This window comes from Exiguobacterium sp. s141 (assembly GCF_018618085.1).
Classification (GTDB): Bacteria; Bacillota; Bacilli; order Exiguobacteriales; family Exiguobacteriaceae; genus Exiguobacterium; species Exiguobacterium mexicanum_A.
On record NZ_JACSLJ010000003.1, the window covers coordinates 168,391 to 283,733 of the forward strand.

122 protein-coding genes (2 of these 122 only partly in view) are annotated in these 115,343 nt (G+C 50.8%); 46 read left to right on the forward strand and 76 right to left on the reverse strand.

Going from position 1 to position 115,343, the window contains the following annotated elements; translation table 11 throughout:
- Positions 1-59, reverse strand: partial view of a hypothetical protein gene (locus KNP74_RS09295; RefSeq protein WP_214764111.1) — the beginning only. The gene continues 412 nt to the left of window position 1, outside the view; only the first 59 of its 471 coding nucleotides appear in the window; it begins with the start codon at positions 57-59; its stop codon lies off the left edge, out of view.
- Between the two features lie 61 nt (positions 60-120).
- A complete protein-coding gene (locus KNP74_RS09300) occupies positions 121-339 on the reverse strand; it encodes a hypothetical protein (protein WP_034780509.1) in 219 nt (72 codons plus the stop codon).
- Positions 340-539: 200 nt separating this feature from the next.
- On the opposite strand from KNP74_RS09300, the gene KNP74_RS09305 reads away from it, so the two are divergent.
- The gene (locus KNP74_RS09305; protein ID WP_214764113.1) at positions 540-1,379 is read left to right on the forward strand and encodes a M15 family metallopeptidase; all 840 of its coding nucleotides are present in this window, start codon (positions 540-542) and stop codon (positions 1,377-1,379) included.
- Between the two features lie 78 nt (positions 1,380-1,457).
- Positions 1,458-1,793 (forward strand): antibiotic biosynthesis monooxygenase, encoded by a 336-nt coding sequence (locus tag KNP74_RS09310; RefSeq protein ID WP_034780505.1) that lies wholly within the window; start codon positions 1,458-1,460, stop codon positions 1,791-1,793.
- On the opposite strand, the gene KNP74_RS09315 is transcribed toward KNP74_RS09310, so the two are convergent.
- Complete coding sequence (locus KNP74_RS09315) at positions 1,776-2,477, reverse strand: CBS domain-containing protein (RefSeq protein ID WP_214764114.1); 702 nt, start codon at positions 2,475-2,477, stop codon at positions 1,776-1,778. The genes KNP74_RS09310 and KNP74_RS09315 overlap by 18 nt on opposite strands.
- Positions 2,478-2,589: 112 nt before the next feature.
- Between KNP74_RS09315 and KNP74_RS09320 the strand changes: the two genes are divergently transcribed.
- Both KNP74_RS09320 and KNP74_RS09325 read left to right on the forward strand, forming a co-directional pair.
- On the forward strand, positions 2,590-3,318 hold the full coding sequence (locus KNP74_RS09320) for an AzlC family ABC transporter permease (protein WP_214709642.1): 729 nt from the start codon (positions 2,590-2,592) through the stop codon (positions 3,316-3,318).
- Positions 3,315-3,617, forward strand: coding sequence for an AzlD domain-containing protein (locus tag KNP74_RS09325; RefSeq protein ID WP_138860152.1), 303 nt, complete (start codon positions 3,315-3,317; stop codon positions 3,615-3,617). The genes KNP74_RS09320 and KNP74_RS09325 overlap by 4 nt, the downstream gene beginning before the upstream one ends.
- Positions 3,618-3,655: 38 nt before the next feature.
- On the opposite strand, the gene KNP74_RS09330 is transcribed toward KNP74_RS09325, so the two are convergent.
- Both KNP74_RS09330 and KNP74_RS09335 read right to left on the reverse strand, forming a co-directional pair.
- Entirely contained in the window at positions 3,656-5,134 is a 1,479-nt protein-coding gene (locus tag KNP74_RS09330; protein ID WP_214764115.1) for an HD domain-containing phosphohydrolase, read from the reverse strand.
- 112 nt (positions 5,135-5,246) lie between these two features.
- Positions 5,247-7,034, reverse strand: coding sequence for a mechanosensitive ion channel (locus KNP74_RS09335; protein ID WP_214764116.1), 1,788 nt, complete (start codon positions 7,032-7,034; stop codon positions 5,247-5,249).
- Between the two features lie 225 nt (positions 7,035-7,259).
- Here KNP74_RS09335 and mgsA point away from each other — a divergent pair, with 225 nt between their 5' ends.
- The 4 genes from mgsA to KNP74_RS09355 all read left to right on the forward strand — a co-directional run bounded on the left by mgsA (position 7,260) and on the right by KNP74_RS09355 (position 9,989).
- The gene (gene mgsA / locus KNP74_RS09340; protein ID WP_138860155.1) at positions 7,260-7,673 is read left to right on the forward strand and encodes a methylglyoxal synthase; all 414 of its coding nucleotides are present in this window, start codon (positions 7,260-7,262) and stop codon (positions 7,671-7,673) included.
- A gap of 129 nt (positions 7,674-7,802) precedes the next feature.
- Positions 7,803-8,573, forward strand: coding sequence for a hypothetical protein (locus KNP74_RS09345; RefSeq protein ID WP_240731273.1), 771 nt, complete (start codon positions 7,803-7,805; stop codon positions 8,571-8,573).
- 113 nt (positions 8,574-8,686) lie between these two features.
- Positions 8,687-9,202: a YflT domain-containing protein gene (locus KNP74_RS09350; RefSeq protein WP_138860157.1), complete on the forward strand. Its 516-nt coding sequence runs from the start codon at positions 8,687-8,689 to the stop codon at positions 9,200-9,202.
- A 13-nt stretch (positions 9,203-9,215) separates the two neighbouring features.
- On the forward strand, positions 9,216-9,989 hold the full coding sequence (locus KNP74_RS09355; RefSeq protein WP_131471951.1) for a YflT domain-containing protein: 774 nt from the start codon (positions 9,216-9,218) through the stop codon (positions 9,987-9,989).
- Between the two features lie 46 nt (positions 9,990-10,035).
- On the opposite strand, the gene KNP74_RS09360 is transcribed toward KNP74_RS09355, so the two are convergent.
- Genes KNP74_RS09360 through KNP74_RS09370 form a run of 3 tightly spaced genes read right to left on the reverse strand, consistent with a single transcriptional unit; the run spans position 10,036 to position 13,321 of the window.
- Positions 10,036-10,998 carry a 2-hydroxyacid dehydrogenase gene (locus KNP74_RS09360; RefSeq protein ID WP_214764117.1) on the reverse strand — a complete coding sequence of 321 codons (963 nt, stop codon included), beginning with the start codon at positions 10,996-10,998 and terminating at the stop codon, positions 10,036-10,038.
- Between the two features lie 49 nt (positions 10,999-11,047).
- Complete coding sequence (locus KNP74_RS09365; protein ID WP_214764118.1) at positions 11,048-12,190, reverse strand: YcjF family protein; 1,143 nt, start codon at positions 12,188-12,190, stop codon at positions 11,048-11,050.
- Positions 12,191-12,202: 12 nt separating this feature from the next.
- Complete coding sequence (locus KNP74_RS09370; protein ID WP_138860160.1) at positions 12,203-13,321, reverse strand: GTPase; 1,119 nt, start codon at positions 13,319-13,321, stop codon at positions 12,203-12,205.
- An 81-nt stretch (positions 13,322-13,402) separates the two neighbouring features.
- On the opposite strand from KNP74_RS09370, the gene KNP74_RS09375 reads away from it, so the two are divergent.
- Both KNP74_RS09375 and KNP74_RS09380 read left to right on the forward strand, forming a co-directional pair.
- The gene (locus KNP74_RS09375; RefSeq protein WP_034780480.1) at positions 13,403-13,789 is read left to right on the forward strand and encodes a VOC family protein; all 387 of its coding nucleotides are present in this window, start codon (positions 13,403-13,405) and stop codon (positions 13,787-13,789) included.
- Positions 13,790-13,884: 95 nt separating this feature from the next.
- On the forward strand, positions 13,885-14,685 hold the full coding sequence (locus KNP74_RS09380) for a formate/nitrite transporter family protein (protein WP_034780479.1): 801 nt from the start codon (positions 13,885-13,887) through the stop codon (positions 14,683-14,685).
- A 53-nt stretch (positions 14,686-14,738) separates the two neighbouring features.
- Here the strand turns inward: KNP74_RS09380 and KNP74_RS09385 are convergent, their stop codons facing one another.
- Entirely contained in the window at positions 14,739-16,202 is a 1,464-nt protein-coding gene (locus tag KNP74_RS09385; protein WP_214754390.1) for an alanine/glycine:cation symporter family protein, read from the reverse strand.
- Positions 16,203-16,621: 419 nt separating this feature from the next.
- On the opposite strand from KNP74_RS09385, the gene KNP74_RS09390 reads away from it, so the two are divergent.
- Positions 16,622-17,596, forward strand: a complete 975-nt coding sequence (locus tag KNP74_RS09390) for a hypothetical protein (protein ID WP_214764119.1) — start codon at positions 16,622-16,624, stop codon at positions 17,594-17,596.
- 49 nt (positions 17,597-17,645) lie between these two features.
- Here the strand turns inward: KNP74_RS09390 and KNP74_RS09395 are convergent, their stop codons facing one another.
- From KNP74_RS09395 to KNP74_RS09415, 5 genes are all read right to left on the reverse strand, one after another.
- The gene (locus KNP74_RS09395) at positions 17,646-17,813 is read right to left on the reverse strand and encodes a hypothetical protein (RefSeq protein WP_200881508.1); all 168 of its coding nucleotides are present in this window, start codon (positions 17,811-17,813) and stop codon (positions 17,646-17,648) included.
- 1 nt (position 17,814) lies between these two features.
- Positions 17,815-18,018, reverse strand: a complete 204-nt coding sequence (locus KNP74_RS09400; protein WP_021067949.1) for a YwbE family protein — start codon at positions 18,016-18,018, stop codon at positions 17,815-17,817.
- Positions 18,019-18,082: 64 nt separating this feature from the next.
- The gene (locus tag KNP74_RS09405; protein ID WP_034780474.1) at positions 18,083-18,415 is read right to left on the reverse strand and encodes a hypothetical protein; all 333 of its coding nucleotides are present in this window, start codon (positions 18,413-18,415) and stop codon (positions 18,083-18,085) included.
- Between the two features lie 49 nt (positions 18,416-18,464).
- Positions 18,465-20,162, reverse strand: a complete 1,698-nt coding sequence (locus KNP74_RS09410; RefSeq protein ID WP_371816329.1) for a glycoside hydrolase family 13 protein — start codon at positions 20,160-20,162, stop codon at positions 18,465-18,467.
- Between the two features lie 141 nt (positions 20,163-20,303).
- Complete coding sequence (locus KNP74_RS09415; RefSeq protein WP_138860163.1) at positions 20,304-21,059, reverse strand: alpha/beta hydrolase; 756 nt, start codon at positions 21,057-21,059, stop codon at positions 20,304-20,306.
- A 387-nt stretch (positions 21,060-21,446) separates the two neighbouring features.
- Here KNP74_RS09415 and KNP74_RS09420 point away from each other — a divergent pair, with 387 nt between their 5' ends.
- From KNP74_RS09420 to guaC, 8 genes are all read left to right on the forward strand, one after another.
- On the forward strand, positions 21,447-24,953 hold the full coding sequence (locus tag KNP74_RS09420; protein ID WP_214764121.1) for a chitobiase/beta-hexosaminidase C-terminal domain-containing protein: 3,507 nt from the start codon (positions 21,447-21,449) through the stop codon (positions 24,951-24,953).
- Positions 24,954-25,063: 110 nt separating this feature from the next.
- Entirely contained in the window at positions 25,064-26,269 is a 1,206-nt protein-coding gene (locus tag KNP74_RS09425) for an NAD(P)/FAD-dependent oxidoreductase (protein WP_214764122.1), read from the forward strand.
- A 50-nt stretch (positions 26,270-26,319) separates the two neighbouring features.
- Positions 26,320-26,982 carry a hypothetical protein gene (locus tag KNP74_RS09430; RefSeq protein WP_214708308.1) on the forward strand — a complete coding sequence of 221 codons (663 nt, stop codon included), beginning with the start codon at positions 26,320-26,322 and terminating at the stop codon, positions 26,980-26,982.
- Positions 26,983-27,093: 111 nt separating this feature from the next.
- Positions 27,094-29,178 carry an alginate lyase family protein gene (locus tag KNP74_RS09435; protein ID WP_214764123.1) on the forward strand — a complete coding sequence of 695 codons (2,085 nt, stop codon included), beginning with the start codon at positions 27,094-27,096 and terminating at the stop codon, positions 29,176-29,178.
- Between the two features lie 109 nt (positions 29,179-29,287).
- Complete coding sequence (locus KNP74_RS09440) at positions 29,288-31,297, forward strand: catalase (RefSeq protein ID WP_214764124.1); 2,010 nt, start codon at positions 29,288-29,290, stop codon at positions 31,295-31,297.
- Between the two features lie 145 nt (positions 31,298-31,442).
- Positions 31,443-32,627, forward strand: a complete 1,185-nt coding sequence (locus KNP74_RS09445) for an MFS transporter (protein ID WP_214764125.1) — start codon at positions 31,443-31,445, stop codon at positions 32,625-32,627.
- 98 nt (positions 32,628-32,725) lie between these two features.
- Positions 32,726-34,795 carry a PAS domain S-box protein gene (locus KNP74_RS09450; RefSeq protein ID WP_251130137.1) on the forward strand — a complete coding sequence of 690 codons (2,070 nt, stop codon included), beginning with the start codon at positions 32,726-32,728 and terminating at the stop codon, positions 34,793-34,795.
- A 199-nt stretch (positions 34,796-34,994) separates the two neighbouring features.
- On the forward strand, positions 34,995-35,978 hold the full coding sequence (guaC, locus tag KNP74_RS09455) for a GMP reductase (protein WP_138860171.1): 984 nt from the start codon (positions 34,995-34,997) through the stop codon (positions 35,976-35,978).
- 30 nt (positions 35,979-36,008) lie between these two features.
- Here guaC and KNP74_RS09460 read toward each other — a convergent pair whose 3' ends face one another.
- From KNP74_RS09460 to KNP74_RS09475, 4 genes are read right to left on the reverse strand one after another with little or no spacing between them, the layout of a single operon-like run.
- Positions 36,009-36,446: a GNAT family N-acetyltransferase gene (locus KNP74_RS09460; protein ID WP_214764126.1), complete on the reverse strand. Its 438-nt coding sequence runs from the start codon at positions 36,444-36,446 to the stop codon at positions 36,009-36,011.
- On the reverse strand, positions 36,446-37,306 hold the full coding sequence (locus tag KNP74_RS09465; protein WP_214764128.1) for an MBL fold metallo-hydrolase: 861 nt from the start codon (positions 37,304-37,306) through the stop codon (positions 36,446-36,448). The genes KNP74_RS09460 and KNP74_RS09465 overlap by 1 nt, the downstream gene beginning before the upstream one ends.
- On the reverse strand, positions 37,293-38,051 hold the full coding sequence (locus KNP74_RS09470; RefSeq protein WP_214764129.1) for a P-loop NTPase family protein: 759 nt from the start codon (positions 38,049-38,051) through the stop codon (positions 37,293-37,295). Before KNP74_RS09470 ends, KNP74_RS09465 begins: the two co-directional genes overlap by 14 nt.
- Positions 38,052-38,065: 14 nt before the next feature.
- The gene (locus tag KNP74_RS09475) at positions 38,066-41,248 is read right to left on the reverse strand and encodes an EAL domain-containing protein (protein ID WP_214764130.1); all 3,183 of its coding nucleotides are present in this window, start codon (positions 41,246-41,248) and stop codon (positions 38,066-38,068) included.
- 153 nt (positions 41,249-41,401) lie between these two features.
- On the opposite strand from KNP74_RS09475, the gene KNP74_RS09480 reads away from it, so the two are divergent.
- Positions 41,402-41,713: a hypothetical protein gene (locus tag KNP74_RS09480; RefSeq protein ID WP_138860176.1), complete on the forward strand. Its 312-nt coding sequence runs from the start codon at positions 41,402-41,404 to the stop codon at positions 41,711-41,713.
- A gap of 41 nt (positions 41,714-41,754) precedes the next feature.
- Here KNP74_RS09480 and KNP74_RS09485 read toward each other — a convergent pair whose 3' ends face one another.
- Positions 41,755-42,747, reverse strand: a complete 993-nt coding sequence (locus tag KNP74_RS09485; protein WP_138860177.1) for an LLM class flavin-dependent oxidoreductase — start codon at positions 42,745-42,747, stop codon at positions 41,755-41,757.
- Positions 42,748-43,019: 272 nt separating this feature from the next.
- Between KNP74_RS09485 and KNP74_RS09490 the strand changes: the two genes are divergently transcribed.
- Together KNP74_RS09490 and KNP74_RS09495 are read left to right on the forward strand one after the other, a co-directional pair.
- A complete protein-coding gene (locus KNP74_RS09490; protein WP_138860178.1) occupies positions 43,020-44,396 on the forward strand; it encodes a YjiH family protein in 1,377 nt (458 codons plus the stop codon).
- A 72-nt stretch (positions 44,397-44,468) separates the two neighbouring features.
- Positions 44,469-45,128, forward strand: a complete 660-nt coding sequence (locus KNP74_RS09495; RefSeq protein ID WP_138860179.1) for a C39 family peptidase — start codon at positions 44,469-44,471, stop codon at positions 45,126-45,128.
- On the opposite strand, the gene KNP74_RS09500 is transcribed toward KNP74_RS09495, so the two are convergent.
- Positions 45,116-45,925 (reverse strand): hypothetical protein, encoded by an 810-nt coding sequence (locus KNP74_RS09500; RefSeq protein WP_214764131.1) that lies wholly within the window; start codon positions 45,923-45,925, stop codon positions 45,116-45,118. The genes KNP74_RS09495 and KNP74_RS09500 overlap by 13 nt on opposite strands.
- Before the next feature lie 96 nt (positions 45,926-46,021).
- Between KNP74_RS09500 and rluF the strand changes: the two genes are divergently transcribed.
- Complete coding sequence (gene rluF / locus KNP74_RS09505) at positions 46,022-46,732, forward strand: 23S rRNA pseudouridine(2604) synthase RluF (protein WP_214710769.1); 711 nt, start codon at positions 46,022-46,024, stop codon at positions 46,730-46,732.
- Between the two features lie 31 nt (positions 46,733-46,763).
- Here the strand turns inward: rluF and KNP74_RS09510 are convergent, their stop codons facing one another.
- Positions 46,764-47,198, reverse strand: coding sequence for a hypothetical protein (locus KNP74_RS09510; RefSeq protein WP_214710770.1), 435 nt, complete (start codon positions 47,196-47,198; stop codon positions 46,764-46,766).
- A gap of 35 nt (positions 47,199-47,233) precedes the next feature.
- Entirely contained in the window at positions 47,234-47,644 is a 411-nt protein-coding gene (locus KNP74_RS09515; protein ID WP_214764132.1) for a hypothetical protein, read from the reverse strand.
- 124 nt (positions 47,645-47,768) lie between these two features.
- Between KNP74_RS09515 and KNP74_RS09520 the strand changes: the two genes are divergently transcribed.
- Positions 47,769-48,095, forward strand: coding sequence for a hypothetical protein (locus tag KNP74_RS09520; protein ID WP_214764133.1), 327 nt, complete (start codon positions 47,769-47,771; stop codon positions 48,093-48,095).
- A 49-nt stretch (positions 48,096-48,144) separates the two neighbouring features.
- Here KNP74_RS09520 and KNP74_RS09525 read toward each other — a convergent pair whose 3' ends face one another.
- Positions 48,145-50,769, reverse strand: a complete 2,625-nt coding sequence (locus KNP74_RS09525) for a S8 family peptidase (protein ID WP_214764134.1) — start codon at positions 50,767-50,769, stop codon at positions 48,145-48,147.
- A gap of 220 nt (positions 50,770-50,989) precedes the next feature.
- Positions 50,990-51,739 carry an SDR family NAD(P)-dependent oxidoreductase gene (locus KNP74_RS09530; RefSeq protein ID WP_034780427.1) on the reverse strand — a complete coding sequence of 250 codons (750 nt, stop codon included), beginning with the start codon at positions 51,737-51,739 and terminating at the stop codon, positions 50,990-50,992.
- Positions 51,740-51,861: 122 nt separating this feature from the next.
- Here KNP74_RS09530 and KNP74_RS09535 point away from each other — a divergent pair, with 122 nt between their 5' ends.
- Positions 51,862-52,488: a TetR/AcrR family transcriptional regulator gene (locus tag KNP74_RS09535; protein WP_138860184.1), complete on the forward strand. Its 627-nt coding sequence runs from the start codon at positions 51,862-51,864 to the stop codon at positions 52,486-52,488.
- Between the two features lie 26 nt (positions 52,489-52,514).
- Here the strand turns inward: KNP74_RS09535 and gloA2 are convergent, their stop codons facing one another.
- Positions 52,515-52,895 carry an SMU1112c/YaeR family gloxylase I-like metalloprotein gene (gene gloA2, locus KNP74_RS09540; RefSeq protein WP_138860185.1) on the reverse strand — a complete coding sequence of 127 codons (381 nt, stop codon included), beginning with the start codon at positions 52,893-52,895 and terminating at the stop codon, positions 52,515-52,517.
- A 279-nt stretch (positions 52,896-53,174) separates the two neighbouring features.
- On the opposite strand from gloA2, the gene htpG reads away from it, so the two are divergent.
- The 4 genes from htpG to ahpF all read left to right on the forward strand — a co-directional run bounded on the left by htpG (position 53,175) and on the right by ahpF (position 58,367).
- Positions 53,175-55,043 carry a molecular chaperone HtpG gene (htpG, locus tag KNP74_RS09545; RefSeq protein WP_214764135.1) on the forward strand — a complete coding sequence of 623 codons (1,869 nt, stop codon included), beginning with the start codon at positions 53,175-53,177 and terminating at the stop codon, positions 55,041-55,043.
- A 96-nt stretch (positions 55,044-55,139) separates the two neighbouring features.
- Positions 55,140-55,937 (forward strand): SRA domain-containing endonuclease, encoded by a 798-nt coding sequence (locus KNP74_RS09550; protein WP_214710774.1) that lies wholly within the window; start codon positions 55,140-55,142, stop codon positions 55,935-55,937.
- A gap of 330 nt (positions 55,938-56,267) precedes the next feature.
- Positions 56,268-56,831: an alkyl hydroperoxide reductase subunit C gene (ahpC, locus tag KNP74_RS09555; protein ID WP_021067918.1), complete on the forward strand. Its 564-nt coding sequence runs from the start codon at positions 56,268-56,270 to the stop codon at positions 56,829-56,831.
- 12 nt (positions 56,832-56,843) lie between these two features.
- Positions 56,844-58,367, forward strand: coding sequence for an alkyl hydroperoxide reductase subunit F (gene ahpF / locus KNP74_RS09560; protein ID WP_214764136.1), 1,524 nt, complete (start codon positions 56,844-56,846; stop codon positions 58,365-58,367).
- 14 nt (positions 58,368-58,381) lie between these two features.
- Here the strand turns inward: ahpF and KNP74_RS09565 are convergent, their stop codons facing one another.
- The gene (locus tag KNP74_RS09565) at positions 58,382-58,795 is read right to left on the reverse strand and encodes a hypothetical protein (protein ID WP_131472010.1); all 414 of its coding nucleotides are present in this window, start codon (positions 58,793-58,795) and stop codon (positions 58,382-58,384) included.
- A 172-nt stretch (positions 58,796-58,967) separates the two neighbouring features.
- On the opposite strand from KNP74_RS09565, the gene KNP74_RS09570 reads away from it, so the two are divergent.
- Positions 58,968-59,648 (forward strand): helix-turn-helix domain-containing protein, encoded by a 681-nt coding sequence (locus tag KNP74_RS09570; protein ID WP_131472012.1) that lies wholly within the window; start codon positions 58,968-58,970, stop codon positions 59,646-59,648.
- 261 nt (positions 59,649-59,909) lie between these two features.
- Here KNP74_RS09570 and KNP74_RS09575 read toward each other — a convergent pair whose 3' ends face one another.
- From KNP74_RS09575 to KNP74_RS09600, 6 genes are all read right to left on the reverse strand, one after another.
- Complete coding sequence (locus tag KNP74_RS09575; protein ID WP_251130138.1) at positions 59,910-60,617, reverse strand: Crp/Fnr family transcriptional regulator; 708 nt, start codon at positions 60,615-60,617, stop codon at positions 59,910-59,912.
- Between the two features lie 64 nt (positions 60,618-60,681).
- Positions 60,682-60,915, reverse strand: a complete 234-nt coding sequence (locus KNP74_RS09580) for a heavy-metal-associated domain-containing protein (RefSeq protein WP_214764137.1) — start codon at positions 60,913-60,915, stop codon at positions 60,682-60,684.
- 65 nt (positions 60,916-60,980) lie between these two features.
- Entirely contained in the window at positions 60,981-61,280 is a 300-nt protein-coding gene (locus tag KNP74_RS09585; RefSeq protein ID WP_128123856.1) for an iron-sulfur cluster repair di-iron protein, ric, read from the reverse strand.
- Between the two features lie 33 nt (positions 61,281-61,313).
- Positions 61,314-61,547, reverse strand: coding sequence for a heavy-metal-associated domain-containing protein (locus tag KNP74_RS09590; protein ID WP_029333960.1), 234 nt, complete (start codon positions 61,545-61,547; stop codon positions 61,314-61,316).
- Positions 61,548-61,739: 192 nt separating this feature from the next.
- On the reverse strand, positions 61,740-63,593 hold the full coding sequence (locus KNP74_RS09595) for a heavy metal translocating P-type ATPase (RefSeq protein WP_214712453.1): 1,854 nt from the start codon (positions 63,591-63,593) through the stop codon (positions 61,740-61,742).
- A 656-nt stretch (positions 63,594-64,249) separates the two neighbouring features.
- Positions 64,250-64,510 carry a hypothetical protein gene (locus KNP74_RS09600; RefSeq protein ID WP_214764138.1) on the reverse strand — a complete coding sequence of 87 codons (261 nt, stop codon included), beginning with the start codon at positions 64,508-64,510 and terminating at the stop codon, positions 64,250-64,252.
- Between the two features lie 142 nt (positions 64,511-64,652).
- Between KNP74_RS09600 and KNP74_RS09605 the strand changes: the two genes are divergently transcribed.
- Positions 64,653-65,489 (forward strand): aldo/keto reductase, encoded by an 837-nt coding sequence (locus tag KNP74_RS09605; RefSeq protein ID WP_131472018.1) that lies wholly within the window; start codon positions 64,653-64,655, stop codon positions 65,487-65,489.
- 35 nt (positions 65,490-65,524) lie between these two features.
- Here the strand turns inward: KNP74_RS09605 and KNP74_RS09610 are convergent, their stop codons facing one another.
- From KNP74_RS09610 to KNP74_RS09625, 4 genes are all read right to left on the reverse strand, one after another.
- A complete protein-coding gene (locus KNP74_RS09610) occupies positions 65,525-66,343 on the reverse strand; it encodes a MetQ/NlpA family ABC transporter substrate-binding protein (RefSeq protein WP_214764139.1) in 819 nt (272 codons plus the stop codon).
- A gap of 25 nt (positions 66,344-66,368) precedes the next feature.
- On the reverse strand, positions 66,369-67,031 hold the full coding sequence (locus KNP74_RS09615; protein WP_029596402.1) for a methionine ABC transporter permease: 663 nt from the start codon (positions 67,029-67,031) through the stop codon (positions 66,369-66,371).
- Positions 67,024-67,770, reverse strand: a complete 747-nt coding sequence (locus tag KNP74_RS09620) for a methionine ABC transporter ATP-binding protein (RefSeq protein WP_214764141.1) — start codon at positions 67,768-67,770, stop codon at positions 67,024-67,026. The genes KNP74_RS09615 and KNP74_RS09620 overlap by 8 nt, the downstream gene beginning before the upstream one ends.
- 115 nt (positions 67,771-67,885) lie before the next feature.
- The gene (locus KNP74_RS09625; RefSeq protein WP_214712462.1) at positions 67,886-68,632 is read right to left on the reverse strand and encodes a hypothetical protein; all 747 of its coding nucleotides are present in this window, start codon (positions 68,630-68,632) and stop codon (positions 67,886-67,888) included.
- A gap of 136 nt (positions 68,633-68,768) precedes the next feature.
- Between KNP74_RS09625 and KNP74_RS09630 the strand changes: the two genes are divergently transcribed.
- Both KNP74_RS09630 and KNP74_RS09635 read left to right on the forward strand, forming a co-directional pair.
- Positions 68,769-69,197: a MarR family winged helix-turn-helix transcriptional regulator gene (locus tag KNP74_RS09630; protein WP_131472028.1), complete on the forward strand. Its 429-nt coding sequence runs from the start codon at positions 68,769-68,771 to the stop codon at positions 69,195-69,197.
- 106 nt (positions 69,198-69,303) lie between these two features.
- Positions 69,304-69,828, forward strand: a complete 525-nt coding sequence (locus KNP74_RS09635) for a CarD family transcriptional regulator (RefSeq protein WP_131472030.1) — start codon at positions 69,304-69,306, stop codon at positions 69,826-69,828.
- Between the two features lie 30 nt (positions 69,829-69,858).
- Here the strand turns inward: KNP74_RS09635 and KNP74_RS09640 are convergent, their stop codons facing one another.
- The 3 genes from KNP74_RS09640 to mqo form a co-directional block, all read right to left on the reverse strand.
- Positions 69,859-70,551, reverse strand: coding sequence for a hypothetical protein (locus tag KNP74_RS09640; RefSeq protein WP_138860205.1), 693 nt, complete (start codon positions 70,549-70,551; stop codon positions 69,859-69,861).
- 15 nt (positions 70,552-70,566) lie between these two features.
- Positions 70,567-71,055, reverse strand: coding sequence for a hypothetical protein (locus KNP74_RS09645; protein WP_138860206.1), 489 nt, complete (start codon positions 71,053-71,055; stop codon positions 70,567-70,569).
- 116 nt (positions 71,056-71,171) lie between these two features.
- Positions 71,172-72,671 carry a malate dehydrogenase (quinone) gene (mqo, locus tag KNP74_RS09650; RefSeq protein ID WP_214764142.1) on the reverse strand — a complete coding sequence of 500 codons (1,500 nt, stop codon included), beginning with the start codon at positions 72,669-72,671 and terminating at the stop codon, positions 71,172-71,174.
- A 224-nt stretch (positions 72,672-72,895) separates the two neighbouring features.
- On the opposite strand from mqo, the gene KNP74_RS09655 reads away from it, so the two are divergent.
- Positions 72,896-73,309, forward strand: coding sequence for a (deoxy)nucleoside triphosphate pyrophosphohydrolase (locus KNP74_RS09655; RefSeq protein ID WP_214712469.1), 414 nt, complete (start codon positions 72,896-72,898; stop codon positions 73,307-73,309).
- Between the two features lie 20 nt (positions 73,310-73,329).
- On the opposite strand, the gene KNP74_RS09660 is transcribed toward KNP74_RS09655, so the two are convergent.
- Positions 73,330-76,209 carry a DEAD/DEAH box helicase gene (locus tag KNP74_RS09660; protein WP_214764143.1) on the reverse strand — a complete coding sequence of 960 codons (2,880 nt, stop codon included), beginning with the start codon at positions 76,207-76,209 and terminating at the stop codon, positions 73,330-73,332.
- A gap of 111 nt (positions 76,210-76,320) precedes the next feature.
- On the opposite strand from KNP74_RS09660, the gene KNP74_RS09665 reads away from it, so the two are divergent.
- Positions 76,321-76,872 carry a histidine phosphatase family protein gene (locus tag KNP74_RS09665; protein WP_214764144.1) on the forward strand — a complete coding sequence of 184 codons (552 nt, stop codon included), beginning with the start codon at positions 76,321-76,323 and terminating at the stop codon, positions 76,870-76,872.
- A gap of 46 nt (positions 76,873-76,918) precedes the next feature.
- Here the strand turns inward: KNP74_RS09665 and KNP74_RS09670 are convergent, their stop codons facing one another.
- From KNP74_RS09670 to KNP74_RS09685, 4 genes are all read right to left on the reverse strand, one after another.
- The gene (locus KNP74_RS09670; protein ID WP_138860210.1) at positions 76,919-77,782 is read right to left on the reverse strand and encodes a DegV family protein; all 864 of its coding nucleotides are present in this window, start codon (positions 77,780-77,782) and stop codon (positions 76,919-76,921) included.
- 89 nt (positions 77,783-77,871) lie between these two features.
- Positions 77,872-78,384 carry a methylated-DNA--[protein]-cysteine S-methyltransferase gene (locus KNP74_RS09675; protein ID WP_214764145.1) on the reverse strand — a complete coding sequence of 171 codons (513 nt, stop codon included), beginning with the start codon at positions 78,382-78,384 and terminating at the stop codon, positions 77,872-77,874.
- Entirely contained in the window at positions 78,371-79,270 is a 900-nt protein-coding gene (locus KNP74_RS09680) for a DNA-3-methyladenine glycosylase family protein (protein ID WP_214764146.1), read from the reverse strand. Before KNP74_RS09680 ends, KNP74_RS09675 begins: the two co-directional genes overlap by 14 nt.
- Positions 79,227-79,814, reverse strand: a complete 588-nt coding sequence (locus tag KNP74_RS09685) for a bifunctional transcriptional activator/DNA repair enzyme AdaA (RefSeq protein ID WP_214764147.1) — start codon at positions 79,812-79,814, stop codon at positions 79,227-79,229. Before KNP74_RS09685 ends, KNP74_RS09680 begins: the two co-directional genes overlap by 44 nt.
- Before the next feature lie 195 nt (positions 79,815-80,009).
- On the opposite strand from KNP74_RS09685, the gene mprF reads away from it, so the two are divergent.
- Entirely contained in the window at positions 80,010-82,508 is a 2,499-nt protein-coding gene (gene mprF, locus KNP74_RS09690) for a bifunctional lysylphosphatidylglycerol flippase/synthetase MprF (protein ID WP_214764148.1), read from the forward strand.
- A gap of 149 nt (positions 82,509-82,657) precedes the next feature.
- Here the strand turns inward: mprF and KNP74_RS09695 are convergent, their stop codons facing one another.
- From KNP74_RS09695 to KNP74_RS09705, 3 genes are read right to left on the reverse strand one after another with little or no spacing between them, the layout of a single operon-like run.
- On the reverse strand, positions 82,658-83,230 hold the full coding sequence (locus tag KNP74_RS09695) for a DUF1349 domain-containing protein (RefSeq protein WP_138860215.1): 573 nt from the start codon (positions 83,228-83,230) through the stop codon (positions 82,658-82,660).
- A complete protein-coding gene (locus KNP74_RS09700; protein WP_214764149.1) occupies positions 83,214-83,744 on the reverse strand; it encodes an NUDIX hydrolase in 531 nt (176 codons plus the stop codon). Before KNP74_RS09700 ends, KNP74_RS09695 begins: the two co-directional genes overlap by 17 nt.
- Positions 83,745-83,757: 13 nt before the next feature.
- On the reverse strand, positions 83,758-84,252 hold the full coding sequence (locus tag KNP74_RS09705; protein ID WP_214764150.1) for an LURP-one-related/scramblase family protein: 495 nt from the start codon (positions 84,250-84,252) through the stop codon (positions 83,758-83,760).
- 283 nt (positions 84,253-84,535) lie between these two features.
- On the opposite strand from KNP74_RS09705, the gene KNP74_RS09710 reads away from it, so the two are divergent.
- Together KNP74_RS09710 and KNP74_RS15035 are read left to right on the forward strand one after the other, a co-directional pair.
- Positions 84,536-84,829 (forward strand): hypothetical protein, encoded by a 294-nt coding sequence (locus KNP74_RS09710; protein ID WP_251130139.1) that lies wholly within the window; start codon positions 84,536-84,538, stop codon positions 84,827-84,829.
- 24 nt (positions 84,830-84,853) lie between these two features.
- A complete protein-coding gene (locus KNP74_RS15035; protein WP_256441355.1) occupies positions 84,854-84,979 on the forward strand; it encodes a hypothetical protein in 126 nt (41 codons plus the stop codon).
- 78 nt (positions 84,980-85,057) lie between these two features.
- On the opposite strand, the gene KNP74_RS09715 is transcribed toward KNP74_RS15035, so the two are convergent.
- Both KNP74_RS09715 and KNP74_RS09720 read right to left on the reverse strand, forming a co-directional pair.
- Positions 85,058-85,711, reverse strand: coding sequence for a FusB/FusC family EF-G-binding protein (locus tag KNP74_RS09715; RefSeq protein WP_214764151.1), 654 nt, complete (start codon positions 85,709-85,711; stop codon positions 85,058-85,060).
- Positions 85,712-85,842: 131 nt separating this feature from the next.
- Positions 85,843-86,109, reverse strand: coding sequence for a CD3324 family protein (locus KNP74_RS09720; protein ID WP_128123832.1), 267 nt, complete (start codon positions 86,107-86,109; stop codon positions 85,843-85,845).
- 557 nt (positions 86,110-86,666) lie between these two features.
- On the opposite strand from KNP74_RS09720, the gene KNP74_RS09725 reads away from it, so the two are divergent.
- Together KNP74_RS09725 and KNP74_RS09730 are read left to right on the forward strand one after the other, a co-directional pair.
- Positions 86,667-87,440, forward strand: a complete 774-nt coding sequence (locus KNP74_RS09725; RefSeq protein ID WP_214764153.1) for an aminoglycoside 6-adenylyltransferase — start codon at positions 86,667-86,669, stop codon at positions 87,438-87,440.
- A 188-nt stretch (positions 87,441-87,628) separates the two neighbouring features.
- Positions 87,629-89,074, forward strand: a complete 1,446-nt coding sequence (locus KNP74_RS09730; protein ID WP_214764154.1) for a DEAD/DEAH box helicase — start codon at positions 87,629-87,631, stop codon at positions 89,072-89,074.
- Positions 89,075-89,199: 125 nt separating this feature from the next.
- Here the strand turns inward: KNP74_RS09730 and KNP74_RS09735 are convergent, their stop codons facing one another.
- The gene (locus tag KNP74_RS09735; RefSeq protein ID WP_214764155.1) at positions 89,200-89,619 is read right to left on the reverse strand and encodes a hypothetical protein; all 420 of its coding nucleotides are present in this window, start codon (positions 89,617-89,619) and stop codon (positions 89,200-89,202) included.
- A gap of 24 nt (positions 89,620-89,643) precedes the next feature.
- The gene (locus tag KNP74_RS09740) at positions 89,644-90,837 is read right to left on the reverse strand and encodes a DUF4317 domain-containing protein (protein WP_214715369.1); all 1,194 of its coding nucleotides are present in this window, start codon (positions 90,835-90,837) and stop codon (positions 89,644-89,646) included.
- A gap of 255 nt (positions 90,838-91,092) precedes the next feature.
- On the opposite strand from KNP74_RS09740, the gene KNP74_RS09745 reads away from it, so the two are divergent.
- On the forward strand, positions 91,093-91,725 hold the full coding sequence (locus KNP74_RS09745; protein ID WP_214764156.1) for an HNH endonuclease family protein: 633 nt from the start codon (positions 91,093-91,095) through the stop codon (positions 91,723-91,725).
- A 19-nt stretch (positions 91,726-91,744) separates the two neighbouring features.
- Positions 91,745-91,987, forward strand: a complete 243-nt coding sequence (locus KNP74_RS09750; protein WP_214712495.1) for a hypothetical protein — start codon at positions 91,745-91,747, stop codon at positions 91,985-91,987.
- A 29-nt stretch (positions 91,988-92,016) separates the two neighbouring features.
- Here the strand turns inward: KNP74_RS09750 and KNP74_RS09755 are convergent, their stop codons facing one another.
- Positions 92,017-92,490 carry a peptide-methionine (S)-S-oxide reductase gene (locus KNP74_RS09755; RefSeq protein WP_214764157.1) on the reverse strand — a complete coding sequence of 158 codons (474 nt, stop codon included), beginning with the start codon at positions 92,488-92,490 and terminating at the stop codon, positions 92,017-92,019.
- Between the two features lie 105 nt (positions 92,491-92,595).
- On the opposite strand from KNP74_RS09755, the gene KNP74_RS09760 reads away from it, so the two are divergent.
- From KNP74_RS09760 to KNP74_RS09770, 3 genes are read left to right on the forward strand one after another with little or no spacing between them, the layout of a single operon-like run.
- Positions 92,596-93,114 (forward strand): hypothetical protein, encoded by a 519-nt coding sequence (locus KNP74_RS09760; RefSeq protein WP_251126440.1) that lies wholly within the window; start codon positions 92,596-92,598, stop codon positions 93,112-93,114.
- A 1-nt stretch (position 93,115) separates the two neighbouring features.
- The gene (locus KNP74_RS09765) at positions 93,116-93,379 is read left to right on the forward strand and encodes a hypothetical protein (RefSeq protein ID WP_214712499.1); all 264 of its coding nucleotides are present in this window, start codon (positions 93,116-93,118) and stop codon (positions 93,377-93,379) included.
- A gap of 53 nt (positions 93,380-93,432) precedes the next feature.
- Entirely contained in the window at positions 93,433-93,804 is a 372-nt protein-coding gene (locus tag KNP74_RS09770; protein ID WP_214712500.1) for a VOC family protein, read from the forward strand.
- A 49-nt stretch (positions 93,805-93,853) separates the two neighbouring features.
- On the opposite strand, the gene KNP74_RS14950 is transcribed toward KNP74_RS09770, so the two are convergent.
- The 23 genes from KNP74_RS14950 to KNP74_RS09880 form a co-directional block, all read right to left on the reverse strand.
- Complete coding sequence (locus KNP74_RS14950) at positions 93,854-94,153, reverse strand: hypothetical protein (RefSeq protein ID WP_251126439.1); 300 nt, start codon at positions 94,151-94,153, stop codon at positions 93,854-93,856.
- Complete coding sequence (locus KNP74_RS14955; protein WP_251130140.1) at positions 94,141-94,533, reverse strand: hypothetical protein; 393 nt, start codon at positions 94,531-94,533, stop codon at positions 94,141-94,143. The genes KNP74_RS14950 and KNP74_RS14955 overlap by 13 nt, the downstream gene beginning before the upstream one ends.
- 197 nt (positions 94,534-94,730) lie before the next feature.
- Complete coding sequence (locus KNP74_RS09780) at positions 94,731-95,459, reverse strand: alpha/beta fold hydrolase (RefSeq protein WP_214764158.1); 729 nt, start codon at positions 95,457-95,459, stop codon at positions 94,731-94,733.
- Positions 95,460-95,462: 3 nt separating this feature from the next.
- On the reverse strand, positions 95,463-96,404 hold the full coding sequence (locus KNP74_RS09785; protein ID WP_128123824.1) for a hypothetical protein: 942 nt from the start codon (positions 96,402-96,404) through the stop codon (positions 95,463-95,465).
- Between the two features lie 187 nt (positions 96,405-96,591).
- Positions 96,592-96,930 (reverse strand): hypothetical protein, encoded by a 339-nt coding sequence (locus KNP74_RS09790; protein WP_128123823.1) that lies wholly within the window; start codon positions 96,928-96,930, stop codon positions 96,592-96,594.
- Between the two features lie 177 nt (positions 96,931-97,107).
- Positions 97,108-97,587 carry a 23S rRNA (pseudouridine(1915)-N(3))-methyltransferase RlmH gene (gene rlmH / locus KNP74_RS09795; RefSeq protein ID WP_214764160.1) on the reverse strand — a complete coding sequence of 160 codons (480 nt, stop codon included), beginning with the start codon at positions 97,585-97,587 and terminating at the stop codon, positions 97,108-97,110.
- 83 nt (positions 97,588-97,670) lie between these two features.
- Positions 97,671-97,832, reverse strand: coding sequence for a CxxH/CxxC protein (locus KNP74_RS09800; protein WP_128123822.1), 162 nt, complete (start codon positions 97,830-97,832; stop codon positions 97,671-97,673).
- Between the two features lie 37 nt (positions 97,833-97,869).
- On the reverse strand, positions 97,870-99,138 hold the full coding sequence (locus KNP74_RS09805) for a S1C family serine protease (RefSeq protein ID WP_214764161.1): 1,269 nt from the start codon (positions 99,136-99,138) through the stop codon (positions 97,870-97,872).
- 51 nt (positions 99,139-99,189) lie between these two features.
- Positions 99,190-99,981: an MBL fold metallo-hydrolase gene (locus tag KNP74_RS09810; protein WP_138860239.1), complete on the reverse strand. Its 792-nt coding sequence runs from the start codon at positions 99,979-99,981 to the stop codon at positions 99,190-99,192.
- A 13-nt stretch (positions 99,982-99,994) separates the two neighbouring features.
- Entirely contained in the window at positions 99,995-100,819 is an 825-nt protein-coding gene (locus tag KNP74_RS09815; protein WP_138860240.1) for a two-component system regulatory protein YycI, read from the reverse strand.
- Positions 100,806-102,191 carry a two-component system activity regulator YycH gene (gene yycH / locus KNP74_RS09820; RefSeq protein WP_034780327.1) on the reverse strand — a complete coding sequence of 462 codons (1,386 nt, stop codon included), beginning with the start codon at positions 102,189-102,191 and terminating at the stop codon, positions 100,806-100,808. The genes KNP74_RS09815 and yycH overlap by 14 nt, the downstream gene beginning before the upstream one ends.
- Positions 102,191-104,032 (reverse strand): cell wall metabolism sensor histidine kinase WalK, encoded by a 1,842-nt coding sequence (gene walK, locus KNP74_RS09825; protein ID WP_138860241.1) that lies wholly within the window; start codon positions 104,030-104,032, stop codon positions 102,191-102,193. The genes yycH and walK overlap by 1 nt, the downstream gene beginning before the upstream one ends.
- Before the next feature lie 3 nt (positions 104,033-104,035).
- Positions 104,036-104,746, reverse strand: a complete 711-nt coding sequence (gene yycF, locus KNP74_RS09830) for a response regulator YycF (RefSeq protein ID WP_034780323.1) — start codon at positions 104,744-104,746, stop codon at positions 104,036-104,038.
- 120 nt (positions 104,747-104,866) lie between these two features.
- Positions 104,867-106,156 carry an adenylosuccinate synthase gene (locus tag KNP74_RS09835; protein WP_214712510.1) on the reverse strand — a complete coding sequence of 430 codons (1,290 nt, stop codon included), beginning with the start codon at positions 106,154-106,156 and terminating at the stop codon, positions 104,867-104,869.
- Between the two features lie 236 nt (positions 106,157-106,392).
- Positions 106,393-107,745, reverse strand: coding sequence for a replicative DNA helicase (gene dnaB / locus KNP74_RS09840; RefSeq protein ID WP_021067865.1), 1,353 nt, complete (start codon positions 107,743-107,745; stop codon positions 106,393-106,395).
- Positions 107,746-107,762: 17 nt separating this feature from the next.
- Positions 107,763-108,206: a 50S ribosomal protein L9 gene (gene rplI, locus KNP74_RS09845; RefSeq protein ID WP_214718796.1), complete on the reverse strand. Its 444-nt coding sequence runs from the start codon at positions 108,204-108,206 to the stop codon at positions 107,763-107,765.
- Positions 108,203-110,194, reverse strand: coding sequence for a DHH family phosphoesterase (locus KNP74_RS09850; RefSeq protein ID WP_138860243.1), 1,992 nt, complete (start codon positions 110,192-110,194; stop codon positions 108,203-108,205). The genes rplI and KNP74_RS09850 overlap by 4 nt, the downstream gene beginning before the upstream one ends.
- Positions 110,195-110,344: 150 nt before the next feature.
- On the reverse strand, positions 110,345-110,575 hold the full coding sequence (gene rpsR / locus KNP74_RS09855) for a 30S ribosomal protein S18 (protein WP_015880232.1): 231 nt from the start codon (positions 110,573-110,575) through the stop codon (positions 110,345-110,347).
- Positions 110,576-110,615: 40 nt separating this feature from the next.
- Positions 110,616-111,125 carry a single-stranded DNA-binding protein gene (gene ssb, locus KNP74_RS09860; protein ID WP_024371077.1) on the reverse strand — a complete coding sequence of 170 codons (510 nt, stop codon included), beginning with the start codon at positions 111,123-111,125 and terminating at the stop codon, positions 110,616-110,618.
- A gap of 37 nt (positions 111,126-111,162) precedes the next feature.
- Complete coding sequence (gene rpsF / locus KNP74_RS09865; RefSeq protein WP_021067861.1) at positions 111,163-111,450, reverse strand: 30S ribosomal protein S6; 288 nt, start codon at positions 111,448-111,450, stop codon at positions 111,163-111,165.
- 130 nt (positions 111,451-111,580) lie between these two features.
- On the reverse strand, positions 111,581-112,681 hold the full coding sequence (gene ychF, locus KNP74_RS09870) for a redox-regulated ATPase YchF (RefSeq protein WP_034780315.1): 1,101 nt from the start codon (positions 112,679-112,681) through the stop codon (positions 111,581-111,583).
- Between the two features lie 152 nt (positions 112,682-112,833).
- Entirely contained in the window at positions 112,834-113,037 is a 204-nt protein-coding gene (locus tag KNP74_RS09875; RefSeq protein WP_034780313.1) for a DUF951 domain-containing protein, read from the reverse strand.
- Entirely contained in the window at positions 113,027-113,965 is a 939-nt protein-coding gene (locus KNP74_RS09880) for a mechanosensitive ion channel family protein (protein WP_138860244.1), read from the reverse strand. Before KNP74_RS09880 ends, KNP74_RS09875 begins: the two co-directional genes overlap by 11 nt.
- A 169-nt stretch (positions 113,966-114,134) precedes the next feature.
- On the opposite strand from KNP74_RS09880, the gene yyaC reads away from it, so the two are divergent.
- A complete protein-coding gene (yyaC, locus tag KNP74_RS09885; protein ID WP_138860245.1) occupies positions 114,135-114,761 on the forward strand; it encodes a spore protease YyaC in 627 nt (208 codons plus the stop codon).
- Here yyaC and KNP74_RS09890 read toward each other — a convergent pair.
- Positions 114,734-115,343 carry the 3' portion of a ParB/RepB/Spo0J family partition protein gene (locus tag KNP74_RS09890; RefSeq protein ID WP_214764162.1) on the reverse strand. It continues 173 nt past the right edge of the window, so only the last 610 of its 783 coding nucleotides appear in the window; its start codon lies beyond the right edge, outside the window; the stop codon is at positions 114,734-114,736. The two genes, yyaC and KNP74_RS09890, sit on opposite strands and share 28 nt — an antisense overlap.

Below are 115,343 nucleotides of genomic sequence, written 5' to 3' on the forward strand. Positions count from 1 at the left end.
TTGAATAATACAAACGTTATGAGCGTGATGATGAACCACGCCTTGATCAATTTCTCCATGACAACACCTCACCCCCAGTATAGCAAAAAAACACCATGCGCTTTCGCACACGGTGTCAGGTCAGGCTTTCGGACGGACTGCATAGTAAATCAAGATGACGAGCCACGTCCAAACGCCGGTGAAGATCCCGATAATCCCGACGATAAAGAACCCGAGCGGCATCATCGACTTCGTCCGATCATAGTCTTTCCACATGTTCGATAACCCTTTGATGTTGAAATACAAAAAGGCGAAGAACAAGACGAGCAACAATAACGGTAAACCAAAAATGAGTTCCATACGCTCACTCCTTTCTAGTCTCAACCATCCTCTTACATTCAGTGTACTACTTCCCGCTCTCCATCACATCGGGCTCGCGCAGTACAGGAAGCAGGTCAAGAGGCGGAGACAGTCCTGTTCACTATTCCCCAATTTCTCTTCTTTTCATCCCCTTAAAAACCGGGAAAAGAAGACTATCCAGCAAAAAGGGGGTCTTTCCTGTGAAGCTCATCCGTGTACTCCTCGTCCTGTTGCTCATCTTCCCCACCACGTCCACCTTTGCCGCGACGCCTTCACCTCAGCCAGGCTATACCCTCAAGACGACGAAATTGTATTGGCGGGCGATGCAATCGTCTCCGGTCGCCAAGACGCTTTTGACCAATACGCCTGTCCGCTACACGACCTACAACCGAAGCTGGTCGAACGTCTACATCAATGGCACACGCTACTACACTCCGTCTAGTAATTTGAAAGCCGGGATCCCAAAACTTACGGCCACAGAACGGCTTCGACTCGTCAATAAACAACACGGACTATCGAGCACGTATCGCTCTCATCAACTCGTCACGTTGACCATCCCGACCGTCTATACAAAAGGAAGCGAGCGCACCCTCATGGCCGCTGAAGCCGCTCACGCCCTCGCTCGTCTCTATTATGCCGGTCGAAAAGAAGGACATACGCTGTATGCGCTCAGTGCCTATCGCTCCTATGCCACGCAAAAATCGCTTTACATGTATTGGGTCAATACCCGCGGCACGGCATACGCCTCAAAATATGTCGCCCGTCCCGGCCATAGCGAACATCAGACCGGACTCGCCGTCGATATGACGAGTGTACGGATGCGGATGGGGCTCTATGCCTCGTTCGACCAAACCCCTGAAGGCAAATGGATGCTCCAACAGGCACACCGTTACGGGTTCATCGTTCGCTATCCGAAAGGCAAAGAGAAGATCACCGGCTACAATTATGAACCGTGGCATCTTCGTTATGTCGGTGTAAAAGAAGCGACCACAATCAAACAACAAAACTGGACGCTCGAGGACTGGTGGGCGAAACGTTGACGCGAGCATCTCGAGCGATTCATTGAATGCGTTCAAGGTATAATGGACGCGTACGATATCGCAGAGGAGGACATGTGCATGTGGATTGTCATGAACAAGCTAGACGTTGAAAAAGGGAAAGTCGCTGCGGTCACAGCCCGTTTCCAGACGACGAAAGGCATCGAGTCGATGGATGGGTTCGTTCGGATGCAAGTGTTGACCGATACGTCGGACGAGACGAAAGATCAAGTCGTCATCATGACGACTTGGCGCGATGCGGCGAGCTTCGAAAATTGGCGTGATAGCGGAGCGTATAAACATGCCCATAAAAAACGGGACGACGGTACTTCTGAAGTGAAGCCCATCGTCCTTGGAAACACGGTCACCCAATATGAGGTCGCCATCGAGCACGGCGCCTCAACCGATGACGTATAAAATATCTTGCGGCCGGATGATCCCGAGCAAAGGTTCATCTTCTTGTCCTGTCTCGGTAATCAATAAGGCATCGAGACGGACGCCGTCCTTCATACTGATAAAATGATGGTGCGCCTCGATGACCGACGTCTCTTGCGCGATAAACCGGTACCGTCGCAGGTGCGGGTCGTGATGGAGTACGTCCTTGACTTGAACGCCTTCGAGTGACACATGTGGCCCGTCGACCGTTTCGGCGAGCCAACTGGTCACTCCTTTTTTCGTCAACAACCCTCGCCACGACCCGTCTTGGTTATAGACGGGGAACTGCGAATAATTCTTGTCTCGAATCTCACCGAGCACGGCGACCAGCGAGTCATCGGCGTTGAACGTCGTCACGATTTTACGGAACAGCGGGATGACTTGACGCGGGTGAAGCAACTCCCGTTCGACTTCAAGAATCAACTTGACAATCGATTCATGCGGTTCGGCGATAATGAAATCCGGCTCACGCCGCTCGTGGACGATGGCGTTGCGCAACTGACTCATCTGATGTAAATCTTCTTTATAGCGTTCGATAATGGGATTATGTTTGGCGAGACGATTGACCATGTTGCTGAAACTGAAATGCTGGCCGTCCCCCATCTCGCGACTCAAATGATCCTCGATCCGGTGATACGATGCGATAAATTCTTCAGCACGACTCATATATTCACACTCCTTATCGCCTATATATACCCTATTTTTTTCGGGTTCGAGCAGGAAAGCGTGACCCAATCTCGAATCCACAACTAATCATCTCTGAAATGGAGGGGTTCTCATGGCAACTCCGGTCTCGCAAATGACACCGATCCCGAATAAGGACGCCTTCCGTTCCGGCATGCGGGCCGGTATACCGGTCGCTGTCGGCTATATCCCGATTGCCATCGCTTTCGGGCTGCTTGCGAAATCATTCGATATGCCAAACGTCATCACGCTCGCCATGTCTTTATTCATTTTCGCCGGCGCCAGTCAATTTATTGGCGTCCAACTGATCATGGCCGGTTCGATGTATTGGGAGATTATCTTGACGACGTTCATCCTGAACTTGCGGCACTTCCTTATGTCGGCGTCGTTGTCCCAGCGTCTCGAGACGACCTCGAATCGATTTCTGGCTGCCATCGCGTTCGGCGTGACCGATGAGACGTTCAGTGTCGCCTCGACGCGTGACGAGTCGACGCGCGGTCACTTTGTGCTCGGGCTAAACCTAATCGCCTTCTTGGCTTGGAACGTCGGAACATGGATTGGCGTCTTTCTCGCCTTCGGCTTGCCCGCCTCGGTCCAAGCGAGTATGGGCATCGCCTTGTACGCCATGTTCATCGGCCTACTCGTCCCATCCCTTACCCGCAAACCGGTCATCGTCGTGGCTGCAATCGCCGTCTTGACTCAAGCCATTCTCTACTTCGGCGTCTCTCCATTCATCCCGCTGTCGTCCGGCTTGAGCATCATCTTGGCCACGATTGTCGCCGCTGGAGCCGGAGCCTTGCTGTATAAGGAGGACGAAACATGATCAGCCTCTTGTTGCTCGTCCTTGCCATGGCGCTCGTCACATATATCCCGCGACTCGTGCCGCTGCTTTGGCTCCGGGACTTGAAATTACCTCCGCTCTTGAAGCGGTTTTTACTCTTCACGCCTTATGCGGTGCTCGCCAGTCTCATTTTCCCGGGCATCCTGCAGGCAACGACCAGTCTTACGTCAGCTTTAGCGGGTGGGGTGGTCGCCGCAACGCTCGCATTCCTTCGGGTCAACTTGATGCTCGTCGTCATCGGCGGCATCGTCGGGGTGTATCTCATTGAAACGTTCCTTTAACAAACAGGTCCGCCCAATTGTGGGGCGGACCTGTTTGTTTAAGCAGAGATGGCCTGACGTCGTAACCTAATGAATACATCGACGAACGCCGGATCCCACTGTGTACCGCGACCGCTCTCTAAAATCGATAGAGCCTTCTCGACTGGCATCCCGTCCCGATATGGACGGTCAGAGGTCATAGCGTCATATGCGTCGGCGATTGCCATGATACGACCGAAGAGCGGAATCTCCTCTCCGACCAACCGATCCGGATATCCGCGCCCATCAATCCGTTCATGATGGGACCGGACACCTGCCAATATCGGTTGTAACGCAGCCGGTAGGGAAATTTGATTCAAAATATGAATTCCGATGGTCGGGTGTTCTTGAATTTGCGCGAACTCATGATCCGTCAGCTTCCCTTCCTTCAACAACACATCGTCACGGATACCAATCTTCCCGATATCATGGAGTAGCGCCGATTTGCGGAGCAGCTCGATTTGTCCGGCCGGCAACTGGAGCGCCTGTGCCAACTCGACAGAATAGGCGGCGACTCGCTCGGAATGCCCGGCCGTATACGAATCCCGGGCATCGAGTGTTGCAGCGAACAAGACGAACAGACTGTTCAACAGTTGCTCGTTTTCCGCATCTCGATACGTGACGTTCGTGACCATCTGATTAAAGCCCGTGACGAGTTGGGCGAACTCATCCGAGTAAGGGTTATCAATCTGATTCAATCGTCCGGCATCTAATGCGGCGACCCCTTCGGTTAATGCACTGATTGGACGTTTGATGTTGGCATACAGCAAAAAGCTGCTAAACGTCGCGACCCCGATGATAACGACTAAAATCACAGCCGCCCACTGCCAGTATGCATCGACCTGATTGACAGTCGATAGTTGCACCCCGGACGCGAGGATGAACAATGCGACCGGGAACACACCGATGACGAGCATGCTGATCAATAGTTTCGTCCGGACGCTAATGGAGCGATACGTCGCTTGGAGCGGCCGCCCGTACAAGTTTCCGCTCATCTCCTGCAACTGAAGCAACAACGGTTCAACCGAGCGATAGGTCAAAAAGAATTCAATCAACGCATGCAAGATGGCGATTAAAATAGCACCGAACGCCGCCAAGCCAATCAACCGATACGGCAAGTCAATCCACCTTTGTTCGATGGCGAGTGCCGTCATACTCATCGCCGGCACGGACAAGCCGAACAAATGTGGACCGAGAATCCGTTTCACCGTCAACGTAGGAAAGTGACTCGTTTGATCGAACGCCTGTTGAAGCTCCTCATACGTTGGTGTCTCTGTTTGAAACACACGACGGATCGGGCGGATGTGACGTCGATAAAGAAGCAGTTCAAGCCCAATCATCATCATCCCGGACAGCCCCATGATAGCCAAGAGGATGAGCATCTCCGTCTTGGATAAATCGAGCGTCTGAAAGATGAACAGCCCCCCGACACCGAACACGGCGATGCCTGATCCCCATATGTAGTTCATAATGAGCGTACGTTGAAACTGTTTGAACATATGTATGTCACTCCTGCCTTCTTACCGACCTGTTTCTTATTATATCGACAAAAGTGACACTATTTTACAGCAAAACAAAACGGGCCCCAATATAGGGACCCGTCATTCACTGTTATGGACGAAGTGGACCTTCGTTGTCATCAAGTGAACGGTTATCTTGATCTGGTGTGATGTTGTCATGGAACGGATTCGGTTCTGGACCGTCTACGTTCGTCACATCAGATTGTGGGGCTTGGGGCCGATTCGTTTCACGCTTCAACTCTTGTTTCGTTTGATTCGCTTCACGTTTCGACTGTTCCACACCTTGTTTCGCCTGTTGCTTCGCAGCTTCGGCTTCTTGATTCATCTGTGCTTTTTCTTGCTCGAGACCTTCTTTCGATACTTCTGTCTCATCGATTCGTTTCTCAGCTTTCTTCAAGTATCGAGCCGCTGTCTCACGTCCGCCAAGACCGAAGGCAAGGCCGAAGGCGAGAGCAACCGCACCGAGGATGAGCAAGAATGCCGTATTGACGATTATCGGTGCGATGCCGAGTTGGCTGATCGCCATGAAGAAGGCGATTCCAAGAATCGCGTACTTCGCGACGTAGCGCAAGACGCTCGGTTGACCAGCTCCATCTACGAGCACACTGCCGACGAGACGCTCTGCCATGTTCGCGAGCCAGAAACCGACCGCCAAGATGACGATGGCTGCGATAACCATTGGCAAGTAAGCAAAGATTGCTGTTGCGAGTGAAGCCATAAAGTCGAGGTTCGCGACTTGAAGTGCTTCCGATACGAACAACAAGATGATGATGATTTGAACGATTGTTCCGATCACTTGTGCGATTGATGTCGATGACGACGAGCGACCACCGAGACCCATCTTACTAGCGAGTGAGTTGACGCCTAAGTTCTCAAGGAGAGACACAACGACGCCTTTCAACCATTTAGCAAGGAAGACACCTGCGAGAATCAAGACGATGGCCACGATGATATTTGGAATCATTGCCAAGACGTCGTTGAGCATCGAGATGGCTGGATCCGAGATTCCGCGAATATCGAGCGCTTCAAGCGCTGAAATCGTGACCGGGATCATAATCAAGATGAAGACGATCGTACCGACCACTTTCGCGAGACTTGACCCTTTCACGTAATCAGCCAAGTGAAGTTTCTCGGCGAAGCGGTTAAGACCTGCCGCTTCCAAGAACTTCGTCAAAATATCGCGGACGATTTTCGCAACGACATAACCAATCGCGAAGATAAGGGCTGCAGCGACAAGTTTTGGAATGAAGGCAAGGAAACTGTTCAACAAGTCTTCAAACGGACCGCTGATGCCTCGTAACCCAAGCGCATCGAGTACCGCTGGAAGAGCTAACAATAAGACGAGATAGAAGACGATATTGGCGACCGTGTCGACCCATTTCGTCTGATTGACGCTCGTCGACTCTTGGCCCGTCTTCTCCATCAACTTGTTCAAGTTGAGGCGATGACCCGCCATTTGAATCCCTTTCTTCAAGAGCGTCGCGATAATCCATGCGACGAGCAGGATGAGACCTGCTTTAATCACGCCTGTGATCAAGCCAGAGAAGCCGGCATAGATTTGACTGAACGGTTGAGCGACAGCTGGTACGTTCAAGAATTCAAAGATAATTAAGAATGCGAGAAGCAGTACGCCGAAGAAGACGACTTTTGCGATGATGCGTTCAGGCGTCCACCGCTTTTCCTCTCTTGCAGGCTTTCCGGGTTCACCTTCTTGTTTTACCCCTACACGGTCGTCAAGACGTGCTTTGCGAAGCGCTTTGCGCGTCACATTTTCAAGAACTTTCGCCAAAATGAATCCGACGACAAGAATAAGCAATGCGAGCAAAAGCTCAGGCAGCCATGACATGAACGTGTTGAAATTATAAGTAGTATTGTTCATTTAACATCTTCCTCCAATCTCTTTTTGAAATGATTTCATTTATTTGACTCTTTGTATAAATACCAACATTTGCAGTTGCCTAAACCTTGCCAGTTCTTATTCCTCTATACATGATTCAAGTCAAAACGTTTTTTTAGAAAGTGATTCTAGTAAGAAAGAAGTCGTGTCTTTCTCAAGTAAATGTGATACGAATTAAAAGAAGAAGTCTTTTGAGGAGGAATCAAGATGAACATCGCCCTGATTGCCCACGATAAGAAAAAAGATGATTTGATCGTGCTCGTAAAAGCTTATGCCCACGTCTTGCAAAAGCATCAATTGTTCGCGACCGGCACAACCGGGAAGCGCGTCGCCGAAGCGACCGGTTTGCCGGTCCATTGTTTTCAATCCGGTCCGCTGGGCGGGGACCAAGAAATCGGCGCCGCCGTCGCCCGCGGCGAGATGGACATGATTATTTTCTTCCGCGACCCGTTGACGGCCCAGCCACACGAACCCGATGTGAGCGCCTTGATGCGTCTCTGCGACGTGTATTCCATCCCGTTGGCGACGAATATGGGCGGCAGTGAGATTCTCATCCGCAGCATCGAACAAGGTGATTTCGAATCATTGACGCTGTCGCATAACGACCCACCCCCGAAATAATCTAACTATGAGAAGAGAGGAATTTTTCTGAAACTACACGTATCGAACGACCCGGTCGTTCAACAGTTTTACGATCAAGTCCGTACGCATTTAAACGACTTATTAGATGACAAGCAGCAAGCCGATCGCTTGCTCGACAGTTTAGCCGGCTATATTCAACAGGCGGAAAAGAACGGGCAGCCTCTCGAAGGACTCACGAAACAAAACGCGCACGACTATGCTCGATTTTTAATTGAACAACCGGCGACGAACGAAGAATACCAACGTCGCTACCATATGATGATTGAGGCGACGGATGAATTGAAACCTCATGAGAAAGCGCAGGCGAATCGGGAATTCGATTGGGCGATTGAGCGGCTCAACGAAGTTCAAGTCAAGCTCCAGGATGTCGAGATGCGTGATGTCTCCTTTTTAGCCTATACGAAAATTGAGGCAATCAAGTCATCTCGTCGCGTCTGGAATCAATTCGGTTGGCTACTCGGTATGATTTTGGCATTCGCCTACGCCAACTTATTGCTTGTAATGGATGATGTGTTCAGTCTGCGCTTGTTTACGGCACCCGCTACGCCTTACCCGCTCGATTATTTCGGCTTCGTCCTCCCTGTTCTATTGACCGGTGCCATCTTTGGCCTATTGACCCGTTTCCGTCACCACTTCCAAACACTAGGACGACGGATTGTCTTCGCATTGCTCATCATAGCCCTGTACGTCGGTTTCGTGTTATTGACCCAACCCATCTTGTTCGCACTCGGATGGTCGTTCTTGATTCAATTGACACCTGTGTATGCGCTCATCCTGCTTGCGATCAGCGGATTCATGGCCATGTGGACATTGATCGAGTTCGTCTGGAAGAACACGCGGTGCCACCTCGGCAATGAGACGTTAATGATTTATTATTGATCACGCCATTCTCTCTAGGAGATGGCGTTTTTTGTTTGAACCTTTGCTATAACGGAAATTACTAATAGCGTGACGTCGATTTATAAAATAAACGATTATGAAGGAGGCACAACATGTCGGATCGCAAAATTATTGGATTATTCCATAACGAGCAAGAAGTCATGGATAAGGTGAATGAACTCAAGCAAGCTGGGGAAGCCGAGAAAAACATGCACGTCGTAGCCAAGCGGGACGGGGAAATTTCTGCTTTGCGCTACCACACCGAGGTGAACGCCGAATCGGGGATTCGCGATGTCAACTGGTTGGACCGTGTAAAAGCGTTCCTTCACGGCAGTGACCGCATTCGTGATGAATTGCGGAACATGGGACTCAGTGATGCGGAGGCTGAAGAGTATTATACGTCGATCGATGCCGGCAAATTATTGCTTTACATCGACAAACACTCATACGAACGCTATCCGAATATGTATAAGAAAGATAGTGAACTCGACCATGATAAAGGGGAAGAAGCAGATGGCATCGCCTTCGACGCGAAGCCGTTCAATGATCACGACGAAGAACCTCGCGGTACGAAAGAGGACCCGATCGTCCGCGGACATTCCGGTCTAGAAGACCACCGGCGATTATAAGGAGGAAACGAAGATGAGTGAGAAACGGTTTATCAGCATGTATGACACACAGGACGCGGCACTCGGAAAAGTCGAGGAGTTGCGTGCGAAGGGCTATAAAGACTCAGACATCTATGTCGTCGCCAAACATGAAGATAACGTCTCGATTTTGCGTCGTCAAACGGACGTCCATACCGAAGCAGCACACCACGCCGGCTGGTTTGATAAGGTACGGGCTTTCTTGAGCGGACATGAGGATGTCCATGCCGGACTTCGCAATATGGGCTTGAGCGAGGACGAGGTGAAGCGCCACTACAGCGATGTCGAGGCTGGAAAGATTTTAATCTATGTGGATGAAGACTTCGAGCGTCGTCATAATGAAGGGCTGACGATCGATTCGTCACCTTATACCGACTCGAGACACGATACGAGTCACCAAGGCCACCATACGGCCGATGGGCTTGAAATCGATTCGACGCCGTATAATGATCCGAAATCTGACACGACCCGTTCGACCCGCTCAGATCATCACACTTCCGATGGTGTGGAGATTGATTCGGAGCCATATAATGACCCGAAACATCGTGACGCGAACCGGGACGATCGCCATACGTCTGATGGTGTAGAAATCGATTCGAAACCGTTCAACGAATCGACGGCCGACAATCCAAACCGGGCCGTCGACCCCGAGCAGGACATATTGGATAAAAAATCCGAGTTGACTGACCGTGAGAACAAGTTGCGTGGACTCGATGACCGGGCCCTCCGAAACGATTACGAAGATCCAGACAATATCCGCCGTTTCTAACCAAGATGCAACAAGGACCTGACCACAACCCGGTCAGGTCCTTGTTTTACGTTAATCGGTTTTTCGGCTCTTCTCCTTCGAGCACGTTCACGATGGCTTCCCGATTGAGCGCCATCATGGCAAGCCTTGTCTTGATGGAGGCGCTGCCGATATGCGGCAACGTCGTCACGTTCGGGAGCGTCAAGAGTGGATGGTCCATCGCCACCGGTTCTTTAGCGAACACATCAAGTCCCGCCGCCCAAATCCGCCGTTCCTTCAGTGCTTCATAGAGCGCCGTCTCATCGATAATCTCGCCACGAGCGACGTTGATGAAGACCGCTGTCTCTTTCATTTTCGCGAACTGCTCTGCGCCTAACATCCCACGTGTCTCTTCGGTGAGCGGCGCGAGGACGACGACGAAGTCGGACTGTTCGAGCAACTCGTCGAGTTCCGCATAGACAAAGCCATACATCGATTCCGATTCATGGCGACGCGTCCGATTATGGTACAACACATCCATGTCGAAGCCGCGGGCCCGACGTGCGACTGCTTCCCCGATTCGACCCATGCCGATGATCCCGAGTTTGGCCCGGTACAAGTCCATCCCGACGTAACCCATCGCCGTCCACGATTTCCATTCGCCGTCTCGTAAATCGCGTTCTGCTTCCCCGAGCCGACGTGCCGTCATCATCATCAATCCGAACGCGAGATCGGCCGTCGTCTCTGTCAACACGTCCGGCGTGTTCGTCACGACGATGCCGCGTTCCTTGGCCGCTCCAATATCGATATTGTTATAGCCAACCGCCAAGTTCGAGATGACTTCGAGTTGCGAGGCCTGTTCAATCACTTCCCGGTCGATTGTATCACTGAGCATCGTCCAGAGCGCATGCGCTGACGCCGCTTCTTTCAACAAGACGTCGCGCGGGACGCTCTTCGCTTCTTCTTCCCACATGCGGACCTCGTACTTGTCTCGCAGTGGCGCCACTGCTTCTTCCGGTAACCGTCTCGTAATGTAAATGCGTTTCTTCATTCCGTCTCCCCCTATGTCTTGTCTCGACCAGTTTATCAAACGTGTCGAATCAAGGTTTCTTTTTCGTTACTGGATTTTGCTCCATGAATTGCTCGAATAGCGAGCCGAAGTCGCTGTTGAGCAGTTGCTCGATTGTTTTCGATGAGTCCATCGCGTTCCGGTACGCCACTTCGTTGATGGCGAGCCCGATCGCCCAGGTGATGCCTGACGCGACAGTCGCATTGATGACACTCGCGGCGGCGTTTGCCCCTGGGAAGAACTTCATGACGTTCAATAAAATCGTCTTCGAGAGCGCCCGACCGATTTGAGGGATGATGGTGCTCCCAATCAGCGTCTTCAACATATCGTCATTCGCTTTCACACCCCAATAACGGAACAAGTGAACGCTCATCGTCACTTGAATCGGCGTGAGCGCGATCGCATCGGCGAATGGGAGCGGGACCGCCGCCGCCGTCCCGGCACTGGCGACATAACCCGAGATGATCCGGTTCGCTTTCTTCCGTTTCAGCTTGAGCATCGCCTCGCTCTCTGCGTGAATCTCCATGAGCAGTCCTTCTTGGAGCGATTGGTCGAGTTGTTCGACAGACCAGGTGACGAGACGCTCCCAATCGAGATGGTTCCGAAGTTCTTGGTCATTCAACAGCTCTTCAGCGACACTGACTTGGAACACGGCCTGTTCCGGGACAACGTCCACTAACTCGTTTCGGAGCGCCGTCAGTTCATCTAGGTCGACTTGATCGATTTGCGTCAACAAGACCGCGACCGACGTCGCTTCGTTCAATTGTTTGATGAGCGCCCGATCAAGCGGCGTGACCCGTTTCATCGAGGCGTTGATGGCATACCAGACAAGATGAATTTGTTCGGCCGCCCCTTTCGTCTGGGCCCGTTCGACGAAACCGATGACTTCATCAGCATATGCTTGTTGCCGGGCACTCCCAATCTCATACCCTTCACTGTCATAAAGCACGATGGCGATGTCGTCGCTCATGAACTGATGGATCCCGCGCGTCACCGGCTCGCCGGCGGCGACTTTCGTCAAGTCACGACCGAAGACTTGGTTGACGACGGAACTCTTGCCCGACCCGGTCGCTCCCGCGATCAAGATGTTCGGTTTTTTTACTTTTCCGCGCAACCGGTCGAGTTCTTCTTTTAAGTCATACGTATCCAAATTGAATGGGACTTTTTTCTCCATGTCAGTTCCTCCTCATTGATTGAGCGTTCGGCCAAGCCGTCGCATCTCTTCCTCGAAACCACGGCGCACATCCAGCTCAATCGTCTGTTTGACCAACTCGTATTGCTGATCGACAGCTTTTTTGATACCTCGCTCCGCCGTCCTCCGTTTGAACGCCCAATAGATGAAGTGGACGCCCGGGATCATCCCGAGCACCATCTTCCGAACGGTGCGATTGAATGAATAGTCAAACCCGAGCTCGACCCGGCGTGTTTTGAACACAAGGTCAGACGGGGCACCGACGAGCGGATAACGCTCCATCAGTTGAATGTAGTGACGAACACCTTGGGCCATCGCGGCCTCTGTGGTCTCGGCGGCCGCTTCGAGTGTTTGTTCCAAGTCTTTTTCGATTTGGCGGGCTTTCCAGCTGATCATCACTTGCGGGGTGATCATGCGGATTGTTTCAGCCGAACGATAGCTTCGGGCGCGCCACGCCTCTAACTCGGTCAATAAATGACGCGTCAAGTTGTGTGGCAGTTTTCGTTCGACGTCTTTCCAGAGGTTGGTCCGATTACGTTGCCACACTGCCTCATATCCGATATGCGGCACGACTTGTCCACCGAGCAACTTCTTTTCGACACTGTTGACGCGAATCATCGCATCCCGTGAAATTCCGAGCTCACGCATGAGGACTGCTTCCATCGCCTCCGCCTTCTCGACGTTCATCGCACTGTCCGGGTTATAGTTCGTCAAGATGATCGTGACGTTGCTTCGTTTCGCATAGAGCGGTTTTAAAATGGCTTCTAACTCGTACGCCTCGACGCGTCCCGAGTTGATGGACAGTAAGTAATAAATCGTATGGAACCAATCGGCGATATCGAGTGCACCTTCCCGTTGATTGACGATGGACAATACCGCCTCATGCCATTCGTCGGATCGGTCCGCCTCAAGTCCCCATGTATCGAAGAAACGGAACAAGATGCCTCGCTCAAGGTCATAGTATTCATATTCATGCAGCCCTTCCGCCGTCACTGGGCTGCCGGCACGTGACTCGGCTACATCACGCCCGTAAATATAATTTAAAAAAGCGCTCTTGCCGACCCCGGTCTTCCCCGCAATCAATATGTTCGAGACAAGCCCCGTGTTGTCCATATGGTTCCCCCTGCATTCGTTATATAATAACCATTATACTAAACGGACAAATTTGAAACGTCCGACGGAAGGATGAGACCAATGTTACATCATGTCGAACTGTACGTTTCTGATTTGAACAAGAGCCTCATGGCGTGGGACTGGCTCCTCACTGAGCTCGGCTATACCGTCTACCAACAATGGGAAGAAGGAAGGAGTTATCGTTTCGGCGATACGTATCTCGTCTTCGTCCAAACCGAGGCCGATTATCTCGAGCCGCCGTACCATCGCAAGAAGACCGGGTTGAACCATCTCGCCTTCCACGCCGAGTCGATTGAGCAACTCGTAAGTTTCCGTGAAGAACTGACACAGCACGGATTCACCGAGCTCTACGCCGATCGGTTCCCGCACGCCGGAGGACCGTCCTACACCGCGCTTTACTTTGAAGATCCGGACCGGATGAAAGTCGAACTCGTGGCAACGATGTGAACAGTTGAAACGGCTTTCAAAAAAGTTTGTGAAAACAATTGCAAACTTTTTGTAGACCTCCTAGACTTAAGTTGTCTAAAGGAGGCCGTGTTCAAATGGAAAAACAAGCTGTCGAGTATATGGAAGAAGCCGCCTATAAAAAAGCGACGTTGTTGCGTCACGCGTTCGGTCACTACGCACTCCGCTCCATCGTCGCCGGTTTTCTGATTGGAATTGGGGTCGTCTTTGCCTTCTCCGTCGGAAACATGTTCATCGATGTGCCAGGAACGATGCTGTTCGCGGGGATGAGTTTCTCGGTTGCCCTCGTCTTCATTGTTTGGACGGGCGGAGAGCTGTTCACGAGCAATACGATGTATTTGTATACGGGCGCGAAACGCGGACGTGTCGACTGGCGCGATTTAACGGCCGTATGGGGCATCAGCTGGCTCGGTAACTTGGTCGGTGCGCTCATCCTCGTCGGGCTCGTCATCGGTGCCCATAGCATGGGCGACGTCAGTGCCGACCACCTGTTATCGGTCGTCGCCGCGAAAAAAATGGGCGGAGACGTACTCGCGATTTTCTTGAAAGGGATTTTGTGCAACATCCTTGTCTGTATCGCTATCTTTATGCCGTTGAAGACGAAAAATGACGTTGCGAAGATTATGCTCACGATGCTCCCGGTCGTCGTCTTTTTCGCCGCCGGTTTCGAGCACTCGATTGCCAATATGGGCATCTTCGGGCTCGCGCTCTATTACGCCCCATCTGAGGCGATCAATCTCGGGCTGGCGTTGAACAATCTCGTGTTTGCCACGCTTGGCAACATCGTCGGAGGCGCTTTGTTCGTCGCCGGGACGTACGTCCATTTGAACGCGAAACCTGCCGAGAAAAATATTGAATCGATCCGTCAAAACGCATAAAAAGACAGGGGCCCCGATGCGCAGGGCCCCTGTTATTGCTTGATTGAATGAAATTAAGCTTTAGATGAGTCGGCAGCAGCCGCTTGGACCGCTCCTTGTGCGACTTCTTCTTCTTCGACATCCCAGCATTCCGTGTTCTCGATGCCGAGTTTGCGGGCCGAGAAGCGCGGGTTGAGACCTTGGGCACGCTGTTCTTCGTAGTCACGAAGGACTTTGAAGGCAACGCCGCCGAGAAGCGTGATGGCTACCAAGTTGATTAACGTCATCCCGGCCATGAACAAGTCGGCAAGGCTCCAAACGAACCCGAGGCTTGCGACCGATCCAAGGAAGACGAAGCCCATCGTGAGAAGGCGGAAGCCGAAGACGGCACCTTTACTCTTCTTGATGAACTCGATGTTCGTCTCACCGTAGTAGTAACTACCGACGATCGAGCTGAAAGCGAACAAGAAGACACTGACAGCGATGAAGGCCGGAGCCCATGAACCGATTTGTTCAGACAATGCGTTTTGAAGGAGTGCGATTCCTTCGCCATTCCCTGCCGCATAGCTGTCAGAGAGAAGGACGATGGCTGCTGTTGCTGTACAGACGATCAATGTGTCTAAGAAGACACCGAGTGTTTGCATGAAACCTTGTTTGGCTGGGTGTGACACTTCTGCCGTCGCTGCGGCGTTTGGTGCCGAACCCATACCTGCTTCGTTCGAGAAGAGACCACGACGGACACCCATCATGATGGCTGCACCGACCGATCCACCGAACGCTTGCTCGATACCGAATGCGCTCTTGAAGATCATACCGAGCACAGCTGGTATTTCTGCGATGTTCACAACGACCACGTAAAGCGCGATCACCAAGTAAAGAACAGCCATGATTGGTACGACGATTGCTGAGACGTTGGCGACACGTTGGACGCCCCCAAAGATGACGAGTCCAGTCAAGACGACGAGTGCAATTCCACCAACAGCGGCTTCAAGACCGAAGGCGTTATCGAACGCTGCCGCGATTGTGTTCGATTGGACTGAGTTGAAAATGAGACCGAATGTGAAGGCAATCAAAACCGCAAACACAATACCGAGGACACGATTGTTCAAACCTTTTTCGATGTAGTAAGCAGGACCGCCGCGGTATGCGACATCGTCTTTTACTTTATACACTTGCGCGAGTGTACTCTCGATCATCGCGGTCGCTCCACCGACGAGAGCGACAACCCACATCCAGAAGACCGCCCCTGGTCCACCGAGCGTGATTGCAACTGTGACACCGGCCAAGTTCCCTGTACCGATCCGTGTTGCCGCTCCAATGAAGAACGACTTCGCCGAGCTGATGCTCTTACTGTCTGTGACATCTGATTTTTCGGTGACGACCCGGAACATCTCTTTTAAGTAACGGAACTGCATAAACCTTGTTTTGACCGTAAAGTAAATCCCGGCCCCGATCAATCCGACGATGAGCACGTACGACCATAAAATGTTGTTTAAAAAGTCGACGCTTCCTTGCAGCAAGTTTTGTACAGCTTCCATGAATAAGTTCCTCCCTGTTGTGTGAATCTAAAGTTGAAATGTTTTATGATGTCTTAGTTCTGAATTATACAAAGATTCTGACAATTAGCAATAATTTTTTTATAGGTCAGTTCACACAAACTTCATATATTATATAACAAAAAGTGAGTGATAGCTTTATTTAAAGCGCTTACAAAGTTAAACCTAAGAAATAATAAATCTTTATTTCCCTACTAATTTTTGATATGTACATTCAACTTGTTTCAAACCATTCGCTTTATGAATAGGTTTTATTATGAAGGTTATGAAACTATTCTCGTTCCCTTTGAATTATTTCCCTGATTCTTGAGTGAACCAAAACTTACCGGGTAATAAATAACTATAGGTGCGCACCTTCTATAACACCACGTTCAGTCATCAGGAGGAAAGAAGGGAACGAGATGAAGAAGCATCAAAAATGGTGGTCACTCTTGTTCGTGCTCTTGTTCGTGCTGTCGCTCTTGCCAATGAAAGGAGTCGTTGCGGAAGAAAGTAGTCAACAATGGTGTGTGTCGACGACATCGAACACGACAATCTATGCGGGACAAAACATCCCGATTGGTACCGTTGATTTTGAGTTCGTGACCGATGGGCTGAAGATTGTCATCGATTTGAATGACGGAGTCGTCTTGCAAGATGTACCGGAGAATATCAAGATTGATTTCCGTCTATTGAGCGGCTCATTGGAACGAGGAAACCCAGGAGGATACGACTTTAAAGCGTACTCAAACGTCGATCCGACCCACTTGCTAATTCCGTATGCGGACCTCGCGGGCTATTTAGGCGTGTTAGAGTCGACACTCAAATCGGACGGATTCCAATTTAACGTCTTCCTTCACTTGGATACGGTCGTGAACGGCTCTAGCGAGACGGCTTATCCTGGTGATCCGGGATCAGGTACCCCTTGGGTCCGCTACGTCACGTTGACGGTGGAAGAATGTACGCCACCACCGCCACCAATGGACGACTATGACGTGTATACGATTGGCTTCTGGAAAAACACATTCAACTTCGACAAAGTGACGTTCTCCTATGGAACGCTCATTACGATCGACGGCCAAACCTATAGCGTGATTGACGACCGTGAAGCACTAGCCCTGCTCATGGATCCTGCGAAAAAAGGAATGACCGAAGAGAAACGATTGATTATGCAACTGACGGCGGCAAATATTAACGTCTTGTTAAACGGTGCTGATGTGCTCGACCTCGAACTCGTCTACGCCATAGACAATAGTGAAGTCGGGTTGACCGTCGGTGAGTTGCTTGCCGGTGCGGACGCGGCGCTCGCAAGCAAGAACATCGAACAGATGAAGTATTATCAACAACTGCTCGACCACTTCAACAATGGCTATTTCATCGGTACGTCACATGACTGAACAAACGTGGACAAACAAAAAAGGCAGTCGCTCACTGAGCGGCTGCTTTTTAGATGCCCGTCCGTTTCTTCTGGTTGTTCGGCTTCTTCGTCAACTGGTTCGTCAACGGTTTCTGCTTCGTCCCACGAAGTCCTGTCGGCACTTTCGTATCGTTTTGTTTCTTCTCGGCGAGCTTTTGCTTCATCGCCTCTTGAAAACTTAATTTCTTTTCACTCATATCATTCACCTCCAGCTTCGATCACTTTCACCCGACCGACCTGTCCATCGCTTAAGCGTACTTTAATGCCGTGCGGGTGACGCGGCGAGTTCGTCAAAATGTCTTTGACGACGCCTGACGTCAACTTCCCACTCCGCTGATCTTGTTTTAGGACAATCTGGACGTGGAGCCCTGGGCGAATGTCCGCGCGTTTCGTGCCATCCATACCCGACACCCCTTTCCGTATAGTCAACCTCTATCATATGCTCTTTTCCCGCGTTTGTCACAATCTATTCCACGATGCCGATTTGACTGACCGTTCTCGTCAAGTAACTTTGATCGGTCCTCAATCGACGCTTCGTTTGCCCCCACGCCGTCTCGACCTCGACCCGGCCGCGTTCAAATGAGATTGTCAAAATGTCTCGCCCGTCTGCATTTTGAAGCCTGGCTGCACCGTTCAACTCGTGATAGACGCGAGTCAAATCATTCGCGAACTGGACGTAATCACTTGTCCGAACCGTTTCTGGCTCCTGGTCGTGAACGAGCCGCAACGTGGTTCGTGACGCTTCCGCGATGACGAACCGGAATGTCGTCTCCTCGTTTCTAATCTCGAAGTGATGCATGATCCCACCTCCTAAAAAAGACACCTTCGACGTGAAGGTGCCTTCTCAATTATAAACGATACAACCTTGCTTCGAACGGCCGCATCATAAACGTTTCCGTCTCAATCGTCTCAGGGTCCATCTCATTCGTCAAGACGAGCGTCGCTTTGTCGAGACCAGGAAGCGTCGCCTCGGCAGGGTTTGCCGTCAAGTTGACGACGACATAAAATGTCTGTTCTTCAAACTTCCGTTCATAGGCGAACACTTGCAGATGGTCCGGCAGCAAATCACGGTAACTGCCGTACGTGAACGTCTCTTCGGCCCGACGAAGACGAATCATCGCCTTGTAGAACGATAGAATCGAGTGGGCATCCTTCGATTGGGCGTCGACGTTAAGCGTCTCATATTCTTCGTGGATCGGCATCCACGGCTTCGTCGTCGAAAAGCCCGCGTTCGGTGACGCGTCCCATTGAATCGGGGTGCGGACGTTGTCGCGCGACGTGCCCCATACGTGTTGCATCGAATCGATTTCGCTCATACCGTTGGCAATCCGTTCGAAATATTCATTTTTTGTCGCCACATCGTCATAGTCATGAATCGAAGGGAGCGGTACGTTTTTCATGCCGATTTCCTGACCTTGATAGATGAACGGCGTCCCGTGCATGAAGAAGTACATCATGCCAAGGGCGGTCGCGCTTTCGCGCCAGTAATGGTTCTCATCCCCGACGAGCGAGACGGCGCGCACCATGTCGTGGTTCTCGATATAGAGAGCGTTCCATCCCGTCTCGAGCAGGCCTTGTTGCCACTTGTCAAAAATCCGCTTCAGCTTGACGACATCGAGCGGAGCCAGGCGTGACTTGCGCATGATGTCGACGTGGTCGAAATGGAACGCCATGTTCATCGCCCCGTTTTCCGGTCCCATCCACAAATCGGCCGCTTGTGGCTCAATTCCGTTCGTCTCACCGACCGTCATGATGTCGTACTTGGCGAATGTCGCTTGTTTCATCTCTTGCAGATAGTCGTGGATACCCTCGATGTTCGAATACATGGAGAACGCCGTGACGTACGGTTTCCCGTCTGGAGACGGCAACATCGTCTCAGTTGGCATCTTCTTGATGTGACTGATCGCGTCGACTCGGAATCCGTCGATTCCTTTGTCGAGCCACCAGTTGATCATGTCATAGACGGCGCCACGCACTTCTTCATTTTCCCAGTTCAAGTCTGGCTGTTTTTTAGAGAAGACGTGCAAATAATATTGCTCGGTCGTTTCATCGTATTCCCAAGCCGAGCCCCCAAAGATACTCGCCCAGTTGTTCGGAGGTGCCTCATCCGTTCCGTCACGCCAGATGTACCAGTCCCGCTTCGGGTCGTGTCTCGAACTTTTTGATTCGACGAACCATGGATGCTCGTCAGAGGTATGGTTGACGACAAGGTCTAACAGTAATTTCATTCCACGGGCGTGGACTGCTTTGAGCAACGCATCAAAGTCTTCCATCGTTCCGAACTCTTCCATAATGTCTTCATAGTCCGAGATATCATATCCGTTATCATCGTTCGGAGACTTATACATCGGACAAATCCAAATCACATCGATCCCCAGGTCTTCTAAGTAATCCAGCTTGTCAATGATACCGCGGAGATCGCCGATTCCATCTCCGTTCGAATCTTTAAAGCTACGCGGGTAAATCTGATATGCGATCGCTTCTTTCCACCACGTGCGGGTGACCGTTTTCTGCTTCTCTTGTTGTCTACTGACCATCGACTCCATACGCCGCTTGCCTCCTACATCTCATCATTTATATTTTATATACTTGAACAGCAATACCTGTTTCAGGATGAATCTAATCCTAGAATAGCACTTGTGCAAGCGTTTGCAAATAATCACATATAAAAAAATGCAGTCCGAGGACTACATTTTAGAGATGGTCGCGACTTGTTCACAGAACGCACCGATGACGTCGGCCAACCGCTCGCGATCATAATCCATCGTGGCCACATGGTACGAGCGTTCGAGCACTTCCCGTTGTTTCGGTGCTTGTACTTGTTCGTAGAGCCATACCGAATCTTCTGGAGGGACCACATTGTCGATGGCGGAATGGATGACGCACGTTGGGACGGCCACCTCAGCTACCATCGGGCGCACCTCCTCGATGAGCGCGAGCAGTTCACGGATGGCTGACGTCGGGACTTTGTCATAGACGATCTCATACACGCCCGGTGCACAGATGTCCGGTTCATCTTCATCGATGAAGCGACAGACATCATCTGTGGCGTGACAGGCATAGCCCGGGACCGACAACGCCGCATTGATGGTGACGATCGCATCGGCATGACCGGACAAGGCCGCCTTCATCGCCAGCGTTCCACCCATCGACTGCCCGACGACGATGACGTGTCGACATCGCTCGCGCAAGAGACGGATGCCGGCTTCCATCGACTCGTACCAGCAACGGCGCGTCGAGTGCCGGAACTCTTCCGGGTCCGTCCCATGTCCTTTGAGCCGAGGCGCATAGACGGTGAATCCTTTCTCCATCAAGGCGATCCCGACATCACGCACACTTTGAGGCGTCCCGTTAAAGCCGTGACACAATAAGATTCCTATTTCATTTCCTTCATAATAAAACGCGCCCGCTCCCGGGATGACCGGATAAGTAATTGTCGTCATTCGTTTCCTCCCTATTTAATCCACAGTTAACCGATACACTTAATTGTATTAATGAATTGTAAGAGTTGGACGACGTCCCGTCAACCCGATTGACCTCTGCCTTGTTTTCTTCTGGTCTGTAATCAAACTGTAATATGAACTTCGCAATAAGTGGATTGAGTTCTGACGTCTGCTTGGTTATGTTTAACATGTAGTTGAAAAGTTGGTAAATGATAGTGGAATCCGTCAATCGATGGAGGGAATATGAACGCATCTTCCTTACTTCAAGTCGAGTGATGTAAGCGCTATCATTTCATTTTGACCTAAAGGGGGCATCCGCTCAAGCAAGTGACCACACGAACTGGGACATCGTATCGGCCATCTACATAATCAAAGGGAGACTAACACATGGGGAAATTACAAGCACGTTCATTCAAACAAATGACCGGCCTCGCTTTATCGGCTGGACTCATCGTCAGCAGCATGACGCCGATTGCGGCAAACGTACACGCAGAGACGTTGAACGCTACAGATTTATTCATTTCGGAATATGTTGAAGGCTCTAGCAACAATAAAGCGATCGAACTGTTCAATGGAACGAATGCGGCCATCGACCTCTCGGCCTATAAACTTGAACTGTATTCAAACGGCGGGACGGCTCCAGGCACGACCCTCAACTTGACAGGTACGCTCGAGCCAGGTGGCACGTATGTCATCGTCAACGCCAACGCGAGCGATGCCTTGAAAGCGAAGTCGAACACGACAAGCGGTGTGACGAACTTTAACGGCGATGACACGCTCGTCTTGAAAAAAGGCGACACGGTGCTCGACGTCTTCGGTCAAGTCGGATTCGATCCGGGTACGAAATGGGGAACTAGCGTCGCCACGGCTGACCAGTCGTTGGTTCGAAAAGATACGGTCACGACAGGGGATGCGAACGGCGCCGATGCGTTCGACCCGGCCACTGAATGGAACACACAACCAATCGATACGTTCACGAACCTCGGAGCCCACACGTTCCAAGGCGTCGAATACGGCGATGGCGGTACGGTAGAACCACCGGCGCCGGTCACTCCGATCTCGATCAGTGACGCCCGTACGAAAACCGAAGGTGAAACGGTCACGATTAAAGGCGTCGTCACGGCGAAACTGGCCAACACGATTTCGATTCAAGATGCGACAGGCGGCCTCTCGGTCCGTCCGACGTCACTCGCCGTCAACGTCGGGGATGAAGTCGTCGTCACGGGTGTAATCGGTTCGTATCGTGAACTGCTTCAATTGAACAGCGCCGTCGTCGTTTCAAAACAAGCGGCGAGCGTCCCGGCTGCGCAAGTTCTCACTGGCGAACAGATCAATGAGGACGTCGAGTCTGAACTCGTCACCGTCAATAACGTCACGCTCTCGGGCAGTGGTCAAAACTTGACGGCCACAGACGGAACGAAAGAATTCGTCGTGCGCGATGAGCGCGGCATTCTCGATTTACAGACGGACGTCAACTACTCGTCAATCACAGGAATCGTGCAACAGTTCGATAACACGTATCAAATCATCCCGCGTGACGCATCTGACACGGTCATCGACGCGTCGGTACTCCGTCCGGCAACTGCGAAGCCAGGTGCGGGCACGTTCGTCGGTCCACAAGACGTGACACTCTCGACGACGACAGCGGGCGCTGACATCTATTACACGCTCGACGGGTCGGACCCGAAAGTGAACGGTACGCTTTATACATCACCAGTCCGCATTGAAGAAACGAAGACGCTCAAAGTGGCCGTCAAATCAGGTGATTCGTTCAGCGCCGTGACGACGTTCGACTATAAAATCACGGACAAGATCCGCATCCACGACATTCAAGGCGCGAGCCATACGTCGCCGATGAACGGACAGACGGTCGAAGGTGTCGAAGGAATCGTCACGTACTCGTTCGTCTCGAACGGAACGACGTATTACTACATTCAAACACCTGACATGGAAGCGGACCAAGACGCACGCACGTCAGAAGGAATCATCTTGTATGGCGGCCGTTCGATCGCCGGCATTCAAGTCGGAGACCTCGTCAGCGTGAAAGGTCTCGTCAGCGAGTACGCCATCGAAGGATATAGCGACCGTCAACAGACGGACATGAAGATGACGCAAATCGATACACGTAACGGTGGTGTTGACGTCATCAAGAGCGGTGTCGCCCTCCCGACGCCAGTGAAAATCGACGAGTCGAACTTGCCGACCGAGTTCATCGACAGCGACGCCCTCGCCGTCTTCAACCCGGACAAAGACGCCATCGACTTCTGGGAGAGCCTTGAAGGGATGCGCGTCGAGACGGGCAACCTTAAATCTGTCTCCCCACAACAATACGGCGACCTCGTGACCGTGCTCGAAGGAACACCCACGGAGACGTTCAACGGTGGTGTGCTTCTTAAAAAAGATGACGCCAACCCGGAACGGATCCAATTCCGTCTCGAACCAAACGTGGAAGCGCGTGAATTCGATGTCGCGACCGGTGACCGATTCAACGGCCCGATCGTCGGAATCGTCGGATACTCGTTCGGAAACTACAAGATTCAAGCCTCACTCGACGAAATGAAAGCCGCCTTCGTCAAAGGCGATGCCAAGCGCGAGACGACGTTCATCGAAGCCGAAGAGGACAAATTGACGATCGCCTCTTACAACCTCGAGAACTTCTCGAACAACGTGAAGGAAACATCGGATGAGAAGGCACTTAAACTCGCGAAAGCGTTCGTCGAGGAATTGAACAGCCCGGACATCATCGGCGTGACCGAGGTTCAAGACAACAACGGTGAGGGCACAGGCGATTCTGCGGCCGACCAAAGCTATCAACGCTTGATTGACAATATCGTCTCGATCGGCGGCAAATCGTACAAGTACGTCAACATCGACCCAGAAAACAACAAAGATGGCGGTGCACCGAACGCCAACATCCGTGTCGGCTTCTTGTATGACCCGGAACGTGTCTCGCTCACAGAAGGCATCCCTGCCGGTGACGCAACGACAGCTGTCGGTTATGAGAACGGCAAGTTGACGCACAACCCGGGCCGCATCGACCCGCTCAACCCGGCGTTCAACAGCTCACGTAAACCGCTCGCGGCGCAATTCGACTTCCAAGGCGAGAACGTCGTCGTCATCGCCAACCACTGGAACTCGAAAGGTGGCGACACTGGCTTCTTCGGCTCGAAACAGCCGGTCGTGCTCGGTAGTGAAGTCCAACGGAAACAAATCGCTCAAATCGTCCATGATTTCGTCGCTGACGTGAAGACGGACAACCCAGAAGCGAACGTCGTCGCCCTCGGTGACTTCAACGACTTCGAGTTCTCGGATGCGATGCAAATCTTCAAAGGCGACTTGATGACGAACATGGTCGAGAAAGTCCCGGCCGTCGACCGTTACTCGTACGTCTATCAAGGGAACTCGCAAGTGCTCGACCATATCCTCGTGTCGAACCGTTTAGCGGCGACGACCGAAATCGATATGATTCACGTCAACGCTGATTTCACGGAGATGTCGGGCCGAGCCAGTGACCACGACCCGGTCCTCGCACAAATCGATCTCACTCCGGAGCCAGAAGTGGAATTGACGCGTTACACAGTCGAGAACAACAAGGCGGCACGCCTCGTCCTCCAAGATGACTTCATCGGCGTGACAATCGGCAAAGGCACGAACTTCAAGAACGGCATCTTTGTACGCGGCGCCTACACGGAATTGACAGGTGACCCGCTCAAAAACGTCGTCGTTCAAGTGAAACCGAAAGAAGCCGGTGCCATCATCGACTTCAAAGGCGCCATCGTCAAAGAAGTGATTGTCGATGGAACGAACCTTGCGGAAATCCGCGGGGCAGAGAATGTGAAACGAATCAGCTACACGAAAGGCGCATCCGCTAACACGGTCGTCATCAAAAAATAACGATTGAATCGAATACGCAAGCCGCAGACAGATTGTCTGCGGCCTTTTGCGTTTTCATTCGTGAAATTCGGGGATTAAGTAGAAGATGCTGATTATCGGAGGATGACGTCATGGAGATGCACAACGGGAACTTATATTGGCCGACCACAGAATCGGAACAGATCGTCTTACAAAAACCAATCAAGAAAGAGCGCTACGACGTACTCGTTATCGGCGCGGGCATGTCGGGAACGCTGACAGCCTATACACTTTACAAGGACGGTGTCGATTTCGCCGTCATCGACCAAGGGAAAGTCGGAGCCGGGAGTACGGCAGCGAACACAGGGCTCATTCAATACTCGAACGACATCATGTTGCATGAACTCGCCGAGCAAATCGGCGAAGAGGATGCCGTCCGTTTCTATAAATTGTGTGCCGAGGCGGTCGATGCGCTCGACGAGGTCGCCGAGACGGTCGATGCCAAAGACGTCTACATCCGGCGCGACAGCCTTTGCTTTGCCAGCAGTGAGGCAGATGTCTCCAAATTGAAACGGGAGTATGAGATGCTGACGAAACATGGGCTTCAAGCCGAATGGCTCGACCGGGAGGCGTTACGCGCACGCTATCCGTTCGACAAACCGGCCGCCTTGATCACGAACGGGGACGCCGAGGTCAATCCGCTCACACTCAGCCGCCAAATCGTCCGTTACTTGTCGACACAGGACGCCCCAATCTTTGAAGAGACGGACGTTACGGAAGTCGTCGCCGACGGAGACGACTGGCTCGTGCTGACTCCAGCAGGAACGTTCAAGGCGGGCCACGTCATCTTCGCGACCGGCTATCGCCCGGCCCCGCTCCTCGACACGCATCGAATCGAACTCAACCGTTCTTATGCGATTGCGACGAATCCCGTCCCTGATTTTAAAGAATGGGATGGCCAGGCGCTCATTTGGGAAACGAAACGGCCGTACCTCTATTTACGGACGACCGTCGACGGCCGCATCATCGCCGGCGGGCTCGATGAAGAGAAACCAGAGACGCCGCATAGCGAGGCGCTCATTCAAAAACGGGCCGAGCGGTTGCGCCAAGAAGTCGAGGCTTTGTTCCCGATGTATGATTTGACAGTTGAATACGCCTGGGTAGCCTTGTTCGGCGAGTCAATCGACCAACTGCCCTTTATCGGGGAACACCCGGACCGCCCCAATCTCTTTTATTTACTCGGATACGGGGGCAATGGAACGGTGTACAGCATGTTAGGTTCTAAAATTTTGAGTGAGCTGGTTCGTGGGATCGACAGTCCCGATTCTCGAATCGTACGGCTCGACCGCACACGTTAATCCCCTGACATCAGGGGATTTTTTTATACATAAGAATTGGAGTGATTTAAATGACAACGAAACGTAAACCGAAATGGGTGTATCGTCTAAGGCGCAGTCTTCTCTTCATCCCCGCCATGATCTTGACCGCCTATGTATGGCCGCATGAGTCTATCGAGGAGGAACGCGATGGCGCGATCACCCGAACAGAGGCGACACATGAGGAGGGACGCTATACGATCGAGGCGAGGCAGGCCGTGAAGGAAGACGAGGCCGTCCGCTATGCATATGACGTTATCGTCCACGGCCAACCCGACGTCGAGACACTCCAATCGATCAGCCAGGATGTGATTGACGAGGTGGCCGTACAAGACACGTTCCAAGCCGCCCTCATCCGTTTTTATGACCATGAAGCCTATATCGGTACAGAATCCCCGCTCGGCGAGGCCGTATTTGCGCCTGGTGGAGATTGGAGCCTTGCTGATACGGTAAAAGCCGGTTCTTATGAAGACATGACGTTCGGGTGGCAGTTGAAAGAAAAAGAATGGGGCACGCAACTTTCGGACAAGGAAGCACGTGTCTGGCAAGCATGGAATCGTGTCTATGAAGCGGAACAGTCGGACGATCCTGACTTGAAAGCGAAGGTGACACGCACCATTTCCACGAAATACGACTTGAATCCGGAAACTGTCCAACAAATTGTATTAAAGCAGAATGTTTGGGCCGCTTTATAACCTGAATCCTCCAGAAAAATACATCGAATTTTCCTTTCTTTGGCTAAATATATAATTGTATACTAATTGTATACACGTAACTGGTTGAACGGCCAAAGAAAGGAAGACGTTATGAAACGATTGATGATTTTGTGGGTGCTGTTGTTCGTGATGGGTTCTACTATGACGCCACAGTCCGCCGTGGCCGCGACGACACCCCCTTATGAGGTGAGCGTCCCTTCCGGCACAACGCTTTATCAATTTGTCGGCAAGACGCTCAAGCCGAAAGCGACGTTGCGAACAGCAAAGCGGTTCAAGGCGCTCAGCACGTCCGGTTATTACTATAAAGTCCAGGACGGAAGAACCATCTATTACGTGAAAAAGAAAGCCGTCAAACTAGTGGCGACAAACCTGTCCTTGACGACGTTTTCTGGTTCGACCTATGCACGTCTGACCCACGAATATATGCGCTCGCTCACCCGTGGCCAGACGCCGTACTACTATGATGAGTTGACAGCCAAGACCGCCGTCATCCGGGCTGACACAGCGATGAAAGGGAACTGGTATATCCCCTCCCCGCCCTATCAGCTGCGCGTCCCGAACATCGATACATACCGCTTCGACGTCAGCGTCCCGGAGGTCGACTCGAAGTCGTTCAAGTTCCAAATCCATTACTTCACGACGTTGAACCAGTTGACACAAGCATACGCCGCGACCGGAAACACTGAGTATCTCCGTTACGGAAAGCGGATCGTAACGAGTTGGACCAAGCAATATCCGGCTGGGAACTACAAACGCTATCCATGGCCGTATCACGACCACGGCACGGCGATCCGGACGTTCCATCTGCTCAACTTCTGGAACGAGTTCCGCTCGTCCACGGTCAACACCGACCCAGCGTTCTCGCAACTGTTCGCCAAGACGCTCTATGAGCACGCGACGCTCCTCGCGACACCGAGCTTTTATAAGCCGAACAATAACCATGGCATGTTCCAAGACATGGCGTTGACCGCTGTCGCGGAGACGCACCGAAGTTTCTATCGTTCATCGTCATGGCGTTCGCTGGCAACGAACCGGCTCACACAGCAGTTGAACCATAGCTTGAGCACGGACGGGGTCCACCTTGAGCACTCACCGTTCTATCAGATTTATTTATATGACACGCTCGCCCGTTTCAACGACTGGGCCGCTGCTAACCGGTTCGCCTTGTCGAGCCGGATGGGAGACGTCAAAGACATGCCTGGTGCGTTGACGTATATGTTGAAGCCGAACGGGACACTCCCGATGTTCGGTGACACCCCGTCCATCGTTCACCGTCCGGACGCGATTCCCTATGTCGAGCGTTATTCACACTTGTATTATGCGATGACACAAGGGAGATCTGGGGCGCAACCGTCGACACGGGTCGGCAAGTTGTCGAACCAGTACGCGTTCTTCCGTCAGCATTGGGGCGGTAATGCCGGTCCGTTCCACGACGCGGTCCAAGTGATGATGACGGCCGGCTATCACAGCAACATCCATAAACATGCCGACGATTTATCGATCGACCTTTACGGTTACGGACGCGACTTTATCGTCGAGAGCGGTCGTTACGCCTATACGAATCGACCCGAACGAAAGGTCGTCATGCAGGCAGCGGCCCATAATACCGTCCATGTTGCCGGACAGAACTTCAAATTGACGCCGAGCAACTTGCGACGCAGTCAAATCACTTCGGTCGGCGCTTCATCGACACAGTGGACGGCAGCCGGGACGAGCGGACTGCTCGGCCAGGGGATGACGCACACCCGTCGCCTCGCCTACGACCGCGACGGAACGGTGCTCGTGTACGATGACATCACGAGTCCGACCACGACCTCGTTCGTCCAGCGGTTCCATCTTGGGACCGGTTTGAACCGAGTCTCGAGCGGAAGCCGTCATGCCATGTTTAAAGACAACCAGAACCGCTCCATCCACTTGTTGCAACTCGAGGTCGGCACGACCCCGAAAGTCGCCGTCGGTGCGAGTTACGTGTCATACCGAGATTATGACTGGCAACGCCGCAATCAAGTCGTGACGACAAAGCGCGGCAAGCAAGTCGAGTATTTGACGCTGATTCATATCGGTGAAAAGACGACGAAAATCACATCCGCCACGGTCCAGACGACGGCGCGCCACTATGTCGTGCGCTACAAACTGTCGGACGGCAAGACGAAAACCCTATCCATGTTACGCTAACCTCCATTTTAAAAATGGGGGTTTTTTCTCGGTCGGTTAGGGAAAACTCGTTAAGTAGGCCAAAACGTGGCTTACAGCGCGTGTGCATACTTAAAGGGGAGGCAATAACATGGGGAACAAGAAGGAAGAGCAATTAAAACAACATATGATCGATAACGAGCAGCAAGCCGGGCTCACGACGAACCAAGGTCTAAAGATGGCGGAGGATGAGTTTTCGCTCAAAGCCGGGCGACGCGGACCGACGCTCATCGAGGACTTCCATTTCCGTGAGAAGATGACGCACTTCGACCACGAACGGATTCCTGAACGCATCGTGCATGCGCGCGGCGTCGGGGCCCACGGGGAGTTCCAAGTGTACGAGTCGCTCGCTGACTATACGAAAGCCGACTTCTTGAACGACCCGTCGAAAGTGACGCCTGTGTTCGTCCGCTTCTCGACGGTGCAAGGCTCACGCGGTTCTGGGGACACGGTCCGCGACGTCCGAGGCTTCGCGACGAAGTTCTACACGGATGAAGGGAACTATGACCTTGTCGGGAACAACATGCCCGTCTTCTTCATCCAAGACGCCATCAAATTCCCGGACCTCGTCCATGCCGTGAAACCGGAACCGCACACGGAAGTGCCGCAAGGCGGAAGTGCCCACGACACGTTCTGGGACTTCGTCGGTCAAAACCATGAGGCGGCTCACCACGTGATGTGGGCGATGAGCGACCGCGGCATCCCGCGCAGCCTGCGCATGATGGAAGGGTTCGGCGTGCACACGTTCCGACTCGTCAACAAGGAAGGCAAGGCACATTTCGTCAAATTCCATTGGAAACCAAAACTTGGCGTCCATTCGCAAGTGTGGGACGAAGCACAGAAGGCGCTCGGGAAGAACGCCGACTTCCACCGTGTCGACTTGTATGAAGCAATCGATAAAGGCGATTACCCGGAATGGGAACTCGGGCTTCAAATTATCGCGGAAGAAGATGAGTTCAAGTTCGACTTCGATATTCTCGATCCGACGAAACTTTGGCCGGAAGAAGACGTGCCCGTCAAACTCGTCGGCAAGATGATGCTCAACCGCAACGTCGATAACTTCTTCGCCGAGACCGAACAAGTCGCGTTCCACCCTGGCCATCTCGTGCCGGGGATCGACTTCTCGAACGATCCGCTCCTTCAAGGACGCCTGTTCTCGTACACCGATACCCAGTTATCACGTCTTGGGGGACCGAACTTCCATCAACTCCCGATCAACAAACCGGTCTGCCCGTTCCATAACAACCAGCGCGACGGGATGCATCAGATGGCCGTTCATAAAGGACAGACAAGCTACCACAAAAATGCGCTCAACAACAATCAACCCGAGCCTGTTCCAGCCGAGCAAGGTGGGTTCGAGCACTATCAAGAGAAAATCGACGGGCACAAGATTCGTGGTCGAAGCGACAGCTTCCTCGACTTCTATTCGCAAGCGAAGCTCTTCTATAACAGCATGACCGACGTCGAAAAGCAGCACATTCAAGACGCTTACAGCTTCGAGCTCGGCAAATGTGAGTCGGACATGGTCAAAGAGAACGCCGTCGATTTGTTGAATCGCATCGACCGTCACCTCGCCTCTGTCGTCGCTGACAACTTAGGCGTCGAGCTTCCGGACGAGAACAATGAAGTCGTCTCGGACAAGACCTCACCGGCGCTCAGCATGGCCAATACAATCGCGAAACCGGACACGAAGAGCGTCGCCGTCCTCCTTGCCGGAGACGTCGATGCCGCGCAAGTGAAGGCGTGGGTCCAGGTGTTCGCTGACAACAAGGTCAATTACAGCCTCGTCGGGAAGAAGTCGTATACGCTCGGCGACCTTAAAGTGAAAGAGACGTATGATACGGTCGATTCGAGCCTGTTCGATGCCGCTTTCCTCGTCAGCACAGCGACCTCGGTCGAGGACGACGTGCTCGAATTCATCGAGAACACGTATAAGCACTTCAAGCCACTCGCGCTACATTTGCACCACGATGAAGTGCTCGACCGCTGCCGGGTGAAGACAAATCAACCAGGCGTCTACACGTTCAAACAACATAGTCTCGATGGTTTCGATACGTTTATCGACGGCATCGCGCAAGGACGGTTCTGGGACCGTCAATAATTGCTCGACGTAACCGATTCGCTTTAGCGAATTGGTTTTTTGATTGGAATGCGTCTGTTCGGACAAACCCCTCTTCGTTTGTTATACTACTTTAGTTATGTTTATTAACTATTTATAATCAAACGGAACAGGAGGCGGGCCGACGATGCAACTGACCGCACAAAAACTATGGACGAAAGATTTTCTCATCATCTCCCTCGTCAACTTCTTCTTGACGCTTATCTTTTTCTTACTAATAGTAACCATCGGCGTTCATGCCGTTTCCACATATGGGGCTTCGACGAGCGAGGCCGGGCTTGTCACCGGTATTTTTATTATCGGGACGCTCGTCGGGAGACTCTTCATCGGACGCTTGATCGATTCGATTGGACGGCGTAAGACGCTTCTCATCGGTCTCACCTTCTTCACGGCGACAATTTTGCTCTATTTTATCGACCTCGGCGTTGGCTTTTTACTGTTCACCCGCTTCGTTCACGGTCTCGGAATGGGACTGTCGAGTACGGCGACCGGAACAATCGTCGCCCAGGTCATCCCCGGCTCTCGAAAAGGCGAAGGCATCGGCTATTACAGCATGAGCTCGACGCTCGCCACCGCCATCGGCCCGTTCGTCGGCTTGATGATGAGTCAGTACACGAGCTTCTCGGTCATCTTCCTAACTTGTCTCGTCGTCGGACTCATCAGTCTAGGAAGTGCCTTGTTCGTGAACGTCCCTGAGGCCGACAATCCGGAAGTTGTTCGGGGCTTGTCACTGAGTGCCTTCGTCGAACCAAATGCGTTGCCAATTGCACTCATCATTGGCGTCGCGGCCCTCAGTTACTCGAGCGTGTTGTCTTATATCAATTTCTATGCGAGTGAACTCGATCTCGTGGAAGCGGCGAGTATTTTCTTCCTTGTCTATTCTATTGCGGTCCTGATCTCGCGGCCGATCACCGGGCGCCTGATGGACGCGCGAGGGGCCAACATCGTCATGTACCCGGCCATCGCCTTCTTTGCGATCGGCATGCTCGTCTTGAGCCAAGCAAACAACGCAGTCATGCTGTTACTCGCCGGGGCGCTAATCGGATTAGGATTCGGGAATATCCAATCCGGCACACAAGCGATCGCCGTCAAAGCGGCGTCCCCTCACCGGATGGGCATGGCCACGTCGACCTTCTTCATCGCCTTGGACGCGGGTCTAGGATTCGGGCCTTATTTTATTGGCTTGCTCATTCCGTTGACCGGTTTTTCAACGCTCTATCTGTTGCTTGCCGGCGTCGTCTCCTTTACGTTGTTCCTCTATTACTTGATGAACGGTCGCCACGAGCGATCCGAAATGAAACAAGCTGCCTGACAGGACTTTTTACAGTCCTGTCTTTTTTAGAATGTTCACACATTTCATCGTCACTTACGGTAATATGAGAATGACGCGCCGAAAAGTTTTTGATTGAAATGAGGGACATGATGCACGCCGACCAGACAATCCAACACTATTCCTCCGTCCTCCTCCGAACGTTCGACAAAATCTCTGATTTTGTCTTCTTCATGGAAGTGGACGGTTCAACTTATCGCTATATATTTGTAAACGAGCCGGGGAAGCAGGCGATCGGCTGGACAGATGCCGATATCGGGAAACGTGTCGAGGACATGGTCCCGCCCGAGACAGCCGCTCTCGTCACACGACATTACGAGGAGGCTGTTCGGGAACGAAAGAGTATCGTCTTCGAAGACTACCGCCTGGCCGAACCTTCTTACTCGGTCCAACCCGTCTCACATGAGATTCAACTACCGGTTCATTACTACGAATCCGAGGTGACCCCGGTCTTCGACGAGGCAGGCGTCTGCACACACGTCATCTCGGTCGTCCGTGAAGTGACGGAGCGGAAGCGTCGTGAACTCGAACTGTCGATTCTGAAAGACCAGCACGAGTCGCTCCGGCGCTACTCGCCGCATGGCATCTTCGTCCTCGATGACGCGTTTCGCGTCCAATCGATCAACCCCGCTGCCACGCAAATCACGGGTTACGGAGAAGATGATTTGTTAGGCGAGTCATTTTTAGCATGGTTGCCAGAGTCAGAACGAATGCTCGTCGACGACGGTCTCCGCTTTGCCTTGTCCGGCACCCCGCACAAATACGGGATCACGGCGCTTCAAAAGACCGGGGATCTCCTCGACTTGGCCATCTTGAATATTCCGATTGAAGTCGGAGGCCGAATCACGGGTCTGTTCGCCATCATTATTGACCATACTCCGGAGAAAAATGCCGAGCGTGCGACCCAAGAGAGCGAGCGTCGCTATCGCCAACTGATCGAGACGATTCCGGAAGGGATTATCGTTCATAAAGACGGCGTCATTCTATACGCCAACGCCCTAGCGCTAGAAACGATCGGAGAGACGAATATCGAGTGCGAATCAATCTTTAAATTTGTCGCCTCGGAATTTCATGAGACGACAAAGGCGCGCCTCCAAGCCTTACGGCAAGGTGATCCCGTTCAAGACACGGAAATCGTGCTCCTCACGCCGACAGGACGAAGACTACATATGGACATCGGCAGCCTGCTCATCGATTACGAAGGCACGACTGCCGTCATGACTTTGTTGCGCGACGTCACCGAAAAGCGTGAGATGGAGCGCGCCCTGCACCAAAGTGAGACGCAATATCGCCTCATTACGGAGAACATGAGCGACCTCGTCTGTATCCTCGAGCGTGACGGTCAAGTGCGCTACGCTTCGCCGTCCCACAAGACCGTGCTTGGATATGCGCCCGAGCTTTACGAGGGTAAAAATACGCTCGACTTCATCCATCCGAATGACGTCGAGTCCGCGAGACGACAACTCGACACGATGACAGCGTCGAGCGAATCGCTCACCCTCGAATTTCGTCACCTGCACCAGGATGGACGTTGGATTTGGCTCGAGACGAAGATTCAAGCGATTTACGACGACGTCGGCCAGCTGCTCCATTATTTGACGGTCACGCGGGAGATCATGAAACGCAAAGTATTAGAGAAACAGCTCAAGCACCTGGCTTACCATGACACGTTGACCGACTTGCCGAATCGGCGCTACTTCCTCGCCTACTTGGAAGAGACATTGGTGCGATTGGATGAAGAGAACGAGTCTCTCGCCGTCCTCTCGCTCGATATCGACTGTTTCAAACAGATTAACGACACACTCGGACATGACATCGGCGACGAACTGCTACGCCAATTCTCTGCTCGCCTGACCGATGTCTTGCGAAACCAAGACGTGATCGCTCGCTTTGGCGGCGACGAATTTTCGGTGCTCATCCGTTACACGGAATCCGATGCGCCGAGACGAGTGGCCGAAAAGCTTGTCACCGCGCTCCAACTTCCGTGGTTAATCGAAGGACATACGTTCGTTACAACCTCGAGCGTCGGGGTCGCCCCTTACCGACCAGGAACGTCGACGAAACAATTGCTCAAACACGCGGATTTGGCACTATATGAAGCCAAGGCCCGTGGGCGAAACCAATACGTCGTTTTTGAAGACCGCTCCTGAGCGGTCTTTTTTCACGTGAAACACAGAAGACAGTACCTAAACACGAACATTAAAGAGGATTAACCAACGATTATCAAGAATTTTTATCTTTTATCGCTATATCCCTTTGACATATGCTCTAATTTACGTTACATTACCGAATGGACGAAGTATTTATCATTCAACGAATCTAATTGTTCGTAAATAGGAGTGTGACAACATGGATAAAGTATTTGATTATGAAGATATTCAATTGATTCCCGCAAAATGTATCGTCGACAGCAGGTCTGAATGTGATGCGAGCGTGACGCTTGGGGGCTTTACGTTCCGACTTCCGGTCGTGCCTGCCAACATGCAGACGATCATCGATGAGAAAGTCGCCTTATCGCTGGCCGAGAACGGTTACTTCTACATCATGCATCGCTTCCATCCAGAGACGCGGCTCAAGTTCATCGAAGACATGCATGGACGCGGGTTGTATGCATCGATTAGCGTCGGTGTGAAAGAGGACGAATATCGTTTCGTCGAGATGCTTGCGGAAGCCGGGCATACGCCGGAGTTCATCACGATCGATATCGCGCACGGTCATTCGAACGCGGTCATCCGCATGATTCAACACATCAAACACCACCTTCCAGGCTCGTTCGTCATCGCCGGCAACGTCGGGACCCCGGAAGCAGTCCGGGAACTCGAGCATGCCGGGGCGGATGCGACGAAGGTCGGTATCGGACCGGGCAAAGTCTGTATCACGAAAATCAAGACAGGCTTCGGCACGGGCGGTTGGCAACTCGCCGCGCTCCGTTGGTGTGCCAAGGCGGCGACGAAACCGATTATCGCGGATGGGGGCATCCGGACACATGGCGACATCGCCAAATCGATTCGCTTTGGGGCATCGATGGTCATGATCGGTTCGCTGTTCGCTGGACACGACGAGTCTCCGGGTGAGACGTTCGAACAGGATGGGAAATTGCTCAAAGAATACTTCGGGTCGGCTTCTGAATTCCAAAAAGGGGAACGGAAAAACGTCGAAGGCAAGAAAGTGTTCGTTGAGCATAAAGGGGCGCTCCAAGACACGTTGACCGAGATGGAGCAAGACCTCCAGTCGGCTATCTCTTACTCGGGTGGGGACAATCTCGATGCATTGCGCACCGTCGATTACGTCATGGTGAAAAACTCAATCTTTAACGGGGATAAAGTATATTGAAAAAAGGCGACTCACACGAGTCGCCTTTTTTCAATCAGCTGTCAGTTGCTTCGTCATCATATAGTAGTCCGAACCCGGCGGATAATCACGGAGCACGCCGGCGATCTCATAGCCGAAGCGCTCATAAAACGTCTTCGCCTGAAACGAGAACGTCGTCAATTTGACGCGCGTCGCCCCGAGGTCACGCGCCAACCGCTCCCCTTCCTCGAGCAGGCGGCTCCCTAGGCCTGTTCCCGTATGTTCTGACGCGACCCAGAGTCGGTCCAAGTCGAACCAGCCCCAATAGACGCTCCCGAACAACCCTGCAATCACGTCCCCGTCCTGCTCCACTTTCAGCTGAACGACCGGGACGTCCGCGTTGCGAATCTCGCGATGGTGCACCGAGTGGGTGTCATTGAACATCCGCAATCGACTCGTCAAAAACTGTTGAAACGCTTCGTCCTCATCGTGTATCCGTATGATGTCCATCACAGTTCCTCACTCGAACCGTTTACGAAGAACGAGATCAACTCTTGCACTTTTTCGTCGACGGCCCGACCTGTCAAACGTTCGTACTGAGCGGTTATCGCTTCTTTATTTCCTGGGAAATCGAGGGTAATTCGGGCCAAATGGCGCAAGACGTCTCGGTCTTTCTCATATTCGGGACGGGTCACCACTTGACCGTGCGACCAGACGCATGCCTCGGCCTCGAACTGGTCGAGTACATCCAAGAGGCGTAATGTCCGTACCGGCGTCATCCGCCAAGTCGGCGCGTACAAGTTCGCATAGAGCGCATCCCCTAAAAACAACACCTTTTCCTCTGGCACATAAGCCACGACTGCATCGGCAGCGTGATCTCCACCAACGTGCTTCAGAATGACGTGTACCCCGCCGAGGTCGAGGGTGAGCGTATCATCGAACGTCAGCGTCGGTAAGACGACGCGCATCGATCGCTCTTCTCCATATTCGAGTTGGATCGCCTCCGCGCAAAACGCGATTTCACGTCCGTCCTCGACCCGTTCGGCCAACGCCTCATCGTCCCACGCATAGGGCAGCAACCGTTCCATCCCGGCTTTTGTCGCCGTGCTTGCGATGGAGACGGTGTCAGTCAGCGCCGACAATCCAAAGATATGATCCCAATGCCAATGCGTCAACGTGACGATTGACGGTCGTTTGATGCCCCGCTCGGTCAAGGCGTCTAGAAATAAATTCGTGTGCGCCTCAGAGTTCCCCGCATCAATCATGAGCGTATGGGTATCTCCGACGACAGCCCCTAAAATGGGACGGTCGGTCTCCGCGACTGGGTCCATATACCAAAACCGTTCCGAATGCCGCTTAAGTGTCTGCATGATTGACCTCCTCTTTGCTCCGTAACACGTCGAGCGCTTCGAGTGCCCCTCGCTCGTCATTGACGAGGCGAATCGTCCGGACCGGCAAACGCTCTAACAAGCTCAATTCACGCCGTTGCCGGTCTTTCAACAGTTGAATCGTCCCTTCGAGCCCGCCCAATCCGTTTGCCTGAGCGTAAGCGCGAGTCGTGTAATACTCGACGAAACCACGTTGCCACTCTGTCGGCCGTTCCGCATAGACATCGCGAAACACGGTCGGAACGTCGACCGTCTCTAAATAGACGACGGTCGGGTCGAGCGGGGCCAGTAAATCTGCCACCGTCTCGATATAGGCTTCAATCTGCTCGTTCGGGACGTCTTGGGCCACCATACCGATCGTGAACGGATTTTGCAGGAAGGCACATTCGAATACGTACGTACCGTCCTCTCCTTTGACCCGCTCCACGAAACGACGCCAACGGCCGATCATCAGTTCAACATGTATATCGAACGGCAGCTCATAGACGTCGACTCCAGAACGACGTTCGTTCGGACGATATCGTATGAATCGACCTGTCCCATCTTGATCGATGACCTCGCCTTCCGTCATACCGTCTGCTTCGACCCAATAGACGTCATGAACATCGACCGGATGTGACGCATCGATTTCCGAATAAAACGTATAGCCCGCTGTCGCAGCGATTGTTTCCGCAAACGTCGTCTTCCCGCTCCCTGGTAATCCTTCAATCAGCCATAATTTGCTCATATGATACCTCCGTATCAATTTTCTTGATGGGAGTCGTACACGTAATACCCATCCCCACCGCAATTTTTAGCGACGTACATCGCCGCATCCGAGTGATGAATCATCGCATCGAGCGAAGCGTGGTCTTTCGAACAAGCGACGCCTATGCTGGCCGACAACCGCAAGGACAAGCCATCTCCGACGTTCATTTCCTGGGAAATGAGAAGATTCAACTCCTCAAATCGGTCTGCTCCAACTATTTCTCGTTCCGCATCAATGACGATTAAAAACTCGTCGCCTGCGAAGCGATACGCCTTCCCGTCATACGTTTGACTGAACGAGCGAATCCGTCGTGCCGTCTCGATGAGCACTTCGTCCCCAATCAGATGACCGTAGGAATCGTTTACTTGTTTAAAATCATCCAAATCGATGAACAACAGCACGACCGACTGCTTCCGATTCATCTTTTGTCGCATGTCGGTCATGAACGAGTGCCGGTTCGCCAGTTTCGTCAAACTGTCTTGGGTGATGAGTTCGATGACTTCTTGATGCTTACGTTCGCGCCGAATCTCGTTCTCCATCCACCGGGTCACGAGCAATATCGTATCCGTCATCTCGTTGATCGTCGCGGCATCGACGACGTCGTTCAAGCTACCCTGTTCGGCCAAGAATACGACCCAACCGAACGTCTTGCCATCATTGGACAACGGCAGACTGATCATCGAGCTAAACTCGAGTCCATCGATCACAAGTTCGGCACGACCTAATTTTTGGTGCCCGATTGTCGTCAAAGCATGAAGTTGTTGCAGGGCATCACTCGTCCAGTCGAGCTTGCCTTCCCCGTCCTCGGATAAGACGCGATGTTTCGACTCCGTCGAGAAGACGACGGCATGGGAATAGCCGATCCAGCCGCGGAGCACCGTCTGAATCCGTTTTAGTTTATTGCCGAACGGTTCATGAAGTGCCGTCACCTCATAAAGTGACTCGAGCGTCTGTTGACGTTGTGCCTGGGCCCGTGCCTGTTCCGTCAATTCGATTTCAGCCATGACCCAACGCGCGAAATCTTCAAGCGACTGCAACGCTGCCTCGTCAAACGTGCGAGCTCGTTCGTCCGTCACACAAAGCGTACCGATGACATGTCCGCTTCGCGTCGTGAGCGGAACACCGGCATAAAAACCGAGGTTTTCAAGCAACGGATTGTTTGTCCCGGCCTCAGACGTCTGCACATCCTCGATGACAACCGACGATTGGCCCGTCACGACCCGATCACACAGTGTCCATTCCCGGTCCACGTGTGGGCTCTCAAGCAAGGGACCCGCGCAGGACTTGAACCATTGTTGGTCTGTCGTCAAAATCGAGATGAGCGCGACCGGCATGTTCAGCGTGCGCGCGACAAGTCGCGTAATCCGATCATAGCGCTCCTCTCGCGGAGTGTTTAAAATCTCAAGGCGCAGAATCGTCTTCAAACGCTCGGCTTCTTGCTCATCAAGTACCGTCGACGGAGAAGTCGTGGCCAACTCGAGTTGCCGCAGCGCCGCATGTTGATAGACGAGCGCATCGAGCGCCTGTTGGAGATCATTCAGCGGGAGCGGACGACTGAAGAAATACCCCTGAATCTCATCACAACCGAGCTGTTCCATCACCCGGTACTGCGCTTCCGTCTCGACCCCCTCGGCCGTGACCTCTAAATTCAATTTTTTAGCGAGTGAGACAATCAATTTGACGATTTCATATTCTTTCAGGCCGTTGTCTTTATCTAATTGACTGATGAATGAGCGGTCGATTTTAATGCCGTCGATTTCAAACATCTTCAAGTAATTGAGAGACGAGTAGCTGACGCCGAAGTCGTCAATCAACACGCGAAAGCCTTTCGTTTTCAAATAGTCGACCGTCTGAATGCCAAGGAGCGGTTCTTGCATAAGCGTATGTTCCGTGATCTCAAACTCGAACTGTTCTGGTCTCAACCCGTATGTCGCGAGCACCTGTAATAACTGTTTGATATAGTCTTGCCGAAACAACACTGGGGATACATTGACCGCGACACGTCGCCCTGCAAACAGGTCCGGTTGCTCGATCATGTCACGACAGACACGGTCGAAAACGAACCCGGTAATGTCTTCAATCAAGAGCGACGTTTCGGCAATCTTAATAAACGTTTCCGGTGAGACGTTACCGAGCGCCGCACTATGCCACCGCACGAGCGCCTCAAAATGAACCATCCCGTCCTGACAGCCAACTTTCGGTTGATAGACGACGCTCAGTTCATCTGCTTTCAGTCCCTTGATGAGTTCCATCTCAATCGTCATCTCATCGATATAATGTTGGACATAATCGTCCTTTTCGTACACTTTGATGATTTGCTTGCCCGCTTGTCTCGCTTCGAGGAGCGCCGTTGACGCATTCATGATGACCCGGTCGGCGTCCTCGCTCCCCGCGCTGATTCCGAGACAACCGGATAAAGCGAACTCGGTCTCGGCCACTTGGTACGTGTACGCTGCGATGGCCGCAAGCAATCGCTCCCCATGTATCGTCGCCGTCTCGATTGAGGTGTAAGGCAACACGGCGATAAAATCTTCTCCGTCCACGCGCCCGATAATCGAGCCTTTCGGTAACAAGTCCGATAAATGGCGCGTCATCTCTTTAATCAGGCGATGAGATTGTTCCACGCCTTGCAAGGACAAGATGATTTTAAACCGGTTGATGTGCAACCGCATGACGCTCGTCACTTCCGCTCCTTCTCGTTGCGTGAACAGCTTCTCGAGCTCGAGCTTCACTTTCATCAAGTTCGGCATCCCGGTCAAATAATCGATGTTCTCGATGCTGCTCAATAGCTTCATCTCTGCCTCTTCCGATAAATCGGTCGTCAGCCCTAACACATAACGCACGTTACCCGCCTCATCTTCGAGCGGCATGAGGACCGATGATGCGAAGCGGGCCGTATTGGCCTCGATGTTCATCTGCGACATGAAATAGACCGGTGCCTTCGTCGCGACGACTTCGTCATAATGCCCGATTAACTCGTTGGCGACATCGACCGCATACATATCATGTAAATACAAGCCACTCACATCGTCCGGGAGCGAGGACGCCAGTTTCCCCTGTTCACTGACGCGTGCGTACCGATATCCCTCAGGCGTCACTTCCATCAAAAACACCATCCGGTATAATTGAACGAATACGTCAAACAAATAGTGCGGATCGATCTTCATCTGCTGCATACTGTACCTCCAGGCAATCTCCGTTTCTTCTAGTTTAGTGGTTTTAGCCGGTCTTGTTCACGAAACCGTTTAAAAAAAGGGGAAGACATTTTTAACGAGCGGTCAATAATCGGGTATAGATAAATAAACGTCACAAAAGCGAGGTGAACCATCATGCTCAGTCGAAACGTCACCCCACAGACACGGCCTGGAAAATGGTCGGTCCTCTTGTTACTTGCGGTGTTCTTGCTCTTACTCCTGTCTGCCCTCATCGTCCAATCCGCTCAACCGTTCAACGTCGACACGTTATTCGACAACACGTGGGCGACCGTCGTCTCGATGTTGGCCATCGCCGCCGCAGTCGGTGCGTTCGTCGTGGGGGTGTATACAATCTTATGCAATCACGAACGTTCGGTCGCCGTCTTTTTTACCGTCTCGCTCGGCGGGCTTGTCGCTTTGTTCGTGCTCATGCAACTGTTCCTCTAACTGACAAACGCACCTTTCCATTAGGAATAGGTGCGTTTTCGTCAGAGAAGTTCTTTGGCGAGCAACCGATAGACGTTCAAGCGGCTCTCTTGTGTATGCTGGATACTGCAAATCATCGCCTCGTCAAATCCATAATGGGCCGATTCTTCCTGCAGTTGCGTCGCAATCTGCTTCGGTGTCCCGACGAGGTGGATTTTCCGGTTGTTGGCGATGTGAATCTGATCGATCTCGGTGAGCGGATAGTCGTGGGCCGCCTCCGGGCTCATCAATTGACGGAGCTGGCCTTTCATCAAGAACAGGCGTGATAAGTCTGACGGGCGCGCCAAGTATTCAGCTTCTTCTTCCGTCTCTGCCGTCGTCACGAGATACGTGACACTGATGTCCGGCTTCTCCATGAATGCGGACGGGGTGAAGTGCTGACGATACGCGTCGAGCGCAGCGACACTCAGTTCCCCGTTAAAGAATTGGGCGAACGAGTAGCCGAGCCCCATCCGTCCTGCTTGGATGGCGCTGTTCCCGCTCGACCCCAGGAGCCACGCCTCAGGCAGCGTCACACCAGTCGGAGCGGCCGGCGTATTTTTATACCACCGTTCCTCTGGCGTCTCATCATTGATGAGTTGGAGTGTCGTCCCGAGCTTTTCATACAGGCCGTCCATCATCGGTTTTTGGCCTTGTGACATCGCGTAGATGGCGTTGGCGTCCCCGCCCGGTGCCCGGCCGACCCCGAAATCGATGCGTCCCGGCGCGAGCGCACTGAGCGTCTTGAACACCTCGGCCATTTTAAGCGGAGAATAGTGCATCATCATGATTCCACCTGACCCGAGACGAATCCGTTCTGTTTTCGCCGCAATGTAAGCCGCGACGACTTCCGGGGCCGAGCTGGCGAACGACATTCCGCCGTGGTGTTCGGCCATCCACATTCGGTAATAGCCGAGTTCTTCTGCCAATTGGGCCAGTTCGACCGCACTTTGTAACGCATGTTCTGACGTATGTCCGGATGTCACCGGCGCTTGATCCAATACACTTAATCTCATCTGTATCGCTCCGTTCCTAAAGTATATATGGTGAATATCTCGAATTTGTAAGACTTGCCGTCATCATACTAAAGTGAGCCGGAGAATACGAATAGTTCGCTCTTGATAACGCTTTCTTTTTTCAGAAAATTACAACGAGTTGTTGCCTGCTCGACGTTCCCTTCTCTATAATGAACGAGAAGAAGCTATTCCTTCATAGCAATTCACGCAACGCACGATGGGGACGTGCCAGTGAAACGCAAACTATACGTTTGGGGAAAAGGGGTAATTGAATGAATCACACACCAAACCGGTCCGGTCATGACGGACCCACATTCACATCAGCAGATTACATGAAATTCATCATTCCATCGTTAATCGGGATTCTGTTCTTCATCGTCCCAATCCCGTCTGGTGACGGGTTCACCATTCCGGTCGCCTATTTATCGAACTGGTTGATCGATTTGATTGGCGACTTCGTACCGACGATCGCCGTCATCATGATGGGCATCTCGGTCGTCGGTTCACTGATCACGTATGCGGTCAAACCGGCATTCATTCTAGAGCGCCCACACATGAACACGTTGTTCAACGTCACACCGTTCTGGTTCGTCATGCGCGTCATCGGGTTCATCGCCGGCGTCATGACGCTACTCGTCATCGGTCCCGAGGCGATCACGTCCGAGTTCACGGGCGGACTGTTGTTATATGATCTAATCCCGATTTTGTTCGCGACGTTCTTGTTCGCCGGGATGTTATTGCCGCTCTTGTTAAACTTCGGATTGCTCGAATTCGTCGGGACGATGCTCATCAAAGTGATGCGCCCGCTGTTCCGTCTCCCGGGCCGGGCCTCGCTCGATGCGCTCGCATCTTGGGTCGGAGACGCCACAATCGGGATTTTATTGACGACGAGACAATATGAAGAAGGCTACTATACGAAACGAGAAGCCTCGATTATCGCCACGACGTTCTCCGTCGTCTCAATCACGTTCACGATCGTCATCTTGTCGTACATGAAGCTCGACGCCTATTTCCCACATTATTATGGCACGATCATCCTATCCGGCATCGTCGCCGCGCTCATCATGCCACGCATCTATCCGTTGTCACGTAAGCCCGACACGGCTTATGAGAAGACCGAATTGAAACCGGAAGAACCGGTGCCGGCGAACGTCCCGATGCGCATCTGGGCACTGCGTCAAGCGCTGCTCAAATCAAAATCGAGTAAAGGCGCCGGCGCCACGTTCAAAGACGGGTTCCAAAACGTGCTCGACATGTGGCTCGGCATTTTGCCGGTCGTCATGGCCGTCGGAACGATTGCGCTCGTCATCGCCGAGCACACGTCATTGTTCACGATTCTCGGCAAACCGTTCGAACCGATTCTCATGCTGTTGCAAGTGCCAGAAGCAGAGGCCGCGGCCCAAACGATGGTCGTCGGGTTCGCCGATATGTTCTTACCAGCCGTGCTCGGCAGCGGCATCGAGAGCGAGTTGACGCGATTCGTCATCGCCTGTGTGTCCGTCACCCAGCTCATCTTCATGTCTGAGGTCGGTGGATTGTTGCTCGGCTCAAAATTGCCAATCTCGTTCTTCGATCTCGTCCTCATCTTCTTGTTGCGGACCATCATCACGTTACCGATTATCGTCGGGGTCGCCCATCTCATCTTTTGACGACGACACGCCCGTTCTCTCATTCCAGAGGACGGGCGTTGTTTGTATAATAAAGAAAAAGGGAGGTGCGTCATGGACGAACATTACGCCGGACAGCTCGAAGTAGCGAAGAAAGGCTACGCTGGAATCATCGACCCTGAGGCATACGTGAACGACCGCTATCACGGCCATTGGACGGTCAAAAGCGAGAAGCGCATCAGCGGGGTTCCAGTGTTGCTTCAAAAAGCGTTCAACGGGGGCAAGAACAATTGTACGCTCACCTCGATGACGGCCGTCTTTCGTTATTACCGTGACCAAGGCTATGACCAAATCCCAGAGGACGTAATCGAGATTCAACGAGACGCTCGTGAGATTGCGCTCGCCCATCAGTTCAAAGACGAGAAAGGCACACCGCCGACTCGAATCAGTACAATCGTCACGAAACTATGGGCCCATTACGGCTACAAAGGGCACAGCAGCTCACGTTATCTATGGAAATGGTCGACGTTCGAGCGCGAACTCGAGTCCGACCGCCCTTTCATCCTGAATATGGCGAACGGGTTTTATAAAAATCACTCTGTCACTGGGATCGGCTATATCATCTTCCACAAACCCGGCTTTCCCGACGTTATCTTGCTCGAGGTGCTCGATAACCGCTCCCGCGACATCCGCTATATCGATTTCAACGAGTTCAACTTTTGGGGCAGTATCACACGCGTCCAGCCGCCAAAGCTTGACGTTCAGCCAAAATAACGACGAGCGCTCGCTTCGATGGCCGCTCCGATTCGGATCAGATGCTCCCGTTTCGCATACGAGCCATGGTGGAGCCCGAACGCGTCTCGACCGTTCCCGAGACCGACGAACACTTCGGACGGTTTGAAATGCAGTCCGACCATCGGGACATGGAGCGTCGCATGATAACCGAGCTCGAACCGGGCACTTGGATACGCGTCGAGCCGTTCATTGTGCGTGAACCCATTAAATGCCGCACAGTTATCCCGCCCCAGGACGATCAAACGGGACGGGGTCACATAACGGATTGTCCGTTCGAGCAAATCGAGTGACGCCGGGTGCTCCATCCACTGTCGTCCTGTCCGCAATTGTCCCATTTGACGCGACGTCGCATATTTGAAGAAGTCGACATGGAGCGCGGACCCGTCGTAAAATGAGCGGCCCATGCCTTCAAGCAGGGCCTCGAGCTTCGCCCCGCCCGGTTTACCGAACCAGCTCGTCGTCGCTCTTCCCGCCTCAAAGTAGGCCGCAGCGTAATCAAGCGTCGCTTCGAGCGCACTTTCATCTTGCAGGTAGGCTTCGAGCGGTTGATCACGCCAATAGAACTTTTGTGACGCTCCTCTACGAACTGCGCCGTCCCGTTCGAAAAACTCGCCGCGCGACGGGTTCGTCCCTACGGTGAGAAACTGTCCCTCTGTCGGCCGCCCATACCATAAGACCGGCGAGGCCCCATCAATCAGCTCCTCCTGAAACGACGACGTCATGAGCGCTTGTTGAAATCGAATCGCGTCTTGCAAGAGCACACGTGCCTGATTCATCGTGCCACATCCTCTCTACTCGGTCGTTTCCCGCTTTTAGGCACATGTAAAATACGTTATAGTGAGAGGACGAAGCCAAACAAAGGACGTGGATCTATGCGTATCAATAAATTCATCAGTGAATCCGGCAAGGCGTCCCGCCGCCAAGCCGACCGTCTCGTCGAAGAAGGACGGGTTACCATCAACGGGAAAAAAGCAAAAATCGGGGACCAAGTGAACCCGGGAGACGAAGTACTCGTCAACGGTTCGGCCGCCCGTGTCGCACGAAACAACGTTTATATCGCCGTCCATAAACCGGTCGGCATCACGAGCACGACCGAGAAGAAAGTCAAAGGCAACTTGGTCGACCTCGTCAACCACCCGCTCCGCATCTTCAATATCGGCCGTCTCGATAAAGACTCGGAAGGGCTCATCTTGATGACGAACGACGGCGATATCGTCAACGAGATTCTTCGCGCCGAGGGTGAGCACGAGAAAGAATACATCGTCTCGGTCGATAAGCCGATCACCCCGGAGTTCGTCGAACAGATGGAAGCCGGCGTCAGAATCCTCGGCCAAAAGACGTTGCCGTGTAAAGTCCATCAACTGTCGAAGTTCGATTTCAACATCACGCTGACGCAAGGGCTCAACCGCCAAATCCGTCGCATGTGTGAAGCGCTCGGTTACGAGGTGTACCGCCTTCAGCGCGTACGTGTCATGAACATCACGCTCGGCAAGCTCCCGCCCGGACAATGGCGCGACCTGTCGAAAAAAGAACGCGAGCAGTTGTTCCGTGAATTGAATTACGAACCGAAAGAATGGTATTAAAACAAGCCCAGACGCTTTTTGTCTGGGCTTGTCATCGTTCATAGAGCGATGCGACATGGTCGGTCTCTCGTCGGATGAAGCGTTTGAGTTGAGCGCATAAGTCATCGAGCTGCCCCATCGTCGTCTTGAACTTGAAGGTCGCATGGAAGTGGTCGAACGGATCGTGTTGCCACTCGTCATGGATGAAGACGTCGACTTGAATCGTGCCTGTCCGATCAATCATCGTGAACGTGAGGCTGATTTTATGGTCATCCGCATCAGGGTCCAACAACTGCCAAATCACGGGTTCCTTGCCCCAGGTGTTGTTGAATCCAGCAATCGAGTCAATCAGTTCTTGCAGTGTCTCATCCTGCATATATACATCTTGATTGCTCGAACAGACAGATGCATGGAGCTGAAGCCTAATCTGATAGAACAGCTCCGTCTCGTCCATCCAAATCCGTTCCATCTCGAATTGAGTTTTCACTTTTTGCACCCGCTTTCTCACTTTGATCTGGCTACTTACTCCGGACGAAGCGATTCGACCAGGTCGGTTTCGCGCGCCAAGAAAACAGACAGTTGTCGCTGCAAATCATCCATCTGCCCCATCGTCGTCTCGAACGAGAACGTCGCCTTCACGTCCCCGCCATCGCCTTTCATTTGTTCGACCACGGCGTTGACTTGGACGGTGCCTCGCCCATTCGCAAGTTCGAACGTCAAGGAGACGTGGACTTGCGGGACATCGAGTGTCCACGTCTGGGGCGACTTCCCATTTCGTGCATTGAACGCGGATAAGGTGGAGACGAGCGTGTCAATGTCGGATGCAGTGACATACTCGTCCACCGTGACCTCGCACCATTTTCCTTTCAGGGTCAATACGACTTCCATTTCCAAACCGTCTTCCCACATCCGTTTCATGTTGAACTGTTCCACTGTTCCCACCCCTCGCTCTCTCATTTTCACTATATCATGTCGTTTCAACGAAATTCGTCAACTTTTCACCAAAACGGGAATAGTCCTATACAGATGATTTTGTAATGAAAAGAGGTGAATCGTCATGAATGGCGCCTTGTTCCCACGCACCTCGGTCGGCAAGTGGTCGATTATCCTCATCGGCTTGTTCCTCGCCATGTACGTGCCGTTCCTCCTGCTCGATAACTTCGATACGACCTTCCACTCGACGCTCTGGAGCGACAACGCCGCGAACATGCTACGGCTCAGCTACATGACCACATTCTTCGTCCTTGGGCTCGGAGCGTTCGTGACCGGATGGTGGGCCATCTTGAAACAAAAAGAGTACGCCGTGCTCGTCTTCTTCGCGGCCGTTCTCGGCTCCGGACTGTTCCTTTTATTGGTCATGGAGCTCCTCGGCATTCTCGAGTAGAAGGCAAAACAAGGAGTTCGCCGCAGCGAACTCCTTGTTTCATGTGTCCTTATTTGACGACGACGTGTTTCATCTGACTCGCGCGACCTTTCGCGTCCTCGATGTGGATCGAGAGGCGTTCCCCTTTTTTAAGGGTGCGTGTCTTCGTGACGAACGTTCCCGTGAGGCCGGTCGTCCCTTTTCCGATGACTCGGCGCTTCGCGTCTCGGACGATGACCGTCATTCCCGCATCCGCGCGACCCGATACTTGCTTCGCGTTCGCACGTGGTGTCGAGACGGTCGGTTGTTTCGCACGGGCACCTTTCACAACGAGAAGGCGTTCGCTCGAGACGAGCTTCCCGTTGCTATAGACGACCCGGAGAACCGTGCCTGCTTTTTGAGCTCCGATATTCAATGCGACACGAGCTTGTTTCGATGTTCCGGTCGCGAGACGTTTCTCGCCGTTATAGACCGTCACTGTCGTCCCGCTCTGCACGCTAGCAGCAAACACCGTCGAATTGTCACGGACGACGCCTGGCTTGGCGTAGAGACGTAGCATCGAAGCTGCATGGTGCACATTAACCTTGCCATAGCCGCTGATGTAGTCATAGTTGAACGGAAGTTCTTCTTCCGAGTCTTCCATGAAATAATCAAGGCCGTCTTCATAGCTCATTCCACCTGTCGCATCCCCGCCAGAGAAAGCAAGCGGCTCTGCCGTACGATGGAGCAATTGGCGAATCTCTTCGACTTTGAGTGCCGGACGTGTCGATAGCAGTAATCCAACGACGGCCGAGACGTGTGGCGTCGCCATACTCGTGCCGTCCATATAGACGACGTTACCGTTCGGGACGAGGCTCGCGACTTTCGTGCCCGGTGCCACGACATCGACACCATAGCCATAGTTCGAGTAATCTGAGACGATGCCGAACGTGTTCGTCGCACCGACCGAGATCGTGTACTTCGATGAAGCTGGGTACGACAGGCTTGAATCGCCATCATTCCCCGTTGCCGCCACGACGACGACACCGCGGTCATAGGCGTACTTCAACATGTAGCCGATCGTCCGGCTCTCGCTGCCGCCAAGGCTCATGTTGATAACTTTCGCACCAGCATCGACGGCATATTTGATTCCGAGCGCGATTTGTTCCGTGTCCCCAGAACCGCTCGCGTCGAGCACTTTGACTGGGAGAATCGAGACAGCAGGCATCATCCCGCGCATCGATGTCCCGTTGTTTTGAATCGCACCGATGACGCCGGCCACGTGTGTCCCGTGTCCGTGATCGTCAATCGCGCTGCCTTCCCCATTCGGGTCGACAAAATTTTTCTCGTTGGCGATGTCGACACGTCCTTTGAAATCAAGGAGGCGATAGTCGACACCCGTATCGAGGACGGCGACTTTCACCGAACGGACCGGCAATTTGAGAGCCTCATACGCATCGATTCCGATTCCAGCTTCCTTGAATGGCTGCAACACCGATTTCGAGTTGAGTGACCATTGATAGTCGTAACTCGTGTCGGCCATGAACGCTTGATACGTCTGAACCGGCTCGATGAATTCGACGTTCGCGTCACGCTCGAGCGTCGTCTTGGCCGTCGCCTGCGTTTTCGTGCTCGCCGACTCGACATCGACGACCGCGAAGTGGTCACCTGGGCGACCGATATCGACTTTCTCTGCCGAGACGTTCGATAACGCGTTCATCTTGCCGAGCGACTTGCTCGGTGACGACTTGTATTTGACGATATAACGCGGGGCATCATCAATTTCAATCGATACTCCGAATTTGACCATCACATCTTGAAGCGGTGTCCCGGCAAGTGTACCTGTGCCGAGTTTGGCTGCTACTTTGTTTACTTCTGCCTGTAACGCGGTCGGGACGTTTGTCGTCACGAAGGCCTGCAAGCTCTTGATGGCAGCCTCATCCGCTTTCGTGAGCGTGTACGCCTTGCGGTCGACGAGCGCGTTCATGAGTGGCTGTAGCGCCTTCAAATCATTGTACGCTTGTTGACGTTTGGCTCCGTCTTTCACAATCGCTTTGATCAAGTACTGAGACGTGCGATAGTACAAGGCGGCCAAATCGTTCCCGGCCTCAGACTGCGACAACACTTCCGTCTGAATGCGACGGATGAGCTTCAACATCGAGTCGCGCTCCGGCGTCGGATTCAAAATCGACTCGACGGCACACATGCCGGCCTCAGTCTCGATGTTCTCATATTTGACCGGCAATTTGACCGGGTTGTAGACGAGCTTGATGTCAGACGCAGCGGCCTCCTCCGCGTCTTCTGTCATTGGAAGGTACTCCACTTTGATGTAGTACGGACCTTCCCACGCATACGGGAGACGAATCGTCGCCGCCTGTTGTTCTTCCTCTTGTGTCGCACTCGAACGATATTGTTCGAACGTCTCATCTTTCGCTGCCATGTCGGCGCTCGGATAGACCGAGATGTTCGCGAGTTTTGTTGACTCGAACTGGATTTCCATATGTGTCATCGATGACGGGGCACCCCGCTCCATCTTGAACCAATATGTATTCGTTGCGTCCGTCCCGGTCTCAAACGCGACCTCCACTCCCGGGCTGAGCGTCTTCGCATCTTGCATGCCCGCTCCTGCATCCGCGCTCACGTAGGGCGGGATCAAGGCCAAGACGAGCATGAGCACCGTGACGAATGATAATACTTGTTTCCATGTTGCTTTCATCTGTTTTCCTCATTTCTACATGTCCATAGCTACGACCGACGGATCCGTCAATTCATGTATACGAGATAATGGCTTGAAGGTTCCAACAATTAACTCCAAAAAATCACTTCATTTCATTATTTTAGGAAACGCTCAATTTGTCTATCTTTAATATGGTTTTTCGAAAAATAATATGAAAAAGGTCAGAGGAATTTCCTCTGACCTGGACAAATGATTTTTCTTATTTGGCCGTGACACCCCCGTCGACGGGTAGTTCGATTCCGGTGATGTGGTTCGCCTCGTCCGATGCAAGGAACAAGACAGCCGCAGCCACTTCCCCCGCCTGACCGAGATTCGGCAAAGCGATTTGATTCAGGAAATGCTGTTTATAGTCCGGGTGCTCCATGTGCGGCGCGCTCATCGGCGTCACGATATAGCCCGGATGGACCGAGTTGACGCGAATATTGTGCTTCCCGTAATCGACGGCCGCAGCCTTCGTAAGTGAGCGAACGGCCCCTTTTGAAGCCGTATAGGCACCTGCCCCGGCCATACCGGTGAGCGCCGAGATTGACGAGATGTTGACGATTGAACCGCCGCCATTTTGCTCCATGAGCGGGATGGCATACTGCGTCCCGAGCATGACGCCATCGATATTGATTCGATACGTCCGTGACCAGTCGTCCTCGGTCTGTTCCAAGAACGGTTTTGCAAGCGCGATGCCCGCATTGTTGACGAGAATATCGAGCTTCCCGCACACCGATTGCACTTCATCATAAATTCTCTCCCAATCACTGCGCGAAGTGACGTCGTGCTGAAGCGCGAGCGCCTCTCCTCCGTTCGCCCGGATCGTTTCGACGACACGTGTCACCGCGTCTACATTGATGTCTGTCGCGACAACCGTCGCTCCTTCGCGCGCGAACAGCTTGGCCGTCTCCTCACCCATACCGCTGCCTGCCCCCGTAATGACCGCTACTTTCCCCGTTAACCGCATTGTTCCAGCTCCAATCTTTAATTATGATAGTCTAACTATCATAATAGTAGTCGATACACATTCAATTCTCAACGAAACTGCTTCAAAGCGTTATAATGACAAGAGAACAAAGAGGTGATGATATGAGTAAACGTCAACAAAACAAAGAAGAACGATTAAATCGCATCATCAGTCAGGCTGAAACCCTGTTTCTGAAAGACGGATTCGAGCGCGTCCAAATGCAGGATATCGCTGATGCCGCCGAAATCGGGGTCGCGACACTGTTTCGCTATTTCCCGAAAAAAGATCAATTGATTGTCGCAGCGGCTGTCCGTAACTTGGCACCGACGCTTGACGCGTTCAAGGAATTGACGAGCCGGACGGGAGATGCGTACTCGCGACTCGAGGCGATCATTGACTACTTGCTCGACCAACAAATGAAACGGACGAGTCACTCTCGCTTCCGTGAGGCGTTCGAGAGTTATGCCTCGTTCGTCGTAAGTCCCCTTCCCGGAATCGATAACTACATCGGACTACAGCGCGAGATCATGGAGACGCTCGAACCGCTCATTGAGCATGGGAAGACGGACGGCTCGCTTCGAGGCGACATCGATGTGAAAACGACCGTCGTCACCATCATCAACGCGTTCGGGACGTTCGGCAACAATATCATTTTGAAGTCTCACATCAGTTATTTAGAGGACGATATCGAACCGCACATCCAACAACGGGTGTTGCGAGAGATGCTCTTGTCGTATGTGCGCTCATAACAAAAGCCCCTTCGCGTGAAGGGGCTTTATTCGTGCAGTTCGAGCGGCAGACCGTCCGGGTCGAAGAAGAAGGTCATCTTCTCGCCCGTGAACGTGTCATACCGAATCGGTTCCGTCGTGACACCGTGCGTATTCAGTTCGGCGACGACCGCCTCGATATCGTCGACTTTAAAGGCGAGATGACGGAGCCCACACGCCTCCGGGAAGCTCGGCCGTTTCGGGCTATCCGGTTTGATGAACAGCTCGAGCTCGTACGCGCCGAGCCGCAGGTCGATCTTGTGGTCGCCTTTGTCCAGACGATGATGCTCGCGGATGACGTCGAAACCGAGGATATCGATGTAGAACCGTTTCGCCTCGTCATAATTTGAGGCGATAAGCGCCACGTGATGGATGGTATGTAGTTGCATCATAATCCCCCATATACAAAAAAATGAGCACCTCTCACTAGAGGTGCTCTCGAAAAGTCTACCGCGTCGAACCACGCTCCACAACGTGCTCCCGAAGGAATGTCCGCCGTCTTACATAGACCAGCTCATCGCATGTACTCAACTATAGGCGAATCCGAGCCCCGCGTCAATCTTTTGTTTGTACCGGGTTGACATCTTCCTAAAAATTAGGATAATCAATAGTGTTAGCACTCTTATATCTAGAGTGCCAAAAATGAAAAAACAAAAAGGAGAACGATCATGACAAAGAAACAGTTTCAAGCCGAATCGAAACGAATTTTAGAGTTGATGGTCCACTCAATCTATACGCATAAGGACATCTTCCTCCGTGAGCTCATCTCGAACGCGAGTGACGCCATCGACAAGATGTATTACCGGGCCTTGTCAGATGAGGCAATCGACTTCAACAAGGACGACTACTTCATTAAAGTCGAGCTCGACAAAGACGCCCGCACGATCACCATCCGCGACACCGGAATCGGGATGACGGCCGAAGAGCTCGAGTCGAACCTCGGGATTATCGCCAAGAGCGGTTCGCTCGCGATGAAGCAGGCGACGAAGATGGAAGAAGACCACAGCCTCATCGGCCAATTCGGTGTCGGCTTCTACTCGGCGTTCATGGTGGCAGACCGTGTGACGGTCCGCACCCGCTCGGTCGACAGCGAACAAGGCTACTTGTGGGAGTCGGAAGGCACAGACGGTTACACGATCGAGCCGACAGATAAGACCGACATCGGGACTGAGATCACGTTGCACGTGAAAGCTGACACGGACGACGAGACGTACTCATCGTTCCTCGAAGAGTACGAGATCCGTTCGCTCATCAAGAAGCATTCGGACTTCATCCGCTATCCGATTAAGCTCGACGTGACGAAGCACCGTCAAAAAGAAGACTCGGACGAGTACGAGGATTACGTCGAAGAAGAGACGGTCAACAGCATGGTGCCGATTTGGCGCAAACGGAAGAGCGAACTCTCGGACGAGGACTACAAGGCGTTCTATCACGAGAAACGTTACGGCTTCGACGAGCCGCTCAAGCACCTGCACTTGAACGTCGACGGCACGATTCGCTACCAGTCGATCCTCTACATCCCATCGACGGTCCCGTTCGACTATTACACGAAAGAGTTCGAGAAAGGGCTCGAGCTGTACTCGAACGGCGTCTTGATCATGGAGAAGTCGCCTGACCTGCTCCCGGACTATTTCGGTTTCGTCAAAGGGATGGTCGACTCGGAAGACCTGTCGCTCAACATTTCCCGGGAGATGCTGCAACAGGACCGTCAACTCCGCGTCATCGCCAAAAACGTGAAGTCGAAAATCAAAGGCATGCTCGAGAAGATGCTTCAAAACGAGCGCGAGGAATACGAGAAATTTTACGAGTCGTTCGGACGTCAGCTCAAGTTCGGCGTCTACGACCAGTTCGGTGCCGCCAAGGACGAGTTGAAAGACTTGCTCTTGTTTCACTCATCGAACGAGAAGAAGCTCGTCACACTTAAAGAATACGTCGCGCGCATGAAAGACGACCAGAAGTACATCTATTATGCGACGGGTGAATCGATTCACCGCATCGACCTCCTCCCACAGGCGGAACGCTTGAAAGAAGAAGGGTTCGAGATTCTCTACTTCACCGAAGAAATCGACGAGTTCGCCATCAAGATGCTCCAGTCGTATGACGACAAAGCGTTCAAGTCGATTGCGAGCGGTGACCTCGGACTTGATGACGCCGAGGCAAATTCACTGAACGACGACAACAAAGACTTGTTCGCCTTCATGAAGCAAGAGCTCGGGGACCGCGTCAAAGAAGTGCGCGCCTCGACACGACTCAAGTCACACCCGGTCTGCTTGACGGTCGCGGGTGACGTCTCGATCGAGATGGAGAAGATTTTGAATACGATGCCGAACGGCGGCGGCATGAAAGCCGAGAAAGTGCTTGAAGTGAACGCCGACCACGCCATTTTCCAGACGTTACAGCGCGTCTATAAGGAAGACGAGGCAAAAGCGAAACAGTATACCGATTTACTATATCAGCAAGCGCTCCTCATCGAAGGGTTACCGATTGAAGATCCGGTCGCCTATTCGAACGCGGTTTGCGCGTTGATGGCAGAATAATGGAAAGGCAGAGGGCGACCTCTGTCTTTTTCATTTATTCATATGGAGACGTGATACAATTTAACGTAGAAGAAATTCTTGGGAATGAGGTGTCATATGCTGTTCGAAAAAAATAAGTTGTATAAACGCTCTGAACTTCACGATCGTTATGGTGGAAGTCGACAACGAGGGATTAGTACCCCAAACAAACATAAACTCATCTTTATATTCGATAGTGGAATGGATAAAGAGTTTGGCTATAAAAATGGCTGGAATGAAGATGACGGTCTCTACTATTACAGCGGAGAAGGACAGGAAGGGAATCAATCGTTTTCTTTCGGAAATAAAGCGCTCCTTAACCATGTAGAAAATGGCGAAGACGTTTATTTATTCGAATCGCTTGGACGAGGGACTTACCGCTTTGTCGATCAACTCATTTTAATTGGTTTTGATATTCAATTTGGAATTGATAAATATCACAATCAACGAGAAGTGATCGTCTTTGCGTTTGAACCACTGCATGTAATTCAGGAAGAAGCTCATCAGTTCTCATCGACGATGCGCTATAAATCAATTGAAGAGTTAGAGGAAATTGCATCACGCGATCCCAAACGAGCCACCGGCTTAAGTATGTCCGCTCGAAAGTTACAAGTTCGCGAACAAACAGCAGCGCTTCTTTATTATGTGCTGGCTCGTGCCAATAACTGTTGCGAAGCTTGTGGGCAACCAGCTCCGTTTGAAACGGAAAACGGACCTTATCTCGAGCTCCACTCGCTCTATAAAGAATCCGATGATGGCTTATCGCAACCGGATCAAGTCGTAGCAGTTTGTCCGAACTGTCACGCTCGCCTGCATAAAGGTATAGACCGAGTAGAATTTAATCAACATATCATCAATAAGATTCAACAACCTTAATCTGCTTTAGATTGAGGTTTTTTATTTGTAATTGATAATGTGACGACTTATTACGAGAATCGTGTGTTCATTTCTTCAGCAAATCTATATCTATGAGTAAGGTTTTATTTTTTTTGCATAGGTTATTGAAAAAAACTCACATTTATTTTGTAACCGTTTTCTTCCCTTTTACCATGCGTATTATCCATTTACCGTTGATATATCAACTTTTTACCAAGCATGCAAACGCCTTGACATTTTTGGCGGGTTATATGAAGTTAGTATTACATTATAATTATTCTAGTAGAGATAGAATCCCACTAGAGTAAAAAACCAAGGAGGACATATCCCATGTCATTAATCGGCAAAGAAATCTTACCTTTCAAAGCACAAGCATTCCAAACAGGTGAATTCCTCGAAGTATCGGACAACGACTTCAAAGGTCAATGGAGCGTCGTTTGCTTCTACCCAGCTGACTTCACATTCGTCTGCCCGACTGAACTTGAAGACCTTCAAAACGAATACGCGACACTTAAAAACCTCGGCGTCGAAGTCTACTCAGTATCGACTGACACACACTTCACGCACAAAGCATGGCACGAAACGTCTGAGAAAATCGGTAAAATCGAGTACATCATGATTGGTGACCCATCACACACAATCTCACGTAACTTCGACGTCTTGAACGAAGAAGATGGCCTTGCTGACCGCGGTACGTTCATCATCGACCCAGACGGCGTCATCCAAACAGTTGAAATCAACGCAGGCGGCATCGGCCGTGACGCGAGCACACTCGTCAACAAAGTCAAAGCGGCACAATACGTCCGCAACAACCCAGGCGAAGTTTGCCCGGCTAAATGGGAAGAAGGATCTGCAACACTTCGCCCGAGCCTCGACCTCGTCGGCAAGTTGTAAGGAGCGGATTTCATGTTAGAAGCAGATATTAAACAACAGTTGGACCAATATCTCCAGCTCATGGAGGGCGATGTCGTCCTCCGTGTCAGCGCTGGAGATGACGCGGTCTCTAAAGAGATGCTCGACCTCGTGAACGAACTCGCGAGCATGTCGTCACGCATTTCGGTCGAGAATGTCACACTCGAACGCACACCAAGCTTTAGCGTGAACCGCCCGTCTGAAGAGACAGGGATTGTCTTCGCAGGAATCCCGCTCGGTCACGAGTTCACGTCACTCGTCCTCGCGTTGCTCCAAGTGAGCGGCCGGGCGCCGAAAGTGGACGCGGATGCGATCAAACAGATTCAAAACATTCAAGGCACGTACCACTTCGAATCGTATATCAGCCTCAGTTGCCACAACTGCCCGGACGTCGTCCAGGCACTCAACGTCATGAGCGTCCTCAACCCGAACATCTCACACACGATGATCGACGGTGGCGCGTTCAAGGCAGAAGTGGAAGCGAAAGAGATCATGGCTGTCCCGACCGTCTTCTTGAACGGTGAGGCGTTCGGCAACGGACGCATGTCACTTGAAGAGATTTTGGCGAAACTCGGAACTGGTCCTGACGCTTCGGCGTTTGACAACAAAGACCCGTATGACGTCCTCGTCATCGGTGGCGGCCCAGCTGGTGCGAGCGCAGCGGTTTACGCGGCTCGTAAAGGCATCCGGACCGGCATCGTCGCGGAACGCTTTGGTGGTCAAGTGATGGACACGATGGGGATTGAGAACTTCATCGGCACATCTTACACGGAAGGCCCGAAACTCGTCGCGAGCTTGGAAGAGCACGTGAAAGAATACGGCATCGACGTCATGAATCTCCAACGCGCGAAGCGTCTTGAGAAAACTGACCTCGTCGAAGTCGAACTTGAGAATGGTGCCGTCTTGAAGAGTAAGAGCGTCATCCTGTCGACGGGTGCACGCTGGCGTAACGTCAACGTCCCAGGTGAAGCTGAGTTCAAAAACAAAGGTGTGGCCTACTGCCCGCACTGTGACGGCCCTCTCTTCGAAGGCAAGCGTGTCGCAGTCATCGGTGGCGGCAACTCTGGAATTGAAGCAGCGATCGACCTCGCTGGGATTGTTAAACACGTGACGGTGCTCGAGTTCGCTTCTGAACTCAAAGCCGACCAAGTGCTTCAAGACCGTCTCCACAGCCTCCCGAACGTGACCGTCGTCACGAACGCACAGACGACAGAAATCACGGGTACGGATAAAGTGAACGGCATCTCGTACTTGTCGCGTGAGACGAACGAGACGCATCACGTCGAACTCGAAGGCGTCTTCGTCCAAATCGGCCTCGTCCCGAACACGGACTGGCTCGACTCGGTCGAACGCAACAACTTCGGTGAGATCGTCGTTGATCGTCATGGCGCGACGAACGTTCCAGGTGTGTTCGCAGCAGGTGACTGCACGAACAGCGCCTACAAACAAATCATCATCTCGATGGGATCTGGTGCGACTGCCGCACTCGGTGCTTTCGATTATATGATTCGCAACTAATCAGAAACGCGTCCTCACATTGGAGGACGCGTTTTTATAATGTCTCCTGAATCGGGTAAAAACAAGACTCGGTCCCCTGAATCGATTTCAAATAAATAGACACGGTTTGGTTGAAACGGATTCCAGCCTTCGTTCACCACCCCGACATCATTCACATAGTTCACGTTCTTATGTACTTGTTTCAGGTTATGTTCTGCCTCAGCGACCGAATAATTCGGCAACCCGAAGTAAATTGCTCCAGCAATCAATAATGAAAAGATGACTCCCATTCTTATCCGATATCGGTTTTCTAAACTCTTTAGGCCAATCAACGTCACGATAATCATACTGGTCGCCGTTCCAAACGCCGCCGAGTTTCCATACCAAGCCTCATTTACGACCATCATTCCTCCAATGGCCAATATCCCGAACATCCACCACCACTTCATCCCCATCACCTCTCTTCAATTATCCCAAAAACAGGAAAATAGGCAACTTCATTTTGGTTTGATGAATTATAAAATTAAGTGCAACACCCAAAAGTGAACGCACAAAAAGCCCACAGCGACGTCCTCGTGTAGAATGAAGTTACGACACAAACATTCAGACGGAGGAATCGCTATGAGCTATATTCATCTTACCACAACGGAACGCGTGAAAATAGAGACGTATCTGGAGCTTGGGATGTCCATCCGGTCCATCGCGAGACGGCTCGGGCGACAGCCCTCGACCGTCTCGCGGGAAATCAGACGGAACCCCGACTACGTGGCTGAACGTGCCCAGAAACGCTACGAGAAGGCGAAGACCAACTGTGGCGCCAAGACGAAACTCGACGACACGATGCGCCGGACGATCGTCGGGAAGCTGCGTGCGACCTGGTCCCCGGAACAGATCGTCGGCCGTCTCTACACAGGAATAATTGCCTTCTCCACCATCTACCGTTGGATCTATGCGGGACGGATCGACGTGCCCCTGACCGTGCTCCGCCAGAAAGGGAAACGTCAAAAGCCGATCGCGGACCGCACCGCGGCCTCGATGGAGGGGGCGATTCATGCGGTGCACGCCGCCTTCCCGGAGGGCACGTTCAGGACGGCGACGACGGACCGGGGCAAGGAGTTCAGCTGCCACGAGAACGCCAACGGCCTCCTGCGCGAGTTCTTCCCGAAAGGATCGGACTTCGCGACGGTCGGCCAAGGAGAGATCGTGGACGCGCTCGCCAAGATCAACGGGCGGCCGAGGAAATGTCTCGGCTGGAAGACCGCACACGAGGCCTTCGCGGAGGAAGTGTTGCGCTTAATTTGACAAACCGTCCAGAGTAATTAGCTTAGTTAATAGGGGTGTTTTGCTAATGAATTATGCAGTTGACACAAGTTTATGTCATCTTGGTAAAATAAGTGCCAAATAAGTAGCCATTTCTCTTTCTTTTTGTAGATAAACATTGTTAAATCAACAAAAATTAGCAATCCATTTTATATGCTAATTGGATTGCTAAAATGTTTGTTATTTTATGTTTTGTACTATTAAACTTAACACGTTAATGATGGCACGCTACTCTGCTTATATTTATTTAGTATGAAGTAACAATTGATCTAAATCCATTATTTTAATTTTCTTTTTCGGTAACTGTTTAATCAATCCAAGTTCTTCTAGAGTAGTAAATTTACGGCTGATTGTTTCTGGTGTGGTACCAAGATACGAGGCTAAATCCTTTTTGGACATTGGTAAGATAATCGTTGGACTATTGCCACTTCCCTTTTCAATATTCTCAGCTAAAAAGGATATAATGCGGGTTTCTACATTTTCAATCGCTACTTGTGTGGTTTGTTTTTCAGAATCCTTTAAACGCATCGTTATTTCTGACAGTATTTTTAATGAGATCTGCGGATATTCCACCAAATACTTCTGTAAATCACCTCGTTTAATTAAACAAATAGATGTATTTTGTAGTGCTTCCGCATAATTCTCATGAATACTTCCAGGTTGGAAAATGGCGACTTCACCTGTAAAATCACCAGGATTTAAAATGCGAACAAGTTGTTCTTTTCCAGAATCCGATAAGCGGTAAATCCGAGCCTTACCTGAATTGATAATATATAAGGTATCATCTTCCTCATCTGCACGGAATAACATTTCCCCTTTTTTAAGATGAAGTGTCTTGGCAGATTCCGCAATCAAATCCATTTGTGAGTCTTCCAAATGGTTGAAAATGGGGACAATACGAATACATTCTGCATGTCCATGTTGGTGATGACAACATTGGTTTTGTTCCAAAATAACCTCTTCCTTTTATAAAAAGCCTAAGAGGGCATCCTAGGCTTCCTTTCTATTCACTCGATTAAGCAGGTTTTACCTTTGATTTGACAACAGGATATCCTAAGTCTTCAATCGCCTTTTCGATATCGTTAATAGCGACTGCTTCTGAATCAAAATCTACTTTTACTTTACTTGCATTGAACATTACTTTCAAGCTATCTTGATTCACACCGTTTATTCCTTTCACCGCATTTTCAATCTTTTGGAGACAAGATGGGCAAGATAAGGTTTCTAATTGAATCGTTACTTTTTGCATAAATCATTTCCCCCTTCATTTTTTAACGACCGTAAACCAATCTATTCTTTTGTTTTTGAGTTACTTTAAGCCTGATATGCTTTATCTACTTCTGATAACATCTCGAATGTGCCTCCATACGTTTCACATACATCTCCAGGAATGGTGTAGTTGTCTGTGATTTTTCGTAATTGAGCAAATTCAGCATCTAAGTCAGGTTTGTTCGTACCTGCGTCTTTTACTTTTCCACTAATTGTTTCAAACAATTCACGTACTTCAAAGGCTTCTGGGTGATTCTTACCATGGGCCCGTGTAATTGCAGTGGTGTATAAATCTAGCTTTTCAAAATGGTTTGTTATTACTTCGTTAAATGTCTGTTCAGACATTATTCATTCCCTCTTTCTTGTGGTTTTTTGGTCTTAGGCCGATTTTACTTTTGATTTGACGACTGGATATCCTAAGTCTTCAATGGCTTTTTCGATATCGTTAATGGTGATCGTTTCTGAATCAAAATCTACTTTTACTTTACTGGCATTAAATAATACTTTTAAGCTATCATGATTAACCCCGTTTAATCCTTTCACCGCATTTTCAATCTTTTGCATACAAGATGGACAAGATAATGTTTCTAATTGAATAACTGCTTTTTGCATGAATTATTTCTCCTTTCATCTTATCTTTTATTTTTTTGTTTTCCCTCTTCTTCTTTACAATTTAAGTATAGTTCAGGTTCAACGAAATGAATTTGATGCAAATCAAGTTTTAAGAAAAAGTAGGGGAGTATTTTGTTCTTCCTACCTGAATACTTCCCCTTTATCATTCATCAAGACTGCTTTCTATTAAAATTATTCTCTCAAACGGTATCGAAGCAATCTCATACCATTCAAGATGACTACTAAGATACTTGCTTCGTGAACCAACATCCCGATTGACATATTCATCCATTCACCAAATAGTAGGCTGGCAAGTAAGACTAATACCACACCAACTGCTATGGTAATGTTCTGTTTCATGTTTCTTGAAGTTGATTTTGTTAAGCCTAATGCGTGTGGTAAACGACTAAAGTCAGAATTCATTAAAACAACATCTGATGTTTCAATTGCAACATCTGTTCCACTTCCCATGGCAATTCCGATATCTGCTAAGGCTAGTGAAGGACTATCATTCACTCCGTCACCGACAAAGGCAATGATCCCGCCTTCTGCTTGCATTTTTTCGATATAAGCAGATTTTCCTTCCGGTAGCATATGACCATGTGCTTCTGTTAACCCAAGTTCTCGAGCAACTAAATCTACGGTTCCTTGGTTGTCCCCAGAAAGAACGACAAGGTTTTTGACCCCTAGTTTTTTCAGTTTTTGAAGATCTTTTTTAACACCTGGGCGGATTTGATCCCGAATACCCATCAGAACGTTTAATTCTCCGTCGACCGCAGTTAACACAAGAGAATTCCCATTTTTCTCAAAGCGTTCGACGTCTTTTTTAGCTTTTTCGCTTAATTTCACATTTTTCTTTTCCATTAAAGCTACGTTACCCACGGCTATACGATGAACACCTATTTTTGCTACAATTCCGCCACCTTTAACGACTTCGGTTTCTTCAACAGTAGAGAAAGTTATCTCGCCAATATCCTGTAGGACAGCTTTCGCTAGTGGGTGGTCCGATTCACGCTCCACACTTGCTAAATATCCTAGAACCTCTTCAGTATTTTTTCCGTAAAATTCTTTTTCGGCAACTTCAGGGTTTCCTACTGTCAATGTTCCTGTTTTATCAAAAACGATAGTATCTACTCTGCTAAAGTCATTGATAACTTCACTACCTTTTAAGAGGACACCATTACGTGCACCGTTTCCGATACCGGCAACGTTGGATACAGGAACTCCGATAACTAATGCACCTGGACATCCTAAAACAAGAATCGTGATAGCTAGTTCAATATCTTTTGAGAAAAACCAAACAATAAAACCAAGGACTAACACAGCTGGTGTATAGTATTTTGAGAATCGGTCAATGAAACGTTCTGCTTCTGATTTGGAATCCTGTGCCTCTTCCACTAATTCTATAATTCTACCAAATGTTGTATCTTCTCCAACACGATCAGCTCGAATTTGGATCGTTCCATTTTCTAAGATAGATCCTGCAAATACTTCAGAATCAACCTTTTTACTTACAGGTAGAGATTCTCCAGTAATACTTGCTTCATTAATGTGACCTTCACCAGTTAACACTGTTCCATCTACCGGAACTTTTGCACCCGTTTTAACTAATAAAATATCACCTTCGTCTACATCATCGACATCTACTTCTTCAAATTCTCCGTTTTCCATTTGCTTTAAAGCACTTTCTGGTGCCAGCTCTGTTAATTCTTTAATGGCAGAACGTGTTTTGTTCAAGGTACGCTGCTCCAAGTAAGAACCAAATAAGAATAAGAAAGTAACGATGGCTGATTCCTCATAATTTTGAATCAATACTGCTCCAATAACTGCAATGGTAACTAAAACATCAATACTGACAACTTTTACTTTTAATGCCTGATAGGCTTGGATTGCAATCGGCGCCACACCAAGAATGGATGCAATGATGAGCGACCAATTGAAAATGGCCATGTTGTCTAAGGAAAATCGTCCGAAGAATGCAAGTGCAATCAAAATTGCACTGATCAGTGTAATGGAATTCTTTTTACTTAATATATATCTTTGCATGTTGATTCCCTCCAATTTCATTTTCATTTGTATTCCTTGTTGATGACTCTAGTCTAGGATGTTTCTATGAAATAAAAATTGATTCGAATCAAGTTCTATTGTAAAAGTGAAAAATTATAAAAGAACAGCAAAACAAAACCAACTGTTTTACGGAATAACTCTTATATATTATCGAACATCGACATACAATCACAAAAATTCATTATATTGTACATTCTTTATTCAGCAGGCTTTAGAAAAGTAGTTAGTTTAAGTGTACTCTTTCACATTATCCATTGGCGTTACTCAGAATTTGCTCCAATTACTAAACAAAAGCTAATGAAGATTATGGAACAACATGATCCAGTTACCGTTTTTTTTTGGAATATCCGCCATAGGCTCAAATAGTTTGTTTAACAAACAGCTATCATCCTAATCACCTAAACAGGTAGTTTTGTTTAACATTTTGTCGCGAATGTGTGAATAACTCAACTATTTAACGAAACCCTCCAAGCTATAATAAAAAAATGGTGCTCATCCAAACACTAACAGAAAGTGTAAAAAGGGCCGTTTTGTATTTCATCATTAATTTTCGTTTATTATCTTTAAACACCAAACAAACACCAACTCTAAATCAAAAGCGCGTAAGATCGCGTGTTTTCGGGCTTTGTTCCGTATCAGTGTGAATGTTTCAAAGTATGTTCCGCCTCGGCGACTGAATAACTCGGCCACCCAAAGTAAATCGCTTCAGCAATCAATAATGAAAAGATGACTCCCATTCTTATCCGATATCGGTTTTCTAAACTCTTTAGGCCAATCAACGCCACGATAATCATACTGGTCGCCGTTCCAAACGCCGCCGAGTTTCCATACCAAGCCTCATTGACGAACATCATTCCTCCAATGGCCAATATCCCGAACATCCACCACCACTTCATCCCCATCACCTCATGCCAATTACCCCAAAAACAGGAAAATAGGCAACTCCATTTTAATTAACTCCGACCGATTCAAACGTTTGATTCCCCGGGAAAGTGGAATATCGGACAAGAGAACGGATTTTGAATGAGGAGGCATTTCATGAACATCCCAACCATCAAACTACATGACGGCTACGAGATTCCGGCAATCGGGCTCGGCACCGTTTATTTACGAGGTGAACCGGGCGTCGACGCCATCACGAGCGCTATCCGCAACGGCTATCGTCTCATCGATTCGGCAATTCGCTATGACAATGAAGGAACGGTCGGCGAAGCCGTCCGGCAATCCGGCATCCCGCGCGAGCAACTGTTTTTGACGTCCAAGCTTCGCGCCCAATACTTCGACTACGACGATGCGCTCGAGATGATTCGTGAGTCGCTCTACCGGGCGAATCTCGACTATTGGGACTTGTTCTTGTTGCATTGGCCGAACCCGAAACAAGACAAATACGTCGAGGCTTGGCGCGCCCTCATCCAAGCGAAAGAGAACGGATGGATCCGCTCCATCGGCGTCTCGAACTTTATGCCCGAGCATCTCGACCGTTTGATTGAGGAGACGGGTGAGACACCGGTCATCAACCAAATCGAGCTCCACCCATACTTCTCCCAAGTGGAGCAGCGTCAGGCTGACAAAGAGCGCGGCATCATCACTGAGGCATGGAGTCCGTTGAGCCGAGCCCGGACCGTCACGCATGACGAGACGATCGCGGAACTAGCAAGACAAAAAGGCAAGACCGTGTCCCAAGTCATTCTGCGTTGGCACGTCCAACTCGGTGTCATCCCGCTCCCGCGTTCGTCGAGCGAGTTGCACCAAAAAGAGAACCTCGACGTCTTCAACTTCGAATTGACCGAGGACGAGATGGAGACGCTCAACGCCCTGACGAAGCAAGACGGCCGCATCGATAATCAAGACCCGAGAGAATACGAGGAATACTAAAAAAGATTGAGCCGTCTGGGCTCAATCTTTTCTCGTTAAAACGCCGGAATCGCCGTTTCTTCGTAATTTTCTTCCAAGAACGCACGGACTTCGTCACTTGTGAGTGCTTCGCCGAGTTTCTGGATGGCTTCTTCATCTTTGTTGTCTTCACGGGCCACGAGTGTGATGGCGAAGTCGTTCTCGACACCTTCCGTCAAGAGGGCATCGCTCTTCGGCGTCAAGCCGAGTGGCGCCGCATAGGCCGGCGTCATGAGGACCGCATCGACGTCATCGTACGCACGCGCGAGCATGAGCAAATCGACTTCCTCGAATTTGAGGTTCTTCGGGTTTTCTGTGATATCGGCTTGCGTGTAATACGACCCGTTCTTCTCACCAAGCTTAATCACATCGTGTTGCGCGAGCAATGAGAGCGAGCGGTCGATGTTCGACACGTCGTTCGCGATGGCGATTGTCGCGCCTTCCGGGATGTCGTCCATGTTGTCATACTCTTTCGAGTAGACACCGTAGTTGGCGAAGTAAATCGGTTCGATTGGGACGAGGTTGGCGTCATTGCTGCGGTTGAACTCTTCCATGTACGGGACGTGTTGGAAGAAGTTCGCGTCGACTTCTTTTGCTGCGAGCGCTGTGTTCGGTTGGACGTTGTCACCGAGGACGACGATTTCGAGCTCGATGTTGTCTTCTGCGAGTTGCTCTTTCGCGATTTCAAGCATATCCGTCATCGGTGGGATGAGCGATGCGACTTTGAGCGTCTGCGGCTCGTTTGACGGGGCTTCCGTCGTGTTCGTTTCGGAATCGTTCCCACACGCCGCGAGGACGAGTGTGAGTGAGGCGAAAAGCGCCATTAATTTTTTCATAAGTTCTCCTTCTTTCTTTAGGTAATTAGCGTTTGTCGATGAGCCGAGCCACCGTCGTACCGGTGAACTGAATCATCTGGACGAAGACGAGCATGATCAAAATCATGTACATCATCAGCTCCGTCTTGAACTGTTGATAGCCGTAGCGGATGGCAAAGTCGCCGATGCCACCGCCCCCGACCACCCCCATGATGGTCGAGTACGAGATGAAGCTAATGATTGACGTCGTGAGCCCGAGGACGAGACCGGAACGGGCCTCGACGTACAAGAACTTGAAGATGACGTCTTTGATGGACGCCCCCATCGACACGGCCGCCTCGACGACGCCACGCGGTACGTCAAGGAGTGACTGCTCGACGAGTCGTGAGTAATGGGCGATGGCGATGATGGCGAGCGGCACGGTTGCCGCCGCCGTCCCGATGGCCGTTCCGATGATGAGCCGCGTAAATGGAATCAAAAACACGACGAGTAACAGGAACGGGAACGAGCGGACGATATTGACGATCAAGTTGAGCACGGAGAAGACGGCCCGATTTTCGAGCAGTTGCCCTTTTCGTGACAAGTAGAGCCACGTCCCGAGCGGCAGGCCGAGGAGGACGGCCGCGAGAATCGAGACGCCGACCATGATGAACGTCTCGCCGATCGATTGCCAAATCTCGGTCTGATATTGCAGGAGCACCTCAGGCATGTGGTTCACCTGCCTTCTTCAGTTGATCGACGAACCAGGACGGATTGTCGTCGATGTCTGCGACCCCACTCGGAATGACATCAATCATCTCATACACCGAACCGTCCGTCATGACGGTCACGCGGTCGCACACTTGTTTGATGACGTCCATCTCATGTGTCACGATGACGATGGTGACGCCGAGCCGCTCGTTAATCGACTTTAACACGCCGAGCACTTCAGCCGTCGTATTCGGGTCGAGCGACGACGTCGGCTCATCACATAACAAGACGTGCGGTTCGTTCGCGAGCGCCCGCGCGATGGCGACGCGCTGTTTCTGCCCGCCGCTCAACTGTGCCGGGTATTTATCTTTGAACGACTCGAGCCCGACGAAACGAAGGCACTCGAGCACCCGGGCCTCATGCGTCGAGCGCGGCCGGCCAGCCAGCTTCAGTGAAGCGGCCACATTGTCATAGACGGTCTTGTTCGCGACGAGATTAAACTGTTGGAAAATCATGCCGATGACGTGGCGCTTCTCGCGTAGCTGTCGACTCGATAAGCTCGTCAATTCGTCCCCATCGACCGTGACTTGCCCTGTATCCGGTGTCTCGAGCAGGTTCATCAACCGGAGCAGCGTCGACTTGCCGGCCCCGCTCGCGCCGATGATGCCGTAGACCTCGCCCCGCTCGATCTGAAGCGAGACGTCACGGACGGCTGCGTCGCGGCCGAACTGTTTGCTGACATTCGTTAACGTGATCATAGACGGTTCCTTTCTCTTATGGGAAAACTGGGTCAACCTCGTACCCCATTTTAGCGAACTAAAGCAAATTTGTCAGGTGAGGTGCTTCACAAAAAAAAGAACCGCACGGGGCGGTTCACTTTAACGGGTGCTGTTTGAAATGGTCAGCGATATGGCGCCGCATCGATTCACGATTTTCGGCAAAGATGCGATGCCGATGGCCGTTCCCCCCTGATGGATGGGGAAATCCGCTCACGACGCGTTCTGGCGCGATGATGCCCTTGTCGACGAGCGTCTCGACGGCCCGACGGACGTTGATGCCCATCGGCAAGATGAGTGCGTCCTCGAGGACGGCCATCTCGTCGGCGAAGCTGCCTTCGACATAAGACCGGAACAAGTCCGTCTTCAACATGTCTGGACTCGACCCGTTGTAGTTCTTCCCTTTATAGAAGACGGGATACGGTAGCACCGCCGTATTCTGCACAAGATGGTTCGCCTCGCCAAATAAGTCGAGCGTCGTCGGGAGACCGAGGTGGTGATGCAACTCCAAGTCGTCGAGCATCGTCACCAAGTTCTTGCGGATCGGTCCCGAGAAACTGCCCCGTTGTTTGACGGCTCGGAGCGCTTCCTCGTCGGGCGCGTCCGCCAAATCGCGGATGGCCTCGAATGATTGCCGCATTTGATACAGTCCTGGCGTAATCCCTGCTATGACGACTTTGGCCTGCGGGTTAACGTATTCGAACGGTGCATAGTAAATCGTGAGTTGCTTGTTCGGGTCCTCCTCGAGTAAGAACGGTTCACTCTTCAGTGTCGCTTCCTCCAGGTCGGGCAGTTCGAGAATATGTTGTTTATAGCGTTGAAACAAGTCAGTACGTGTCGGCATGAAAGTCCCTCCTCTGTTTTCCTGTTCCCCAAACCGTCAAATCCTATCAGAGAATGGTGAACTCGTTTCGCGCATTGACGCGACACATCGGCTTTTGTATAGTTAGGAACGACAAAAACGAATAGGAGTGACCAATTTGACTCCAACAGAACCGACGACACGACTTCTCGATCTCCTCAGTGAGCGACATGACCAAATCCGTCGCATCAGCGAACGGGCTTGGAACGAGCAACATGACATCTACATCTCCAACTCCGAATGGTACGTGCTCGCCCGCATCTATAAGACGAAGCCGACCATTGCCGAAGTGACACGCAACGTCCACATCTCCCGCCAAGCGATCCATAAGCTCATCAAGAACTTGAAAGCCAAAGACCTCGTCACGGTGACCGATCATCCGACGAGTCGAAAAGATAAATGTATCGAGCTGACCGAGCTCGGAGTCCGTTGCTACGAACAGAACGAAGCACTGAAAGCCGAACTCGAACAAAAAATAGCCGAATCACTCGGTGACGACGCATTCCGACAACTGAAAATGTTGTTGAAAGCCGACTGGAATTTGTAATCTCTCCTAACGATTGGGAGAGATTTTTTTGTGTCATATCTCACCTCAAATGTCAACCGAGTTGACATTTCGTGTCATGAACTACTATACTTGATGAAAGGAAGAGGTGATCGATTTGTTCAAAACTGGTGATTTAATCATCTATTCGACCCACGGAGTTTGCCGCATTGACGACATTTCCGACATGACGGTCGCGGGTGAGACGAAGTCGTACTACACGCTCCATCCCATCAATAACGCACAGAAGTTGCAAATCAGTATCCCCGTCGATAGTGATAAAGTGATGATGTTGACGCTCCTTGAAGCGAAAGAAGCAAAAGAGATCCTCGAATCGTTCCGCTCGCCGGGTGTCGAATGGAATCCCCATCCGAACAACCGCAATCGCGAATTCTTGAACGTCGTGCACTCGGGTAACCGTCACGACATCGCTCAAGTCATCAACACGCTTGCTCGCCGCCAAAGCGAAGCTATCTTGTTGAACAAGAAGTTATATGAACAGGACCGCAAGATTCTAGAGAACGCTAAAACGATCCTCGTGAAAGAACTTTCGCTCGCGCTTGAATTGTCGGAAGAAATTATCGATCAACAAATTGCTGCTTATTTGAGCGAAGAACCTGTCGCCACTACTTGATTGGCCCCTTCCGTGCGAAGAGGTCTTTTTTTATTGTTCAAAGACGGCCAGCACCTGTTCTTTCAGCGGTTGGAAGCTATGTCCGACATGTCCGTGGTACATAAAATGCTTGGAGCAGAAAATCGTCCCGATTGTTCCATCTTCGTACGTGAAAGTAATTGGGCCGGCTGCAATCCAGTCCACTAATCGCACGTTCGAATCGAAGGTTACGGATGGGTTCAGTTTTTCTATTTCCAAAAACGCCAGCAATTCGCCAAGTGCTTGCTTACTGTGGACAATCAACACGTTAGGTTTGTAGTGGAAGAAAACCCTTTTGAAGATTTGTGCACCGTATACTGCCGCTTGTTTATTTTTTGGTAAAGACAAGCATTTTGCAGATTTTGTAGGCCATGCATTCATGTTCGTTTCAACCACGTTAATCACTCCGCTAGATTTGGCCTCCAAATCTTTCACGAATGCGTTCAAACCGACCCGCGTCTTAGAGAGTCGTGATTTTCCGTCTCGGATTCGAAGCGTCTGCATCCGTTCCATGAATCGACTTCGATTATAAATCAGATCGATATATTCGCTAGTATCTTCGAAGTCTTTCACTTTCATAGGTGTGGCTGGATTGATGCCGACGACAAATACATTCCCTCTTGAATCCGGAGACTCAACAACAAACGGTCTAAAATAGGAGTCTTCCTCTTTCAGCTGAACCAGCTCCTCCATGTTCTTCTGCATCACTAATCCCCCTCCTCATTCCTTCTCAATAATGATGTCTTCCGCGAGCCCTGTGTTATTGATTTTCTTATACTGATCATACACATCCGCCACATCAACAAGTTCTTCGGAATCCACAAGCAATGTCTTCGACCCTTTTTCAATCAAGAGAAGTGGATGGTCTTTGAATTTGATTTGTTCAACCACATCATTCGCATGTGAGATTAGAAGCGTCTCTGTTGTCGGTCTCATGCAACGCATTTCCCAGCGGTCAAGCCATTCTAACACTTGTCTCGTTTCCCATTCGACATCGAACAGGATGGCAACAAGGATATAGTGATCCGCATGCCTCATCAGGACTGCGAAACAGTCGCCCAACTGGATACATTCCGTCTGTGCGATCTCCATATGGTCTTCGTAGTTAGGGACCACACAATACTCGAAACAGTCCGGGTACTCTCGAAGTTTGTTGACATAATCACCGTATTTTTTACGCTCCCATTCAGAAAGAATGATTTTATTCATGCAGCACCTCCTATTTTTATGTAGACTCCTACTTATTTTTAACCAATATATGGATTAATTGTCTTACAATCAAGAAGAAAAAGCGAGAATATGAACATATCCTCGCCTGTACTCGCTTAATTGTGGACGACGCCTTTCTCTTTCAAGCCGAGCGCCATTGCTGTCGATTCGTGAATCGTCTTGAACAGTTCCGGGTGATCGGAGAGTGAGACGCCATAAGAAGGCACCATCTCTTTGATTTTCGGTTCCCATTCCGGCATCCGGTTCGGGAAACACTGCTCGAGCACTTTTAACATGACGTGCACGGCCGTCGAGGCTCCCGGTGACGCACCAAGTAGTGCTGCGACCGATCCGTCTTCGGCGCTGACGACTTCCGTTCCGAACTGGAGCGTCCCTTTGCCGTCCGGCGTGTCTTTAATGACTTGGACTCGTTGTCCGGCGACGACGATTTCCCACTCCTCGTTCTTCGCCGTTGGGATGAATTCGCGAAGCTCGTCCATCCGTTTGTCATGCGACAAGAGCACCTGTTCAATCAAATATTTTGTGAGCGGCATCTCTTTCGCCCCGGCCGCGAGCATCGTTACGACGTTGTACGGTTTGACCGATTGGATAAGGTCGAGGTTTGAGCCCGTCTTCAAGAACTTCGGCGTAAAGCCGGCGAACGGTCCGAACAACAACTCTTTGCGCCCTTCGATGAAGCGCGTGTCGAGGTGCGGCACCGACATCGGCGGTGCGCCGACTTTCGCTTTGCCGTATACTTTCGCGTTGTGCTGTTCGATGACGTCACGGTTCTTACAGACGAGGAACAGACCACTCACCGGGAATCCGCCGATATGCTTCGACTCCGGGATGCCCGTCTTTTGAAGGAGTGGCAGACTGCCTCCACCGCCGCCGATAAACAGGAACGGCGCCGTGTGCGTCTCAATCGTGTTCGCCTCGATATCTTTCACTTTCACTTCCCACAATCCGTTCGCTAACCGTTTCACGTCCTCAACGCTATGCTTGTAATTGACCTCGACACCTTGGCCGGTCAAATGATCAAACAGCATCCGTGTGAGCGCACCGAAGTTGACGTCGGTACCTGAATCGATTTTCGTCGCCGCGATCGGCTCATCGACGGAACGTCCTTCCATGACGATCGGCATCCAGTCACGGAGTTGTTCCGGGTCATCCGATAAAACCATTCCTTCAAACAACGGATTATTTGTTAGCGCTTCCAAACGTTTCTTCAAGAAGTCGACGTCTTTCTCACCTTGGACCATGCTCATATGTGGAATCGAACGGATGAACGCTTCCGGGTTTTGAATCAAGCCTTTATTGACGAGATGCGCCCAAAACTGACGCGAGATTTGGAACTGCTCGTTCACGTTGATCGCTTTCGAAATATCGAGCGTACCATCTGGCTTCTCGGTCGTATAGTTCAACTCACAGAGGGCGGCATGTCCCGTCCCGGCGTTATTCCATTCGTTCGAACTCTCTTCCCCTGCACTTTCGAGCTTCTCAAACACTTTGACTTCCCACTCTGGTACGAGCTCTTTAAAAAGCGACCCGAGCGTCGCACTCATGATACCGGCACCAATCAAAATGACGTCTGTTCTCTTTTGAACACTGCTCATGAAAACCCCATCCTTCTCCCCTGGATTTGTGTATGAGACGATTCGGTAAATCCCCATTCGCCGACTCGCCCCGTTTATAATTGTTATATTGATTATAACGCTTTTGTGATGTTTGATAAGGGTTAAGTACGGAAAACTTTTAGAGTTTCTCCCTTAGACAACTCTCAGTAACTAGAGATGTTATGATGAGTGCAACGAATACTGAAGAGAATGAGGTTGCTATGATGAAAAAGAAAGTAAAAGTGGTTGCAGCAGTGATTGAAAATGAAAATCAAGAAATCCTTTGCGCCCTTCGCTCAACAAATATGTTGATCCCAAACATGTGGGAGTTCCCTGGTGGAAAAGTTGAAGACGGTGAGAATTTGCAAGAAGCACTTGAACGTGAGATTTCTGAAGAGTTAGCTTGCGAAATCACTGCGCACGAAGTGATTAATGAACATGTACATGAATATGAAACGTTCATCATTCAATTGATTTCATTGCGTGCTGAGTTAAAATCAGGAACGCCTACCGCGACAGAACACGATGCGTTAATTTGGTTAAAACGCGATAACTTACATTCCCTTGTGTGGGCCCCAGCAGATATTCCTGCCGTCAACGACGTCATTAATCAAACGACAAAAGCCGAGAACGTGTAACAATCACGTCTCGGCTTTTATTAATGCGTTTGTTCGTGTAAGTAGTCGTAAATTTGCTGATCGACACGTTCTTGGAGGAGTAAGTTCATCGTAACAACAGACAATTCCTGTCCGTCTTGATTCAGCATTGTCGTATCTTGAACAGATTCGCGATCCGGTTTGACTTCACCCAAATAGTAGAAATCTCCGCCTTCATCATCATCCTTTTTCACAAAGAGATGAATATCGATTTCTCTTTCCTGTGCCTCAATGATTTTACGTACTTCTTCCGATTTTGTCGTTCTTCTGCTTCTCGTATACCAATGAAACACTTCTGGATTAATAAAGGAGTCTCCATAATTGACGCTAGCTTCAACGTCTTCACCCTTATGGTACGTGACAAAAATCGGACAAGTTTGATGTTTTATTTTGTAGCCATATATCGTCGATTGTTCTTCTTTATCCCAATTTAATAGGCGGCAAGCATCTTTCCTCGTGTACTTTTCAAGTCGGGTTAATGGTTTTGTTTGATCATATCGTTGACCTCTAGCTAAGGAAGCTGTTAATACATCTTTAAACAGCTGAGTGAACCATTCATCTTTTAATAAAGAGTGCATATGAGATGAGAATCTATACACCTCACCTTCCCAAGAAATTAAGGCGTGTCCTCCATACTTCAATCGATCAGCATCTTTAAAGAAGTTTAGTGATAATACGTTTTCTAAAGAGTGAATGGTAGTTTTATCACTTCGTATGCCCTGCTCACGCAAGCGATGAATAAAATCTTGTTTGTTCAAACTTTCCTGCTCCAACAGAAGTTGCATTAACAATGCCTCATGTACTCGTTTTCCTGATAATAACTCTTGGGTCACCATCAACAGAACTTTCGAATGAATGGAAGGAAGATCAGGGAGATCAGGCTCCACTATATTCAAAAAGGCACCGTAATGACCCTTCTTTGTTCCAATAACAATTGGATCCATTGAATAATGTTCAACAAAATCACTTAGCATCGGAGGTCGGCCTAAACGGTTTTTCAAATTGTGATAAGCCTCTTTTAACACTTTTAAGTCCGTTAGTTTTGCTTGATTAATCGATTCGTAAATTCGCTCTTTTGCGATGGCTTCAAAATTAATGGTCGACGTGCCAGAAATATAGCTACGATCGATTACTTTTCTCCGAATCGAATCTTTATTTTGAGAGCGGTCTCCGGATAAAGCGATTGGAATCAAATAGTTATTTTTGTAGTTAGCAATGAAATCGATAACGGTCACGTATTGTTTTGAGCTGTGTTTTCTTAATCCCCGTCCTAGTTGTTGAATAAAAATAATACTTGATTCTGTCTGTCGCAACATGACGACTTGATTAATGCTTGGAATATCAATACCTTCGTTGAATATATCAACTGTTAAAATGTAATCTAGACGACCCTCTTCCAAATTAGTCACTTCAACTCGTCTCTTTTCTTGCGAATCATCTCCCGTTAAAGCACATGTTCTAAAACCTCGATGATTCAATTCCTCAGAAAGTCGTTTCGCTTCTCGTTTTGAACTACAGAACATCAAACCACATAAACGCTCTCCAGAAAAACCATAGTAATCAATCTTCTCGATAATCCGTTCTACACGTTCCTCTGACACGAGCTGAGTGAATACATCAAACTCAACTTGATTTCCACTCACTTCAAGATCTGTCACTCCAAAATAGTGGAAAGGACACAACATGTCCTCTTCAAGCGCTTCTTGTAACCGAATCTCATATGCAATGTTGTAATCAAACAACTTAAATAAATCATATCCATCTGAACGTTCAGGAGTTGCTGTCATTCCTAATAAAAATTGTGGTGTGAAATGTTCTATAATTCGTTGATATGTAACCGCTCCTGCTCGGTGACTCTCATCAATCAATACGTAGTCAAATGCGTCTCGGTCAAACTGATCTAATGTTTCTTGTTTAGAAATTGTTTGGATCGTTGCAAAGACATACCTGGCCCCCATTGCTCGGCTCGAACCTGACAGGATACCAAAATCACTTTCATCACCACCAATGACTCGATGAAAATCATTCTTTGCTTTTTGCAAAATCTGTTCGCGATGCACTACGAATAGCATTCGCTTCGGTCGATAGCGACGAACATCAAAAGCGGCTAAATATGTTTTTCCCGTGCCCGTCGCTGATACGACGAGCGCTCTTGTATTTCCATGCGCACGAACGGCCTCAATCCCACTTAAAGCTGCTAGTTGCATCGAATTAGGTTCTACCTGTAACGCTTCTTTTAATCGATTGACTCCATACGAGTCTGGAAATTCAGCTACACGTTCTCCGAAGACTGGACGATACGAACGTTCGTAAGCTGAAATCCATTCAAGTGTCAATGGAACTGAAACACTCCACATTTCTTCAAACTGATCGAGGAAGTGTCCGACAATTTCTCCATTCTCGTGAGAGGTCAACTTCAGATTCCACTCGTAATTTGTCTTTAACGCTCCAGACGTCAAATTAGAACTTCCAACAATTAATGAGTAGTACTCTTCATGTTGAAAAATGTATCCCTTAGAGTGGAATGCCTCAACTTCTGAAATGCGAATATCTACATTCTTCAGTTTTAATAGTTCTTTAAAGACTTTAGGTTGATTAAAGTATTGGTACGTTGAAGTCATGATTTTTCCACGGATACCTTTATCATGTAAGTCGGAAAGCGTAGATTTTAACGTAGCTAAGCCAGCTTCCGTAATAAACGCAACAGAGAATAAGAAAGATTGGCATCCCTTTAGTTCGTCTAGAAGTGAAGTAAGTACATCTTGTCGTTTATGTTTTTCATTCATTAATAACTCAGGTTTAAATGGACTCACGTGATGATGATGCTTATCAATGAACCCTTTTTCTAACGAATTTTTGAGTTGTTCTGTAAAATGAGTCATACATACCTCCAACATGATTTATACTAAATTCAAATAATTTCAATACCAGTATTTTATTTTACATATATTTCATTATTATCTTCTGCATAAAAATGATCAAGGAGGAACTTTATGTCTGCGTTCTATCTCATCCGTCATTGCTCGGCGACTGGCCAAGAGCCGGACGCCCCACTCACTAAAGCCGGCAAACAACAAGCACTCGCCCTCGCTGACTTCTTTCGAGACATTCCCGTCGACCGCATCATCTCGAGCGACTATACGCGAGCCGTCGCCTCGATCACTCCGGTCGCCACGTCTAAGCAGTTGACCATCGAGACGGAGCCGAAGTTGCGCGAGCGTATCCTCTCGCTCGAACCGCGCGACGATTGGTTCGAGTTGCTTCGTCATTCGTTCACTGACGCCTCGTTCCGTGTCCCGGGTGCCGAATCGGGTCAAGAGGCGACGGATCGGATTTTGAGCGTCATCGAGCCACTTGACGATGTAACCGGCACGACCGTCCTCGTGACGCACGGCAATCTCCTCGCGCTGCTACTCCAATATGTGGATAACCGCTTCGACTTTGACACGTGGCGCAATCTGAGTAATCCCGACGTCTATCACCTCAAAATTGTGGATAACTCTTGGTACGTGGAACGTGTCTGGTCTGTCCCTGCCTGTGGATAACGTTATCCATAGAAAAAGCCGTCTCATGAATGAGACGGCTTTCGTTTTATTTTTCCACAAAAAACATTGAGATGGCACCAAGACCGACATGCGTCCCGACCGAGACGCCCATCTGCATGAGGTAAATCTCGCCGTCAAAGTCGGATTCGGCTTGAATCTTCGCCTTCAAGTTCTCGGCAATCTTTTGATCGGACGTATAGCCGATGATGACAAAGTTGGTAATGTCTTTGTCGCAACGTTTGATGAACTCGTCCGTATAGTGCTTGAGCACTTTACGAGTTCCGCGCTCTTTGGCGACAATGGCCCCTTTGCCATTCTTCATGCTCATGATCGGTTTGACCATCAACAGCTTGCCGATGATGGCGCTAGCATTCGAGATGCGGCCGCTTTTAATCAAATGGTCCAAGTCGTCGACCGACAAGAAGTGCTTCACTTTCAGCTTATACTTCTCGTTGAAGTCAACGAGCTCCTCGAACGTCGCCCCGGCTTCACGCATCTGGGCGCTCTTCATTAACAACCAGCCGCTGCCGTGGCTCATCGAACGAGAGTCGACGATATGAATTTTCACCGTCGAATCAGGATGTGCCTCTTCGAAATATTCTTTTCCGAGCACGGCCGATTGATACGACCCACTCGTCCCGCTCGACATACAGATGCATAGAATCTCGTCATGTCCGCTCTCGACGGCCTCTTCCATCAGCTTCATAAATGTCGCTGGGCTCGGCATCCCCGTCGTCGGGAATTCCGGTAGCGCTTCCAACATTCCGTAAAACTCATCGGGCTGGATGTCGACACGGTCCTCATACGACTTGTTGTCAATCGTAATGATGAGCGGCGCGACGCCAATCTCGTATTTTGCTAAAATCTCATCGGATAAATCACAAGTTGAATCTGCCAATAATCTAATCATAGTACCCTCCAAAAATCGCTCCTGAGTGACGAGAATCGTCCTAGACCACTACGTCGATTCAGACGTCACGATAGGACTTCTCCATTGTATCAGATATGGAGGGGTAGAAGTTTTTTTGCCAGGCCTGAATATGCGTTGGTTTGCTCGTGTCGAAGCAACCATTCCTTTCGCCACAGTCCGCCCGCATAGCCCGTCAACGTCCCATTCGATCCGATGACACGATGGCACGGGATGACGATGCTCAACCGGTTGCGCCCGTTGGCACTGCCGACGGCCCGCACGGCGCGGTCCCGGCCGAGTGTCACGGCCAGTTCGCGATACGAGGTCGTCTCGGCGTATGGAACCATGACCAGCGCCTGCCACACGTCCTGTTGAAACACCGTCCCCTCGACTTCAAACGGGAACGTGAACGATTGGCGACGTCCGTTGAAGTACTCCTCGATTTCTCGGTAGCACGTCTTCAACACGTCCGGCGTCATCTCCTCCGCTTCAAAGCGGACATCATCGCGTTCAACGAACAGGATGGAACGGATGGCCGTCTCTGTCCCGACAATCTCTAGAATTCCAATCGGACTCACATAGTCCAGTCTATACGTCTCCATACAACGACCTCCATAGATAGAATGTGGCGTACGCCTCCCACCCGGCAAAGCGTTCCCCGTACTGCCTCACTTCGTCTGCCGTCAACTTGTCGCTTCGCCCAAGATGATGCTTCAACGCCTGATGCAGACCAGCGTCCGCAACCGGGAACGCCGTCGGATCTTGGAAACACTTCATCCGGACATACGCGGCCGTCCACTCCCCAACACCGCGTAAGCTTAACAACCGTTCATGCATCACGTCGGGTGGCTCGCTGCGTAACTGCTGTTTCGACAATCGTCCGTCCGTCATCTCCTGGGCGATGCCGATGATATATTCTGCTTTCCGGGTGCTGAATTGGAGCTGTCTCAGTTCACTCGGGTCGAGCAGCGCAATCGTCTCAGGATTTGGGAACGCCCAGTACGTCACGCCGTCCACTTCCCGGGATGGTCCATACTGCTCGACGAACCGTCGTTTCAGCGTATAGGCGAACGAGAGTGTGATCTGTTGACCGATGACGGCCCACGTGAGCGCCTCGAACAAGTCCGGGAACCCGATCAGGCGTAGCCCCTCGTACTCTCGGACGAGCGGACGCAACAGTTCATCCGTCTCAGCCATCCGCACGAACGCCGCGACGTCTTGGTCGAGGTCGAACCAGTCGCGGACGTAGCGCTCCACGTGTTTCTGTTCCGAGCTCGTGATGTCGTCTTCCGGAAACGTGATGACGAGGCCGTGAGCCGTCTCCATGATATCCCCTAGCAGCAATCGTCCGTCCACATCGAACAGCTTTGAGACGGACGTTTCACGGGCGACATGCATCACTTCATCGTCAGAGCGTCGCAAAAATTGCAGACATTGTTGAAAATCAAACGGAGCGGTGACGTGAATCTCGAACGATGAGCGACTCATCGGCTCCCCCCTTTCGATACATGCTCGGTGAACATCCCTTGAGACGTCGGAAAACGCGATAAAAGTTGGACGGGGTTTGAAAGCCGACCTCATAACAGATGGCGAGATTGCTCATGTCCGTCTTCCGCAACAGATGGGTCGCCTTGTCGATGCGAACCTTTTCGAGCAGACGGCGCGGCGTCTCGCCCGTCGCTTGGGTGAACGTCCGCTCGACATAGAACGGGCTCAAGTTGACGTGCTCGGCAATCTCCTCAAGCTTGAGCGGCCGTTTGTAATGCGTGAGCACGAACGCCGTCACGTCATGGACGAGCGCGCTCGCCGGACTACGGTCGACCTCGGGCTGACATCGCTTGCACGGCCGAAAGCCGGACGACTCCGCTTCCGCTTTCGTCTCATAAAAATCGACATTCTCCCGCTTCGGCTTCCGCGAGCGGCACGAGGGCCGACAGTAAATCCCGGTCGTCTTGACCGCGGTATAAAACTGTCCGTCATACGCCGCGTCACAGGCGAGCACTTTCTCCCACTTCTCTTCAAACGTCAGCATCTCAGTCCACCCCCTTTGTTCCAATGTATCAGATTGATTTTCGTTCACTCGTCCTGTTTCTTGCCCTTACAGTCTACATTCCCGCGATTCAAGAATCTCATTGATTTTGAATCCGTCTCCCCCTTTGACTCGTACTATGATTACGCGACTCGATTGAGTACACTTTAGCTAATCAAGTCAGAAGGAGTACATACGATGCAAAAGCGATTTTCCTGGAAACAACTGAAATGGTTGCTTCCATTCCTATTGATTGGATTGATTCTTTATCAGAGCGGCCAGGAGCTCCAAAACCTGTCGCTCGCCGCGGCGTTTCAAACGTTAGAGGCGTTGACGGGCTTTGAACAAATCGCCTTGATCGGACTCGGGCTCGTTGCCGTTTTGACGATGACCGGCTACGATTACTTTTTACTGCGCTCGCTCGACGTCCATATCCCGCTCTCGAAGCTGCTTCGCGCGGCATGGATCACGAACGCGATGAACGGCATGATCGGGTTCGGCGGCGTCATCGGCATCGCGCTCCGAACGTCGCTGTATCGACCGTATACGGACACGAAACGATTGCTCCGGGCCATCGGCTGGATGACCCCGACACTCATCAGCGGCTTGTCGCTACTTGCCGCAGGGGTGCTGCTCGGGCTCTTCCCGGCCGGTGCGCTCACCGCAACGAAACAATGGATTTGGCCAGTGCTCCTCGCGACACTCGCCGTCCTGCCGCTCTACATCTATGTGACGCGGAAGCGGTCGAACTTGGATTGGCCGACCTTGGTCGGCTATATCGCGACGTCACTCGCCGAATGGGTAACGGCCGGACTCGTCGCCTTGTATGCCCTGCATTTACTCGGGGGCGAAGCGTCGCTCCCGGCCATGATGGGTGTCTTCATCGTCGCGACCATCGTCGGGGTCGTCTCGCTCGTCCCGGGTGGTGTCGGTTCGTTTGATTTATTATACCTCGTCGGGATGACCCAGCTCGGCATCGACCAAGAGATCGTCTTATCTTCCTTGATCGTCTATCGCTTCGTCTATTTCATCGTCCCATTCATGATCAGCCTGTTTTTGGCGGCCCTCGTCTTCGGAGACCAGGTCGTCAAACAGATCGAGTATAAACCGATCATCGGGTCGTCCTATGAGATCGGGACCGTCGTCTGGCGCATCGTGTCGCGCACACTCGTCAAGACCGGACGGCTCGCCGGAAGCCTGATCGCATTGATGACGAGCCTCGTCCTTTGGTTCCAGACGCTGTTACCGAGTGTGTCACCGCTCTATTCGACCGCCCTCTGGGTACAGTGGGTCGGTACGCTCGCGCTGTTCACGGCCGGTCTGTTGACACTCCTGACCACGTTCGGGATGTACATCCGGACGAAACGTGTGCTCTGGCTCGTCGGGGTCGCCTGTGTCGTCGCCGGCATCGGTGTCATCGCGCGCGGCTTCAATCTGTTTGAAGCGTTCGTCGTCGGCGGGTTCGCCTTGTTCGTTTGGTTGACCCGGACCCAGCACAAACGCTATCGCTCCATCGTGACTGTCAGCCGTTTCGTGCGCAACGTCGCCTATGTCGGCCTTTATGTCGGCACACACGCGTTCCTGCTGCAGTCGTTCAGTCAGACCGACACGATTTTCTTCGACCCGGACGCGGCCGCCGGGTTGAGCATCGCTGCCGTCGTCTTGTCCGGACTGTTGTTGATCGGCATGCTCACCCTGTTCAACCGGTTGAAACGTCCGAAGCTCGGCACGTCGTTCGAACCGTCCCGCTTCGCGGCGTTTCAAGCCACCCATGCGACGACGAGCGCGTTCGATTTGGCCTATATGAACGACAAGCTCGTCTATTATGGCCCGGACGACGAGGCGTGTCTGTTGTTCGCCGTGTCCGGCAATCACGCTATCGTCCTCGGAGATGTGCAAGGCGCGCGCGACGCCGCGTCACACCTGTTGCTCACCTTTATCGAAGAGACGGACCGGCTCGGTTATATCCCACTCTTTTATCAAGTCACGCCAGACTGGATGCCACGTCTGCACGATGCCGGTTTCACGTTTTTCAAGCTTGGCGAAGAGGCGACGGTCGATGTCGCCACGTTCTCGCTCATCGGTAAAAAACGCGCCAACATGCGCTCGCTTTATAACCAATTCACGAAGCGAGACTATACGGCTGACATCGTCATGCATCCATCGTCCGACTTGATCAAGTCACTGCGCTTCATCTCGGACGACTGGCTCGGAAATCGAAGCGAGAAAGGATTCTCGCTCGGCTTTTTCAACGAACAGGCTTTGACCTATTATCCGGTTGCTCTCCTACGTGATGACACGGGACAAGTCGTCGCCTTCATCACGTTGCTCCGCGGCAGTGATACCGTCTCCATCGATTTAATGCGCTCTAAGAATGATGCTCTGCCCGGCTCGATTGAGGTGCTGATTCTCCATGTAATCGAGTGGGCACGAGCCAACGACTACGCCTACGTCGGTCTTGGCATGGCGCCACTCGCATCGGTCGGTGAGCACACGTTCGCGTACTGGCCGGAACGGATTGCAGCCGATATTTTCGAAAACATCAGTTATATCTACCCGTTCAGCGGGCTTCGTCAGTTCAAACATAAGTTCAAACCGACGTGGGAAGCTCGATATTTGGCCATTCGAAAGCGTCGGAAGCTACTACCTTCTTTGCTTCGGACGGCACGGTTGATTAGCCGGAAACGAGAGTCTTAAACACGAAAGAGCGTCTCACACGCGAGGCGCTCTTTCGTGTTACGTCATGAGTGAAATGTCGGGCATCTAAAACTGATACATTCTCTTTAATAAGATGCATTTCTGTGTTCAACTCTTCTTTTAACGAATATGGTAGCACCGACCTTATATCAAGTCGATGCTTCCGTAACTGTCCAATCTGAAATTGTGACGTTGAATCCTGACGCCTTCGGATCCGGACTACAGGCGTACGGTCCGATGCGTAACGTCGAGACGTCATGGAGGTGAGCGATTCGCAACTGTTCACGCGTGCCCCCCTCGTATTCGAAGAACACCTCAACATCGCCATCGGTGTAGCCGAGTTCAAACGTCAACGGTTCACGGATGGCGTCGTTCGGGAAATCACGTGTCGACCAATCCGAGTAGCCAAAGGACGTGACGACGGCCCCAAGGTGTGACGGTCCGTCCGGAATATATTCGACGGACGTCTTAAGCCAATGCTCGTCGTTAACGTATAACAGGATGCCGGCCTGGTCATATGTATGGCTCGGATCCATCTCAATCGTCGCGCGACATGTGAACCGCTTAGACGCCACATCCGTCACCAAAGCGTGGGCCGTCATCCGGTTGAACCCGTAATGGGTGTTCCGCCAAAAGTCGGTGTCGGGTGCTGTCTGGAACGTCAAGCTTTCACCGAGACTCACTTCGTCTGGTTCATTGATCCACTTATATGACTTCCACATGATTGATACCTCCCCATTGTCCTCGCATCGCGAACAGCAACGGAATCATCGGTTCGTGATACGGGATGAATTCACCTGAACGGATCATGTCGAGAATCGTCGCCTCATCCGCCCACTTTACGGCCTTCACTTCTGATTCCTGTAACGTCAAATCGTCGAGGTCGACTTCTGCCTCGACAAGATAGATATCATCGAACCCCTCGTCAAAGTTGACCGTCAAATGCGGCCGTGTGTTAGATAAATCAAGTTTCAGCCCGATCTCTTCTTCAAGCTCGCGCATCGCCGCTTGTTGACTCGTATCGCCGACCGTGGCGCTACCGCCGACGGTGATGTCCCACATGTTCGCCCAACCGTCTTTGAACAGTTGGCGCTGCTGAATCAACATCTGTCCATCCTTGTTGAAAATGCAAACGTGGATGACGAGATGATAATCATCTTGAGGAAGGCGTATCCCTCGTTGCCACGTTCGCCCTGTTTTCTTGCGGTCTACATCATACACATCCCAAAACTCCATCGTTCCATCCCCTTTACGTCGCGGCGCTCGAAGATGCCGCTTGATCTGCTTTGACGCAGTCGATGGCGACGACGATTGAGATGAGTAAGTGTTCCATCGTATCATCGACTACTCGAATTTCGTACGTATCGCCCCACGTTAGCCACTTCTTTTGGACACTACCGATGACATGTCCGTTTTGGCGTACTTCGAAGTTCATATCCCACCAGTTGCCATCGACTTCAATCCCGGCTGCATCAATTGTGTAGCGCGGCTTGAAGAACGTGAACTCTTTTGAAATCGTTAACGTCGCCTCCCCCTCGACATCGACGTAAAATGTCGGCAAAAAGCTGAATGTCTTTTTCGTAATCGTCGTAATCTCGTATCCATTCTTGTCAGAAATCGTGAACGACTTCGGTAACTTCATAAAACTACCTTCTACAAAATAAAGATCGTTCTCATCTGCATCTTTGATACTGAACCGGCCACGTAGGCTGAAAACCTTTTGTTTCATGTAGAGCGTGTTCATCGTCATCCCTCCGATTGTATGTGGTACCTTATATACGAAACCATACCCGAAATCGATTCAGAATCTTTCAACACGCAATGTGAGGTGGACTAAGGAGTTCTAGAATGTCTGTCAACTCATTAACGATGTAGTCCACTTGGTGTAACTCCTCTTCTTAAGAAAAATCAAAGCGACACCCGATTGCAGTGAGACCGTTTGTTTTCGCTGCCACAATATCTGAAAGACGGTCACCTACGACGAACCCGCCTTTATTGTTGTGAGTGGTCATAAAGGAGGAACGAGTGTGCCACATCATATTTCAATCGAACTTGATGTACATTCATTAACGTACTCGAATCAAATCGTTGGGAACATCACTTTCGTCATCGATTTTCATGATTATTTCCCGGGACAAGGCTGGTCAGATTTCGTTGCTATCGTGTTGACATGGTGGATTGACAATGGCCGCGCCCTCTTATTCGCCCCGTTGCAGGAAACCTACTCATTCCAATTCATGGACGGTCCAATTCAAATAGCTGCTAAAAAAGTGACCGGCACAGAAGTTGAGCTCACATTGATAGAAGAGGATCGTCCCTAAACAATCCTGGGAACGGTAACACTTGTGGAATTAACAAAGGCACTCATCAAAACGAGCCGGCAGTTAATTAACGCCGCAGACCGAAACGGATGGAAAAACGAGGAGATCGACCAGCTACGTCATGCCGTCAAATCGCTTCAGGCATACTAATAGAGAACTAAGCATTAGCATAGCTAGCGATCTATTAGGCTCTATGCAAAAAAGATCGACGGACAGTCGATCTTTTACTCACTCTGTCAAAGCTGTTTCGACGAACGTCATTAAGCCGTTAAGATTTGTCATTTTTTCGTTGCACGTGGCACTATCTGTACAGATATATGTCCCAATCGCTTTATAATAGTCAGGATTTTTGGCTTGTTTTGCTTTCGTGATAGTCACACAATATGAGACTTCTGCCAACTGATTACAGAAGGCACAAATGTTTTTCTTCGAATTCGGGCTTGGCTTACACTCAATCCCAATCAGCTGATGATCTTCCTTCTCACAAAGGATATATTTTCGATTAGAACGCAAGTCATTCCAACTCATATAGGACATCCGATTCACATTGAGATCCGCTACGTCTGGAAGTTTCAGCTTTTTCTGTTTTGGAAACAGTTTTTTCACTTGTTGTTCCGAAACGTGTGGAAACGACCGGACATGGGGTCTTAATCCATCTATAAACATGTCATATGATTCATCTGTTTGTAAGGTTGACACGTCGATCATTGCGAGCTGAGATGGCGTCGCTTCTGGAAATAGATATGAAATTTTGGCATTGGCCAAATCAATGACAGCTTGTAATACGGAGACCGGTAAATTTTTCTTTCGACTATCTCGAATGATTTCTACTTGTTCTCGAATGTAATTAAATTGGTGGTTTTCAATAAAACGCTCTAGCATGTTCAGTCATCCTTTCCAATCCTGACTTCTTTTAGTGTAAAGGATTTTACACTACAAACATGTACCTACTTTAAGTTAGAACTGTTTTATATAAAAAACGGCACAATCGCAAACATGCGTTGTGCCGCTAATTATTTTGAAGTGTAGATGATTTTGCGAATTGTACTGACAGACAAATGGTATTCATCCGCCAATTGATCGACCCCGGTTCCTTTCGCAAAGGATATCCGAATCGCTTCGTTACGCTTTTCAAGTAGCTTTTTCCCGCCACTGACCGTTCCCCAACGCTTCTTTTCTTGAACTGTCCGGGGCACATAAAGTGTTTCCCCTTGGACGTATCGTTGAACTTCTTGAAGCAATTTCTCTGGAAGAATGTGTTGCGCATTTACGTACTTCATATCTGCTCGCTCCTTATAAGAATTCCGACAATAAGGAAGCAAAGCCATTGTTGTAAAAATTATATAGCGATCAACTTATACATTCTGCCCCATGCAAACGATCGCCTTTGTGACAACTGGCTTTGCATGAGTGATTGAAGACTTAGAAAATCTCAAACGATTTTCCACGTATATGCGCCCCCCTTTCAAATCACAAGATGTCTATTCCATTATACAAAATAACTCGTTACTTTTGATACAAAAGTAGGTCGACATAAAGTCATCACCTATTTTCACACTTAACGAATCATCATGTGTGCAAGAACTGTCTGTGAGCACTTCACCGGCGTTGTCGCCAAACGATTTTGTATCTGGACAATCGACAACTAGCCACTAGTCTTTTTATGACTGGCCCCTTAACAGACTGTTCTGATGATTCGTCTCTGAATTTATAGTTTAAAGTTGGCTTATACGCTCACTAGTTATGTATACCTTTATTCCATCCTTTTATAAATTAAAAGGATTCGCCTTTGATTGGTAGAATAAGGATTTATCATCTACGAAATTGAGGTCATTCTATGTACAGTACAGTTGAAAGAGACACACAGTTCCAACACGTTCTTAATCACTTACAAACTGACACAGGCGTTCAAGGGGTTGTTCAGCTCGGCTCCGGTGCCTCAGGATATCAGGACCGCTATTCCGATATCGATTTAATGGTGGCTGCCCGCCCTGATGTTGACCCCCAATCAATCAAGCAGAATTTAACCGACTACTTTCTCCGATTATCCCCTACTTTCGTTAAAGAAAAGCAGTTCGGACCGGACATCTTTTTGCTGATTGTCCTACTCGAGAATCGCTTGGAGTTTAACATCTCCATCGCCCCACTCGAACTACTCCCGGTCCGTTCTCCACTTTGGAACGTCGTGGTCGATCGGGACGGGCAACTCCTCCAACACATGGAGATTGAACATGAGCGTTTTGTTGAGAGCCCGATTCGATACGAGACCAGTGATGTTCCCTTTGAGTTTATCTATGCCTCGCTAGCACTGGAGAAAGAGTTGAAGCGAAACAATCTCATTTATGCTTTGAAGATGCTTGAGACGTTGCGTGAGTTGACGTTGACAGCCCAGACATTGAAAGAGGGACGAAAAGCGCATCAATTCAAGGCTTATCACACATTGAACCGTTCGTTCATCGAGGATTATTTACAGACATATCCTAATTCAATCGACCCGATATCCATCCAACGTGCCAAACAATCGATTCACACTTTATTCTCAGCCTGCTTGGAAGACCATCCACAATATAAACTTGAACCGTATATGCAGCGGTTGCTTTATGAAGAATGACAATCAAAAGCGTCTTTGTAGAACAGTTTTTAAATATGGAACGTCCTTTCGACTTGTCCCGCTTTACATTCAAACGATTATTGGGATGAACGACGAATGGGTTGCTTTCGTGTATAATGAAGCGTAATCCAAATTGCTAATGAAAATTTCTCGAATAGAAGTTTCTTACACGAAAATGAGGTAACCCTATGAATCAACCAAGCTTTTTAGACTATCGCCTAAGCGAAGACATCCAACGCGCATTAGACATCATGAAATACGAATCACCGACCGAAGTCCAACAGAAAGTCATCCCGCTCGCCCTCGAGCGTCAAGACTTGGTCGTCAAAGCCCAAACCGGTAGCGGGAAGACCGCAGCGTTCGGCATCCCGGTCACGGAACTCATCGAATGGGAAGAGAACAAGCCACAAGTGCTGATTCTCACACCGACGCGCGAACTCGCCGTCCAAGTCCGTGAGGATATGACGAACATCGGTCGTTTCAAACGCATCAAGGCGACCGCCGTCTACGGGAAAGAACCGTTCTCGAAACAACGTGATGAATTGAAACAGAAAACGCATATCGTTGTCGGAACACCGGGACGCGTCATGGATCATATTGAACGGGAGACGCTCGTCCTCGATAAAATCGATTACTTGGTGATCGATGAGGCCGACGAGATGTTGAATCGCGGCTTCCTCGCTGACGTCGAGGCGATTCTTCAAGAATTGCCGCGCGATCGCGTGACGATGGTATTCTCGGCGACGTTCCCGAACGATATCGAGCGTTTGTGCCAAAAGCATATGAACGAACCAGTCCGTATCGCCATCGAATCGAGTGGGGTCACCGCCTCGACAATCGAGCACCGTCTGATTGAAGTCCGCCGCGAAGACAAACTCGCCGTGCTTCAAGATGTGACGGTCGTCGAGAATCCGGACAGCTGCCTTATCTTCTGTCGGACGAAAGAACATGTCGACACGGTGTACAGTGAGCTCGACCAAGCCGGTTACTCGTGCGAGCGACTCCACGGTGGCCTCGAGCAAGAAGACCGCTTCGCCGTCATGGAAGGCTTCAAGATGGGGAACTTCCGCTACCTCGTCGCGACCGATGTCGCAGCACGTGGGATTGACGTCGATAACGTCAACCTCGTCATCAACTATGACGTACCGATGGAAAAAGAGAGTTACGTGCACCGGACCGGCCGCACCGGCCGTGCCGGAAACGCTGGGAAGGCAATCACGCTCGCAACCCCTCACGAAGGCAAGTTCGTTCGCGCCATTGAGGCATTCATCAAATTCGATATCCCGGAGATGGATGCCCCGAACGAAACACAAGTCGCGCGCAACAAAGCCGCGTTCGAAGAGAAGTTGAGCGGACGACGCGTCGTTCGCAACAACAAGACGGCCCGCATCAACCAAGACATCATGAAACTTCACTTTAGCGGCGGGAAGAAGAAAAAACTCCGCGCCGTCGACTTCGTCGGGACGATTGCAAAAATTCCTGGCGTGACAGCAGACGATATCGGGATCATCACAATCAACGATCAAATGACGTATGTTGACATTTTGAACGGTAAAGGCTCACTCGTCCTCCAAGCGATGGAATCCACACCGATCAAAGGCAAAAAGCTAAAAGTTAGTAAAGCCCATAAGTAAACAAGCGAGGTTTCGGAGAGGATGATCTCTCCGGGCTTTTTTTGTGTTTAACCAACATTATCGAAAGCGCTTTCGGAAACTGTTAAAAAAAATAGCTCAGGCGTTGCGCCTGAGCCTTCGTCTTTTCAATGTAGAAAATCCATTTTCCCTTCGATTGTCGAACTATACCCTCGTTGCTCGACTTCACCTTGGTCTGTCACCCTATAATAATATTCGGCATCCGGCTCACTCGAAAACGTCACATATATCGTGTATGGATCCGTGCTCTCGTATCCTTCTGTCCGAAACGGGATCGTCGTAGTGGTGAACGTTTCATTCGGGTACCGTTCTTCGAGTTCGTTTTCAAGGATGACAACGTCCGCCGCGACCCGGCCCTCGATTAAAGACGGACGAATCGCATAAAACACCGCATACGTGATGATGCAGATTACAGCCAACAGACGAATCATCGTCCGCCATTTCCCGCGAAATACATAAGACGCCGCAAAAATCAGCATAACCATAACGGCTGCCATCAAATGTTCAATCAGCTCTATCGGATGCACTCGATGTCCTCCAGTCGGAATTTATTAGTCGAGCAGTTCTTCCGAGATCAACTTGAATCCTTCAATCTCCGTATCCTCTTCTAATTCAATCAACAGGCACCGTTTCCCTTTCACGTTCACTTGTCTCACGTACTTCAAGTCTTGCGGGCTGATCGAGATATTGGCGACTTTCGTATTGATTTTAATCGACTTCGACGTGTATTTTGGGACGACGCTACTCGCCTTCATCTCATATTGGCGGTCGTCGACGACTTGTTGGAACGCCTGCTCGACCTTCTCCGTCGTCACGTCCTCGACCCCGCTCGCCTTCAAGACGATTTCGACGGTGCGGGCGTCAATCATCGGCACGCTCTCTTCCTCGTCCTCACGCTCCGCTTCGGCGAGGATCATCTGGTTGATTTCATCGTAAACGGTAGCGAGCGTCCCGACGTTCACTTCTTCACCGATGACGGTCTTGACGACCTCCTCGAACATCGCCTTCTCCTCGACCGCCGTCACGATCTCGGTCCCGTTCAAGACGTTCTCGATAAAGCCAAAGTCCGGTTGATGCGCCTTTTGCGCGGCATACAAGATATGGTTGACGTCGGCGGCGTTGTCCGTGAAGCACGGGAACATAAACCCACCAATCGGGGCATCGAGCTTGATGACGGGATTGATGAAGATATTCGACTTGAACTCCCGCTCGATATAGTCGAACACGAGCGACTGTTTCGGGAGCTCGGTCTGGTTGATGCTACATAGGATGAATCGTGACGTCCACACCTCGTCGCGCATATCGATTTCTGTCTCCTCAGAATGACGACGCGTCGGCTTATTGTATTTGAAGCGAATGAACGTGACGACCATATCTTTCTCAAACGGTGCCTCCTGGACCATCTTGAGCGCGATCCGCTGCATCATACCGGCCCATTCTTCGATATCGTCGGTCCGAAGTGCCTCATACAACAACGTCTGCGTATGGTCGGTCTGGCCCGGCTCCGGATGTTGAAACTTCACTTCGAACAACTTCTCGTCGATTTTGCCGCCGAGCACTTTCTTGAAGTTGGCGAGAAACAGCTCTTGGTGCTCCTGCTCGACGAACGGGAACGAGCGTAACTCCTCGTAAAAAATCTCGTTGCTGTCTTGGCGAATATAAATATTATAAATGTCAGCGATTTTGACCGCTTCCGCATTCAACTTGAAATGCTTGCGGATCGCCGCGATGTCTTTTTGATTCATTCATCCCAACTCCTTCGTCCTTTACTACAAACCGATTTCATTATACCAATAGTTGGTGCCTGCGCGTATGCCGGTAGTGCTAAAGCCGGGACGTCTGATGTCATGTATCGTGTCCCTGACCTCAACTTTTATAATCTTCGGATTCATTTTTTGTAAATTTGCGTATTTCTCACTTCCTTGCCATGTATAGTCGATGTGCATCGTGTGTTTACGATGCGCGTCGTTCAGTCGTCATACATAATAGGAGGCACAAACATGTTCAAAAAATGCATCAGTTCGTTATTCTCCATCATCTTAGTCGCCACAACGCTTCACTTCACGACCCCTACCGCTTCGGCGCTCCCGCCAGGTATCCCATCTAAGTCAATGGCGTTATCTAAATTAAACGCCTTGACGGTGAAAAATGAAGGGTCGATGACCGGCTATAGTCGTGACTTATTCCCCCATTGGAGCAGCCAAGGGAACGGGTGTAACACGCGGCACATAGTCTTGAAACGCGACGCCGACTCGGTCGTCAATGAGTGTCCGGTCACCACAGGTAAGTGGTACAGTTACTATGACGGCATCACATTCACATCAGCGTCTGACATCGACATCGATCACGTCGTCCCATTGGCTGAAGCATGGCGTTCAGGTGCAAGCAGCTGGACGACGACGAAACGTCAAAGTTTCGCCAACGATTTGAACGGGCCACAGCTCATCACCGTCTCGGCCAGCTCAAACCGTTCAAAAGGGGACCAAGATCCGTCGACATGGCAACCGCCACGTACCGGTGCACGCTGTGCCTATGCGAAGATGTGGGTTGAGACGAAGAGCCGTTGGGGCCTCAGCCTCCAATCGACAGAAAAGACGGCCTTGCAAACGGCCATCAACGCCTGCAGCTATTAAGTTTTGAAAGGAGTTCACGATGAACCAGCAATCTTCCATCTTTAAAGCCTCCCACGGTGTCATGACCGAGGAAGTCGGTGTCATCAGTGGAGAACTTGAATTACGGACGACGTGCCAGGAAGACGGCACGCTCGAGCTCGCCATCACGTACGTCGGGGCGGCCGAGTGGTACACATTGCCCGGGAAAGACTACAAACTGCATGACGTGCGCGACCACGAGGTCGTGCATCAACTGCTCGTGAACGTCCTCGAGCGGGTATAACAAATGAGCCGACACGATGCCGTGTCGGCTCATTGCTTGTACTTGTCTAATAACATCTTAGGAATGTGGCAGTAATCGTCCGGACATCGTGCGAGCCGGTCTTGATGCTCGTCCGCGCTTCGGACGTAGTTCGTGAGCGGCAATACCTCGACCGCGATTCGGTCCGCATCGCTCCGACTATTGATAAACGTGCGCGCGACTTCCAAATGGCTTGGGTCTGCACTATAGACACCGGTCCGATACTTTTCGCCGACATCTTCGCCTTGGCGATTGACGCTATACGGGTCGATGATTTCAAATAAGTAATTCATCAACTCCTTCATCGTGACAACGCTCGAATCGAACGTCGTTTTGACGCATTCGGCGTAGCCGTCATACTCTCCGTCAAGCGTGTCCGTCGTTCCGTTCGCCCGCCCTGCTTCTGTCTCGACGACGCCCGGTAACGTCTTGATGAACGCCTGGACGCCCCAGAGGCATCCTCCCGCTATATATACCGTTTGCATCCAATCCTCCCCTTAAAATTTTAGTCAATAATTCCCACGATTAGGTAGAAATGCGCTACGATAAACTCAAATCTTTTATCGGTGAACAGATATGGGGGACTTATTTTGAAAAAACTTATGTGGACCACCTTTTGGACCATCACCATCGTCGCAACCATATATTCTGTCACGACGGGAGAGTCGTTTGTCTCGATGAGTCAGTCCGTTTCGGTTGATCATCAAGAGATGGAACGCTATTTGTCGACCGAAGTGATGGAACCGAACTTCGGCGGTGACGTGTGGACGTCATATCAAATACTCGACACGAATACGACGAAACATGAAGTGTACGTCTGGGCGCTCATCCAAGAGTACGTGCAAGAAGGTGATCGCTTCGATCAAGGTTCGGGCATGTCCGTCCCCCTTGTATTATACCTTGACGACGATGACGAATCATTTACGATTCAAGGTCATCGGTTGCCGCGTGACGGCTCGTCTTATCCGACCGATTTATGGACCATGTTCCCGGTTCATGTTCAACTCGCGATTTCTCCGCATCCGGACGGGATTGTCACTAAATTACATACGCAAATGGAACAAAAACTTTCGCACAGCCAACATGCGAAAGACGGAAAGGAAGATTGACTTGAAGATCACGAAACGCGCGATACTCATCTCGACCGCGCTTCACCTGTTGTATTTCGTCGCCACGTTCGGGGTCGGATTCATCCGCACACTCAATTATGAACCTGATATCATCGCCGAGGCGGGCAACGTCACCACGCTTCACAAAGAGGTGGCCATCGGGACGACCGGGTCGCCATTGATTTACGTCCTCACATGGATCGGCCTTGCCGTCCTTCTGGCGCTCGGGATGTTCACCGCTCAACGGATTCGCCAAGCGCGTTAATCAAGAATACATGCGCTACACGGTCACAGATGCCACTTTAGGAGGGATATCGATTGAATCTTATTCAGCAAATCAGACAAATCTACGTACCGGTGCACGACTTGGATCGTGCGGTCCGTTTCTACCGGGACACACTTGAAATTCCGCTCCTGTTCCAAGCCGGCAGCCTCGCCTTTCTAGAATGCAACGACGTGCGGCTCATGTTGTCGCGTCCTGAGAATGAAGACTTTGCCAAAGCGAGCTCCGTGCTGTATCTCCAAGTGAACAATCTCACTGAGGCGTATGAACAGCTTTTAGCGAAAGGCGTTCAGTTTATCGACGAGCCGCACCTCGTCGCGAAAATGGAGACCCTCGAGACGTGGATGGCTTTTTTCAAAGACTCGGAGGGTAACACGCATGCGTTGATGAGCGAGCTTCGAACGTGATGCGCGAACATACAAAAAGGAAATCTACGCGATTGTAGATTTCCTTTTCTTATAGATAGCCGAGCCGTTTCAAATCCTCATAGACGAGAGACGATAGGAGCGTTCTCCCTTTCCCGTTCAAATGGTCCGGATTATGAAAGTACTCGCGCTGATGGATAAACCGTTCGTCAGTCATGTAGTTCAGGAACGGGACGTCCAACTCGAGCGAGGCCAAATGTTGATGGACGAGTCGGTCCATGACCGCTTCATCAAAACAGGCGTTGTAAGACGCGTGGACCGGCTCCATCGCCAAGACGACGCGATAGCCTTTCGTCTGACAATACGTGACGATGTCTGTCACGCGTTCCATATTCTGCTCGATGTCACGATTCTCCACAGCTTGTTTATACTGGCTTCGACCATCTCGTATTTTCGTTCCGAATAGTTCTTGCCGTTATTCACCCACGGTTCGTGCGACTCCCACCTGAAATCACGAATGTCTCGCGACAGCGCCGTATAGACGCTCCCACTGTTCAACGCGGGAATCGACGTGTACGTATAGTAATCGAACGTGCTGACCGGTTCGATGTCTTCCCGGTCCAACACCTGATAATAATTTTCTTTCCGGCCCATCTCCGCATTGCTGAACGTGATTTGCGAGAGTGAGACGATGACGACCCCACCCGGACGCAGATGTTCATCAAACTGCTTCAACATCTTCCAGTCATACTCAATCGTCTGGCTCGACATCAAGTCCGTTGATAAAGGCCGTTTTATATAATTCGATCTTGTTCATTGGATTAAGTTCTCCCATTTCTTATTGATAATGATAATCATTTGCCATGTGATTTTATCACATCGGTTTTTTGACGGCAATACGACATCGGATAAGCGGGTTGCTCATTGAAAAAAACGGCCATCGCTGTTCGATGGCCGGTCTCGGGAAATCATTTGAATCGTTCAATCAATCGTTTGATGGCGGCCAAGATGACTTCCGGCTCATCTCGCTGGATGTAATGGGCGCTCGCTTCGGCAAGGACGAATTCGGAATTTGACGAGATTTGCGTGAGTTCTTTCTGCATATCGTTCCATAATCGTTGCGATTCACTGGAGTAGTGGTCCTTCTTGCCGGCTCCGATGACGATGACCGGAGTCTGTAATGCCAGTTCCGTCTCTTTTAATTGTTTCAAACTTTCCATGAACTCTTCGTAGTTCCCTTCGCGGACGAATTGCTGATGGTAGGCACGTTGAAAGTCTTGTGACATCGTCGGCAGGAATCGCTCACGATAGTCTTTCGGTCTGACATCCACTAAAATCAACCCGCTGACGTCTTCTTCATAGGCATCCGCGAACAACTGCATGTTCACTCCGCCAAAAGAATGACCGACGAGGAAGTAAGGAGGTTTTGTATTGGTTTCCGTCAGTAACTGTCTCAGTTCTTGAATCATGTTTCGACTCGTTCTCGGGCTCGCGCTGGTTTCACTTTTCCCAAGACCAGCTCGATCATACAAGAAGACGTTGGCTAGCTTTGAAACATCCTCCACCAACGGGTTCCAAGCCGTTGAGTCATCCCCGTATCCCGCGTCCATGACGACCGTCACGTTTGCGGAATCGTGTTGAATTGATTTGGTGTATAGTTTACATTTTGCGAGTTGAATCAATTGTTCTTTATTCATGGTTTAATCTGCTTGAATCACTTCAGCCAATCTTACGACTTGAAGTTCCGTTTTCACTTCATTGATGGATGAAATCGTCTCTTTTGATCGCTCGGCCATTTCTTCAGGAAGATCTTTCAGACGCTCCCTTGAATCCGCAAGTTCTTTTTCAATCCGATCAAATTCATCTTGATCAATTTTATTTTCGTTCTTTCCGTCTTTCCAAAACTGCAATTTCTCGATGGCTTTTCCACTCTCGTTTTTGATCTTTTGATAAGAAGAGTTTGCATAGTTTGCTGCCACAATGACGTCTTTAGATGATTCTAGGACGTCCCTCGCTTCAATCGTTGCAGTGCGAACGTCTTCAATTTGATACACGAGTTTGGTATCCAATTCATGCTCCAATTCTAAAAGTAATGCTGGATCATTCTCAGTTTGATAGCTTTCATACAATTCATTGATTTGTTCGCGCGTCTTCCCCATCTCTTCTTTGACGCTCGATAAGTGCTCCAATCGGAACAAAAAAGCGTCCATTTCATTCAGTGTGCTGTTGGCAGAACTTAATGAAGAACTCATTTTAACTAGAATCGGATTACTTACCACGCTGTTGACTCCTGAAATAACAAGCGTGGCTGAATTAATATAGTTTAGTCCGTCACGGACAGGAGTCATACTTTGCTTCAGCCAATCGACTTGTTGAACGAGCTGGGCTAAATCTTGATCGTATTCATCTAAATCGCTGATGATTTGTGGTACTTCTTTTTCGATAGTTTTGACAGATTCTGCTTGCATATCGTCGACACGTGATTGCATCTCCGCTTGAGCAATCGATTCGTTCGTGTTGAAGTGGCTGACAAAGTAACTGACTGCACCTGATACGATTACAGACGAAGCAATGGTGATTGGAATCAAATATTGTTGAAAAAATGATGCTTGTCGTGTCGTTCGCTCTCGTTTCGATTCCATTATGGAAAACTCCTCTATGCTTAAAGAATGTTTTTTATAAAAACTACCATTTTATGATTATTTTTATTGTAAATCTGAAACTAAGAATCAACAATCGTTTTTCTATGTTGTCGGAAGGAATATGTTAAAACCATATTTAGTTGCTCGACTCGCTAAATAAATCAGCTACTAGTCTTTCGTTTCACTACTAAAAAGACCACCTATGATTTTCTGGTAAACATTCATCACACAACAGCTTCCCCTCAAAAGTTGCTCCATTACACAATTGTAAAACTGGATTACTTTTTTCTATGTCTGTTGTCCATCGTCCACAAGTTGAGCATTGTCCACAATTCATTGAAGCTGAATCCAAGACAACCGTAGAGCAACTTTCCCATTCCACGTCTACTTCATTCGTACCGAGTTTGATTGTCTGTCCCTGACATAACTCGTTTGTGACTTGATCAATCATCCCAAAATCTTTGTGAACTTCAGTTTCCTCTACTTCCACCAAAAAAGATGCATTGATTAAAACTGTTTTTTTCAAAGTTAATTCTCCTTCCAATCATTCAGTTCATGCACATTTTAATCAAAGTAGATACTTGATTTTCAATGCTCTTAAACCTTTTTAATATGATTAGCATTCGGTAGCCGAAAATATTTACCTGCCCAAAAAGCGTCAAAGACAGTAGTTGCCTTTGACGCTAAACAAATTTATATGTGGTTATTTATGGTACGGTTCATTTCGGTTGATCCGATACGCCCGATAAATCTGTTCACACAAGACGAGCTTCATCAATTGATGCGGGAACGTCATCTTCGAGAAGGAGATCGTATCATCCGAGCGTTTCATGACGTCGTCCGACAAACCGAGCGACCCACCGATGACGAACGCGATTTTGCTCTTGCCGTATGTCGCGAGTTGATCGAGCTCACGGGCGAACTCTTCGCTCGTCCGTTGCTTGGCGTTGATGGCCAAGGCAATCACATGCGTGTCCGGACTGATTTTCGCCAAAATTCGTTCGCCTTCTTTTTGTTTTACTAGAAACATGTCCGCCTCACTCAAATGCTCGGGCGCTTTCTCGTCCGCGACCTCGATTTCCAGCACTTTTGCATAGACCGACAAGCGTTTCATATACTCGGCAATCCCTAGTTTCAAATACTTCTCTTTTAGTTTGCCGACCGTGATAATTGAAATATTCATCCAATTCTTCCTTTTTCCACAGTTTTTTTGGAGTTATCCATAGGGTTATCCACAGAGTTATCCACAAATCCACATGTTGATAATCATTTTTTGCTTGACACAACATATGTTGCGTCGACATCGCAGAACTCACACGTCACTTGTCCACTTGTGGATAGTTCTTCGAGCAACGGGTATTCCCCCGTCTCGTCCACAATGATATCTAAAGCGATTTCAACATGTTCCTTGCATACTTTTTTTTCCACAATGTTTCCTCCTTAAAAAAGAAGCGTCGCCGCTCCTTTAGGTTGCTTCAGTTAATGTGGCCTCGGTCTTGCCTATCTTGCCGCGTCGCGTATATTCAATCGTGACGTTATCCCCAACCGTGGCGTCACGATACAGCGCGTCCCGCAAATCGACGTAACGTTTGATGTCGCGGTCGCCGATTTTGACGATGACGTCACCGACGCGAAGGCCGGCCTCTTCGGCTGGACTGCCGGGCGTGATCGCCTCGACGAACACCCCGTCCTCGTTATCAAAGCTGATGCCGTATTCTTCCCGGACGTTACCGGGTACGGCGATGACTTCTTGAATCGTGACGCCGAGCTGGGCCCGCGTCACTTTTCCATCACGCTCGAGCATATCGATGACCGGCAGCGCGACGTTGACGGGAATCGAGAAGCCGACCCCTTCGACGCTCGCCTCGGCGATTTTCATCGAGTTGATGCCGACGAGCTCGCCGCGGATGTTGATGAGTGCCCCGCCGGAGTTCCCCGGGTTGATGGCGGCATCGGTCTGGATGACCTCGGCGTTATAATCCATGAGACCGTCACTGTTCGTGTCGACCGGTACGGTGCGTTCGACACCACTGACGATACCACGGGTGACCGAGTTTGAAAAGACGCCGAGCGGATTGCCGATCGCCATGACGGTCTCGCCTGCTTGAAGCACGGTCGAGTCGCCGAGCGCGATTGGCGCGACATCGATATTGGCCGGTAGCTCGACCGAGGCAACGGCCAAATCGTTGAGCGGGTCTTCACCGAGAATCGTCGCCGCAGCAACTTGTCCGTCGGCGAACGCGACGTTGATCTCGTCCGCTTCTTCGATGACGTGGAAATTCGTCACGATATACGCCGTGTCACCGTCGACCTTATAGATGACACCAGAACCCGCTCCGGCCTCCCACTGCGAGTCCGAGGTGAACGCTCGCTGGATGTTCGTAATGCTGACGACGGACGTCTTAGCGCCCGTCACAGCGCTCGTGATGTCGGATTCCGTGATGGTGACGGCTTGTTCCGTCCGAATCAGTTCATTTGTCACAAAACGAGAGGTTGGGGAATCCCAGAGCATCATCGTCAAAAAGAACAAAGCCGCTCCTAAGAATCCGCCAACCCCTCCGAGTAACAACGGTTTTAAGTTCATTCGCGGCTTATGGCGCACATGCTCTTCTTGCTTCGGGCGCCATTCGCTACGAGATGGGTACGTCGGTTTTACATCGTTCATTGTATCTGCTTCGTGCTCTAAAGGTTCGACGTCTTGAGGCTCATACTCATGGTGTCTCTCTTCATTCACGACGCGTCCCCCCTTCAAGACAGTGTATTACCTGTCTTTTCCCAAGTTCGCTTATAAAGAAACGAGCGAAGTGGGGGTCGATGGGTCGGTATCGCACAATTTGATGCGACCGAGGTCGACATCGCGCATCCCGAGTGTTTGGGACACGCTCATTTGAGCGAGTTCTTTCATGTTGTTGTCTTTACTGAGGTGGGCCAAATAAATCCGTTTCGTCTGGTCTCCGATGACCTCGCTCATCGCGATGGCCGCGTCTTCGTTCGAGACGTGACCGTAGTCCCCGAGAATCCGTCGCTTGACGCTCCACGGGTACCGTCCCATTTGAAGCATCGAGACGTCATGGTTCGATTCGAAAATAAAATCATCGGCCCCACGGATGACGCCTTTCATTCGGTCGGACACATAGCCCGTGTCCGTGATGTGGGCGAGGCGTCTGCCTTCATGCGCGAACTGGTAGAACATCGGGTCGGCCGCGTCATGGCTGACGTTGAACGACTCGATTTCGATATCGCCGAACTGTTTAATCTCCCCTACCTCGAAGTGAAACTTCAAGGCCGGGTCGACTTTTCCAATCAACGATTCCATCGCATCCCACGTCTTCGCGTTCGCATAAATCGGTAAGTTATATTTTCGAGCGAGAATCCCGACACCTTTAATATGGTCGGAGTGCTCATGCGTGACGAGCAGTGCATCGATCCCATCAAACGATCGGCCGATCTCGGTGATGCGTTGTTGCATCGCCTTCCCGGTCAATCCGGCATCGACGAGCAATTTCGCCCGTTCCGTCTCAATGTAGAGGGCGTTCCCGGTCGAACCGCTCGCAAGCACACTATAGCGTAAAGTCACTCGATCACTCCTTTCATTCTTCTGAATCAAATTCGACCCGTTCGACGGTCCCATCGATCGCATTGACGAAGTAGACGTCCTCGTCAATCGTAATCGACCAGAGCGGCGGCATGATGATCAAGCTGCCGGAACTGTCGAGCGGCAGGCTATAGAAGCCCGTGTTGATGGCCCGCATCTCTTGGTTCGGCTGGAAGTACTTCCGGGCCGCGAGTTGCGAGATCGCCTCGCTCGCCGTCAAGACGAGATCGTCTTGCGACTTCGAGGACAAGTTCGTCAAATGACGTTGTTTATAGTCGGTCACTTCAAGCGCTTCGTTCAATTGAAGCAACAGGAGCGACGGACCGATGTACTGCTCGGTCCCCCCATCGATCTCGGGGTTCGAGAAGATCTTATTGTTCTCATACGTCTGTACGAAGGCGACTTGACGCGTCTCGGCGTCATAGCGCCAATACGCATACTCGGAACCGAACGGGACATACTCGGAGACGAACGTCGACGCAGTCGTCCGTAAATCGTCTTGATCGAGCGGGACCGGCTGTTTGAGCTCGACTTCGAGTTGCATATTGTCGAGCGTCGTCGCCAGTTGGGCTTCCCGGTTCTTCGTGATCATCGAGGCCGACATCTGTTCCGACGACCCCGTCAAATAACCGATATCCCGACCCATCCGCGGCAACTTCGACGCATCGACGTTTCGTTGGTCCAAGATTTGCGCGATCGACGTATTATCGTTCGTCACGACCTCTGTCGCCCACGTTTCCGTCAAAAGCTGGAACAACAGGTAGATGTTCAGCGCGAGGAAGGCGAAGAGAAGAATCGTTTTCGCTTTACTCCAATCCACGATACATCATCCTTTCTGTCCAGTCATCCGGTTGATCGAATGGGATCCATCTTCCGGCTTCCCGAACGAACCAGTTCGGGGAGAACGTGACGTAACGGCTCGTGTCTTCATTGTATTCGATCTCATATCCGAGTCGAATCTCGGTCACGTTTTCAAATCGTCCGGCATTGACGAGCGTATCGACCACATCTTGTCCGTCCGCGAGCTGTGTCGTCCCGACCGAGATCAAGCGATCGATCTCGAGATGGTGCCGAGTGATTGACCGGACTTGTGTCCCGTCGTTCTCGACACGCAACGTCGATAAGTCGACGGCATCGTTATTGATAAACGCCTCCCGTTGACTGAACACCGGGAAACCCTTCACGTGAAACCGGAACACGGTCGTTTCAAAGCCTTTGTTGGCCGGAGTGATCGCATCAAACCGAAGCGACAAACCTTGGCTCTCCGACGTCTCATCGACCCAACCTCCGTGGAAGTTGACGAACTCGACGATCGTGTCGAGTCCGATGACCGACTCCTGTTCCGAACTGTTGCGTGATAAGTTTCGATAACGGCTCGCGTTCAGGTTCGCATCATATTCGGCGACGCTAATCCCGTTCGTGAGTGCGCCCACGGAGCTGGCCGGATCGACTTCCTGCACGTTCGGGTCGCCCGGGAAGAACGTATCGCGCATCCAATCGAGACGGGCCGAGATTTGAATCTGAGATACGTCGTAAGCGAACAGCTCGTTCATCTCCGGTCCGACGACGGGGATGTAGTTGACGCGTTCATCCGTGTACGTGACACGACGCATCGATCGGTCTGAGTCTTTCAAGAACAGACTGTTGACGTCCCCTTGGCCGACTTTCGACAAACGCCCTTCCCAAAGTGATTGGTCGCTCATGATCGTGCGGATGCGCCACGTGTCGTCCTCCATGAAGATGAGGGCCCGCTGTGGCACTTTCCCGGACAAGCTGTATGAGCCCGGAAGCATGTAGCTGAGTGTATCCGCATAATACGGCTCCGGTAAAATCAATTCGACGGCCTCATCGACACCCGCATACAAACTCGGGACGTTCTTGACGGCGAGCGGTTTAAATTCGCTCGCCTCGAACGACTCCCGGATGACACGCATAATCTGTTTCGGTGAGTTTTTCGTGGCGAAGACGGCGTTGTTCTCGTGGACGACCGTCTGGGCCGGTACGATGACTTGGCGCGGTTGTCGCTGCAGCGACTCATCCACCGTCGCGACTTGCGTCTCTGACTGGACCGACTGATACTTCGGATGGTAGTCCCAGAGGATGACCGTTTGGACGATGGACGTGACGATCAAGGTGAGCAAGACGAGCGATTTCACTAGTTCTGGCTTCGCCAAGAAGCGTGGTCGTTCCATCAGTCATTCACCTCCACGATCGTATCGAATGGGATGGTGAAGTAAATCGTCGTCCCGCGTCCGAACTCACTCTCGGCCCAAATGTCGCCGCCATGGGCGGAAACGACTTCTTTGGCAATCGACAAACCAAGTCCGGTCCCGCCGATATTGCGGGCCCGAGCCTTATCGACCCGGTAGAACCGTTCAAAGATTTTCTTCAAATTCGATTTCGGAATGCCGACCCCTTCATCTTTAATACCGATGACGAGTCGCTTGGCACGGAGCATCGTCCGGAACGTGATCGTCCCGCCTTCTGGCGAGAACTTGATGGCGTTCGTAATGATGTTGTCGATGACCTGCGTCATCTTATCTTGATCGGCGTGGACGTATACCCGGCGTTTCATGAGCTTCCGGCGGAACTGGATCGTCTCGCCTTTCGTCATCTCATGCCGGTCGATGATGTCGTTGAAGAACTGGATAAAATCGAACTTCACTTTTTGCATCGTATACTCTTTGCTGTCCATCTTCGATAGCTGCAACAGATCGTTGACGAGGCGAATCATCCGCTCCGTCTCATTCTGGGTCGTCTCGAGGAAGCGCGGGGCGAGCTCATCGTCCTTGTATGCGCCTTCCGCGAGCACTTCGAGGTAACTCCGCATCGTCGTGAGCGGCGTCCGCAGCTCGTGGCTGACGTTCGCGACGAACTCGCGGCGGTCTTGCTCGACTTGTTCTTGCTCGGTCACATCGTGCAGAACGACGATGAGACCGGTGATCGGTCCGCTATGCTTTTGAATCGGTGAGAAGTAGGCGCGGACGAGGAATAGTTCTTCGTCCGTACTGAGGTCGATCAGTTTTGGCGGCATCGTCCCGTCTTCCGGAATGACGATCTCGTCATCGAATTCGAGCAAGTTCTGTAGGTTCGCCCCCATCGCTTCTTCTTCAGCGAGCCCGATCATATCGCGGGCTTGGTCGTTCATCAAGATGACGCGCAAGGAGCGATCCGTCGCGACGACCCCGTCCGACATGTTCTCGAGGACGCTCGTCAAGCGGCGCCGTTCGGCTTCCGTCGTTGCGTTCGCCTCCATGAGTTCATCGGTCAATTCGTTGAAGGCGTAAGCAAGTTGGCCGACCTCGTCGTCGGAATAGACTTTAACTTTCCGCGAGAAATTCCCTTTTCGCATCTCGACGGCTTGACGACGCATATCCGCAATCGGTCGCGTGATCGTCCGTGACAGCAACACCCCAAGGATCGATGTGATGATGAGAGCGATGAGCGTCCCGGTCGCGAGAATCCTCGTCACTTGTTCCATTTGGTTATAGATGGACTGCATCGAGGCCTCGATATAGATCATACCGGTCGTCGTCCCATCGACCTTGGATTTGACCGGGACGGCGACGACACGCATGCGTTCGTTCGAGTCTTCATAGACGAGCGTCTCTTGCGCTCCGCTCGTCGCAAACGATTTTTGAATAAACGAGTTCGCCGTCCGTTGTCCGACGAGACTTTGGTTATTCGGATTCGACGTCGCCCGGACGACACTGTTCGTGTCGATAATCTGGACTTCGCGAATGTCATCAGCTAGCGTCGTGCTCTCCGTAAACTCAGACAGCAGTTGATCCAGTACCTGGTTCAACTGCTGGTCCGAAGTCGAGTCACCGCCGTTCGATGCGATCCCTTCACTGACGTTATAGCTCAGAAGGTTGGCGCGATCGACGAGCGACTGCGAGAAGTTGTTGATGTATTGTCGTTCGAGGGAGCGCACAAAGTACACTCCGATGACTTGCATCGCAACAAGAATGAGCAGCGCATAGATGACGACGAGCTTCCACTGGATAGATTTAAAGAAGTTCGTCCGTTTCATCGTTTAGTCTTCTTCTCCTGCTTTTAAATAGTAACCGACACCACGGCGCGTGATGATATACGTCGGCGTCGATGGGTTGTCTTCGACTTTCTCGCGTAAACGTCGGACCGTCACATCGACCGTACGGACATCGCCGAAGTAGTCATAGCCCCATACCGTCTGGAGCAAATGCTCACGCGTCATGACTTGCCCGATGTTTTGGGCAAGATAATGGATGAGTTCGAACTCACGGTGTGTCAGTTCGATTTTCTCTTCCCGTTTCGTGACCATGTATGAATCCGGATGAATCGTCAAGTCACCGATGACGATATCATTGGCGTTGGCACCTTTCGTTTCTGGGGCCGGGGCCGTTGCATGACGGCGCATGTTCGCCTTGACGCGGGCCAAGAGCTCGCGCGAGCTGAACGGCTTCGTGACGTAATCGTCAGCACCGAGCTCGAGTCCGAGCACTTTATCGATCTCAGAGTCTTTCGCCGTCAACATGATGATCGGCATATCGTACTTCTTCCGGACTTCACGGCATACTTCCATACCGTCTTTGAGCGGCAACATGATGTCGAGCAAAATCAAATCTGGTTTGACTTCTTCGACTTTCACGAGCGCCTCTTCCCCGTCATAGGCGACGTGGACTTGGTAACCTTCTTTTTCAAGCTTAAACTTCAATATATCTGCGATTGGTTGTTCGTCATCTACCACTAAAATCGTACGATCCATTCAGTGAGTCCTCCTCTTATCGTTAAACGTACATGTCTACATTGTAACTCTTTTTCTATAGGTTAGAAAGCGTGGTCCATTTCCGTGGAAATGAAAAGAGAGCCACGAGGGCTCTCTGTCTTATGCTTCGTAAATATCACGTAAGATGACCGTCTGCTCACGTGCCGGTCCGACCGAGAACGTCAACAATTCGATACCTGTCAACGCTTCGATGCGCTTGACATAGTTCTGCGCGTTCACCGGCAAGTCTTCGAACTTGCGAACGCCTGTGATGTCTTCTGTCCAGCCTGGGAGCTCTTCAAACACCGGTTTGCACTGTTCGAGCACGCGGAAGTTCGGTGGGTACTCGTCGAGGAGCTTGCCTTCGAACTCGTATGCCGTACAAATCTTGAGCGTCTCAAGACCTGTCAACACGTCGATTGAGTTGAGGCAAAGGTCTGTGATGCCGCTGACGCGGCGCGAGTGGCGGACGACGACCGAGTCGAACCAACCGACGCGACGCGGGCGTCCTGTCGTCGTACCGTACTCTTTTCCGACTTCACGGATCGTGTGACCGATCTCATCGTCAAGCTGGGTCGGGAACGGGCCGTCTCCGACACGTGACGTGTACGCCTTACAGACGCCGACGACGTGATGGATCTTCGATGGTCCGATTCCGGCACCGCTCGATACGCCGCCTGAAGCTGCGTTCGATGATGTGACGAACGGGTACGTTCCATGGTCGATGTCGAGCAAGACACCTTGTGCGCCTTCAAATAACACTTTCTGTTCTTCGTCGAGCGCGTTGTTCAACACGACCGATGTATCACATACGTACTTGGCGAACTGTTGGCCGTACGCGTAATATTCTTCGAAGATGTCATCGAATTCAATCGCATCGACTTCATACATCTTCACGAACATGCGGTTTTTAATCGCGAGGACGGTCTTGAGCTTCTCGGCGAACACTTCTTTGTCGAGAAGGTCAGCGATGCGAATCCCGATACGCGCCGCTTTGTCCATGTAGCAAGGACCGATCCCTTTGAGCGTCGTCCCGACTTTGGCGTCGCCTTTCGCGTCCTCTTCGAGCTTGTCTTGCAATTGGTGGTACGGCAAGATGACGTGGGCCCGGTTCGAGATGCGGAGGTTATCCGTACTCACGCCACGCTCGTGCAAGTACGCGAGCTCCGTGACGAGCGATTTCGGATTGACGACCATCCCGTTCCCGATGACACATGTTTTGTCCGAGTAGAAGATCCCCGATGGAATCAAGTGAAGTTTATACTTCGTATCGTTGAAGACGATCGTATGACCAGCGTTGTCTCCCCCTTGATAACGCGCGACGACCTCGGCCTGCTTCGATAAGAAGTCCGTGATTTTCCCTTTACCTTCATCGCCCCACTGCGTTCCCACTACGACTACTGATGACATAATGAATCCTCCTTGTAGATAAACGTTCTATTCAAACCATCCGTAAGTGTACACTTGCTTCTTGCGAAAGTCAACCTAATACCGAACGATATTTTTACGTTGTAACCTTTCGTTCGTTATTGACGCATCATTTCTCATCCAACGAATGAATTCTTCAAAAATTGAATACGTTTAGGTCCAAAGACCGACAAAAAAGGCGACGTCTCGTGACGTCGCCTTTGGCGGAATGACTCGTCCTACATCGGTGGCGCAAAAGCTTGCGTCTCCATGTTGACGAACTTGTTATATTCTTTTCGGAACGAGAGCTTGACCGTGCCGGTCGGACCATTACGCTGTTTGGCGATGATGATCTCGATCGTGTTGGCGTCTTCACTCTCTTTATCGTAATAGTCGTCCCGGTAGAGGAACGCGACGATATCGGCATCTTGCTCAATCGCCCCGGATTCCCGGATATCCGACATCATCGGCCGCTTGTCTTGACGGCTCTCAACACCACGTGAGAGCTGGGACAAGGCGATGACCGGCACTTGAAGCTCACGCGCGATCGCTTTGAGCGTACGTGAAATCTCCGAGACTTCTTGTTGCCGGTTCTCGCCCGGCTTACCGTTCCCGACGATGAGCTGCAAGTAGTCAATCATGATCATGCCGAGGCCGTGCTCTTGTTTCAAGCGGCGGCACTTGGCCCGGATCTCGTTGACGCGAAGACCCGGCGTGTCATCGATATAGATACCGGCTTGTGACAGCGACGACATGGCGAGCGAGAGTCGCCCCCAGTCCTCGGCCTCGAGCCGACCCGTCCGCAGACGCTGGGCGTCGATATTGCCTTCCGCACAGAGCATCCGCATGACGAGCTGCTCGGCACCCATCTCCAAACTGAAGATGGCGACGTTCTCGCCGGTACGGACGGCCACGTTTTGCGAGATGTTGAGGGCGAAGGCCGTCTTCCCGACGGAAGGACGGGCCGCGACGATAATGAGGTCGTTACGTTGAAACCCGGCCGTCATCTTGTCGAGATCGCTGAACCCGGTCGCGATGCCGGTAATCTCCCCGCTCGATTGGTGCAGTTTTTCAATCGTCGAGTAAGCGTCCGATAAGACCGAACCGATCGGATGAAAGCTCGACTGCCCTTTTCGTTGCGAGACTTTCAAAATGTTCCGCTCAGCATCTGACAGGACGGCATCGACCTCGTCTTGGCGTTCATAGCCGTCCGAGACGATATTCGTCGCAGTCCGAATCAAGCGGCGGAGTGCCGCCTTTTGATCGACGACGTTCAAATAATACCCGATGTTCCCGATGGCTGGAACCGCCTCGGCGATTTCCGCCAAATAGTTCAATCCACCGATCTCATCGAGAATACCTTGGGCTTGAAGCTCCGAACTGAGCGTGACCAAATCGACGAGTTCGCCCCGGTCATTGATTTTCAGCATCGCCTCAAAGATCCGTTGATGGCTGACACGATAAAAGTCGTCCGGGTCGACCCGTTCCGAGGCCGTGATCAGCCGATCGGAATCGAGAATGACGGCCCCGAGGACAGCTTGTTCCGCTTCGACGCTATGTGGCGGGGTATTGACTTGAATCGCATCACTCATACGTGTCTACCTCACCTTCACGCTTCTTGAACATGAACGTTTAACATAGCCGTGACGTCGTGGTGCAACTTCACCGGCACTTTCGTAAACCCGAGCGCTTTGATTGGGTGTTCGAGCTCGATTTTACGCTTGTCGATCTTGTAGCCCATCCCTTTCAACGCTTCACCGATTTGTTTGCTCGTGACCGATCCGAAGACGCGACCGCCCTCACCTGACTTCGTCTTGACGACGATCGTCTCTTTTTCAAGCTTGTCCTTCAACTGCTGGGCTTGTTTCAATTCTGCTTCAGCCGCTTCTTCGGCGCGTCGCTCTTTTGCGGCGAACGCCTTCAAGTTACCCGGTGTCGCTTCGACCGCCAAGTTCTTTTTAAAGAGTACGTTCTTCGCGTAAGCGTCCGCGACGTCTTTGACGTCACCAGCTTTACCTTGACCTTTAACATCTACTTTTAAAATGACTTTCATTCAGAATCCTCTCCCTCTGTTTCATCTGTCATATAATGATCAATCGCTTCTTGTAATAACGTTTTCGCCTGTTCCGGGCTCACGTTCAATTGTGTCGCCGCATTCGTCAAATGACCGCCCCCGTCCAGCATCTCCATGATGACTTGGACGTTGACATCACCGAGCGAACGGGCACTAATGCCGGTTCGGCCGTCGGGTAAGACGGCGATGACGAACGATGCTTTGACGCCCTCCATATTAAGGAGCTGGTCAGCGGCTTGGGCGATCAACACTTGATGGTGCACTTCATCGTCCGAGGCGACGGCGATCGCCATGCCGTCGGAATAGATGTCCGTGTTTTCGAGAATATGAGACTGTTCGATATACGAATCGAGGTCTTGCCGCATGAAGTGTTGGACGAGCACGGTGTCTGCCCCTTGAATCCGAAGGAAGGAAGCGGCATCGAACGTCCGCGACCCGGTCCGCAAGGTGAATCCTTTCGTGTCGACCACCATACCTGCGAGGAGCGACGTCGCTTCTAAAATCGATAGCTTGCGCGTACCGGCCTGATACTCGATCAACTCCGTTACGAGTTCGCACGTCGAGGATGCGTACGGCTCCATATAGACGAGGACCGGATCTTCAATGAACTCTTCACCACGGCGATGGTGGTCGATGACGACGACCCGTTCCGCGCGGTCTAGAATATCCCGCGAGATGACGAGCGACGGCCGGTGCGTATCGACGACGACGAGGAGCGTCTGTTCGTCGATGAGGGGTTGAGCCTCGAACTCGGTCAAAAAACGGCTATACAGCTCTTCGTCGTTTTCGACTTCATTGACGAGACGTTGGATCCCAACGCTCGTCTCGCCGGCCGGGATGACGACGTACGCCTCACGTCCGACAAATTCAGCCAGTTTCATGATGCCGATGGATGCTCCAAGCGAGTCCATATCCGGGTTTTTATGCCCCATGATCAGGACACGGCTCGACTCGCGAATCAAATCACGCATCGAGTTCGAGATGACGCGGGCGCGAACCCGGGTCCGTTTCTCGGTCGGGTTCGTCTTGCCGCCGAAAAAGCGGACTTTCCCGTTATGACGTTTGACGACGACTTGATCCCCGCCGCGTCCGAGCCCTAAATCAAGGCTCGATTGCGACAAGTTCCCCAGTTCCGTCAGCGTCGTCTCCCCACAACCGATCCCGATGGAGAGTGTGAGCGGAATTTTATGCTCTTTCGTCGCCTCACGGACCTCATCGAGAATCGAGAATCGATTGTTCTCGAGTTCGGAGAGCGTCCGTTCGTTCATCACGAGAAAGAAACGATCGGCTGCCGTTCGACGCATATAGATGTGGTATTTTTGAGCCCATTGGTTCAAGAGGACGGTCACGCGTCGATTGATTTCACTCCGGACCTGTTCATCCACAGCGGTTGACATCTCGTCATAGTTGTCTAAGTATAAGACGCCGATCACCGTCTGTGTTTCCGAGTATTTTTGTTCAATCTCTGCCTCATCCGTCATGTCGAACAAGTAAAGGGTCTGATATTCCTTATTGTAGAGGACCCGATAAACGCGGTCTCCGACTTCGATGGTCGCCTCGTCCTCTTCTTCCTCAATCAACTCGGTGAACGCCGAGTGAATCGAATCGATCGAGATCCCGAGTTCCATCTCGAGCTCAAAGATGAGTCGAGACTGTTCATTGAACCAGCTGATGCGACGAGTTTCGTCAAAGACGAGAATCCCAATCGGCATGCCGGTGAGCGCTTCTTTCCCGACGTCTTCGATTCGATGCGACAAAGAATGGACGTATTGTTCCCACGCCTTGCGTTCTCGTCGAATCGTCACTTGCTGATAGATGAAAAAAATCAGCGTGCCCACGAACAGGGTGATTGCCGCCACAATGCTGTAGAACGCCAATCCTAACGCGACAAGCAGTCCAATCACATATGGAACGGCGTGACGCGCGTACTGGTTCTTCACTGATGTTATTGCTTCACCACTGTACATGTGTGCCTCCTAAAATGAGTGGTGTTCCACCCATGATATCTAAATGGTTTCTGCTCTATCATACCATATCCGTCCGTTTCACTTACACTCCTACATCGGCTCGGAAAACAAAAAACGACCTATCCCGAGGGATAAGCCGTGTGTCAAAAATTACTCTGCAACGTATGGAAGCAAAGCCATTTGACGTGAGCGCTTGATAGCGACAGTAAGTGGACGTTGGTATTTCGCTGAAGTACCAGTCACACGACGTGGAAGAATTTTACCACGCTCCGAAACGAAGCGTTTGAGCAATTCTACGTCTTTATAATCGATATGAGTGATGTTGTTCGACGTAAAGAAACATACTTTACGACGACGACGACCTCCTGGACGACGTGCCATGTGAAGACCTCCTTTTTAGTTTAGTTTCGAATCGACGCGATCAAAATGGTAGATCGTCATCCGATAAGTCGATTTTTCCGCCACCCGAGAACGGGTCAGCTTCAAAACCTTTGTTTGAGTTCGAGGACTGAGATGAAGTCGAAGAAGCGGCTGCGCCCCATCCTGATCCACTTGACTCACCACCACCGAAGACATCTCCAGCCGGTGCTGTATCACGTTGCGTTGAAGCACCGCGTGGTTCAAGGAAGCGTACGCTATCGGCTACGACTTCTGCCCGGTAACGACGTTGGCCATCTTGACCTTCGTAACTACTGATTTGAAGGCGACCGTCTACGCCGGCCATGCTGCCTTTTTTCAAATATTGTGCTACGTTCTCTGCTTGTTTGCGCCAAACGACACAATCAATAAAGTCCGCCTCGCGCTTCCCATCTTGTCCAGTGAATGGACGATCGCAAGCGAGAGTGAAGCGAGTTACGGCAATCCCGCTCTGCGTATAACGCATTTCTGGATCGCGTGTCAATCGACCAACTAACACAACTCGGTTAATCATCTCAAAGCTCCCCTTTCGCAATATGAAGCGTTAAGAATTAACGCTCGTCTTTAGTTGTCATTTGACGGACAACGTCATCAGAGATCTTCATGAGACGCTCTGTTTCTTGAATCGCTTTAGGCTCAGCAGTGATGTTGAGAAGAACGTAGTGTCCTTCGCGCATCTTGTTGATTTCGTAAGCGAGACGACGTTTACCCATGTCTGTTGTTTTATCAACAGTACCACCGTTTTCAGTGATGACGTTGTTGAAGCGTTCGATTAAAGCTTTCTTAGCTTCCTCATCAACTGATGGACGGATAATGTAAAGAAGTTCGTATTTACGCATTATCTTTCACCTCCTCTTGGACTAACGGCTCCTACCGGTTGTAGGAGCAAGGAGCAAACAATTGTTTTACTCACGTCATAATATACTATCAAACTTCTGTTCATTTTACAATACGTTTGCGGAAAATGGCTTAAACGTTGAAGCGGAACGTGACAACATCGCCGTCTTGGAAGACGTATTCTTTTCCTTCTGAGCGAAGTTTCCCTTGTTCTTTAACTGCCGTCATGTTGCCGGCAGCTGACAAGTCTTCATACGATACGACTTCGGCACGGATGAACCCACGTTCAAAGTCAGAGTGGATGACGCCCGCACATTGTGGAGCTTTCATGCCTTGCTTGAACGTCCAGGCGCGCACTTCTTTTTCACCAGCCGTGAAGTATGTGGCGAGACCGAGCGTCGAGTAGGCGGCACGAATCAATTGATCGAGCCCCGACTCTTCGATGCCGAGGTCTTGCAAGAACTCAAGGCGCTCTTCTGGCTCGAGTTCTGAGATTTCTTCCTCGATGCGAGCACAGATGACGATTACTTTCGCCTCTTCTGTCGCGGCGTGTTCACGAACTGCTTGGACGTAAGGATTTTGGTCCGCGTCAGCCACTTCGTCCTCACTCACGTTCGCGACGTAAAGCATCGGTTTCATCGTGAGCAACTGGAAATGTTTGACGATAGCGAGTTGATCCTCTGTCAATTCAGCAACACGAGCCGGGCGCTCCGATTCGAGGACTGCTTGAACGATTTCAAGTGCTTCGAGCTCTTGAGCTGCGCCTTTGTCTTTCGACTTGACCATTTTTTGAACGCGTGTGATGCGTTTCTCGACCAATTCAAGGTCGGCCAAAATCAATTCGAGGTTGATGGTCGTGATGTCATCGATCGGTGAGACTTTACCCGCGACGTGTGTGATGTTGTCATCTTCAAAGCAACGGACGACTTGGCAAATCGCGTCGACTTCACGGATGTTAGCCAGGAATTTGTTTCCGAGCCCTTCCCCTTTTGACGCACCTTTTACGATTCCGGCGATGTCTGTAAACTCAAATGCGGTCGGTACGGTCTTCTTCGGTTTGACGAGTTCCGTCAACCGGTCAAGACGCGCGTCCGGTACTTCGACGACCCCAACGTTCGGGTCGATCGTGGCGAACGGATAGTTGGCTGCCTCTACACCGGCTTGCGTGATGGCGTTAAATAATGTCGATTTCCCGACGTTCGGTAATCCGACGATTCCTGCTGTTAATCCCACTTGTATTTCCTCCTCATCCGGCTTTCCCGGGAAATGTTGATCCGTCTGTGGAGTGGGTACGTTCAGTACACCACACCGTCACATCCTTCACAATTATAGTTAGTCCTCGATTAAACCGCAACTCACGGTTGTAACATAGAGAAAAACGCCACTTATTCAGCGGCGTTCTCTTGTGGAAGCACTTTTTTCAATCGCTTATCAAAGTCTCGGCGCGGCATGAGTACACTCGCCCCGCAGCCTTGACACTTGATACGAATGTCCATCCCGACCCGAGTCACCTGCCAACGGTTCGTCTGACAGGCGTGTGGTTTCTTCATTTCTACAAAATCGTTCAACTCATACGATTTAGCCTGCATTTTCGGGCGCTCCTTTAGTCGATGTGGTTGGCGGCATCATGACGGTCCGCGGATACGGGATCTCGATTCCGCGCTCATCAAGTCCGGTTTTCAACTCTTTATGCAAAATCCGTCCGGCCGCGAAATGTTGCGTCGGTGGCACTTCGGCCATGAGACGATAGACGACTTCCGACGGTCCGAGCGACTGGACCCCGGCGAGCGTGATCGGCTCGATGAACAAGTCGTGATACTTCTCTTCGACCGTCTTCGCGATCTCTTTCAACGCCTTCTCGACTTTGCCCATGTCTTCTTCATAGGCGACACCGATATCGACGACCGCGACGCTGTTCTCGAGCGAGTAGTTCGTCACTTGCATGATCTGTCCGTTCGGGATGATCGTCACTTGCCCGTTCAATCCCTTCAACTTCGTCGTCCGAATCCCGACTTCGATGACGGTCCCGTCGACTTGTTGATTCAAATTGACGTAATCCCCGTTCTTGTATTGATTTTCAAAGATGATGAAGGCGCCCGTGATGACGTCTTTCACCAAGTTCTGCGCCCCGAACGAGATGGCGAGACCGGCGACCCCGGCCGATGCGATCAAACCAGCGATGTTGACGCCGAACTGGCCTAGCACCGTCAAAATCATAATCAAGCCAAGGACGTACCGAATCGTGTTTTGAGCCAGTTTTGACAGCGTCTCATTTTGGCGCTGGGCGACGATATTATCTTCTTTGATTTTGCGCAAGGCGAACACGCGCTGCACCATCGACGTCAAAATGCGTGACGCCACATAAAGCGCCAAGATGATGAGCGCGACACCTGTCAATTTAATGCCGAGCCCAATCCACATCTCCGTGTCTTGGAAATAAGCGACGAACCGATTGACGTTATCAATCGTCTCATCGGCCACTGTGCTCAAGTCTGTATCTGTATTTTGTGAAGCCATGTTGTCACCTCTAAAGTTATAGATTCTAACTCATCAAACCATAATTGACGACTTTTCTCAAACCCTACATCCGGACGTTATAAGTTTCGGTGTTCCGGGAATGGGATAATACGGTTTCATTCCGCAATTGCAACTAGACGCAGGCAGCTTAGAAGAGAGGATGAGATTCATGCCGTTTCGCCTAAAACCTCATAAACCATACTCTTTCTTCATCGAACATACCGAACGGAGTGGATCCAAGCTCTTTGCCGATCAACTGCACGACCAGTTGGCGAAAGAGACGCATCGTCCCATCGTCCTCGTGTGTATCGGCTCCGACCGTTCCACGGGGGATTCACTCGGACCGCTCGTCGGTACCTTCCTCGAAGAACGGTCCGTTCGCAATATCCATGTTTACGGGACACTGACAAAACCGGTCCATGCCTTGAACCTCGTCGAGACGCTCCACGAGATTCAGACACGATTTCACCGCCCCCTCATCATTGCAATCGACGCCTGTCTCGGCCGATTGTCGAGTGTCGGGTATATCTTCTTTTCGGAAGGGCCGCTCGCTCCTGGCGCCGGCGTCCAAAAAGAGCTCCCTTCGGTCGGTGAATACAACATCAAAGCTGTCGTCAACGTGAGCGGCTTTATGGAGATGATGATTTTGCAGAACACACGCTTACATCTCGTCTACGAGTTGGCCCGTTTCATCACCGACGGGTTCGTCGAGTTCGACTTACGAATCGGACGGCTCCATCAAGAAGAGGCAGCCATTACCCGGCTTCGTCAATCTCGCGACGAATCGAAATCTTGAGGCGATAAAAGCGTCAACAAATGCTCCAAATCGTCTTGCGAGAAATACTTCAGCTCGAGGACGCCCCCTTTTCGACGCGGGCGAATCGATACATCCATTTGAAGACGTTCCGCTAGCACCGCCTCGACGGCTTCGACGTCGGCGTCCGAGCGTTTGAGCGTCTTTTTTTCAATGCGCTCTTTTTGTAAATAGCGCTCGAGCCGTCGGACCGTCCATTGCTCGGCGATGACGCGACGGGCAATCTGTTCCATCGCCTGAACCGATTTCATGCCGGTGATGGCCCGGGCGTGGCCCATCGTCAACTCACCGACCATGACCGCATGCTGGACCGCACTCGGTAACCGAAGCAGTCTGAGGCTGTTCGTCACATGGCTCCGACTCTTGCCGACGCGTTCGGCCAGTTGTTGCTGGGTCAATCCGAGCGTTTGCATCAACTGTTCGTAGGCGAGCGCCTCTTCGATCGCGTTCAAGTCGGCACGTTGAATATTCTCAATCAAGGCGAGTTCCATGACGCAGTCCGAGTCGGCCGTGACAATCAATGCCGGGATATCCGTCTTGCCGGCTAACTTCGCAGCTTGAAAC

Coding starts and splice junctions, on each gene's coding strand:
- htpG (WP_214764135.1), top strand. CDS start 53,175: ATGACAAAGAAACAGTTTCAAGCCGAATCGAAACGAATTTTAGAGTTG.
- KNP74_RS09415 (WP_138860163.1), bottom strand. CDS start 21,059: ATGACGACAATTACTTATCCGGTCATCCCGGGAGCGGGCGCGTTTTAT.
- KNP74_RS09665 (WP_214764144.1), top strand. CDS start 76,321: ATGTCTGCGTTCTATCTCATCCGTCATTGCTCGGCGACTGGCCAAGAG.
- KNP74_RS09780 (WP_214764158.1), bottom strand. CDS start 95,459: ATGAATAAAGAACAATTGATTCAACTCGCAAAATGTAAACTATACACC.
- KNP74_RS09685 (WP_214764147.1), bottom strand. CDS start 79,814: ATGCTGACGTTTGAAGAGAAGTGGGAGAAAGTGCTCGCCTGTGACGCG.
- KNP74_RS09390 (WP_214764119.1), top strand. CDS start 16,622: ATGAAGAAGCATCAAAAATGGTGGTCACTCTTGTTCGTGCTCTTGTTC.
- KNP74_RS09495 (WP_138860179.1), top strand. CDS start 44,469: ATGGACGAACATTACGCCGGACAGCTCGAAGTAGCGAAGAAAGGCTAC.
- KNP74_RS09375 (WP_034780480.1), top strand. CDS start 13,403: ATGTTACATCATGTCGAACTGTACGTTTCTGATTTGAACAAGAGCCTC.
- KNP74_RS09370 (WP_138860160.1), bottom strand. CDS start 13,321: ATGGACAACACGGGGCTTGTCTCGAACATATTGATTGCGGGGAAGACC.
- walK (WP_138860241.1), bottom strand. CDS start 104,032: ATGAAACGGACGAACTTCTTTAAATCTATCCAGTGGAAGCTCGTCGTC.
- KNP74_RS09405 (WP_034780474.1), bottom strand. CDS start 18,415: ATGCATCACTTCGAGATTAGAAACGAGGAGACGACATTCCGGTTCGTC.
- dnaB (WP_021067865.1), bottom strand. CDS start 107,745: ATGAGTGATGCGATTCAAGTCAATACCCCGCCACATAGCGTCGAAGCG.
- KNP74_RS09620 (WP_214764141.1), bottom strand. CDS start 67,770: ATGATCACGTTAACGAATGTCAGCAAACAGTTCGGCCGCGACGCAGCC.
- KNP74_RS09670 (WP_138860210.1), bottom strand. CDS start 77,782: ATGATTAGATTATTGGCAGATTCAACTTGTGATTTATCCGATGAGATT.
- KNP74_RS09565 (WP_131472010.1), bottom strand. CDS start 58,795: ATGAAGTGGTGGTGGATGTTCGGGATATTGGCCATTGGAGGAATGATG.
- ssb (WP_024371077.1), bottom strand. CDS start 111,125: ATGATTAACCGAGTTGTGTTAGTTGGTCGATTGACACGCGATCCAGAA.
- KNP74_RS09680 (WP_214764146.1), bottom strand. CDS start 79,270: ATGAGTCGCTCATCGTTCGAGATTCACGTCACCGCTCCGTTTGATTTT.
- guaC (WP_138860171.1), top strand. CDS start 34,995: ATGGATAAAGTATTTGATTATGAAGATATTCAATTGATTCCCGCAAAA.
- KNP74_RS09615 (WP_029596402.1), bottom strand. CDS start 67,031: ATGCCTGAGGTGCTCCTGCAATATCAGACCGAGATTTGGCAATCGATC.
- ahpC (WP_021067918.1), top strand. CDS start 56,268: ATGTCATTAATCGGCAAAGAAATCTTACCTTTCAAAGCACAAGCATTC.
- KNP74_RS09590 (WP_029333960.1), bottom strand. CDS start 61,547: ATGCAAAAAGCAGTTATTCAATTAGAAACATTATCTTGTCCATCTTGT.
- KNP74_RS09465 (WP_214764128.1), bottom strand. CDS start 37,306: ATGCAGACACTTAAGCGGCATTCGGAACGGTTTTGGTATATGGACCCA.
- KNP74_RS09460 (WP_214764126.1), bottom strand. CDS start 36,446: ATGGACATCATACGGATACACGATGAGGACGAAGCGTTTCAACAGTTT.
- yycF (WP_034780323.1), bottom strand. CDS start 104,746: ATGGATCGTACGATTTTAGTGGTAGATGACGAACAACCAATCGCAGAT.
- mgsA (WP_138860155.1), top strand. CDS start 7,260: ATGAACATCGCCCTGATTGCCCACGATAAGAAAAAAGATGATTTGATC.
- KNP74_RS09490 (WP_138860178.1), top strand. CDS start 43,020: ATGAATCACACACCAAACCGGTCCGGTCATGACGGACCCACATTCACA.
- KNP74_RS09715 (WP_214764151.1), bottom strand. CDS start 85,711: ATGCTAGAGCGTTTTATTGAAAACCACCAATTTAATTACATTCGAGAA.
- KNP74_RS09440 (WP_214764124.1), top strand. CDS start 29,288: ATGGGGAACAAGAAGGAAGAGCAATTAAAACAACATATGATCGATAAC.
- KNP74_RS09675 (WP_214764145.1), bottom strand. CDS start 78,384: ATGGAGACGTATAGACTGGACTATGTGAGTCCGATTGGAATTCTAGAG.
- KNP74_RS09420 (WP_214764121.1), top strand. CDS start 21,447: ATGGGGAAATTACAAGCACGTTCATTCAAACAAATGACCGGCCTCGCT.
- KNP74_RS14950 (WP_251126439.1), bottom strand. CDS start 94,153: ATGGAACGCGTGACAGACATCGTCACGTATTGTCAGACGAAAGGCTAT.
- KNP74_RS09450 (WP_251130137.1), top strand. CDS start 32,726: ATGAGGGACATGATGCACGCCGACCAGACAATCCAACACTATTCCTCC.
- rpsR (WP_015880232.1), bottom strand. CDS start 110,575: ATGGCACGTCGTCCAGGAGGTCGTCGTCGTCGTAAAGTATGTTTCTTT.
- KNP74_RS09310 (WP_034780505.1), top strand. CDS start 1,458: ATGTGGATTGTCATGAACAAGCTAGACGTTGAAAAAGGGAAAGTCGCT.
- KNP74_RS09430 (WP_214708308.1), top strand. CDS start 26,320: ATGACAACGAAACGTAAACCGAAATGGGTGTATCGTCTAAGGCGCAGT.
- KNP74_RS09570 (WP_131472012.1), top strand. CDS start 58,968: ATGAGCTATATTCATCTTACCACAACGGAACGCGTGAAAATAGAGACG.
- KNP74_RS09640 (WP_138860205.1), bottom strand. CDS start 70,551: ATGCAGAAGAACATGGAGGAGCTGGTTCAGCTGAAAGAGGAAGACTCC.
- KNP74_RS09720 (WP_128123832.1), bottom strand. CDS start 86,109: ATGAAGTACGTAAATGCGCAACACATTCTTCCAGAGAAATTGCTTCAA.
- KNP74_RS09725 (WP_214764153.1), top strand. CDS start 86,667: ATGTACAGTACAGTTGAAAGAGACACACAGTTCCAACACGTTCTTAAT.
- KNP74_RS09525 (WP_214764134.1), bottom strand. CDS start 50,769: ATGAAAGCAACATGGAAACAAGTATTATCATTCGTCACGGTGCTCATG.
- KNP74_RS09315 (WP_214764114.1), bottom strand. CDS start 2,477: ATGAGTCGTGCTGAAGAATTTATCGCATCGTATCACCGGATCGAGGAT.
- KNP74_RS09755 (WP_214764157.1), bottom strand. CDS start 92,490: ATGCAAACGGTATATATAGCGGGAGGATGCCTCTGGGGCGTCCAGGCG.
- KNP74_RS09385 (WP_214754390.1), bottom strand. CDS start 16,202: ATGGAAGCTGTACAAAACTTGCTGCAAGGAAGCGTCGACTTTTTAAAC.
- KNP74_RS09660 (WP_214764143.1), bottom strand. CDS start 76,209: ATGACTCATTTTACAGAACAACTCAAAAATTCGTTAGAAAAAGGGTTC.
- rplI (WP_214718796.1), bottom strand. CDS start 108,206: ATGAAAGTCATTTTAAAAGTAGATGTTAAAGGTCAAGGTAAAGCTGGT.
- KNP74_RS09425 (WP_214764122.1), top strand. CDS start 25,064: ATGGAGATGCACAACGGGAACTTATATTGGCCGACCACAGAATCGGAA.
- rpsF (WP_021067861.1), bottom strand. CDS start 111,450: ATGCGTAAATACGAACTTCTTTACATTATCCGTCCATCAGTTGATGAG.
- KNP74_RS09730 (WP_214764154.1), top strand. CDS start 87,629: ATGAATCAACCAAGCTTTTTAGACTATCGCCTAAGCGAAGACATCCAA.
- KNP74_RS09695 (WP_138860215.1), bottom strand. CDS start 83,230: ATGTGGAAGTCATATAAGTGGATCAATGAACCAGACGAAGTGAGTCTC.
- yyaC (WP_138860245.1), top strand. CDS start 114,135: ATGCCGTTTCGCCTAAAACCTCATAAACCATACTCTTTCTTCATCGAA.
- KNP74_RS09605 (WP_131472018.1), top strand. CDS start 64,653: ATGAACATCCCAACCATCAAACTACATGACGGCTACGAGATTCCGGCA.
- KNP74_RS09350 (WP_138860157.1), top strand. CDS start 8,687: ATGTCGGATCGCAAAATTATTGGATTATTCCATAACGAGCAAGAAGTC.
- KNP74_RS09380 (WP_034780479.1), top strand. CDS start 13,885: ATGGAAAAACAAGCTGTCGAGTATATGGAAGAAGCCGCCTATAAAAAA.
- KNP74_RS09325 (WP_138860152.1), top strand. CDS start 3,315: ATGATCAGCCTCTTGTTGCTCGTCCTTGCCATGGCGCTCGTCACATAT.
- mqo (WP_214764142.1), bottom strand. CDS start 72,671: ATGAGCAGTGTTCAAAAGAGAACAGACGTCATTTTGATTGGTGCCGGT.
- KNP74_RS09520 (WP_214764133.1), top strand. CDS start 47,769: ATGAATGGCGCCTTGTTCCCACGCACCTCGGTCGGCAAGTGGTCGATT.
- KNP74_RS09410 (WP_371816329.1), bottom strand. CDS start 20,162: ATGGAGTCGATGGTCAGTAGACAACAAGAGAAGCAGAAAACGGTCACC.
- KNP74_RS09330 (WP_214764115.1), bottom strand. CDS start 5,134: ATGTTCAAACAGTTTCAACGTACGCTCATTATGAACTACATATGGGGA.
- KNP74_RS09595 (WP_214712453.1), bottom strand. CDS start 63,593: ATGCAAAGATATATATTAAGTAAAAAGAATTCCATTACACTGATCAGT.
- KNP74_RS09395 (WP_200881508.1), bottom strand. CDS start 17,813: ATGAGTGAAAAGAAATTAAGTTTTCAAGAGGCGATGAAGCAAAAGCTC.
- KNP74_RS09655 (WP_214712469.1), top strand. CDS start 72,896: ATGAAAAAGAAAGTAAAAGTGGTTGCAGCAGTGATTGAAAATGAAAAT.
- KNP74_RS09600 (WP_214764138.1), bottom strand. CDS start 64,510: ATGAAGTGGTGGTGGATGTTCGGGATATTGGCCATTGGAGGAATGATG.
- KNP74_RS09435 (WP_214764123.1), top strand. CDS start 27,094: ATGAAACGATTGATGATTTTGTGGGTGCTGTTGTTCGTGATGGGTTCT.
- rlmH (WP_214764160.1), bottom strand. CDS start 97,587: ATGAATATTTCAATTATCACGGTCGGCAAACTAAAAGAGAAGTATTTG.
- KNP74_RS09485 (WP_138860177.1), bottom strand. CDS start 42,747: ATGAGATTAAGTGTATTGGATCAAGCGCCGGTGACATCCGGACATACG.
- KNP74_RS09625 (WP_214712462.1), bottom strand. CDS start 68,632: ATGCCGACACGTACTGACTTGTTTCAACGCTATAAACAACATATTCTC.
- KNP74_RS09300 (WP_034780509.1), bottom strand. CDS start 339: ATGGAACTCATTTTTGGTTTACCGTTATTGTTGCTCGTCTTGTTCTTC.
- KNP74_RS09850 (WP_138860243.1), bottom strand. CDS start 110,194: ATGTACAGTGGTGAAGCAATAACATCAGTGAAGAACCAGTACGCGCGT.
- KNP74_RS09875 (WP_034780313.1), bottom strand. CDS start 113,037: ATGCAGGCTAAATCGTATGAGTTGAACGATTTTGTAGAAATGAAGAAA.
- KNP74_RS09740 (WP_214715369.1), bottom strand. CDS start 90,837: ATGAATCAAAAAGACATCGCGGCGATCCGCAAGCATTTCAAGTTGAAT.
- mprF (WP_214764148.1), top strand. CDS start 80,010: ATGCAAAAGCGATTTTCCTGGAAACAACTGAAATGGTTGCTTCCATTC.
- KNP74_RS09400 (WP_021067949.1), bottom strand. CDS start 18,018: ATGGATGGCACGAAACGCGCGGACATTCGCCCAGGGCTCCACGTCCAG.
- KNP74_RS09355 (WP_131471951.1), top strand. CDS start 9,216: ATGAGTGAGAAACGGTTTATCAGCATGTATGACACACAGGACGCGGCA.
- KNP74_RS09880 (WP_138860244.1), bottom strand. CDS start 113,965: ATGGCTTCACAAAATACAGATACAGACTTGAGCACAGTGGCCGATGAG.
- ahpF (WP_214764136.1), top strand. CDS start 56,844: ATGTTAGAAGCAGATATTAAACAACAGTTGGACCAATATCTCCAGCTC.
- gloA2 (WP_138860185.1), bottom strand. CDS start 52,895: ATGCAACTACATACCATCCATCACGTGGCGCTTATCGCCTCAAATTAT.
- KNP74_RS14955 (WP_251130140.1), bottom strand. CDS start 94,533: ATGTCGAGCCAGACGATTGAGTATGACTGGAAGATGTTGAAGCAGTTT.
- KNP74_RS09365 (WP_214764118.1), bottom strand. CDS start 12,190: ATGGAGAAAAAAGTCCCATTCAATTTGGATACGTATGACTTAAAAGAA.
- KNP74_RS09580 (WP_214764137.1), bottom strand. CDS start 60,915: ATGCAAAAAGTAACGATTCAATTAGAAACCTTATCTTGCCCATCTTGT.
- KNP74_RS09530 (WP_034780427.1), bottom strand. CDS start 51,739: ATGCGGTTAACGGGGAAAGTAGCGGTCATTACGGGGGCAGGCAGCGGT.
- KNP74_RS09785 (WP_128123824.1), bottom strand. CDS start 96,404: ATGGAATCGAAACGAGAGCGAACGACACGACAAGCATCATTTTTTCAA.
- KNP74_RS09750 (WP_214712495.1), top strand. CDS start 91,745: ATGAACCAGCAATCTTCCATCTTTAAAGCCTCCCACGGTGTCATGACC.
- KNP74_RS09610 (WP_214764139.1), bottom strand. CDS start 66,343: ATGAAAAAATTAATGGCGCTTTTCGCCTCACTCACACTCGTCCTCGCG.
- KNP74_RS09745 (WP_214764156.1), top strand. CDS start 91,093: ATGTTCAAAAAATGCATCAGTTCGTTATTCTCCATCATCTTAGTCGCC.
- KNP74_RS09835 (WP_214712510.1), bottom strand. CDS start 106,156: ATGTCATCAGTAGTCGTAGTGGGAACGCAGTGGGGCGATGAAGGTAAA.
- KNP74_RS09360 (WP_214764117.1), bottom strand. CDS start 10,998: ATGAAGAAACGCATTTACATTACGAGACGGTTACCGGAAGAAGCAGTG.
- KNP74_RS09445 (WP_214764125.1), top strand. CDS start 31,443: ATGCAACTGACCGCACAAAAACTATGGACGAAAGATTTTCTCATCATC.
- KNP74_RS09645 (WP_138860206.1), bottom strand. CDS start 71,055: ATGAATAAAATCATTCTTTCTGAATGGGAGCGTAAAAAATACGGTGAT.
- KNP74_RS09535 (WP_138860184.1), top strand. CDS start 51,862: ATGAGTAAACGTCAACAAAACAAAGAAGAACGATTAAATCGCATCATC.
- KNP74_RS09335 (WP_214764116.1), bottom strand. CDS start 7,034: ATGAACAATACTACTTATAATTTCAACACGTTCATGTCATGGCTGCCT.
- KNP74_RS09700 (WP_214764149.1), bottom strand. CDS start 83,744: ATGGAGTTTTGGGATGTGTATGATGTAGACCGCAAGAAAACAGGGCGA.
- KNP74_RS09480 (WP_138860176.1), top strand. CDS start 41,402: ATGCTCAGTCGAAACGTCACCCCACAGACACGGCCTGGAAAATGGTCG.
- rluF (WP_214710769.1), top strand. CDS start 46,022: ATGCGTATCAATAAATTCATCAGTGAATCCGGCAAGGCGTCCCGCCGC.
- KNP74_RS09585 (WP_128123856.1), bottom strand. CDS start 61,280: ATGTCTGAACAGACATTTAACGAAGTAATAACAAACCATTTTGAAAAG.
- KNP74_RS09500 (WP_214764131.1), bottom strand. CDS start 45,925: ATGAATCAGGCACGTGTGCTCTTGCAAGACGCGATTCGATTTCAACAA.
- KNP74_RS09705 (WP_214764150.1), bottom strand. CDS start 84,252: ATGAACACGCTCTACATGAAACAAAAGGTTTTCAGCCTACGTGGCCGG.
- yycH (WP_034780327.1), bottom strand. CDS start 102,191: ATGGAACGACCACGCTTCTTGGCGAAGCCAGAACTAGTGAAATCGCTC.
- KNP74_RS09550 (WP_214710774.1), top strand. CDS start 55,140: ATGCTGTTCGAAAAAAATAAGTTGTATAAACGCTCTGAACTTCACGAT.
- KNP74_RS09475 (WP_214764130.1), bottom strand. CDS start 41,248: ATGCAGCAGATGAAGATCGATCCGCACTATTTGTTTGACGTATTCGTT.
- KNP74_RS09320 (WP_214709642.1), top strand. CDS start 2,590: ATGGCAACTCCGGTCTCGCAAATGACACCGATCCCGAATAAGGACGCC.
- KNP74_RS09470 (WP_214764129.1), bottom strand. CDS start 38,051: ATGAGCAAATTATGGCTGATTGAAGGATTACCAGGGAGCGGGAAGACG.